This window comes from Citrobacter sp. Cpo091, from assembly GCF_030332645.1.
GTDB classification, from domain to species: Bacteria; Pseudomonadota; Gammaproteobacteria; order Enterobacterales; family Enterobacteriaceae; genus Citrobacter; species Citrobacter portucalensis.
This window is the reverse complement of the sequence record NZ_JAOWHL010000039.1, coordinates 316,672-432,014: the sequence shown is the minus strand read 5'-3', so window position 1 is coordinate 432,014 and position 115,343 is coordinate 316,672. Positions and strand designations below refer to the sequence as shown.

Genomic DNA, 115,343 nt, shown 5'->3' with positions numbered 1-115,343 from the left:
CTCAGACCGTTGCCAGCACGCCGATCCCGCCATCGCTAAGCGAACATTGCCTGAAAATGGCGCTGATGGACGAAGACGCGCTGTGGAAAACGTTCGGCGCTCATCCGGAAGGCTTAAACGCCGCAGAAGTCGAAAACGCCCGCGAAATACATGGCGAGAACCAGTTGCCGGCGCAGAAGCCGTCGCCCTGGTGGGTGCATCTGTGGGTCTGCTACCGCAATCCGTTTAATATACTGCTGACCATTCTCGGGGCGATTTCCTATGCCACCGAAGATCTGTTTGCCGCTGGCGTCATCGCCCTGATGGTCGTCATCTCTACGCTGCTGAATTTTGTGCAAGAGGCGCGTTCCACCAAAGCGGCTGATGCGCTGAAAGCGATGGTCAGCAACACCGCCACGGTGCTGCGCGTCATCAACGAGAAAGGGGAGAACGGCTGGGTTGAACTGCCGATCGACCAGTTGGTTCCCGGCGATGTCATCAAGCTGGCGGCAGGGGATATGATCCCGGCCGATCTGCGCGTGGTACAGGCTCGTGACCTGTTCGTAGCCCAGGCTTCGCTGACCGGTGAATCGCTGCCGGTGGAGAAAGTGGCAACCAGTCGCGATCCGCAGCAAAGCAACCCGCTGGAATGCGATACCCTGTGCTTTATGGGCACCAACGTGGTGAGCGGCACGGCGCAGGCCATCGTGATTTCAACCGGAGCCAATACCTGGTTTGGGCAACTGGCCGGTCGCGTCAGCGAGCAGGAAAGCGAGCAGAATGCCTTCCAGAAAGGGATCAGCCGCGTCAGCATGCTGCTGATCCGCTTTATGCTGGTGATGGCGCCCATCGTGCTTATCATCAACGGCTACACCAAAGGTGACTGGTGGGAAGCGGCGCTGTTTGCCCTGTCTGTGGCGGTGGGACTGACACCGGAAATGCTGCCGATGATCGTCACCTCGACGCTGGCGCGTGGGGCGGTGAAGCTGTCAAAACAAAAGGTTATCGTTAAACACCTCGACGCTATCCAGAACTTTGGCGCGATGGATATTCTGTGCACCGATAAAACCGGCACCCTGACTCAGGATAAAATTGTACTTGAGAATCATACGGATATCTCTGGTAAACCCAGCGAACATGTCCTGCATTCTGCGTGGCTGAACAGCCATTATCAGACCGGGCTGAAGAATCTGCTGGATACGGCGGTGCTGGAAGGTGTGGACGAAGAATCAGCCCGCCAGCTCTCGACTCGTTGGCAGAAAATCGATGAGATCCCGTTTGATTTTGAACGTCGCCGCATGTCGGTAGTGGTGGCAGAAGAAACCGATGTGCACCAGTTGGTCTGTAAAGGGGCGCTACAGGAGATCCTCAGCGTATGTACCCAGGTGCGTCACAACGGTGAGATTGTCCCGTTAGATGACAACATGCTGCGTCGGGTGAAACGCGTTACGGACACGCTGAACCGCCAGGGGCTGCGTGTGGTGGCGGTGGCGACGAAATACCTGCCAGCGCGTGAGGGTGATTACCAGCGTATTGATGAATCAGATCTGATCCTCGAAGGCTATATTGCGTTCCTCGATCCGCCGAAAGAGACCACTGCGCCGGCGCTTAAAGCGCTGAAAGCCAGCGGTATTACGGTGAAAATTCTCACTGGCGATAGCGAGCTGGTGGCGGCGAAAGTGTGTCATGAAGTGGGGCTGGATGCGGGCGATGTGGTTATCGGCAGCAGCATTGAGGGGTTAAGTGACGATGAGCTGGCCCGACTTGCCCAGCGTACCACGCTGTTTGCTCGTCTGACGCCGATGCATAAAGAGCGCATTGTCACGCTGCTCAAGCGCGAAGGCCATGTGGTCGGCTTTATGGGCGATGGTATAAACGATGCCCCGGCGCTGCGCGCGGCGGACATTGGTATCTCCGTTGACGGCGCGGTTGATATTGCACGTGAAGCGGCGGATATCATCCTGCTGGAAAAGAGCCTGATGGTGCTGGAAGAAGGGGTGATTGAAGGACGCCGTACCTTCTCTAACATGCTGAAGTACATCAAAATGACGGCCAGTTCAAACTTCGGTAACGTGTTTAGCGTACTGGTGGCGAGCGCCTTCTTACCGTTCCTGCCGATGTTACCGCTGCACTTACTGATTCAGAACCTGCTGTACGATGTATCCCAGGTGGCGATTCCGTTTGATAACGTCGACGAAGAGCAGATCAAAAAGCCGCAGCGCTGGAATCCCAGCGAATTGGGCCGCTTTATGATCTTCTTTGGACCGATCAGCTCGATCTTTGACATTCTGACCTTTTGCCTGATGTGGTTCGTCTTCCATGCCAATACGCCTGAACATCAGACGTTGTTCCAGTCTGGCTGGTTCGTGGTGGGCCTGCTGTCGCAAACGTTGATTGTGCATATGATTCGTACCCGTCGCGTGCCGTTCATCCAGAGCCGCGCCGCGTGGCCGCTGATGCTGATGACGCTGGTGGTGATGGTCGTCGGCATTGCATTACCCTTCTCGCCGCTGGCCAGCTATCTGCAATTGCAGGCATTACCGCTGAGCTACTTCCCGTGGCTGATTGCGATTCTGGCGGGTTACATGACATTGACTCAATTAGTGAAAGGTTTTTATAGCCGTCGCTACGGCTGGCAGTAAACATAAAACGCCTCAGCAGGATGGTGTTAATACCATCCTGCATTCCTCATTTTCATTCGAAGATATTACCTCACAACATTAGTGTTTTATTTTTATTGAAATGCTAACGGGTGTTATTAGTATCAAATCGCCTTCCTTGCGTTGTTTTTTTATCAATAAAACGATCTGCATTGCAAAAATGAAACAGTGTGCTAAAAATTTTAAGCGTCTGCGATTTTTTGTGAACGCAGTCATCGAAATAAATTGTTACACCAGTTAGTCTGCGCAGGTAACGTCGTTAAGAAAGTTTCTCGCTGCCCGTTTTTAATTCCGGCAGTCATTTGCTCTGCAAGCTATTCCTGTTAATGGATATTATGAACTTCTGGAGAAGGACAAATGAAACTGACAAAAAACCTGTTAAGTCTGTGTATTGGCGCGTCTGTATTACTGATGAGTCATGCAACGCTGGCACAAACTTTTCGCGCCGCAGATGTGCATCCGGCTGATTACCCGAACGTTGTTGCAGTGAAACATATGGGGGAAAAACTTAGCGCCGCGACCGACGGGCGTCTGGAGATTAAAACATTTCCTGGTGGCGTGTTAGGCGATGAAAAACAGATGATTGAACAGGCGCAATTAGGCGCTATCGATATTATTCGTGTCTCAATGACGCCTGTTGCCGCCATTCTCCCTGAAATTAACGTGTTTACCCTGCCATATATTTTCCGCGATGAGGACCATCTGCATAAGGTTCTCGACGGCATGATCGGGCAGGAAATTGGCGACCGTCTGACGGCTAATACCAAATCGCGGCTGGTGTTTCTCGGCTGGATGGATGCCGGCACGCGTAACCTGATCACCAAAAATCCGGTGGTGAAACCGGAAGATTTACACGGTATGAAAATCCGCGTTCAAGGAAGTCCGATAGCGCTGGATACCCTGAAAGCGATGGGCGCTAACTCCGTTGTCATGGGCGTCAGTGAAGTATTTAGCGGCATGCAGACCGGCGTTATTGATGGCACGGAAAATAACCCGCCAACGTTTGTTGCGCATAACTATTTGCCGGTCGTGAAAAACTATACCTGGAGCAAACACTTTATTATTCCTGAGCTTTTTCTGTTTTCGAAAGCTAAATGGGATAAGTTGAAAAAAGAAGATCAGGATCTCATTATTAAACTCGCCAAGGAAGCACAGATAGAGCAACGAAAACTTTGGCAGGATTATAATGCGAAATCACTGGAGACCATGAAAGCCAACGGCGTTCAGTTCCACGATATTGATACGGATTATTTCTATAAAGCCACGCAGTCAGTGCGGGATAATTATGGTAAAGACCACCAGGATTTGATCAAACGTATTCAGGATGTGAAGTAATTCATCAGGTGGAGGATATCAACCCTCCGCCTGAATCTTTTGATTAATTCGAGGTGATAATTATGGGTGAATGCTATTCATCGGTAATGGATTTTCTTTATCGGGTGTCAATGTGGATTGCCGGTATCGCATTATTGGTCATGGTCGCCATTATCCCCATTGGCATATTCGCGCGTTATGTTCTGAATAACGCCCTGTCATGGCCTGAACCCGTCGCTATTCTCTGTATGGTGACATTCACCTTTATTGGCGCGGCGGTGAGCTATCGTGCAGGCTCGCATATCGCGGTGAGCATGGTGATTGACCGTCTGGGGGATACTTCCCGCCGTTATTGCTCGGTAATCGCTGACGTTATGTTGGTGGCGATAAGTCTGTTCATTCTGTGGTACGGAACCAATCTCTGTCTTGAACTGTGGGACCAGCCCGTGGCGGAATTCCCGCTTTTAAGCGCCGGGCAAAACTATCTTCCATTGCCGATAGGCTCTGCCATAACGCTGCTGTTTATCGCTGAAAAGATTTTCCGTGGTCCGCAGTACCAACGTCCCGTTGTCATGCTGGGATCGACCAGCTAGTTACCGCCCCCATTTCAGAAAGGAAAGCAGATGGATGCATTTATTCTCGTCTTTACGCTCGGCATTATGCTGGCGATTGGGGTACCGGTAGCGTACGCGGTTGGCATTAGCGCCATCATTGGGGCCTGGTATATTGATATTCCGCTGGAAGCGGTAATGATCCAACTGACCAGCGGGGTGAACAAGTTCTCTCTGTTAGCGATCCCATTCTTTATTCTGGCCGGGGCTATTATGGCCGAAGGGGGAATTGCGCGGCGACTGGTGAACTTTGCCTATATTTTTGTTGGTTTTATCCGCGGCGGACTGTCGCTGGTAAACATTGTGGCATCAACCTTTTTTGGCGCTATTTCCGGATCGTCCGTGGCGGATACCGCGTCCATCGGTTCGGTAATGATCCCGGAGATGGATAAAAAAGGTTATCCGCGTGACTTTGCCGCAGCGGTAACGGCTAGTGGTTCGGTACAGGCGATTCTTACGCCGCCCAGCCATAACTCGGTTATTTACTCGCTGGCGACCGGCGGCACGGTGTCGATTGCCGCGCTGTTCATCGCCGGGATCCTGCCGGGGCTGCTGTTAAGCCTCAGCCTGATGGTGATGTGCGTGGCGTTCGCACACAAGCGCGGTTATCCAAAAGGAGAACGTGTACCGTTTCGCCAGGCGCTGAAGATTTTCGTTGATACGCTGTGGGGCCTGATGACCGTTGTGATCATCATGGGCGGTATCCTGTCAGGTATCTTTACCGCAACGGAGTCTGCGGCAATTGCCTGCCTGTGGGCCTTCTTTGTCACCATGTTTATCTATCGTGACTATAAATGGTCTGAGCTGCCGAAGCTGATGTTCCGCACGGTGAAAACGGTCACTATCGTCATGATCCTGATAGGCTTTGCCGCCGCGTTCGGTGCTGTCATGACTTATATGCAGTTGCCGATGCGTATCACTGAAGCCTTCACCAGCATCTCGGACAACAAATACGTCATCCTGATGTGTATTAACATCATGCTGTTGCTGATCGGTACGCTGATGGATATGGCACCGCTGATCCTCATTCTGACGCCGGTTCTGCTGCCGGTGACCAACGCGCTCGGCATTGATCCGGTTCATTTTGGCATGATCATGCTGGTGAACTTAGGGATCGGCCTGATTACGCCGCCGGTAGGGTCGGTGCTGTTTGTGGCCAGTGCGGTGAGTAAACAGAAAATAGAGCAGGTGGTGAAGGCGATGTTGCCGTTCTACCTTGTGCTATTCCTGGTGCTGATGCTCGTGACGTACATTCCGGCGATTTCGCTGTTCCTGCCGAAACTGTTTGGCGTGATGTGATAAATGCCCGGTGGCGCTCGCGCTTACCGGGCCTACAAACTATGCTTCGCCAGGCCGATAATCTTTCAGACCATGCGCACAATTATATACCCAACGGCAAAGACAAAAAGAGCAATGTAGGCCCAACTGAAATGATAAAACGCATTTCTCGCTCCACGTCCGGAGCGGGCGAGAAAGATATTTTCTTCTTGGATGTGTTTTGCAGATATCTTGCGAAATTGACGGATGTAGCCAACGCAGTACGCGAGGAAAAAGAACATCACACATGCGGAGAGGGATTTAGAGAACATAATGGCGAGTAATGTGGCCGAAATGAAAAAGAACAAGAATACGATTGCGCCCGTCGATTCTAATTGTTTTAACTCACGGCGGATGCCTTCGGCGTGCTGCTCCTGCCAGCGACGGAGCGTGCTGACGCTAAATTCGTATTTTTCACATAATACCTTATTGGATACGCCGTTTTTAGACTGCTGAAGAAAATCGGCGATTTGTTCTGCGGTAAAACGAGCTTTTGTCATTACCGGCCCTCCATGGCGCGGTCAACCTTGAGATAATCCAGAACGTCGCCTGGATTATCTTTACGCTAGAAATCAGCGACGAACGGCGATCGCTTCAATCTCGATTTTCACGTCTTTCGGCAGACGGGCAACTTCTACGCAAGAACGCGCAGGGAAGGTCGCGTTGTGTTCGGTGAAGAACGCTTCGTAGGTCGCGTTTACAGTTGCGAAATCGTTCAGGTCTTTTACGAAGACGGTTGTTTTTACGATGTCGCCCACTTTCAGGCCTGCTGCTTCAACGATAGCTTTTACGTTTTCCAGCGACTGACGTGCCTGAGCGGACACGTCTTCCGCTACGGCACCGGTTTTCGGATCTACCGGGATCTGACCGGAAGTGATTACCATGCTACCCAGGTCAACGCCCTGAACGTATGGGCCGATTGCTGCTGGTGCATTTTCCGTCGCGATAGTTTTGCTCATGATTTCTCCTGAATTACAGCGGTAGTAGAATGTTCCCGCTCATTATAGGGAGCCGGGATCTCATAACCAACCCCAATTAGTTGGCCAGCACCACATAATGCGAAAACTCTTTTTCACAGTATTTGCATTTGAGTGCGATGTCATCGGCACGCTTTTTCACTGCAAAACTGGAGGAAACCGGCTCAGCATGGCTGATACAGTTGCTGTTCGGGCAAACCAGTACATTGTCGATACGCTCTGGCAGGCTCGGACGTGATTTACCCACCACGTCGTAATCGTCAATGCGGTTTACCGTTGCCTGCGGGGCGTACAGGGATAGCTGGTTTACCTGCTCATCGGTCAGGAACGTGTTTTCAATTTTAATCAGGTCCTTACGGCCCATCTCGCCTGACGGCAGGTTCAGACCGATGGTGATACGCTGGTCGGTTTCCGTCAGTTTGAACAGCGTCAGCAGCTTAAAACCAACCTGTGCGGGAATATGGTCAATCACGGTGCCACGTTTGATGGCTTCAACCTGCAGTTTGTTATCGTGTGTCATCTCTTTTTCTCCCTTACAGTGCCAGTTCGCTATTCAGTACCAGTGCCAGTAACGCCTGGCGGGCGAAGATGCCGTTGCCAGCCTGCTGGAAATACCAGGCATGCGGCGTCTTGTCGACGTCGGTGGTGATCTCATCGATACGCGGCAGCGGATGCAGTACCTTCATGTTTGCTCTGGCGCCGTTCAGATCGCTGGCGCGCAGAACAAACTGCGCTTTCACGTTGGCGTATTCGGACGGGTCCAGACGCTCTTTTTGTACGCGGGTCATGTAGAGGATATCGACCTCCGCCATCACCTCTTCAATAGTGCCGTGCAGGCTCCAGGCGATACCTTTTTCATTCAACATATCCAGAATGTATTGCGGCATGGCCAACGCGTCCGGGGCGATGAAGTAGAAACGGTTACCTTCGAACTTCGCCAGCGCCTGGGTCAGGGAATGGACGGTGCGGCCATATTTCAGGTCACCCACCATGGCGATGTGCAGATTGTCCAGGCGACCCTGAGTTTCCTGAATGGTGAACAGATCCAGCAGCGTTTGGGTGGGATGTTGGTTGGAGCCGTCGCCTGCGTTCAGTACCGGAACGTTACCGGAGAACTCCGTAGCCAGACGCGCGGCGCCTTCCTGCGGATGGCGCATTACGATGGCGTCGACATAGGTGCTGATGACGGAAATAGTGTCGGCCAGTGTTTCACCTTTTTTGCCCAGAGAGGTGTTGCTGCTGTCAGAGAAACCCACCACGCTGGCGCCCAGGCGGTGCATGGAGGTTTCAAAGGATAAACGGGTGCGGGTTGAGGCTTCAAAGAAGCAGCTGGCGATAACCTTATGCTTTAACAGCTCCGGCTGTGGGTTAGCTTTTAATTTCGCCGCTGTTGCGAGGACCAGATTGAGGTCATCGCGGCTGAGGTCGTTTATGGAAATGATGTGTTTTTGATAGAGCGGGTTAGCCATGTTTATCTCCTGACGCCTGGGCAAAAAAAAAGCCCCTCAATTGAGGGGCTCGGAATGGGTGATCAACGGAAAGAAAAACGGCAGGCCAGCGTCCTTTTTCAGACGCGGTAAGACAAAATGTCGTACACACTGAACCATACATCCTCCCGGCAAATTGTCCGCGATTATACTCAGCTCCGTTATGGGATCAAGCGAAAAATTCACAAATTATTCATCGCAAACGATTCTCATGAATATTCATTCACCCTGAATGCCAAACAGCAACAATGAGATAAACATGCGTTGACGCAAAATATTGGCAAATAGCAGTAGTATGGCAGACCGTTTTTTCGTATAACAACTAAAATGAAACGATGTTTTAATTAAGGGGTTTGAGATGATTGTCGGCAATATTCACAACCTGGATGCCTGGCTGCCGGAAGAGCTGCGTCAGGCGATTGAACACATTAAAGCGCATGTGACGGATGAGACGGAAAAAGGTAAGCACGACATCGACGGCGATCGTCTGTTTTATCTGATTGCTGAAGATATGACGGAGCCGTTTGCACAGCGCCGCGCTGAATATCACGCGCGCTATTTGGATATTCAGATCCTGCTCAAAGGTCAGGAAGGCATGACCTTCAGCACGCAGCCTGCGGGCGCGCCGGAAACTGACTGGCTGGCGGATAAAGATATCGCCTTCCTACCGGAAGGGGTACAGGAAAAAACGGTGGTGCTGAACGAAGGTGATTTCGTGGTGTTCTATCCGGGCGAAGTGCATAAACCGCTGTGCGCGGTCGGTGCACCAGCGCTGGTACGCAAAGCCGTGGTGAAAATGCGGGTGGCATAAGCGTATGTGCCGGGGGCGGCTTCGCCTTGCCCGGCCTACGGGAGCGCTATTGTAGGCCGGATAAGATGCTTAGCATCGCCATCCGGCATTCTTTTCATCCATGCCCTCACTTCGCCAGCGTCGCCACCATCACCGCTTTGATGGTGTGCATCCGGTTTTCCGCCTGATCAAATACGATACTGGCGGGGGATTCAAAGACCTCATCGGTCACTTCCATTCCACCGTGCAGACCATATTCCTGTGCCATTTGTTTGCCAAGCGTGGTTTGATCGTCATGAAACGCGGGCAGGCAGTGCAGGAATTTCACCTGCGGATTGCCGGTCAAAGCCATCATCGCGCTATTAACCTGGTACTTACGCAGCAGCGCAATACGTTCGGCCCACTTCTCTTTTGCCTCGCCCATTGATACCCAGACGTCGGTATAGATGAAGTCTGCGTCTTTCACGCCCGTGGCGACATCTTCGGTCAGCGTAATATTGCCGCCGTTTTTCTGTGCCAGCGCTTTGCACTCCGCAACCAGACTTTCTTCCGGCCAGCAGGCTTGCGGTGCGACCAGACGCAGATCCAGCCCGGTTAACGCGGCGGCTTCCAGCATGGAATTGCCCATATTGTTGCGGGCATCACCGGTGTAGACCAGCGTCATCTCATTAAACGCTTTACCCGGCAGGTGTTCATGCATAGTTAACAGATCCGCCAGCAGCTGGGTGGGATGAAACTCGTTGGTTAATCCGTTCCACACCGGAACTCCGGCATATTCCGCCAGCGTCTCGACAATCTCCTGACCGTGGCCCCGATACTGAATACCGTCGTACATACGGCCGAGTACGCGGGCGGTGTCTTTGATCGACTCTTTATGGCCAATCTGGCTGCCGCTTGGCCCGAGGTATGTCACGCGCGCGCCCTGATCGTATGCGGCAACTTCGAAAGAGCAACGGGTACGGGTTGAGTCTTTTTCGAAGATGAGCGCGATGTTTTTACCGGTGAGCTTTGCGACTTCAGTGCCGTTTTTCTTTTCCGCCTTCAGCTGTGCGGCGAGCTGAAGCAGTGACGTGAGTTCAGCAGAGGTGAAATCAAGCAGTTTCAAAAAATGTTTCTGATAAAACGCAGACATGGTTCCCTCACATGGCTTAGGCCATTTATTGAATTAAAATTCAATTTATATGGATGTTTATTCATTTGCAACCTTGTTTAACAAATCTTTCCTGGAAAGGTGGAGGCAATGACAGCGGTATGTGACAATAAGAGTATCGGCAGGACATTATGAGGAACGAGCCATGGCAAACCCGGAACTACTGGAAGAACAGCGTGAAGAAACACGCTTGATTATTGAAGAGTTACTCGAAGATGGCAGCGATCCAGACGCGCTGTACACCATCGAGCATCACCTTTCCGCGGATGACTTCGAAACCCTGGAAAAAGCGGCAGTAGAAGCCTTCAAGCTGGGTTATGAAGTGACCGAGCCGGAAGAGCTGGAAGTGGAAGAAGGCGACACGGTTATTTGCTGTGACATTCTGAGCGAATGTGCACTGAATGCGGAGTTGATCGATGCTCAGGTTGAGCAGCTGATGAACCTGGCTGAAAAATACGATGTGGAATACGACGGTTGGGGCACCTATTTTGAAGACCCGAACGGCGAAGAAGGTGAAGACGGCGACGATGAAGACCTCGTCGACGAAGATGATGACGGCGTGCGTCACTAAGTCATCAACTGACCTGCGGTAGCATCGGCTGCCGCAGGCCAAGGACAACGTATGGATTACCTGCAAATACTCTCCCCGATCCACAACTTCCTGCACTGTAAAACCCCCCAGGCCTGGCTTGATAAAGCGCGGGACCCGGCAAATCTGCCTCTGTTATTGACCGATCACCTCGTCTGTGAGCTGAAAGCGGCGCAAACGGCGATGCTGCTGGTGCGTAAGTATGTCGCGGATAAACAGGGATCGCAGGCGCTGCTGGACTGGCTGAAACCCTATGAAGCGTTTGCTTTCAGAGAAGGGGATGAGCCGGATTTTATCGCGCTGAATAAACAGATAAGCAAAAGCGTGATGCCGCAAACCGACGACCCGTGGGGACGCAAGCTTATCGACAGCATGGTTTTGCTTATCAAAGAAGAACTGCATCATTTCTGGCAGGTGCGTGAGGCGATGATGAGCCGCAACATTCCCTATATCAAGATTACCGCCAGCCGTTACGCCAAAGGCATGCTCAAAGAGGTACGCACCCATGAGCCTTTAACGCTAATCGATAAACTGATTTGCGGGGCTTACATTGAGGCGCGTTCCTGCGAACGGTTCGCCGCGCTGGCACCGTATCTGGATGACGATTTGCAGGCGTTTTATCTGTCGCTGCTGCGATCCGAGGCGCGGCACTATCAGGATTACCTGGCGCTGGCGCAGCAGGTTTCAACCGATGATATCAGTAGTCGGGTGCAGTTTTTTGGCGAAGTAGAAGCCGCGTTGATCACCTCTCCTGACGATGAATTCCGCTTCCACAGCGGTGTGCCAGCTTAATTCCTTTCTTTGACGCGCGGTGTCCATCGCCGCGCGGATTAATCCTTCCTGTTTCTGTTAGCAAAATCTGGTGGCTGGAAATCGCTCGCTGCTGCCGTAATAATCAAAACACACGAAGGGGAAATATATCCCCGTAACAGAGATGATTTGGCATAAGGATGGTTAATGAACTGGGCACACGTTTTGTTGGCAGGTTATATCGGGGCGGTGATTGCTATCGTCGTCGGCATGTTTCGCAAAAAAGGCTGGCTGGGCAAGATCTCCGGCGCGGTGGTTTTTGTGGTGGCGATCATCGCGTGGAATCTGTTTGATGTGCACTACCTGATCCCACGCGAAAGCCCGGATTATGGTCTGACCGAAGAGCAGCAGTTTGAAAAGGCGATGCTCTCCAATCCGGCGTTTCAGGTGATTAAGGAGCAGGAACCTGAGCTGACACAAAAAATTATCAGCCAGGCAGCGCAGATGAAGAAAGCAGGGAGTAGCGAACAGCAGGTTATCGACGCGATACAGCCGCAAATTCTTCAGTTGCAAATGGCAAGATTGCAGCAGGCGCCAGATGCCAATGTCATTGAATATATGAAAATTAACCTTGAGCAGATCGCTTCTGTGGCCAAAATAGGTGATGACGAATGCTTCCGCTTTCTGTTTCCGGCAGTGAAAGGGGGGATTAACCCGGCACGTCTGGTTCCGCGTGAGATCATGAACCGTCGTATGGCGAGTGATATGAGTATGATGCGTGCAGCCTATGGTCCGAACAAACATACGGTCACGGCAGAAGAGAAACAGCTGGCGTTGCAGGATCTGCAAGCAATAAGTCCTGGACTAGTACAGCGCTATGGGCCGGATATTCAGATCATGGCCGATCCGACTAAAGCGATCGGCAAAGAGAAAATTGCCTGTGAGATAGTGCAGGATCTCTGGTCACAGGTGCTGAAGCTGCCAACCGCCCGCGCGGCTGGCGTTATTCGACTGATGCTCTCAGCCGAGATGCAGTAACGCGACTAAAGCCTCTCGGCGTAAGGTCAGAGGGGCTTTAACATCCGCACTTCACAATCCACGTGCCCGGTACAGCCCAGCGCTTCGCTGATATGCTCAAAGCCTAAATGCTCATACAGGCGGATTGCCTCAGTCAGAAACGCTGTGGTCTCCAGATAGCACTGTTTAAAACCCTGCTCGCGGGCATGTTCGAGCGCCATCAGCGCTAGTTTTTTCGCCAGCCCCTGACCGCGCGCGCTCGACAGGAAGTACATCTTTTGCAGCTCGCAAATGTCTGGTTCACTACATCCTAACGGTGCAACACCGCCGCCGCCCACGACTTCACCATTTTGCTCAACCACCCAGTAGGCCGCGCCCGGCTGGCTGTAAACCTGGAACAGTTCGTCCAGATTAGGGTCGGCAACGGTATACCCCTTATCGGCGGTAAGCCCGTATTCAGCGGAAACTTTGCGGATCACGCGGGCAATGGCGGCGTTATCATCGGCAGAAATTCGGCGCAGCGTTGCCGCGACGGAGGTAATGGCACTCATAGCGAACTCATGACATAAAAGTGAGACATATGCAGTTAATACCACTGCGGCGAGGGGAAGCGCAAGCGAGGATAATTCAATAAAAAGCCTCTGAGCATATGCGTCAGAGGCTTTATCGTCTGTGGTGTCGGATGCGCTACGCTTATCTGACCTACGATGACGGTGCCCGTTTGCCGAATAAGCGCAGCGCTATCCGGCATAGGCAATTACAGCGCGGCGATGACCGCCTGCTGTTCAATCAGCTTCGCTTTGGCTTCTGCGTAACCGTCCAGCTTCTCACGCTCTTTGGCGATAACTGCTTCCGGTGCGCGGGCAACGAAACCTTCGTTGGAAAGTTTGCCTTCGATACGGGCAATCTCACCTTCGATTTTCGCTACTTCTTTTGCCAGACGCGCCAGCTCATCTTCTTTGTTGATGAGGCCAGCCATCGGGATCAGCAGCTCGGCGCCGTCGATGATTTTGGTCACGGAGACCGGGCCTTTGTCATCGGCTGGCAGCACGGTAATGCTTTCCAGACGTGCCAGGTTCAGCAGGAAGCTACGGTTGTCGTTCACGCGACGCATTGCGTCAGCGCTGCAACCACGCAGCAGCAGCTCCAGCGGTTTGCCCGGGGCGATGTTCATTTCCGCACGGATGTTACGTACGGCGACGATCGCCTGCTTCAGCCATTCGGTATCGGCCAGCGCCGCTTCATCAACCTGCGCTGCGTTATATTCCGGGAACGGCTGCAGCATGATGGTATCTGCAGTGTTGCCACAAATCACTTTCACGCGCTGCCAGATGGTTTCGGTGATGAACGGAATGATTGGGTGCGCCAGGCGCAGCAGACCTTCCAGCACGGTAACCAGCGTATTGCGAGTGCCGCGCAGTTCAGACTCGGAACCGCCGTTCATGACCGGCTTGGTCAGCTCCAGATACCAGTCGCAGAACTGGTTCCAGGTGAACTCGTACAGAATGCCCGCGGCGATATCGAAGCGGAAGTTATCCAGCGCTTCGCGGTACGCTTTGATGGTCTGGTTGAATTCAGCGAGGATCCAGCGGTCTGCCAGAGACAGGGTCATTTCGCCGCCGTTGAAGCCGCAATCCTGATCTTCGGTGTTCATCAGCACGAAGCGGCTGGCGTTCCACAGCTTGTTACAGAAGTTACGGTAACCTTCCAGACGCTTCATGTCCCAGTTGATATCGCGACCGGTAGAGGCCAGCGCTGCCAGGGTGAAACGCAGGGCGTCGGTGCCGTGCGGCTCGATGCCGTCCGGGAACTGCTTCTCGGTACGTTTGGCAATTTTCTCAGCCAGCTGCGGCTGCATCATGTTGCCGGTACGTTTCTCCAGCAGTTCTGCCAGAGAGATACCGTCGACCATATCCAGCGGGTCAATCACGTTGCCCTTGGATTTGGACATCTTCTGGCCTTCGTCGTCACGGATAAGACCGGTCATGTAGACGGTCTTGAACGGAACCTGCGGCTTGCCGTTTTCATCTTTGATGAAGTGCATGGTCATCATGATCATGCGGGCAATCCAGAAGAAGATGATGTCGAAGCCGGAAACCATCACGCTGGTTGGGTGGAACTGACGCAGCGCGTCGGTATTTTCCGGCCAGCCCAGTGTAGAGAAGGTCCACAGTGCAGAAGAGAACCAGGTATCGAGAACGTCTTCGTCCTGGCGCAGTGCAACGTCGGCGCCGAGGTTGTTTTCCTGACGCACTTCGTCTTCGGTACGGCCAACGTAGACATTGCCGTCGTTGTCATACCATGCCGGGATACGGTGACCCCACCACAGCTGACGGGAAATACACCAGTCCTGAATATCACGCATCCAGGAGAAGTACATGTTTTCGTACTGCTTCGGTACGAACTGGATGTCGCCGTTCTCAACCGCTTCAACCGCTGGTTTTGCCAGCACGTCGGCACGGACGTACCACTGGTCGGTCAGCATCGGTTCGATAACCACGCCGCCACGGTCGCCGTAAGGGACGGTCAGGTCGTGCGGTTTAATTTCTTCCAGCAGCCCCAGGGCATCAACGGCGGCAACCACCGCTTTACGCGCAGCAAAACGTTCCAGCTTCTGGAACTCAGCCGGGATTTCATTGGAGTAAACGTCGGACTCTTCGCCTTTGGTGTCGTACACTTCCGCGGTTTCGCGGATGTCGCCGTCAAAGGTCAGAATGTTGATCATCGGCAGGCCGTGACGTTTCCCGACTTCGTAGTCGTTAAAGTCGTGCGCCGGAGTGATCTTCACGCAGCCGGTGCCTTTTTCCATGTCGGCGTGTTCATCGCCGACGATCGGAATGCGACGGTTAACCAGCGGCAGGACAACGAATTTGCCGATCAGATCTTTGTAGCGCGGATCTTCCGGGTTAACGGCTACGCCGGTATCACCCAGTACGGTTTCCGGACGGGTGGTGGCGACGACCAGGTAATCTTTACCGTCTGCGGTTTTCGCGCCGTCAGCCAGCGGATAGCGGATGTGCCACATGGAGCCTTTAGACTCGCGGTTTTCCACTTCCAGATCAGAAATAGCGGTGCGCAGTTTCGGGTCCCAGTTGACCAGACGCTTGCCACGGTAGATCAGATCTTCTTTGTACAGGCGAACAAAGACTTCTTTCACGGCATTGGAAAGACCTTCGTCCATAGTGAAGCGCTCGCGCTCCCAGTCAACGGAGTTGCCGAGACGGCGCATCTGACGGGTAATGGTGCCGCCGGATTCCGCTTTCCACTGCCAAATTTTGTCGATAAACGCTTCGCGACCGTAGTCGTGACGGGTTTTACCTTCTTCAGCGGCAATCTTACGCTCAACCACCATCTGGGTAGCGATACCCGCGTGGTCGGTACCGGCCTGCCACAGGGTGTTTTTACCCTGCATACGCTGGTAGCGAATCATGGTATCCATGATGGTTTGCTGGAAAGCATGACCCATATGCAAACTGCCGGTGACGTTCGGCGGCGGGATCATGATGCAGAAGGACTCTTTGCTTTCATCGCCGTTAGGTTTGAAATAGCCCTGCTTTTCCCAGTGCTCGTAAAGCGGCTGTTCGATATCTTGTGGGTTGTATGTCTTTTCCATTATTTCCAGGTTGCCGTATTCAGGTTAAAACCAGCCACGCGGTAAGCTTTGTAGCGATCGCGTGCCGATTGTTTCAAAGAATCTTCGTAAGGAACGAAGTCTATCACTTCTGTGAAAGCGGTGGCAAAATCTGCAAAGCCAACGCGCAAACTGATGAGCAGGTCGCGCGGGCTGCTATTGCGTTTCTCCGGCCAGGCAATCTCTACCGGCGCGCCACCTCTGGGGCCTTCTCCCGCCAGATTATGCGGAACAAAACTTTCTGCCGGTCTCGCCCACAGAGCTTCATCCAGTCGAAGAGCCTGCTTTTCGTTTTCACAGGCGATCAGCACGCGCTTGCCAGCACGCCAACGTTCTGCGGCAATTTCACACACCAGTTGTTCAACGGCGCTTAAGCCATCGATGGTGTTGTCATTGTCCAGAATATAGAACGTTGCGTTTCTCATGATATGGGGCTTCTTGTTGTGGATTTAAATGCAAAGCCGGGTGGCGCTACGCTTACCCGGCCTACGGTTGAGTGATGTTGTAGGCCGGGTAAGGCGAAGCCGCCACCCGGCGTTTTACATCACTCTTCGCCGTTAAAACCGGCACGATTGAGCAGGAACTGCGACAGCAACGCGACCGGACGACCGGTTGCGCCTTTGGCTTTCCCTGAACGCCATGCGGTACCGGCGATATCCAGGTGCGCCCAGTTGTACTTACGGGTAAAGCGTGACAAGAAGCAGCCCGCGGTAATGGCACCGCCAGGACGTCCGCCGATGTTCGCCATATCCGCAAAGTTGGACTCTAACTGCTCCTGGTATTCATCACCCAGCGGCAAACGCCACGCGCGGTCACCAGCCTGCTCGGACGCACCGATCAGCTCATGCGCCAGCGGGTTGTGGTTCGACATCAGGCCGGTGATGTGATGGCCCAGCGCAATCACGCACGCGCCGGTCAGGGTCGCGACGTCAATCACCGCTTCTGGCTCAAAGCGCTCGACGTAGGTTAACACGTCGCACAGCACCAGACGGCCTTCGGCATCCGTATTGAGCACTTCAACGGTCTGTCCAGACATCGTGGTCAGCACGTCGCCTGGGCGATACGCGCGGCCACCCGGCATGTTTTCACAGCCCGCCAGCACACCGACAACGTTGATGGGGAGCTGAAGCTCGGCCACCATGCGCATCACGCCGTATACCGCTGCCGCGCCGCACATGTCGTATTTCATCTCATCCATGCCTTCGGCTGGTTTGATGGAGATACCGCCGGAGTCAAAGGTTAATCCTTTACCGACCAGCACAATCGGACGCGCGTCTTCGGACGGATTGCCTTTGTACTCGATGACCGACATCAGCGACTCGTTCTGCGAGCCGTGACCGACGGCCAGATAAGAGTGCATGCCCAGCTCTTTCATCTGCTGCTCGCCGATTACGCGGGTCACAACATTTTTGCTGTAGCTGTCTGCCAGCTGGCGCGCCTGAGAGGCCAGGTAGGCGGCGTTACAGATGTTCGGCGGCATGTTGCCAAGATCTTTTGCCGCTTTAATGCCGGCGGCGATCGCCAGACCGTGTTGGATCGCACGCTCACCGCTGGTCAGCTCGCGGCGGGTCGGCACATTGAAGACCATTTTACGCAGCGGGCGACGTGGCTCGCTTTTGTTGGTCTTCAGTTGATCAAAGCTGTACAGCGTTTCCTGTGCCGTCTCAACGGCCTGACGCACTTTCCAGTAGTTATTGCGCCCTTTGACGTGCAGCTCAGTCAGAAAGCAGACGGCTTCCATTGAGCCTGTATCATTCAGGGTATTGATGGTTTTCTGAATGACCTGCTTGTACTGGCGCTCATCAAGTTCGCGCTCTTTGCCACACCCAATAAGGAGAATTCGCTCAGACAGAACGTTAGGAACATGGTGCAGCAACAGGGTTTGACCCGGTTTGCCTTCCAGTTCGCCGCGACGCAGCAGTGCGCTGATGTACCCGTCGCTGATCTTGTCGAGCTGCTCTGCAATCGGAGAGAGGCGGCGTGGTTCAAAGACACCCACGACGATGCACGCACTCCGCTGTTTCTCCGGGCTACCGCTTTTTACACTGAACTCCATGCACTACGCTCCTGAATCTTAAAGACAACGGCGGTGGCTACGGATAGAATTGCAAGCTTTCGTAACTCATACCCGCTGTTGCGGTGACTTCGTGTTAATCTTAACGTTATTACGGCATTGGCACGTCAGAACAATTTCTGAGAGGTGGATCCGTTGAGTATAATGATCTTAGCGACGATTTCGACGACTCAAGAGAATAAATGACGTTTAAGCCATGAAACAAGCTAAATTCCGGCAAAAGACGGGTTTTTACGGGCGTATTTAAAGTGATAATCATAAGATATCTGGTTCGGGAAACGCTCAAAAGCCAACTCGCGATCCTATTCATCCTGCTTTTGATCTTCTTTTGTCAAAAGTTGGTCAGGATCCTTGGTGCGGCGGTTGACGGTGATATCCCGGCAAATCTGGTGCTCTCGCTGCTGGGGCTGGGCGTGCCAGAAATGGCGCAACTTATCTTGCCCTTAAGCCTGTTCCTCGGGCTGTTGATGACGCTGGGCAAACTGTATACCGAAAGCGAAATTACGGTCATGCACGCCTGCGGGCTGAGCAAGGCAGTGCTCGTGAAAGCGGCGATGGTGCTGGCGCTGTTTACCAGTATTATTGCGGCGGTCAACGTGATGTGGGCCGGGCCGTGGTCCTCCAGACATCAGGACGAAGTCCTGGCGGAGGCGAAAGCGAACCCCGGTATGGCGGCGCTTGCTCAGGGGCAATTCCAGCAGGCGACCAACGGCAGTTCGGTGCTGTTTATCGAAAGCGTTGACGGCAGCAACTTCAAAGACGTGTTCCTCGCGCAAATCCGCCCGAAAGGCAACGCTCGTCCTTCGGTCGTCGTAGCCGATTCCGGACATCTTACCCAGATGCGTGATGGCTCTCAGGTCGTGACGCTGAACCAGGGGACGCGCTTCGAAGGTACCGCGCTGCTGCGCGATTTCCGCATTACCGACTTCCAGGATTATCAGGCGATTATCGGTCATCAGGCCGTGGCACTGGATCCAAATGATACCGACCAGATGAACATGCGTACGCTGTGGACGACCGACACCGATCGTGCCCGCGCGGAGCTAACCTGGCGTATCACGTTAGTATTCACCGTATTTATGATGGCGCTGATGGTCGTACCGCTGAGCGTGGTGAACCCGCGTCAGGGGCGCGTGCTGTCGATGCTGCCAGCAATGCTGCTCTATTTGCTGTTCTTCCTGGTTCAGACGTCGCTGAAGTCGAACGGCGGTAAAGGTAAGCTGGATCCAGTGTTCTGGATGTGGACGGTTAACCTGGCGTATCTGGCGCTGGCGATTGTGCTTAACCTCTGGGATACGGTGCCGATGCGCCGCTTGCGTGCCCGTTTTATGCGTAAAGGAGCGGTATAATGCAGCCTTTTGGTGTACTTGACCGCTATATCGGTAAAACCATTTTCACCACCATCATGATGACGCTGTTCATGCTGGTGTCGCTCTCCGGGATCATCAAGTTCGTTGACCAGCTGAAAAAAGCCGGGCAGGGGAGCTACGATGCGATGGGCGCCGGGCTGTATACCCTGCTCAGTGCGCCGAAAGATATCCAGATCTTCTTCCCGATGGCGGCACTGCTGGGGGCATTGCTGGGGCTGGGCATGCTGGCCCAGCGCAGTGAACTGGTGGTGATGCAGGCTTCCGGCTTTACCCGTATGCAGGTGGCGTTGTCGGTGATGAAAACCGCGATTCCGCTGGTGCTGCTGACGATGGCTATCGGCGAATGGGTTGCGCCACAAGGCGAACAGATGGCACGTAACTACCGTGCGCAGCAGATGTACGGCGGCTCGCTGCTCTCTACCCAGCAGGGTTTGTGGGCGAAAGACGGTGACAGCTTTGTCTACATCGAGCGGGTGAAAGGCGACGCCGAATTAGGCGGGATTAGCATCTACTCGTTTAACGACAAGCGCCGTCTGCAGTCTGTACGCTACGCTGCGAGCGCGACGTTTGACCCGGAGCAGAAGGTCTGGCGTTTGTCGCAGGTAGATGAATCCAACCTGACCGATCCGAAACAAATCACCGGCTCGCAAACGGTGAGCGGCACCTGGAAAACCAACCTGACACCCGACAAGCTCGGCGTTGTGGCGTTGGATCCTGATGCGCTCTCGATTAGCGGTCTGCATAACTACGTGAAGTACCTGAAGTCGAGCGGCCAGGATGCCGGACGCTATCAGCTCAATATGTGGAGCAAAGTCTTCCAGCCGCTGTCGGTGGCGGTCATGATGCTGATGGCGCTGTCGTTTATCTTTGGTCCGCTGCGTAGCGTCCCGATGGGCGTGCGCGTGGTGACAGGGATTAGCTTCGGCTTTGTGTTCTATGTGCTGGACCAAATCTTTGGCCCGCTGACGCTGGTGTACGGCATTCCGCCGATTATCGGTGCGCTGCTGCCAAGCGCCAGCTTCTTCCTGATAAGCCTGTGGCTAATGCTACGTAAGTCGTAATCACAGTAATCGTAGGCCTGATGGCGTTGCGCTTTTCAGGCCTACTCCGGACCCGTAGGCCGGATAAGGCGTTTCCGCCGCCATCCGGCAACGTAACACGGGGCTAGCGTTTTCTCCCGCCCATCAAACTCCCCAACATGCCGCGGATTATCTGATTGGTAACCTGTCGCGCCGCGCTTTTCGCCACGCTCTGCACTACGCCATCGCGTTTACCGCCGCGCGGTCCGGTGCTGCCAAACAGAATATCCTTCAACCCACCGAGAATACCGCCATCCACATCGACAGCTTTACCGTTGGCGGGAGGTGTATTTTGCTGCTCGGTACTGGCCTGCACGCCTTGCTGTAAACGTTCATAGGCGGACTCGCGGTCGATCTCTTCTTCATATTTACCGTACAACGAAGAGTGATTAATCAGCCCGTTGCGCTCGTCGTCCGTCACCGGTCCCATCCGTGAGCATGGCGCAATCACCATCGCCCGTTCAACCACCGACGGGCTGCCTTTGGCGTCCAGAAACGACACCAGCGCCTCACCGGTTCCCAGCTCCTGAATGGCTTTTTCGGTATCAAATGCCGGGTTGGCGCGCATGGTTTGCGCCGCGCTTTTCACCGCTTTCTGGTCTTTAGGGGTGAACGCGCGCAGGGCATGTTGCACACGGTTTCCCAACTGGCCGAGCACGTTGTCCGGAATATCCGACGGGTTTTGCGAGACGAACCACACGCCGACCCCTTTCGAGCGGATCAGGCGGATCACCTGTTCGATTTTATCCAGCAGCACCTGCGGGGCATCGTTGAACAGCAGGTGCGCTTCATCGAAGAAGAACACCAGTTTTGGTTTCTCCAGATCGCCCGCTTCCGGCAACTGTTCATACAGCTCGGAGAGCATCCACAGCAGGCTGGCGGCGTACAGTTTGGGCATCTGGTAGAGCTTCTCGGCGCTGAGGATATTAATCATCCCTTTGCCGCTGGCGTCGGTACGCATCCAGTCTTTGATGTCCAGCATCGGTTCGCCAAAGAAGTGTGCCGCTCCCTGCTGCTCCAGCGACAGCAGCCCGCGCTGGATCGCCCCGACCGAGGCGCTACTGATATTGCCGTACTGATTCTGGAAGGATTTAGCGTTATCGCCAATGTACTGGGTGATAGCCCGCAGGTCTTTGAAATCGAGCAGCAACAGACCCTGGTCATCGGCAATGCGGAAGATTATATCCAGCACGCCGGACTGCACGTCGTTGAGGTTCAGCAGACGGGCCAGCAGCAGCGGACCGAGGTCAGATACCGTGGCCCGCACGGGATGACCTTTTTCGCCGAAGATATCCCACACCGTGACCGGATTAGCATGCGGTTGCCAGTCAGTAATACCGATATTTTTCAGGCGGGCGAGCAGCTTGTCAGAGGCTTGTCCTTCCTCGGCTACGCCGGTCAAGTCACCTTTCACATCGGCCATAAATACCGGAACGCCAATCTCGGAAAGCGATTCGGCCAGCTTCTGTAGCGTGACGGTTTTACCGGTCCCGGTCGCGCCGGTAATCAGCCCGTGACGGTTGGCCATGCCTGGCAATAAAAACAGTTCGGTGTCCGGCGTGCGGGCAATTAGCAGGGGTGCGCTCATTGAGATTTCCTCCATTTATCCTGCCTGGAGTATAGGCAACCGTGACGCACTCTTCACCGCTAAATTGCGGAGATTGTGAGGAGAATTTAACCTGTCTGGAATAGCGGAGAGAATAGCCGGGAAGCTTACGCCACCCGGCAAAGATGATCAGAAGTCTGCTTTAAGCACTACGCGGTAGCGGGCCTTACCGTCACGCACGTGCTGGATGGCTTCGTTAATTTGCGACATCGGGTACAGTTCGGTGGTGGGCGACACCTTGCTGCGCCCGGCAAACTTCATCAGTTTGCGCAGTTCGAACGGCGTACCTGTTGCCGAACCGGAGATGCTGCGATCGCCGGCTATTAAGGTGAACGCCGGAACCGGCAGCGGCTTCAGCACCGCACCGACGGTATGGAAGTTACCGCCGTAGGCCAGCGCTTCAAAATAGGGCTGCCAGTCGAGATCGACGTTAACCGTATTAATAATGAGATCGAACTGGCCCGCCAGCGCTTTTAGCGCATCCGGATCGCGGCTGTTGACCACCTTATCCGCTCCCATCGCCAGCACTTCCTGCTCTTTCGCCGGATTGGAGCTGAACGCGGTCACTTCGCAACCCATCGCGTGTAACAGCTTAATGGCGATATGCCCCAGGCCGCCGATGCCGATCACCCCGACGCGGCTGGTGGCGGTGATATGGTGCATCAGCAGCGGTTTGAACACCGTGATGCCGCCGCACAGTAATGGGCCAGCTGCCGCCAGATCGATACTCTCCGGTAGCGGGATCACCCACTGCCAGTCGGCCCGCAGCTTCTCGGCAAAGCCGCCGCGATTAAGAATTGTGGGAACAGACCCTTCAAGGCAGTTGATCTGATTACCGCTGATACAGGCATCGCAGTGCCCGCAGCTGCGTGCCGTCCAGCCAACGCCGACGCGCTGACCAACCTTCAGACCTTTATCCTGCGCCGCGCTGCCGAGCGCTGCCACACGGCCAATCACCTCATGCCCGGCAACCAGCGGATACTGAGAGAATCCCCATTCGTTGTCGATCATCGACAAATCGGAATGGCAGATACCGCAGTAATCGACCTGGACTTCGACATCTTCCGGCTTAAGCTCGCCCGCATTATATTCATAGAGTTCGAGTTCGCTGCCCGCCGCTTTTGCAGCGTAGCTTTTTATCATCGACATCGTGTTTCCCTCAGTGTGGTGTTGAACTGGAAGTGTAGAGCATGGGGAAACGGGACGCTTCGCAGAAGGGGGGATTAAGGCCTTTTCTGCAGCAGCGCATTGAGCCACATTTCGTCACGGTCGGGACGCTTATCGCGCGTTGTCCAACTGCTGATTAGCGTGATATCCGTCAGCGGTGCAATCAGCTTTTCCAGCCTTTGCTCGGTGAGATCGGTAAAGTGGCGGCCGTCTTTCACTCGTTCAGTTTCACCGTATTTGAACGACACATACCAGGTACCGCCCTTTTTAAGCGCATGGGCGAGTTTGCTCATTACGCTCGGTAACTCTTCGGCACTTACATGCAGCAACGACGCACAGCACCAGATACCATCATAGTGTTCAATATCGGCGATATCGTTGAATGTCATCCGTCTGACGTGCAGCCCGGCATGCTGGCTGGCAAGGTTAACCATTTCCGATGAGGCGTCGAAAGCCTCGACCCTATACCCCTTCTCAAGAAATGCTTTGCTGTCGCGCCCCGAGCCGCAACCCGCATCCAGAATACACCCGCCTTCTGTGATGCGTTGCAGAAAAGGTTGATAAAGCGACTCCATATCGACATTAACCGTCGAGCTGAAAAAATCTTGCGCATGGCGCTGGTAATATTCAAGGGTCATCAGAATGTATCCGTTCCTTGTGCAATGGGTTCCCACTGGTGAAAGAGTATTTTAATCGCCTCGTTCCAGCTGTCGTTCAAAAATGTGTTTCTCTGCGCCTGGGTTGCACCGGTCTGACGAATCAACGTTTCACGCAGCGGAAGATGGCTGTTAATGAAGTATTCATTTCGGTCCCGTAGCCGCTGGAGTAGCCTGGTCGAAGGAAGTTGGGCAAATTTACCTTTCCCACCGCGGTTACACTCCTTGCAGGCGAGGACCAGATTCCAGACGCCATCGATATTCGCCACCTGTCCCCGTGCTTTCCACGGAATAAAATGATCAACATCAGCGAAAGTGTCATCGCCAGCTTGCAGGCTGATGGGGGCAAAACAGTAGAAGCAGCGTCCCTTCTGATAACCATTCAGGCTGTCCCGACAACTGGAGATCGCCACCCGTCGATCGCTGTTCCTGCTAAACAACATTTGGTCATCGTTGTCATATTCGACGTTAATCAGGTGGCTGGAGATATTCATTGCCCAGCCCTGCTCGACCAGGTTCCAGCGTGCATCTGTTTCAAAGCTGAAGTTTCGGTATTGCAGACGTTCACCCAGATTGTAAAAGTTATCCGTCATCCGGATGCCTTTATGCGTTTTGCGCTCATCGATAAAAAAGCGTTTCTCAATCTCACCCTGATTCACATTGTGAAAGGCATCGAGCACGTTGTTAAACCCCTGGCGGACGGTGATGGTGGTGAGTTCATCACGTGTAATTTCACCGTTATTAAATTGCGTACAAGCGGCAATAAATTGGCTGCTGCGTGAAGTGATCTGCCTTGGTGCATGTTTGAGATGGCGGCATAAATGGCCGCTGAACGGCACGGCCAGATCCTCAAGCGCGATCAGATCGCTGCCGTCAGGTTTGAGATCGTACAAAGCGTGGGCGAGGGCAAACTTGTAGGAAGCTACATTTTTGCCGAAAAGGATAATCCCGCGCCAGTAATTCTCCAGCGTGGGTTCAACCTGATAGAAACGCATAACGGTGTCCTGAGCGCGGTGAGTAACCGCTATTACGTGATTCAGTAACGACATCTCATAGTAAACGGCAGCAAATGTAAACCGAGCGGGTCACGTTGCATTTTTTTGCGAAGCGGATTCCTAAAATAATCAGGTTAAGGGTGAGAAGCGCAGGGGCAAACAGGGGAGTAGAGAGGCCGAACAGGAATGACGCTGTTTTTTTCGACACTTAGCGAGACTATCGCATGCTGGTGCTTGCATGGTGGCGCATGACAGGTATAATCCACAACGTTTTCCGCATCCCTTCCGTGCCGGAGTGGCGAAATCGGTAGACGCAGTTGATTCAAAATCAACCGTAGAAATACGTGCCGGTTCGAGTCCGGCCTTCGGCACCATCGGAAATACAATCAAGTCGCTTAAGGGCGGCTTTTTTTGTGCCTTAATCTGCCCCACAGTGCCTTAGATTTTTCATTCATTGGAAGCTACTTCAGATGTGCGATTTTCATGGCATTTATGCTTCCGCACTAAAGCTGATTCCATTTTCAGATTGTATCGGTTATTTTTATATAAAATAACCGATACAAGGAAGTCGTGATGCAAAACGATAGCTTATGGAGCGAGTTAATAAATCCGTTAATTGTTGCAATAGTAGGAGGCATGATTACCTCATTTTTACAGCATAAAACATTGCAAACAAGTTCCCATAACAAGCTGTTTAAACCAATACCAGAATATGTAATTAATGCTGGCGTCAACACTTTTCTGTATCGTTTGTTTGGTCGAAAGATTAACATCGAAAACGCAAAAATACCTTCGCGAAAGGATTATGTTTTAATTTTCACTTTATCTTTGGGCGTGTTGTTATCGATTGGTTGTTTTTCCTACTTCTCATTAAAGATAGTTATTACTACTCCTGATGGATATACATATCTAAGAAATAATAAAACGGATGAAAGTTTTTTGATTTCGGAAGACTCAGCAATAAGTTACCCCAACAAAAAACAATGGTATTTAGACCAAAATATCTGTCATTCTGATATATATCAAAATATTGCATTAAAAAATAATATGACTTATGAGCTTGTTTATGATGTTTGTACTTCTGTGGGACTTGAAAATGAGAAGGACACTATTAAGAAACGTGTCTTAAAATTCCAAAAAGACAGAGAAATAATAATTGGTATAAATTTTATTTTTATAGCATATTGTATTGTAATGATTACAGCTATATGTGCACCTGCACTTATTTCTCCAAAAATAGTAAGATATAGAGAAAAGTATCTTGAAGATAAGTTTTTGAATAATCACTGATTATTAATTAAAAAACATGAAATATAATTCAAATTTTTATTATGCGAAAATAGCAGCAATTATCCTTTCATGATGAAGGTCAAATAAGAGATTTCAATTATGGAAAAAATGTGGATGATCCGCGGTGATGGCGGAAAATTGTACGATGACTTCGGGGACAAACAGGTTGTTGCAATCGGCTGGTCGCAGCTCGCTCCCTATGTGAAACCGGGATGCTCAAGAGAGCAGTTGTTTACCCGGTATCAGGAGCTTGAGCCACAGACTAAACCAGGCACAGTTCGTTCCGGTGCTTCCCAAGTCTGGCGCTTTGTGAATGAGATGCAGAAAGGTGACTGGGCTATCACTTATTCACCTTCTAATCGGACTTATTTGATAGGGAAAATCGCCTCAGATTTTGAGTTTCATGCCGAGTGGCTTGAAGATGGCATGGGCATCGCTCGTAAAGTGAAGTGGAACGCGGAAGAGATTAAGCGCGATAGTCTGAGCGATGCAACCAGAAACACCCTTGGCTCTACGCTAACGGTTTTTCAGGTGCCTGATTTTGCAGTGAATGAATTAGTGCAGGGCAAAAAGCCTGTCTCAGATGTTGTGCCGGAAGTACCTGTTTCAGATGGAGAGGATGAGGTTGTTTCTAATCCTCTGCGCGACATGGAGATGATCGCTTTTGAAGGTATCAAGGATCGTATCAACCGTCTCGACTGGGATGAGATGCAGAATCTGGTCGCTGGCGTGTTACGCAGCATGGGATATAAAACTCAGGTATCGCCTGCAGGTGCTGACCGTGAGAAAGATATCATTGCTTCGCCTGACGGTTTTGGATTCGAAAATCCGCGCATTATTGTTGAGGTGAAGCACAGACGGGAACAGATGAGTAGCCAGCAAATTCGTAGCTTTATCGGTGGCCGCCATAAAGACGATCGCGGGCTGTATGTCAGTACAGGCGGATTCAGCAAGGATGCGCGCTATGAAGCCGATCGTTCTACAATCCCGTTGACGCTATGGACGCTTGACGATTTGGTCCGCGCGTTAGTGGAAAACTATGAGCAAGTGGATATTGAGACTAAGTTATTGGTTCCACTTAAGAAAACGTATTTGCCTGCATGAGTTTTCGCCGCCTGTTTCTGTATAAACAGGCGGCGATGTAGGCTCTTACGATGAGAGAGCGCTAAATATTTACGCGAACTGGATAGCCTAATGCTCGCAAGGCTTTATTGGTTCTGCCATTTCTGGGAGGCGTATCTTCTGGCCTTGCCCAACCGACCACTTCAGCAATAGAGTTAATACCGTAATGTTGGAATTTGTACTCCTCGTCTTTTCCTGCCAGATAGATCCTTTCCCACATTAATGCAGGTTTTCCACCGTAGAGGACATAGTTGAGTAATTCAGCAATAGTCATACCTTTTTGATTGGTCTGGCTCATGATCCATTTGGTGAATAAAATGGCACGTTCTTCCCTGTTTATGGAATTTTGGGCAGACAGGCCAAACGTTTTAGTACTCATTTTTATCACATGGTCCATCGTGGCATGCGTATAGAAGAATATGTTATGAAGATTATCCTCAGTCAATGAACTAATTTTGCTTTTTGATAAGTGCTCACGAATATAAGGAGCGTAAATTCCTAGGTTGATATCTTCATTAGATGGAGGCCCAGAGAGGCTCTTCCACCATGACAACATATTCATAAGTGCAGCTTGGGGGTCTTTACTATTGGCTTGGTGATAATCCTCAAAAGGATAAGTTTTATCATTTTGATGGACTTGATTGTAATAATACGCATGTAAAAACTGATCGGTTTGCCAAAATGCAGGTGTGTCCTTAGCGACCCAATTAGGCCTGAAGTCATTTATTTGGCTGGATATATTTCGTATTACGGAAAGTGTACTGTCCCATTCTTTATGGAAACTATCTTTTCTTTTATCATTTGCTTTTGGCTTGTCATAATTACTCACACCGCCCCAAACTGGTACACGACGTTTTTTTATAAGCTCTAGTTCTTTTTTATCTTTCTCTATTTTTAATTTTTGTAGCTTCTTTTGTTCGTCGATGATTTCCTGACTGAGGTCAATACAACAATCAAGAAATGCTAAATTATCGAAAAAATCTTCTAATTGCGAGATTAAGTCCGAGTTGTACAAATCACTTTCAGTATAGAAGACACCTGCTTCAATGTTCATATTCCATGCGCGATCGGTAAGGTTTGCTGAACCAATGTATGCCCCATAGCCCTTCCACCAGATGACTTTACTATGAAGGCAGTCGGGTACCAGCTTACAAAAGATGTTGTTCTTCGTATTAATAAGCAATTTAGATAAAAAAGAGGGTGCAACCGGAACAGTATGATCATATCGCATCCAGATATCAAGGCGATGGTGATTTTTTAGACAATGGTCAAGAAGCGTTGTTTTATCATCAGCATAGGCTATTGCTGCTACGACACCGTCAATTTCACAATCCGATGGAGGTAGAAAAGAACTAAAAAACTGCTTATTCAATCCATTTGCAATTAGTTTCATTATTATCTAACCGTACATCATTCCAGATGAAAAGAGAGATTGAGGAATATAGTTCAAAAAAATAACAATAAAAGGCTGACAGATTATTTAACCGAGGAGTGTGACACACTCCTCGATATATTCAGTTCACCCCTAACGCCTTATAAACCGCGTCCACAGGTTCAGAGTAAAAACTGACCTGGAATTTGGTAAACAACTCGGCTGGCACAGTCGGGATATCTACCGCGGAAGACATCGGCAGAAGGACCTTTTTCGCGCCGCTATCGAAAGCAAGTTGTAAGCTAGCCGCCAGATCCTGAACAGGGTTGATTACTCCACCGAGCGTCATGCTACCTAACACGACCATTTGTTCCTGAACGGGTTTCGCCAGTAAAACGGAACACAGCGCAATAAGTGCCGCCAGACTGGTCGCGGTACTTGGTCCAGTATTATGCAATTCGACTACGTGCAGGTGGTACTCATGTTCAGAAAATTTCGCTGTTGCACTAACGCGGCTGAGGTTGCCTTTGAAATAGTCAAATCCAACCCGTATAGCTTCCTTAGCCGAGGTACTTGAGCCCAGACCAGAAACGCTATGCTTGCCATTACCAGCGGTCATCTGAGTTTCGAAGCGATACAGACCCGTCATGCCACTTTCCGCTTGCGTCACTAAATGCACTACGCCTGGCTTTGGCATGCCAGCAGGAATTAATTCGCTGCCGCCCTGTTCTGGCACGCTGACGAAGAATTCTTCCAGCGTCTCGTTATCGATGTAGCTGAAATTCACATCGAAGAACTCCAGACCGCCCAGCTTTTTAAGCTGTTCTTTGACTCGACGGCGGGCTTCCATGGCGTAGGTCAGGCAAACACGGACGTCTTCTTTACTGTAAGAACCATTGGGATGAAGAAGTTTCAGTAAGCCTGAAACTGTGCGCCTTACCGCGATAACGTCGCGCTGGTTGAGGTTATTACCCAGCTTATAGAACTTATCAATCGCGTCGGAGAAACTGCGCTTACGCATTTCCCGCATGTATTCGGCGAGATAATCTGTGATAAGGCCGTAGCGGTTGGTAAAGAATTCCGGGCGCATTTTCGGAATTTCCCAGCCGGGGATATAGGCATGGAAGCGGTCGAAAAATGCCGTGTCGATCATCGCGGCAGGGAAGGGAGCTAACAGATGGCTGGTTTTGACTAATGTCTCTACGCTTTGATTGATGTTGCCGACGAACACCATTGATGCTTTGCCTTCAATCGAATCTCTGCCGCGAGAAAACGAGCCAGACGCCATGTAATCTTTCATGATTTGCACGCCGTCTTTGTCTTTGAAAGTGATCCCTGCCACTTCATCAAACGCGACCACATCCCACATGCCGACCAGGCCAATCTGGCGGCTGGCCATGTTGTAAAACAGGTTTGCTACCGTGGTTTGTCCGCCGGAAACGAGCAGTGAGTTTGGCGAACACTCTTTATAGATGTGACTTTTACCGGTACCGCGTGGGCCCAGTTCGCAGACGTTATAGTTATTTTCCACGAAAGGGATCATGCGGGTGATTAGATGCCACTTGGTTCGCTGCTCAATATTGGCAGGTTCCATACCCACGGAACGTAGCAGGACATCAATCCACTGGTCTCGGTTGAAGTGCGTACGTGCGGTAAATACCTCTTCCATGTCCATATTGGGCATCTGGATAGGTTTAAGCGTCATCAGAGAAAAGGGGGACGTTTTCTGTCCTTCCTCAAAGAAGTAGTTCACGGTGATCATGCACCAGATGCCACCGGTCAACAGCTTCTCGTTGTCCTTGACCATCTGCGGTGGAACCAATGCATCTTTAATGCCGAGGTTGGAGAGCTGGGCTTCGTAAACGTCTTTCTTCTGATTGAGCTTTACCGATACTTTATCAATGATCTTGTAGGATCCTCGCTCACGAATGAGCGATTTCACCTTCTCCGCTTCATCAGGGCGGACGTAGTTATCAGCCAGAATACGCTTAACGTTCTGCAACCCTTGCTCGACGATCTGGTCATCGTCGGAAGCGCAGTACATACCGAGCAGATACTCCAGCACATAGACCGGGACGTTAGCCCCTTCCTTGAGCTGCTTGGTCAGATCTTTACGCACTACCCGACCGCGAAAATGCTGATTCAGTAAGGCGTCCAGATCGTAACCTTCTGCGACGAGTTCCCCTTCGGAGACGGCTGGAACGGGTAAGTCATGATGGGTTTGCATATCGCCTCACTTAAAAGAAATCATCCTGAAATGCCAGATCGATAATCACAGGGTACTTCTGGTAACCCGTTTCCGTTTGTGCATCTTCCAGTATCAGCCAGTACTCATTACGGCGATTGAAATTCGCGCCAATCAGCTTCAGCGTAACGTCACGCACGCGTTTTTCCATTGTGTTGTTATCGCTGTCAAAGCAGATTCGCTCTTTACCGGATACCACATTATTGGCGTTGTCGACGATGAAGATATTCAGGGTACGCGGTTCGTATAACTCACCTACCGGATGGGTTTGCAGCAGGCTGACTTTATCAATGTTATTGACGAGTTTGATCAGCGGATGGTAGTTCACGATGTCTACCGGACGACGCTGAGGTTGCTTTTCTGCAGCGGTTTTCTGCAGCGCTTTCACCTGCAATACGGGAACACAGACTTCCTGAAGCATGGCACCACCGTGGACAAACCGCGCTCCACCTGAGAAATGGAAACGCTGGATCCCTTTCGGAATCAGGAACTCGCTGCTATCGCTGACGCCTGCGGTATCCGCCACTTTTCCTTTCCAGCAAAAATCATCGGCAGGGAGCTGATGACCGATAATAAAGCGTTTGTGGTTTTTAATCGTATTGTCTGGCTTGATCTGCAGCGTGGTTTTATCCTGCCCGGAAAGGGGCTGCTGCTGGAACAGGAAACCATGGTCCGCCGTGACGATAATGCGTGTACCATGAAGACGGTTTATTACACGGGTCACTAAATCCTTCAGTTCAACCACCGCGTTGCGGCACGCTTCGAAGGTCTTCTCTTCCGTAGATGCGCTGTCACCCATGGCATCAATGGTGTTATGCCAGATATAGACGACTTCGTAATCGCGAATAAGATCCCGTCCTTCCTGATTTTTCCATTTCAGCAGATCGTCCGATTTTACTGCCATCCCTTTATATTTCTTCAGAATGCTATCGCGGTTAGGCGTACCTGAGGTGGATAACCCGTCCGCATAAACGATGTCAACACTACCCGATTGGTAGCATATCTCGTCATGTGGCAGCAATGCCGCCATTCCCAGCTGGGTATAGCTGGGTAACACGCCCAACTGGGAACGCAGTTCGGCAGTAAAGCGTTTCTCGGTATTGATCTGGTTGCCCAGCTCTTCTGCCACTTCATAACGCAGCGCATCGGAGATAATCACGAACACACGCTTGATTTGTGGATTGTTAAACTGTGGCTTAACCACATCATTGTAGAAGTTCTGCTGCCGTGGAACGCCCGCAATACGCCACTCCTGCATACGGTTTTCGGCTTCCAGAACCTTATTCCAGCTCCGGCTTAATTCTGCCAGGTACCAGTTGGAATACAGCGCTTCGATATAGTCATCCAGGCTTTTCAGGATCATTGCGCCTTTACTGTGAACCAACAGCGCGTATTCGTTAAACAGGCGGTAGGCCTGGTCAAAGCGGAACAGCTCTTCGCAGTACGCTTTCCAGAACGTTGCGCTGTCCTGATAGTGGAAACCATCAATATGACGATTGCGCAGATTCAGCAGCCGCTCAGCCTGACGAAGCGCATCATAAATAGCGTAGTATTCCTGACGCGTCTGGCACCAGTATTTGCTCTGGCGTTCAGACAGAAGCTTCTTGAAGGCTTCACGGTCAAGCGTGGTGCTCTCTTCCAGAAGCTGCGTCACCAGCGCATGAATAATGGTCTGTTCAATGCTCAGCGTGGTTTCGCACTCGTGTAAATCATAAGGTGAGCTGAGACGGTACTGATCTTCTGGTCGCAGTGCATCCTGCATCAGCTGTGCGCAATAATCATAGGCTTCTTTGTAGCGACGGTCGGCACGCCAGGTGACCATAAAGGCCAGCGCGGATGCTCTGCCTGAAGGTGTGGTCAGCACATTTATTTCCAGCCATTCGCGTTTCTGCGGATCAGCCTGTGCGGAAAGATCGGTACAGAACAGCTTGAGGATCAGATTTTCCAGCGAAGGATGTTCGGCTTGGTAGCCCATTTCCTGATTAAGAATGGCCCACAGCACGTCTTCCAGGTCGTGGCGTTTCAGCATCGCCAGCGTGTTTTCCAGGTCGCTGTCGTCATCTTTCTGCTGATTAACGTATTGGGTAATCAAGCTGAACAGAATCTCTTCCGTTTTTGCTGTTTTTACGCCAGTGATGACCGCAACCATCTTCTTATCAAGAGAGGCTTCGTTTTCCTGCTCAGTGACCAGGCTTTTTAAGGCAGAAAGACGTTTAGTGCTGAAGAATGCTTTCCGACGTTGAATATGTTCACGCAGACCAAACTGCGGAATGCCTAACGTATTCAGCGTGATGGCGGCGAAATCTGCATGGAACTCCGTACTGTAAAGACGAATATCCAGCAGCCAGTCGAACTCTTTGGGAGGCACGTCGTGGGGAAACCATAGCAAAAACTGCTGTTCAGGTTCATCAATTTCAATACGCTTTTTCACCGCCAGCTGTGACTGGTCGGTCATGTCGAGCAGCGTGACGTTCTCCAGTTCGAGGTTACCCAGCTCTTCGAGGAAACGCTTATCGGGATCGTGCCAGAAAACGATGCGATGTTCGGCGAATTTAGCTTTAAGGCCGGCAATAAATTCCTGATTTTGCAAGGTCACAATCCCATGTTGATTCGGTAAATTCGAAGATGTCAGAGCGCCTGGAAACTGTGTTCTGCGCCCTGACACAAAACCGCATTTTATCATGAACTGGAGGTGACGGATGACTGAATAAGGCCGGTTTCCCGTATCGAGATCACCACCGAGCTGAAGCCCGGTGGTGCGGGAAGGAATGCTATCTGACTTAAATCACCTCAGGGGCATTGCCGGTAATGGCTTTCACATCCGCCAGCAGATCGCCAAATTTACCGTAGTTAACCTTAACGCCGTCGTCGAGATCAATACTGATTCGCATATCAGCATAGTGGCGTAAGCGATCGTCGAAGCTGCGCAGTTCGTTGAATTTCTTACTCAGGCTGTCACGTTCACGTTTCAGACGGGTGGCATCGCCGCCGGAGGCACCATCGATCTGTTCGTTCAGGCGATCGATATTGGCCTGGTAGCGCGCCAGCAGTGGAACCACATATTCTGTACGCATTCTCGCCAGCGTCGCGTCGTTGTAGCGATGCAGATAGACCAGGCACTCGAACGCTTTCTCTTTACCAGAGCTAAATAGCCAGTAGATCGGGCGCTTTTTATACATCTTCAGATGATCTTTCCAGAATTGGGTGGAAAGATAGCGACGGATTGTATCCAGCGCAGATTCGCCTTTTTTCGGCTTAATCGCGTATAAACAGAGACTTTCAGCGATAAATTCGAGATTTTCCTGCAAGTGTTCTTCGCCCCAGACGGTGCGGACAAACTCTTTGACGCGAGAGGTGACGTCATCGTCAAACCACTCGTCATCCATCAGCGGCAGGATGCCATCGTTATCGGCAGGGAAGGTTTTGTAGGCGCCTTCGGCGACAAGTTCGGTAAAGCCTTTGTTACCTTCGTGGGCGTAGATGAGACCTTCGCGATCGAGGGAGTAGCGGCCCATCATGCAGCCGATGGTGTAGGATAATAAAGACGATAATTGTTCTGAACGCAATCTTTTTTGTTTATCTTCACTAGTTAAATCTAATGGATAAAGATAATTTGAGTTGCATGACAGAGTAACATCTTCAAGTTTTATATTATTACTTATTACAGATGTTAATAAATATTTCTCTGTGGCCAGTTCATTTAATTTTTTTTCCTGGTAAATATAATTATGTATTCTTTCGTTTGATAAGTGGCAAAAATTTTTATGAGCTTCACTTATGCTTGATTTAATGTTTAAAAGAACATGTTTTGTGAAGTCAAAAGAAATCTCATTATCATTCCAGTCGCCTTTGCTAATTTCCACCAGATTCTTAGTGATCTCACTTATCTGTTGAACTTCGTCTTGAGTAAAATTGGCAACAGGTAATGATAATACGTCAGTTACTTGCGTGGTAATCGTGGGGTTAAAAGCTTGTAAAATATGTTGCAAAGCCTTTGAATTAAGTATTCCTAAAGTGAAATAATCACACTCAAAATTACTGTTAAAGATAGTTGATGAGGATGAGTCGTATTCTGTTAGCTCTCTTTTAATTCTGAAGCTTTGTTTTCCAGATGTAATTCTTGACCAGCAGATACCTTCACGATTTCTGAAGGTTTCTGGGTATATACCACCTTTACTTTCGTAATAAGAAATAGCTTCCCTAGAAAAATCGATTACAAAGCACTCATTCCCATAGTATTTTTTATACTCACCACCTTTAACGTAATAATTCCATTTGGATTCTAACTTAGAAACCTCCCAGTGGAATCGTATAAATTTATCTCCTCCATGAGTTTTAATTCTTCCACCAGATTTGAATTTTGAAGATAATTTTTTATTCTCAAATATAGAGAAATTATTTAACCAATATGCGAACGAAAATGATGGAATTTTGATTAAGGAGTTACTTGAAACATAGTTTTCCCTTTCATTTCTCACCGGAAAGCTTATTGGTTTGGACTCATTATTTAATTCGTAATGCCTTAAACATGAGTAATGACTAGGGTAATGTTCAATTCTGCTATTAAGCATAATGTATGCTGACGTGCCAAAACTAATTCCTAATGCAGTCTTGCCTTTTCCATCATAAGGCATATGGATCAAATCAATGACGGTTTTATTATTTAGTATACGTTCTCTCATTTTTTCAAAAGACGATAAAAACATCCAAGATTCCATTACGATCATGCTATTAGTGCCATGTTCTTTTGATAATTCAAAAGCATGAAGCATAAATAATGAAAATAAGTCTAACTTTGCATCTGAGTAATTTATCTTTGTATAATCCTTTATGTCTTCATTCATCCAATTACTACCCATATACGGTGGATTCGCCACCACCGCGTCATACCGCTGCGCCAGTATCCACGCCTGCTGAATATACGGAATAAACGCTTTCGCTGCCGTTTTCTGTTGGAAATCCCCTTCCTGCTCCAGGCGATACAGCGCATCAAGAAACGCCTTCAGTTCCGCTTCTTCCTCCTGCGGGACTTGAATCAGCGAGCCCAGCGTTTTGGCATTCACAAAGCGCTTCAGCGTACGCATTAACAGCTGATATTCCGCGCTGTCGGCATGGGGCAATGCGGTATTTTCCGCAAACATATCTCCCATGCTGCCGGTCTGGTTCTGCTGATGAAAGTTCAGCTGCTGCCACAGCTTAGCAATATCCAGATGCAGGCTTTCCTGCAGGGAGACAATATTCAGGCGCACGTCGCGGGTGAATATCCGGCGGTCATCCTGACGGGCCATCATTAATAAGGCAAAGCCGGAAAGCTGGGCAGCACGGTCGTCAATATCGAGACCAAAAATATTATTTTCCAGAATCAGCTGTGGAATATCGCGAGCACGGTAGCCGCGCTCTTCGTAGATATTTTTCAGCACATTATAGGCTTCAATCAAAATGTGCCCGGAGCCGCAGGCTGGGTCGAGCACCTTGATGCTTTCCGGTTCAATACTGGAAGGCGTAATGGCTGCCAGTTGTGCCTGCACTTCTGGCGTCTGTTCGGCTGGCTCAATGTAGTAGTCCATTTTGCCTTTCAGCGGCGAGTCTGGGTAGGTCTGCAACCACTGGCGGCCGATGGAGTTTTGCACCAGATACTGTACAATCCAGTTTGGGGTAAATAGCTGGGTGGCGGCAGGAATATCTTCGCTCTTTACCACCTTACCGATAACAGCATCTTTTTTCTCAGTAATATAGAACTGATACAGCCAACCGATAACCTCAACTTCTTGCCAGTCTTCTTCCGGAATACCGTCCACCAGACCGCGCAGAATCGAGTCAGTACGGGTCAGGTTATCCGGCAGTAGAAGTTCAGCTTCATCGTCGACCGCTTCAAACAGGAACGGCATCGCGCGGTGCAGGGCGTGGCACTGGGCCAGCAGCAGGTCACGGTAGATGGCTTCGTCCTGGTTACCGGACAGCTTCATTTCGACCAGTTGCGCCTTTTTTTCCGGCAGTAGCGCTTCCGCCACTTCCGGCACATGGTCCAGCACTTCAAAGCCGGTTGGATTATCCGGGTGCGAGAGCATGCGGAAACCGTGGTCAAGATAACCCTGGATCTCCATATAGCGAATGGCGCACAGGCGGTTGAACCAGGTGTAGGCACAGTGCTCAACCAGCACGTCAAAGCCCTGCTCGCGGGCGCATTTTACCAGACGATCGCGGCGGGTAAGGGTGGATTTAGGGTAGTCGAACTGGCCATAGCGCACGGTTTCACCGACGCTCTCGGCATCAGCAATCTGCAAAGTGCCTTTTTTATCGACGGAAATCCCCAACGTGGTCAGCTTCTGGATCACCGCATCGCGGAACTGGTTACGGGCCTGTGGTGCGTATTTTTTGATGTTATTGGTATTCATAGAAAATCCTGCAAAGGGCAGCAGAGCGCTGCCCTGAAATGGGGGTTACTGAAGACGAATCCGGTCACCTGCCTCAATGGCTGCCAGCAGGGCAGCACGAAGCGTATCCAGCGCTTTTTCCACCTGCTCAGCGGTTTCCAACACTTCACCACCGGTGGCTTTGCGCATCTCACTGGCGACATTCACCAAATGCGTTTTTTTCGGTACCGGCTGGATAACGGGCTTTTCTACCACAACATAGGTTTGTTCTGACTCGGCAGCATTTTTTGCCTCATTCGCAGCCCGTATCTGGGCTTCCTGCTTTTTACGCAGCTCGTCAATCCACTGGTTAATCTTCTTCTCTGCATCCGTTTGCAGCGCCATTGTCTCTTGCTGTTCCGCCAGAATTTCCGGAATTGACTGGCTGACCTCGGCACGTTTTCTGGCTTTTTGCATCGGCAGCAGAACGCTGTTTTGCAGCTCCGACGTGGCATGCGCTTCCTGCAAGCGTTGACGGCTTTCCTCAATGCGGGCGTCAATGCGTTCCAGAGCGTGCTGGCGGTGCTGTTCAACTAACTGCTGGTTGACGTTCTGCACCTGTTCAATCAACGGTGTGATGCGGTTGAGATGTTTATAAGGTTCAGCCATTTGCCAGATGCTTTCCAGCTCACCCAGCGCTTTTACCGCCACGGCGTCTTTTTCCAGCGCACTGCGGTTGGATTTAAAGCTGCCGTTCAGCGCCGCGCCCAGTTTTTGCCAGGTTGCAAACTGCTTGCGGTAGAAATCGACCAAATCTTCACGATCTTCACTGAAATCCAGAAGCTCATTGGCCTGGCTGGTGACCTTCTCAATCAGGGCAAAATCTTCTTTTTCACTCAGAATGGAATTCAGCAGGCGCAGGCCTGACTCAATCTCATCTTTACCTGGATTGTTTCCACCTTCCGCTTTCGCTTTGAAGACATTCAGCTCTTGCTTCCAGTCATTGAAGACCTGGCGGATATGTTCAACCAGGGCCGGTTCTTCACGTTCGCTAAACGGCTGTTGGGCAATCTCCGCCATAGTTTGTGCGGCTTTGCGAATTTGTGATTCGTCGTGACGGCGAATTTTGTGCAGACGCAGCTCGCTGTGGCGACGGCTGTTATTGAACAGCTCCCACACCTGCTTACGCTCGATATTGTTATTTTGCTGGCTAAAGCTGAATTTGCCTTTGCGCGCCAGACGGGCAACCAGCAGCTTCACTTCTTCTTCTGGCCATCCATAAGGACGGCGGGCAAAGTGGTTGAGAATATCGCGTAAATAAACCGGCTTATTGAACTCGATATTCATGCTGACCCAGGTTTCCACTTCGCGCATCGCGTCAGGATTGGATTCTTCCAGTTCGCCCAGATCCAGCTCCGCATCGTTCTCTACCGTGAGTAGTGCATGGATTTCACGTGCGATATCACCGTTGAACGGGCGCAGCATTTTCAGCTTGGCAAACGTGTTTTCAATCACGTAACGGCAGGCTTCATCCACGATGCTGGATGGCGTCGAAGATTTCTTCGGTAAGCGCTCGCCAATCGCCCAGACGTCAGCTTCGGCAATAAGTGAATCCAGCTGTACGCGGAACATTTTTTCGCGGACACTGTTCTCGCGGGCTTTCTCTGACAGCAAGCTAGCCTGCTCCGGACGTTGCCCAGCGTTGTCTTTGAGGAATTTTTCAGTCTTGACGACCAAATCAATATCGTCCCAGGTACGGGTTTCATTCTGTAGACGAATTAAAATGCATCCGTCCCCTTCTGAGGTATAGGGGCGACAGGCAGCATCGTTGCTATAGAATTCATAGGTCGGATCTTTTGGCGTGAGGATTTTCACCACCAGATCGTTAAGCATTGCGCCGTCTAACGGGTGTCCGTTCAGGAAGCGGCTGATATCAAAGTCCTGCTTATTTGCCGGATAGCGATACTTCCGGTTTTTCAGAATGTCATCAAAGATGATCGATGCCAGTTTTTTATTGATTGCAGAGAAGTCAACTTCGACGTTGCGGATCTCGTTCTCGATCTCTTTTTCTTCGTTGGTCAGGAACACGTATTTATCTTCAACGCGTGCGATCAGCATTAAACGTTCGAGCGTATTCAAGCTTTCTTCAACGCGACGGCGTAGTTCGACTTTATCAGCATCAATTTTGTCGATGGAAAGGGTAACCAGGTTCTCAGGCGTGCTTTTCAGCACATTGACATAACGGATCAGGAACAGCGTTTTCAGTAAGTTGCCATCGAACTCATCAAGGATGCCATTCTGGCAAGCTTGTGTGATAGTGCGGCTGACGGCCGGTTCCAGGAAGCTCTCAATCGCGGCATAAAAACGCCAGAACGGCACCAGAGAATCCAGACCCTGCGGGGCGATTTGCTGTGCCGCAGTCTGGAACGCTTCTAACTGTGAGCGTTCACCCATGGCTAACTGTTTACCGGCAGCGCCTTTAGTACGGATAGATTCAAAGACCTTCTGCAGAATCTGATAGTGCCATGGGACAAACGGGTAGTTATCAATAAACTCTTCTTCACTGGTGTAAGGGCGTAAAGAAGCGCTTGTTGTGGGATCAAAAGCAAGCTGGTTACGTAGAATGTCGCCTTTTTCCTGCCAGACTTTCGCCAGCGCGGGTTTTGCGGCATCGGTTTTCACCAGCAAACGTTTTTGGATAACTTCGGAGGTGTTGGAGCTTGAAAGCTGCAAACGGGTAGAGAAACGGCCCTGAATTTTAGAGAAATCTTGTCCATCTCGGCTGCTCATCCCACCAATGGCCGCATTGATATCTGCCTGGGAGGTAACAATAACCCATGCGCGTCCACCACAGATAACACCCAGGTTTTCAGTGATAGTCTGCAGCTTCAACATCATTTGCGTATTTTTGCCGATGAACTGGCCGACTTCATCCACCATGAAGAGGATGTTTTTGCCGTTTTCATCCAGCCACTCTTTGACCCACTGGCAAAAGTTATTGATATCTAATGGGAAATTCTTATCCAGCTGTTCCACCCATTGACGCGAGGCGTCAACGCTTTGACCGGTGGCCTGGCTTAGGGCTTCTGCCATTTCATCGCTGATGAAATAGTAGGAATCGCGCTCTTTTTCCCAGCTTGAGTCAGTGATAGTGGCGAATGCGGTCTTAAACGCGTCGTATTGGCCGCGTTTAGCCAGCTCACGCTCCAGATGAGCTATGTGCGGAAAATCAGCACAGTAGCCAACCCGTTCGTTAAATACCTTCAGGAAGACTTTAAGGATGGCGTCTTCTTTATCGTCGACGTTAGCACGAGAATCAATATTGAACAGAATCACTTCCGTCGGATGATGGACCGCTTTGTTGATATCAGCGAGGAACAGAGCATCTTTGATTTTGTCTTCAAAGAAGGAGTATGCATTACGTTCTGTACCGTTATGGCTGACTTTGCGGTTAGACAGCAGATACGACAGGATCTTGATAAAGTGTGATTTACCTGAGCCAAAGAACCCTGAAACCCATACGCCAATTTTGTTTTCCATGCGTATGCGCTCTGGACCGGTTGCCGGAACATAAGATTCGAAGAAATGGCGAAGATGTCCTTCCAGTTCCCGGGTGATGACGTATTCATCAAGCTCAATCCAGGCGCTGGCATCGTCCGTCTGTTCGGCTTTCACAACGCCATTAATATTTCGGTCCAGACGTTTCTCAAAGATCTGTTCAATATTCATTGCTGTGCTCTTTAACGAGGATTCAATGTCGCCGCAGGCCCACTTTCGGGTACCAGCCTGAAGGCGCGATAATAATTTCGGGAATCAATGCCCGCCAATGGGGAGAGATCGTGTCCGCTATAGGTTCCCGGATAAAACATCAACAGGGGGGTAAAACCCATAACGTCCTGCAAGGCGCTCATCAGCTCATGGCCGCGAACCAGCGGCCAGGCATTCCCCATACCTGTCAGAATGACAAACTCCTGATTTTGAAGATCGACTTTTTTTGCTATGTAATCCGCGATCTTTTTCTGATTCAACAAGCCAACGAGTTGTTTTTTCAGCGCTTCGGTACCGACTTTCACTTCCTGCTGACAGACGCGCTCAAATAATCCACGTTCAGCGAGCATGTTGATAATGATCTGAAAGATATTAAGGTGCTCAAACTTGTGGTCTTTTTCCAGATTACGAAACAGATATTTCAGATGTTCACGCACCTGTAGCTCATTCTGAGCGGGGTAATCAAAAATCCAGAACCCAATCTCATTACCTGAGCCGTTGTTTTTGAGAAAGCGCTCTTCGCTAATGCGGTTCTGAACCTGTGACAGGCGGTATTCAAGCACGGGATCGATCACCGTTGCCCCTCCAGAATAGAAACCAATTCCTGTTGCCCGAGGCGCTGCAAGGTCGCCTGAGTTTCTGGTAAAAGAAAGACTGACTGGAGATTACGTCGGCGTGGCGTATCCAGATAACCCGCTTCAGCCAGTGCTTTAACCAGGTTGTTACCCATTTTTTTGATGGATGAATCTGAGTAACTGGTGAGTACGGGCTGCTGACGAAGATGGCTGGTCACGAACTCATCCCAGCTATCCATAGGGAGCTTTTCTTTAAATTGTCGGCGCAGATCGTTTACCACTTCAGCCAGGAAGTCTTTAACAACCGGTGAATGGAGTACCAGAGCGACAAATAGCAATTGCTGACGCTCGCGCTCGCTCCCTTCCGCAATAAGTGACCACGCGGCTTTATCAAGCGTATTCAGGCGTAGTTTTATCGTTGTGGCATAGCGCTTTGCAGTATTGGCAGAGGAAGCCTGGAGAATGTTATGACCCACGATCTGCTCTTGCCAGGTCTGTTCATCGGGAGCGGTAAGCATGAGCTCAGCGATGATACGACTTTCCCTGCTCATCAGTGGCCCGCCTAACAGGTCTCCAATCCATGCCTTGTCGTTTTTCATCGTCATATCTACCCTCTGAAGACTGCTATGCAGCTCGCAAAAAAACAAACGATGATTGTAATGGGGGAAGGGGCCGGATGCCATGAGAAAAGGCAATTTGTGAGAGGGTAAGGCCTGGAACACATATGGCCTCATCTCCTTGATTTACTGCCAGCAGTGCGGAAAGTGATCTATTGACATTGAACGTATAATTTCCTAGGGTATGGTCAAGGTTCGCGCAGACCGGTCAGCCTGTAGACAAATTTGCCATCGCGCATATCAAAAACATTGCTATATCAGAGCACTCTTTTCCGCTCTGTGTTTACAGGCCGCAGAGTATTTTATAAAGGAAATGATATGCTCTCAGAATTAGCATTTAATGATGATTTTATTGATCTCCCGCCTCCCGCGAAAGAACAGCTTCGCAAACATGCCCGTTTTCTCAGAAATCATTGTGGTGTTCCTCTTGGACATGCGCAGGAAATGGTTGCATGGTTTTTCCATTTCAAAAACTGGGGTGACTTGACTGCCCGACAAACCCAAAAGACAGATGAAGCAGCCAAGATTAAATTAGCAGAAATACAAGAGTCATTACAGCTGCACAGGGATAATATTCCTCATACTGAATTAGCTGAACTCTCTGCACTCAATGCGTTAGTCGGAACTTTGACAGAAGCGGTAGTGAGTAACCGCATCTCGCAACTCAACCAATATGATATCGTCCTGCTTCATCGTTATCTCTACGATCACGAGTATTGAGGGGGGCCAGTTCCTGTATCGTGGTCTAATGCATTACAAAGAGCGGATCGGTGTCCTATTTTGTTGGCGAAAAGGATATCGGCAGAAGGTAGGATTAGAAGAATTAATCCCCATCTCTATTTCCCTTGGTTTGGCCTACGTGTGTATGGCTATTTAGAAGTTAAAGGTGCTGAGCTGAACTATGATTGCACGGAGCTGGACAGTTATCTATTTCCCACTGTGAATCGACTCGATGCTTTGTTCCGCAGAGAGTGGTTTGTACCTTATTTTGTTGGGTTTGCTACCTATCTTTTACAGACGTTGGCTCAGTCTGGCTATTCAGGACGTTTGTCATTCAGTAGGATTCATAATGAAGGCTTGATTGAAAAAGCGGTTAGCGGTGTTCTTGATAAGAAATTCCAATATAAAAGATATAGCCTTAATGGTAATGACTTAACTGACGGACCGATCGAGAAATTGGTTACAACTTTGCTTGCCATGGGAGGGCGTATCAATCCAACCAGGCAACGGATTGAATTTAGCTTTGGCAAGGAAGGGGCAACGGAATGAATTTCAATCTATTGACCCAATTAAAAGATCTCACCCCTTCCGTTTCTGGTGTACTACTTATCGCGTTAATTCTCTGTACTCTTGCCCGGCAAGGGTGCTTATCTCGGTTATCTTCGCGGCAGTCTTTTTATTTGTTGATGACGGCGATTAGCCTGATTGGAGTTAAATCATTTTTAATATGACTATTTGAATTCATGAGTAATTAAAAAGAAAAGGTATGTGGTGAATCTGATGCTTAAAGCTGAGTATCCGTAGTTGTAGACAATCAAAAAGGCGCCTTCAGGCGCCTCAATCTTTAAACCAATATCAATCCATCAACGTAAACTTCGTCGTGCCTTCAGCGTCTTGCCTGCAATCACTGCGATAAACTCCAGCACCAGTTTTTGTTTGCGTACGGACAGCTTTTCAACTTTTCGCAGTGATGCCATTGTCAGTATCCATACATCAACATTGGCGCCAGTGGTGGATCTGGTGGTTTTTAACCACATACCCTACATCACCACGGGCGCGCTCGGCTTCGCCATAGTGCAAAGCGCGGAAAAGAAATAAATCACCCCTCTGGTTTTGCGAGATGGATAAGCGTGTCGACACGCGCGGGGGAGAGCGGTTCGCGCGGCTGCGGCAGCGGCCAGCCGTACAGCCAGCGGGCGCTGGTGGCGCAGACTTTCCCCTGACAGGCCCCCATTCCACAGCGTGAAGCGAGCTTTGCCGCCTGCCAGCTTTCGGCGTTTTGCACATCGCCACAACGAATATCCTCACAACGGCAGAGCAGCGTATCCGCGGTGGTCGCGGCTTTTAGCGATTCCGGCAGCGCAAACGTTGTATGCAACGCCTGGGCAAAACGCTGCCAGCGCGCGCGCGCGGAGATGGCGCTTTGGGCCTTTTGCGGACAATTTGCGGCGGCATAGCCGGCAATTTCTCCCTCGGCTAACGCCAGCTCGCTGCCGCCAAAGCCGGTGCATTCTCCTGCCGCATAGATATCCTGCACGCTGGTGCGTTGCTCCGCATTGACCCAAATAGCCTGATTTTCTGTTTTGCAGCCAAAGATTGCGCCAGGTTCTATATTCGGTACCAGCCCATAGCCAATGGCCAGCCTGTCGCAAGCAATCTCGCGGGTTTGCCCCTGGTGGCGCACGGTCACTGACTGCAGACAGGTATCACCCTGCGCTTGGATGACCTGGCTTGCCGGATGATAGCGGGCTGGAAAGAGCTCGCCGAACTGACGCAATTTTTCAGGCCAGCGCCATAGCCCGGTTGCGAAACGGGCCAGTGCGGTTATCGGGGCCTGTTCGATGATGGCGACGATATTCCCGCCAGCGCGTTTCACCGTACTGGCGACCGCCAGCAGAAGAGGACCGCTGCCTGCAATGACCACGCGTTCCCCCTTGAGTTGCAGGCCGTGTTTTATCTGCGCCTGCAGGCCTCCAGCCCCCGTCACATTGGGGAGTGTCCAGCCGGGAAAAGGCAGCGAGAGTTCTCTGGCGCCGCAGCATAAAATCAGCCGCTGCCAGCGGATTTCGCCGCAGTCGTCTGCGGTTTCGAAGACTACGGAATGTGGGGTGGGGCGGGCAATTAGCCGGGCACCGCTCAGCAGTGTGATGTTGGGATGTTCAGCTACCGCCTGACGAAGCCGTCTGGCGTGCCGGGGGAGCGAGACCTGCGGCCCGTCGCGCCAGATTTGCCCGCCGGGGCGCGGGTTATCATCAAGGATTATCACTGATTTTCCACAGCGTGCGGCAGCCAGTGCCGCCGACAACCCGGCTGGCCCTGCGCCAAGGATCAGGATCTCACAGTCAACGCTTTGCATGATGGCTCCTTTCAATCACCATTTCGGGCTGGCATTCCGTCTGGCAGGCCAGCACCCGGTATCCGTTCACCGTGACGCGGCACTCCTGGCACACCCCCATTCCGCAGAAGGGCGCGCGCAGTTGACCACTCACCGAACGACGGGTCACACCGTTGCCTGCCAGGGCCAGTGCTGCTGCAATACTCATTCCGACGGGAACCTCACAGCTCTGGCCGTCGATAATCACGTTCAGGGTCGTCATGCGATGGCCTCCTGCTTGTGCAGACGTGCGGGGAGCCAGGCGTCCGGGGATACCGCCGGGTGCTCGCCAAGGATCTGGGCGCAAAGTAACTCGGCGGTTGCTGGCGCGGTTGTGACGCCCAGTCCTTCATGTCCCAGCGCCAGCCAGATACCCGGACGCGCAGGATGTGGGCCAATCAGCGGGTTACCGTCAGCCGATGCCGCGCGAAAACCGCTCCAGCAACGGATGATATTTAGCGTCTCCAGAGAGGGTAAAAAATGGCGCGCGCGCGCCAGCATCTGTGCCAGCAGAGGGAGGTCAACCTCGCGGTCAGTGTTATCAAACTGGCGTGAGGAGCCAATCAGCAACTGTCCGGTGGGGCGTGGCTGAATGTTAAATGCCACTGAGGTGCCGCCTGCATGGGCGCTGGCACCGTATCCCAACTCTACCAGCTGGTGGCTGAGCAAGGGGCCGTAGCGGTCGGTGATCGCCAACTGGCCTTTTTTGGGTCTGAGCCAGTTTTCGTCCAGCAGCATATTGGCCCCCAGACCGCTGGCGATGACGATGGCGCGTGCACGCAGTCGTTTACCGCTGTGTAGGGTGACGTAAGGGGCATCAACAGTGAGGGCGCTATCCCGAAGATGCGTTAAATTGGCATCGTTAATAAACCAGCGGGCGACGTTTGGGGCGTAAACTATCCCGTCGCCGGGGACCCACAGCCCGCCAGCGAGTTCGGCGGTGAGCAGCGGTTCGCGTGCGGCAAGCCGATCGCGGGTCTGCATTTCGCTGACAACCTGGTATTGTGCCATTCGTTGTTTTTTTTCTTCTGCCAGCGCAAGCTCTTGCGGCGTTTCTGCCAGCCACAGCGTGCCGCATCCGCGCCAGGCACAGCTTTCCGGCATCCGGGGCGTCAGTTGGCGCCAGCACGCCAGAGACCAGGCGGAGAGTGCGAGCTCCGCAGGATCGTCATCCATGCACACCAGGTGACCCATACCCGCCGCCGTCGCGCCCGCATTGTCGTCATCGACCAGCGTGACTCGCTGCCCGCGAGCGGCCAGTTGCCAGGCGCAGGCGGCCCCGATAATCCCGGCACCGATAACGATGACGTCACTTTCGATCACAGCGAGATCCCCCAGCAGAACGGATCTTCAGGATTGAGGATCAGCTTATTATCACCACAGACCCATGCCTCTCCGCGGATCGTCGGGACGATCTTGTCGCCATGCGGCACGAAATGCGCCGTAAATTCGCTGCCGATGATGCTCGCCTGCCGCCAGGATTCTCCGGATTTGAGCTTACCGTCCTCTGCGAGACAGGCCAGCTTAGCGCTGGTGCCGGTGCCGCAGGGCGATCGATCCCAGGCTTTACCGGGGCAGAGTACAAAGCTGCGGCTGTCCGCGCAATCATCTTCTGCAAACAGTTCGATATGATCGATAATGCCGTCATGTTCGCCACGGATGCCTGCACGATCTAACCCTTCACGGATTGCCCATGCGTACTCCGTCAATTCAGGGATCTTTTCCGGCGAGACCGCGAACGGATGATCGTTGACAAGGAAGAACCAGTTGCCGCCCCAGGCGATATCACCCGTTACCGTACCGTGGATGGTTTCAACCTGTACCTGCTTACGCCAGCGGTAGGCCGGCACGTTTTCGACCGAGACGCTGCCGTCTTCGTGCAGCGTGGCGGTCACATCGCCCACCGGCGTTTCAATCAGATGTTTACCGGGTTGAATGCGCCCAAGCCATGCCAGCGAGGCAATCAGCCCGATGGTGCCGTGACCGCACATGTTCAGAAAGCCGCAGTTGTTAAAGAAGATGACTCCCGCCGTGGCCTGTGGCGAAACTGGCTCACAGAGCAATGCACCGACCAGAACGTCGTTACCGCGCGGCTCAAGAATAATGGCTTTACGCCAGTCGTCGTAGTCGCGGGAAAAGCGCTCGCGACGCTCGCTCATGTTCCCCGCTCCCAGATCCGGAAAGCCGTCGATGACCAGGCGAGTGGGTTCACCGCCGGTGTGAGAATCAATCACTCTCAGTTCACTGTACTGTGCTGTCATAGGATCTCCGGGAAGTTAATATTTTGTTGCTAAATGCTGACGCAAGCCCTGCGTCCCGGCTTGATCACTTTCGTCACCGTAAATGACGAAATCAGCATAATGGCCGCTGTCATCGTTAAGGCGATATCATATTTATTTGTTATTAATCATTTTGTTAGTGGTGTGGTAAACCAAAAAAGGCAACCGCGCCAGTGGCTGGAAAAGGGGAAATTATAAATCTACGGCAGGATCGCAAAACGCAGTAAGGATGCTTGCTGAGTTAACAAAAAGTTAATAAATATTCAGATCACTAATCGGGAGGAAGCGTGATGTCCTGTGTGATTAATGATGTGCGGGCCCCGTCGCCGGTGCCTGAAGTGGCTGAACTTAGCCAGATATGTGAGGGGTTGGCGCGTCAGCGTCCGGACAATATCCAGACGTTGCTCCATGCGATGGCATTGATTGCGCCGCTGCTCAATGCTATTCCGAATGTGGTTTTTTTTATCAAAGATGTGCAGGCCCGCTATTTGATGGTCAATATGACCCTGGCACGACGCTGCGGGTTTAAGACGGTCGTTTCTCTGCTGGGTAAAACCTCTGCTGATGTTTTCCCTTCAGCGCTTGGGCTGGGCTATACCGAGCAGGATATGCGGGTGCTGCGCGAAGGGGTAACGCTGCGCGATCAGCTGGAAATGCATCTCTACAACGGTCGTGAACGCGGCTGGTGTTTGACCCAGAAGCTGGCGCTGCGGGATGCGCAGGGCCAGGTCATCGGTATGGCGGGGATTTCACACGATCTGCAGGAAGCGCAAGCGCGTCACCCGGCGTGGCAGCGGCTGGCGATCGTCGACGATCATATCCGCAACCATTATCACCGTCCCATCGCGATGGAAGAGCTAACTGCCCTGAGCGGCATGTCGGTGGCGCAAATTGAGCGCTACTGTAAGCGTATTTTTCATCTCACGCCGCGCCAGATGATCCACAAAGTTCGGCTGGAAAAAGCCACCGAACTGCTGGCGGGCGATACGCCGATTACCGATATTGCGTTGCAGTGCGGTTATACCGATCACAGCGCGTTTAGCCGCCAGTTTAAGGCGATGACGGGCTCTACGCCGCGTGATTTTCGCATTACGCTTGCCGGGTAAGACACACTCACTGTGCTAATTTCGTCATCAAAGAGGAAGAAAACCACCAAGCAGTCGGTCGCCTGAAACGTCAATCTGTCAGTGAATATTCACCATTCATTCACTTTAAATTAACAAATTGACGACAAGGAACCGAACATGAGCAAGAAAGCCATTCACTGGAGCGGTGTATTCCCGGCAGTCAGCACCCAGTTTCGTAGCGATTATTCCCTGGATCTGGATGCCACCCATACGGTGATGAAAAACCTGGTCAAGGATGGTGTTTCTGGCCTGGTGGTGTGCGGCAGCGTGGGGGAGAACACCTCTCTGACAACGCAGGAAAAGCTGCAGATCATCGAAGTAGCGAAAGATGCTGCGGGCGGTCAGATCCCAGTCATTGCGGGGGTGGCCGAATTCACCACCGCGTTTGCACAGAAGATGGCGAAAGAGGCAGAGCGCGTGGGCGTCGACGGTATTATGGTGATGCCTGCGCTGGTGTATTCCTCAAAACCGCATGAAACAGCGGCCCACTTCCGCAGTGTGGCTACGGCTACCGACCTGCCTATCATGGTGTACAACAACCCGCCGATTTACAAAAACGACGTGACGCCGGATATCCTGGCGACGCTTGCCGACTGCGACAACATCGTCTGTTTCAAAGACTCCTCCGGCGATACCCGCCGTTTTATCGACCTGCGTAACTCTGTTGGCGACCGCTTTGTGCTGTTCGCTGGGCTGGATGATGTGGTGGTCGAGAGCATTGCCGTTGGGGCGGAAGGCTGGATCTCCGGAATGTCGAACGCCTTCCCGCGTGAAGGGGAGACGTTGTTCCGCCTGGCGAAACAACAGCGTTATGAGGAAGCGATGGCGCTTTACCGCTGGTTTATGCCGTTGCTGCATCTGGATGCGCGCCCGGATCTGGTGCAGTGCATCAAGCTCTGTGAAGAATTGCTGGGGCGTGGCAGCGCCATTACCCGTCCACCGCGTCTGGCGCTGGAAGGGGATACCCGTGCGCAAGTGGTGGCGATTGTTGAGAAGGCGCTGGCGACCCGTCCACAGCTGCCGGATGTCGGCCTTTAAGTAAAGGAGTGATGATGACGCTACCTCTCTCTGTTTCGGGTCAGCAGTTTATCGCCGGACGCCGCGTGGCAAGCGGTGAGGCGACGCTGCCAAGCCTGCGTGCCGCTGACGGCAAGCTGACCGGATACCATTTTTACCCGGCCTCTCGTGAGGAGGCCGCCGCCGCGGCGGAGGCGGCTGACCAGGCGTTTCCTGTCTATTCACAGACCGCGCCGGACGTGCGTGCCCGCTTTCTCGACACCCTTGCCGACGAGCTGGATTTGCTCGGCGAGGATTTTTTCGCCATAGCCCACCAGGAAACGGCACTACCGCTGGCGCGGTTACAGGGAGAGCGCACCCGTACCAGTAATCAGCTGCGCATGTTTGCCGGGGTGCTGCGTCGGGGCGATGCCTTTGGCGTACGCATTGATACCGCACTCCCTGACCGCCAGCCCCTGCCACGTCCGGATCTGCGTCAGTATCTGACCGCGCTTGGCCCGGTGGCGGTGTTCGGGGCCAGCAATTTTCCGCTGGCCTTTTCTACGGCGGGAGGCGATACCGCATCCGCGCTGGCGGCGGGTTGTCCGGTGGTGGTGAAAGCCCATCCCGGACATATGGCGACGGCGGAATTGACTGCCCAGGCGATTGTGCGTGCGGTCGCGGCATCTGGCCTGCCTGCGGGCGTTTTTAACATGATTTTCGGCACCGATATTGGCGCGGATCTGGTTCGCCATCCGGCGATTCAGGCGGTGGGTTTTACCGGTTCGCTGCGCGGCGGTAAGGCGCTCTGGCAGCTGGCGCAGCAGCGTCCGCAGCCGATCCCCGTCTTTGCGGAAATGTCGGCCATTAACCCGCTGATTATTCTGCCGCAGGCCGTCGCCACGCGGGCAGAAACGCTGGCCAATGAGCTGGTGTCCTCTTTCACTTTGGGATGTGGGCAGTTTTGTACCAAGCCGGGGCTGATCCTTGTCTTACGCGGCGAAGGTATGTCCCGCTTCACGCAGGCGCTGAAGGTCGCGGTTGACCAGGCACCGGCACAGATCATGCTGAATGCCCCGACGCTTGCCCATTATGAAGAGGGTGTCAGCGCGCTTGAGGCACATCCGCATATTCAGCGTCTGGCTGGGTCTGATGAATCGGTTATCGGCCGGGCGCAGGCCCGGTTGTATCAGGCTCCGGCTTCGCTGCTGCTGGCACAGGATCCGCTGCTACAGCAGGAGGTGTTTGGCCCGCTGGCGGTGTTGGTCGAGGTGGCCGATGAGGCGGAGTTGCAGTCCATTTTGCGTGTGATTCCGGGCCAACTGACGGCTACTGTGCACGCCGAATCTGATGATGGGCCGCTGGCGCAGCGCCTGCTGCCAGCCCTCACCGAAAAAGCGGGACGCGTTTTGTTTAACGGTTATCCAACCGGTGTCGAGGTTTGTGATGCCATGGTGCACGGTGGTCCGTGGCCTGCCACCACTGATGCTCGCGGTACCTCGGTAGGGACGCAATCCATCGACCGTTTTTTACGCCCGGTATGCCTGCAAAATGTGCCTGCCGCGCTGCTTCCGCCTGCTGTCCAGGATGACAACCCTCTGAACCTGCTGCGCCTGATTAACGGGCAGTGGACCCGGGAAGCCATTTCCCCCTCTGTTGACTGAAGGGCATGACCATGACGATTCACTCTACGCACCAAACACAGGCCCGCGTTGCTGAGGTGGGTAAATTTAAAAAGCAGCTAACGCTAACCGACCTGACGTTTATTGGGCTTGGGGCTATCTTCGGTTCCGGCTGGCTGTTTGCCGCAAGCCATGTGGCATCGATTGCTGGACCTGCGGGCATTGCCTCGTGGGTCATCGGCGGGATTGCCGTTCTGCTGTTAGGGATTGTCTATTGTGAGCTGGGCGCGGCACTGCCTCGTGCCGGGGGGATTATCCGTTATCCGGTCTTTTCCCACGGTGAGTTGATGGGGTATCTGCTTGGATTTATTACGCTGATTGCGTTTTCAAGCCTCATCTCCATAGAGATTGTTGCTGCGCGGCAGTATGCGGCAGCATGGTTCCCGATGCTGACTCAAACTGGCTCAAGCGACCCAACGCTGCTGGGATGGGTGGTGCAGTTTTTGCTGCTGTGTTTGTTCTTCGGGCTGAATTACTACAGCGTAAAAACGTTTGCCCGTTCCAATAACATCATCAGTATTCTGAAATTTTTGGTGCCGTTGGCGGTCGTTGTGACGCTATTTACCTTTTTCAAACCTGAGAACCTGCACGTTCAGGGGATTGCACCCTTTGGTATGTCGGGCGTTGAGGCTGCGATTAGCGCCGGTGGGATCATCTTCGCCTACCTGGGGTTGACGCCAATTATTTCTGTGGCGAGTGAAGTAAAGAATCCGCAGCGTACCATCCCGGTGGCGCTTATTTTATCCGTGGTGCTGTCGACGATTATTTACGTGCTGTTGCAGTTGGCATTTCTTGGCAGTATTCCGACCGAAATGCTGGGTGGCGGCTGGGCAGAGATCAGCAAGCAATTCTCGCTGCCGTACCGGGATATCGCCATTACGCTCGGTATGGGCTGGCTGGCGTTTATGGTGGTGTGCGACGCGATTGTCTCCCCAAGTGGTACCGGCAATATCTACATGAACGCCACGCCGCGCGTGATTTATGGTTGGGCGAAAGCAGGCACCTTCTTTAAGACGTTTACCCACATCGATAAAGAGTCTGGCATTCCGCGTCCGGCGCTGTGGCTGACCTTTGCATTGTCTATCTTCTGGACATTGCCGTTCCCGTCATGGGAACAGCTGATAAGCGTGGTGTCGGCGGCGCTGGTACTGAGCTACGCCATTGCCCCGGTCACGGCGGCGGGGCTACGCCGTAATGCACCGGATTTGCCGCGCCCATTCCGCGTGCGTGCCTTCGGGATTATCGGTCCGGTGTCGTTTGTGATTTCGGCGCTGATTGTATTCTGGTCTGGCTGGGGCACGCTGTCATGGCTGCTGGGTCTGCAGATTGTGATGTTTGTCGTCTATGTGCTTTGCAAATCAAAAGTGCCGGTACACACCGTAAGCCTGGCGCAGCAGGTGAAATCGTCTCTGTGGCTTATCGCCTTCTACGCGCTGATTATGCTCTTCTCCTGGCTGGGTAGTTTTGGGGGCACAGGGGTGATTGGTCATCCGTGGGATACGGTGGTGGTAGCGGTGATGTCGCTGGGAATTTACTACTGGGGTGAGCGAACCTGTCTGCCGCGGGCTAACTTTACCGGTGATGAAGAAGAGTAAAGGAGTCGGTCATGGAGATGGTAAACCTCTCGTTAACAGAGGCTTATGCGCTGGCATATAAGGTGCTGCGCGGGAACGGATTCAGTGAAGCGCATGCCGTGGCGATCGCGACAAACGTGACCCACGGTGAGCGTGATGGCTGTGCCTCGCATGGTTTGTGGCGGTTGCTGGGGATTGTGGAGACGCGACGTAAAGGAAAGGTGTCACCTGACGCTGAGCCGGTTATCACCGATACCGCGCCGGCCATTGTGAAGGTGGACGCCGGTGGGGCATTTTCCCTGCTGGCATTCGAGCGCGCGCTTCCACTGCTGATAGAAAAGGCGCGCCACAGCGGTATTGCAGCCCTGGCGATTAACCGCTGTGTGCACTTTTCGGCGCTGTTTGCCGATGTTGAGCCGCTCACGGAGGCGGGGCTGGTGGCGCTGGCGACGACGCCCAGCCATGCGTGGGTTGCTCCCGCAGGCGGGACGCAGCCGCTTTTTGGCACTAACCCGATAGCATTTGGCTGGCCGCGTGAAGAAAAATCCCCGTTTATCTTCGACATGGCCACCAGTGCGGCGGCACGGGGAGAGATCCAACTCCATCAACGGGCGGGAAAAGCGGTGCCGGAAGGGTGGGGGATTGACGGTGACGGTCAGGCCACCACCGACGCGCAGGCGATCCTCGACGGTGCGATGTTGACGTTTGGCGGGCATAAAGGGTCGGCACTGGCGGCAATGGTGGAACTGCTTGCCGGACCGCTCATCGGCGATATGACCAGTGCGGAATCGCTGGCGTGGGATAAGGGGGCTGGCGGATTGCCCTATGGTGGCGAGCTGATTCTGGCCCTGGACCCGGCCCGCTTTCTGGGACGGGAGGCTCCGCAGCATCTGGCACGTGCCGAGAAACTCTTTGCCGATATGCAGCGGCAAGGAGCGCGTTTGCCGGGCGAGCGTCGCTATCATTCCCGTATGCGTACAACTCGTGACGGTGTAGAAATAACCCATTCGCTGTTCAAGGATATATCCGCGTTAGTGAAATAATTATCGCGAGAACAGGAGGGATGATGTCCCTCCTGTTATACGTTTATATAAATAGTTACTGTGATTAGCGATGCGCAGGTGTTGGCGCACCTTCGTATCTAGCTAATAAAACCCCTGTAAATTCCCCCAGTGATCTTCGGTAAGCCCAGATGTAAATAAGATGAAATAAGCGCGAATAGCATGCTTTTGGAATAAATAGAAAACGCCTTCATCCCAATAAATCCGGTATTATTAATCGTATTTATTCATTATCTTTCACGCGCCTGAATATCCCCACGCTCCAGAAAACAACGCCTGTCGGCATCAGACCAAAAATGCGATCTAACTCACTGAAGCAAATAGCAAACTCTGAAACAACGCTTAATTGTACACTTTGCTTTACACTTTTAGTGACGTGAATCACAAATTTAAACCCGCGAAGTGATCCGACTCTCACAAATTGGGGTGTACTCATTGAGCAATACATTATGAGAACAGCCTGGAAAGTTAAGTTTTCAGTATTTTCCCTCTCCAGTGACATGCAACGGTGAAGGGCAAATCAACACGCAAAAAAAACTCGTTGAATATGAATGGGTAAAAAAATGACGTGTGATTTGCATCACTCACATTTACAGCTTTTTAAATTATTGCCAGTGATTAATGTTGACCGGGCTATTTCCATAATCAATCAAATCTTGCATAGTGCCTCCACATTATTTCTCCCCCTGACTCAGGAGGCGAATAGTTATATTTCATCAGACTTTATTGATGAACCAGGTATGATTTACTTCACATTAATACGTACATGACCACTGTTACTGGAGAAACAAAATGAATTATCCGGCAGAACCCTTCCGTATTAAAAGCGTTGAAACTGTATCTATGATCCCGCGTGATGAGCGCCTTAAGAAAATGCAGGAAGCGGGTTACAATACTTTCCTGTTAAATTCGAAAGATATTTATATTGACCTGCTGACCGACAGTGGCACCAACGCAATGAGCGACAAGCAGTGGGCCGGAATGATGATGGGGGATGAAGCTTACGCGGGCAGCGAAAACTTTTATCACCTGGAAAGAACCGTGCAGGAACTGTTCGGCTTTAAACATATTGTTCCGACTCACCAAGGGCGTGGCGCAGAAAACTTATTATCACAACTGGCTATTAAACCGGGGCAATATGTTGCCGGGAATATGTATTTCACTACCACCCGCTATCACCAGGAAAAAAATGGTGCGGTGTTTGTCGATATCGTTCGTGACGAAGCGCACGATGCCGGTCTGAATATTGCTTTTAAAGGTGATATCGATCTTAAAAAATTACAAAAACTGATTGATGAAAAAGGCGCAGAGAATATTGCGTATATCTGCCTGGCGGTGACGGTTAACCTCGCAGGCGGGCAGCCGGTCTCGATGGCGAACATGCGTGCGGTGCGTGAACTGACGGCAGCGCACGGCATTAAAGTGTTCTACGATGCTACCCGCTGCGTAGAAAACGCCTACTTTATCAAAGAGCAAGAGCAGGGATTTGAGAACAAGAGCATCGCCGAGATCGTGCATGAGATGTTCAGCTACGCCGACGGTTGTACCATGAGTGGTAAAAAAGACTGTCTGGTGAACATCGGCGGCTTCCTGTGCATGAACGATGACGAAATGTTCTCTTCTGCCAAAGAGTTAGTCGTGGTTTACGAAGGTATGCCATCCTACGGCGGCCTGGCCGGACGCGACATGGAAGCGATGGCGATTGGCCTGCGCGAAGCTATGCAGTACGAGTACATCGAGCACCGCGTGAAGCAGGTTCGCTACCTGGGCGATAAGCTGAAAGCCGCTGGCGTACCGATTGTTGAACCGGTGGGGGGTCACGCGGTATTCCTCGATGCGCGTCGCTTCTGTGAGCATCTGACGCAGGATGAGTTCCCGGCACAAAGTCTGGCCGCCAGCATCTATGTGGAAACCGGCGTGCGCAGTATGGAGCGCGGAATTATCTCTGCGGGCCGTAATAACGTGACCGGTGAACACCACAGACCGAAACTGGAAACCGTGCGTCTGACTATTCCACGCCGTGTTTATACCTACGCGCATATGGATGTCGTGGCTGACGGTATTATTAAACTTTACCAGCACAAAGAAGATATTCGCGGGCTGAAGTTTATTTACGAGCCGAAGCAGTTGCGTTTCTTTACTGCACGCTTTGATTACATCTAAAAAATAGTTATGGCCCCATCACGTGATGGGGCTTTTTTGTATTCCTTTTCCATGAACAGGAAGCCTTTGCGGTGCCCGTTACCGTGACATAACTAAAAAAAGTAAACCCTGACTCCGACATTTTTATTATCCGCATGATGTACAAATGACAGCTGTAATTATAACGAATAGTCTACAGGAACATTTATCATGGATATTAATGCCATTGAGCGACAGAGTAGTACCCCCGGACTGATTAGCGGAACCATGTTGGTTATCGCGACCGTAGTGGGTGGCGGGATGTTCTCCCTGCCGATTGCGATGGCCGGCGTATGGTTCCCCGGTGCGTCTGTTATTCTTCTGTTTATCGCCATCATGATGTTATTAACCGGTCTGATGCTGGTTGAAGTCAACCTGCATTATGGCGCCGGTGCCAGTTTTAATACCTTTACTCAGGATTTATTAGGCCGTAAGTGGAATATCGTGGTCGGTATCGCTTTCGGCTTTGTGCTGTATATTCTGACCTATGCCTATATTTCCGGATCGTCAGCGGTGATGGCGCAAACCGTGTTCAAATACAGCGGCGTGCGCTTTCCGGCGAATATCTCGGTGGTGATCGTCAGTATGCTGGTCGGCGCGATTGCCTGGTACAGCTCCTTGCTGGTCGGACGCATCACTACCGTGTTGATTATCGGTAAGTTTATCGCGTTCTTTGCTACTTTCTCCGGGCTGGTTGGTCATATTGAAGTGGCGAAACTTGTCGACAGCGTGGCGGTGGCGCTGCCCAACTCACAGTACCTGCCTTACATTCTGATGACGCTGCCGTTCTGTATTATCTCGTTTGGTTTTCACGGTAACGTGCCGAGCCTGGTCAAGCTGTATGGCAAGAGTGGGGTCTCGAATATCACGCGTTCGATTATCATCGGTACGCTGTTTGCCTTGCTGCTGTACATCTTCTGGCTGGGCGTCACGATGGGTAACATCAGCCGTTCCGCGTTCCCGCCAATTATCGCCAAAGGCGGCAATATCGACGTGTTTGTTGAGGCCATCAGCGAGCTGTTCACCAGCCGCTATATGGATTTGATCCTGACCTTCTTCGGCAACTTCGCAGTAGCCAGTTCACTGTTGGCGGCGACGCTTGGCTTGTTCGATTACATCGCCGACCTGTTTCACTTCCCGGATGACGGCATGGGCCGACTGAAAACCGCGCTGGTGACCTACTTCCCGCCAGCCGCCGTGTGCTTCTTCTTCCCGAACGGTTTTGTGCACGCGATTGGCTACGCCGGTCTGGCCTTTACCATCTGGAGCGTGATCCTGCCGCCGTTCCTGGTGAAAGCCGCGCGGAAACGTTTTCCGACCGCCAGCTATACCGCGCCTTGTAATAACACCGTGCTTAACCTGGTGATTGTCTGTGGAGCGGTTGTCTATCTGACGGTTGTTCTGGACGTATTTGGTCTGCTGCCAACGTTTCGTTAGACGGAGTCAAAATGAAAAACGTGTTGTCTGTTCAGTCGTCAGTCGTTTATGGCTATGCCGGAAATAAAGCTGCTGTGTTGCCGATGCAGCTTTCGGGGATCGATGTCTGGCCGTTTTACACCGTACAGTTTTCCAACCACACCCAGTACGGGATGTGGCAGGGCATGGCGATGCCGCACGGCGAGCTGAGTGCCATCATCAGCGGGCTGGATGACCTGCAAAAGCTGGCGCAATGCGACGCCGTGCTGTCCGGGTATCTCGGGGATAAACGCCATTGTGAAGAGGTGAAGCACGCGGTCACCACCATTCGTCAACGTAATCCGCAGGCGCTCTATTTTTGCGATCCGGTGATGGGCGACCCGCAAAAAGGCTGCATTGTCGCGCAGGGCGTAGAGTCCTTTTTTGTCGATGATGCCATTCAACTGGCCGACATCATGGGACCGAATCTCTATGAGCTGGGCGTGCTGACGGGCAGACAACTGCGTGGTTTTGACGAGGTGGTGGAAGCTGCGCAGCAGCTGGTGTCGTGGGGTGTGAAGAAGGTGCTGGTGAAGCATCTCGGCGACTGTTCGCGGGACAAACAGGCGTTTGAAATGCTGCTGGTGACGCCGGAACAGACGTTACACATTGCCCGGCCGCTGTATACCTTTGCCAAAATGCCGGTGGGCGTTGGGGATCTGATTTGCAGCGTGATGCTGGCTTCACTGCTCAATGGTTATGAGGACAAGCAGGCGCTGGAGCGGACCACCAGTGTCGTCGATGCTGTGATGCGACTGACAAAAGAGCATGATTCGTATGAACTGCGGCTGATAGATGCGCGTCACCAGATAATGGATCCGCAAATTCGCTATCGGGCAGCGGTACTGTAGCGCCACGAGGGGGCTCTATGTTTCTGACATTGCTGCGGCTTCAGCATCCTCTGGTCTACCGTTTCGCGTGGCTTCGTCTGTGGGTGGCGGTGTTAAGAGCATGCGGTCTGCGTAAGAGGAAGGGGTGAGCATTTTACGCTGCTGTCGCTGCCGGATGCGGCTCGCGCCTTATCCGGCCTATAAATGAGCGTGAAACGCAGGCCTACAAATGAGTGTGAAATGTAGGCCTGATAAGCGAAGCGCCATCAGGCATAAGCGCCAGGTATTACGCGCGGAAGTAGCGTGGTGGAATCAACGCGGAAAAGGCGTCGAACTTCTTCACCATCTTTTTCCAGAACAACATAACAACAATCCTCGATTTGAAACATCGGCGCTATTTTAGTCAGCGCCGACAAATCGTAAAGCCTGTCGCCTTGTTCCGTTCCTGGGACGGTGTAAACCTTTTTGGTCACTGTGTCGTCAAATACGATTGCCGCGAATTTGACGGGGTTGACAATGGCTTACGCCATAAACCAGTAATAAAAGAGACCGACTTTCAGGCCGAGGATCACAATGTAGGCGCAGCAGTATTTCATGGTGCCAGACATAATCTGGTTGGCCTGACCGTCCATTTTGGTGGCAGAAACCGCGATGGCGATGCTTTGCGGCGAAATCATTTTCCCCCCCGTAGCGCCAGAGGTATTGGCCGCGGCCAGCCAGTTAGGATCGATATGCAACTTGCTGGCAGCAATGGTTTGCAGCTTGCCGAACAGAATGTTCGAGTTAGTATCGCTGCCGGTAACGAACGTGCCCAGCGCGCCAATCACCGGGGCGAGGAAGACGTACGAGCTGCCGGTCAGATCGACAATCGACTGCGCCAGCGTGGAGATAATCCCGCTGAGATCCATCACCGTGGCTAGCGCGACGATCGCCATAATTGCGACGATAGAGTTTTTAAGCTGGAAAATGGTTTTGATAAATACTTCCAGCATCCCGCGTGCGGACGCCCCCTGAATAAAACCGCCGATAATGGTCGCAAAGATGATCAGCATCCCTGGTGTGGTCACCCATTCAACTTTCAGTGCCATCGTTTTACCGTCAGCCAACGTGAAATGCAGCACCGAAGCCAGTTGGGACGCCGCGCCTTTTATTGTCGGGAACAGCGGCGAACACAGCAGGATAAATACAAAAATAAACAGATAGATAGAGCCAACCCGGAACAGCACTTTTGCCGAGCGCGGCGTGGTTTCGCGGGTATGGCTGACCTCAATGCGCCACTCTGGATCGGTTTTCCCTTTGCGCAGGCGACTGACCATCGCCACGGCAAACAGGCTGACCAGGCTACCGGCAAAGGCAGGTAATTCCGCGCCAAGATGGATGGCGACAAAATATTGCGGAACCAGCGTGGAAATACCGCAAATCAACGTGATCAGAAATACGCCGCGAATGGCTTTCAGGCCGCCGCCAATAATGCAGACAATCACAAACGGCAGCAGAATATTAAACAGCGCAAGCTGCAAAATAATGGTTCCGCCTAAGGTATAAACTGGCAGATTCACCTGTTCTGCCAGAATAGAAACCGGGATCCCGACTGCGCCGAATGCGGTGGGAACGGTATTCGCCACGAGAGAAGCAATCGCTGCTTTCAGCGGGTTGAATCCCAGCGCAATAAGAATGCCGATCGGAATAGCGACCGCCGTACCATAACCCGCTGCGGCTTCAAGAAATCCACCAAAGCACCATGAAATCAGCAACACCTGAATACGCTTATCTTCGCTAATGCTGGCGAGAATATCGCGCAAAATATCCAGCGCTTTGGTCGCCTGCATGACGTTATAACTGAAGATAGCGCCGAGGATCACAATCACAATCGGCCATAACCCCTTCAGTGCGCCATAGCCTATCGCGGCTTTCAGATTTTGTACGGGCATTTCCCAGAATATTGCCGATAATGCAGCGGTGAATACCAAAGAAATCAGTACGGAATAATGGATGGGCATTTTTAATTTCAGTATTAAAAATACCATAAGTAGTAAAGGAGAGAGTGCCAGGGCAAACATAAAATATTCGTTCATTGCTATTCCTGATTGGTTCATTAAACCTGATTTATATTTATGGCGGGAAGGCTACATTGCTGTGTAAATAAAATATGTAAACTGAATCGCTTCAGTGAATAAAGTAATTATGATTTATGGTTTTGTAACTATTGTAATCTTTTAATTAAAATTCAATGCCAGATAAATATACTTAAGAGCAAGGTAAATACCCATAAGTGGTTATTTAATAACATTTTTAATAATGGTAGTGACGAAGGTAGTAATCATTCGAAACTATTTTATAAGGTGTTAATAACACTGTTGTTTTCAATATAAAAATGTGAGCAAGTCCGAAATAAATAAACATGGGTATTGCATATGCATGTTGATTAGGGGATTATTTGGTTTTGTCATACAAATGAAAATACAGACATTTGCGATTGTCCTGATATAAGAAGATGAGAGTCGCTATCAAAGGAAAACGATCCGTGCATCATAATGAACCCAGACATTAGTAAAACAAGCAAATACAAAAACTGGGCGTGAAATACAGCTGAATCTTTGCTTGATATCGCGATATCAAGCGCAATAAACAGAAATGAAGCAATGGAGTAGTTATTGTGAATGTAAATTTCTTTGTTACCTGCATTGGTGACGCACTGAAATCACGGATGGCACGAGACTCCGTATTGCTGCTGGAAAAACTGGGTTGTCGCGTGAATTTCCCCGAGAAGCAAGGGTGTTGCGGTCAGCCAGCCATCAACAGCGGATACATCAAAGAGGCGATCCCCGGGATGAAAAACCTGATCGCCGCGCTGGAAGACAACGACGATCCGATTATCTCCCCGGCAGGCTCCTGCACCTACGCGGTAAAAAGCTACCCGACGTATCTGGCCGATGAACCGGAATGGGCGCTGCGTGCTGAGAAAGTTTCCGCGCGTATGCAGGATCTCACCTCCTTTATCGTCAACAAACTGGGCGTGGTGGACGTTGGTGCCAGCCTGCAGGGGCGCGCTGTGTATCATCCTTCCTGTAGCTTGACCCGCAAACTGGGAGTGAAGGAAGAGCCGCTTACGCTGCTGAAAAACGTGCGCGGACTGGAGCTGTTGACGTTTGCCGATCAGGATACCTGTTGCGGCTTTGGCGGGACGTTCTCGGTCAAGATGGCCGAGATATCCGGTGAGATGGTGAAAGAGAAAGTCTTACATCTGATGGATGCAAAGCCGGAATATTTGATTGGCGCAGACGTTAGCTGCCTGCTGAACATTGGCGGCCGACTGCAACGGGAAGGCCAGCCGGTCAAAGTGATGCATATTGCTGAAGTGCTGATGAGCCGCTGAGGGGAAAGAGATGTCGATAAAAACCAGCGATGTAGAATTTAAACTGCGTATTCGTCAGCAGATAGAAGATCCGATCATGCGCAAAGCCGTGGCTAATGCGCAGGAGCGTATCGGCGCGAATCGGCAAAAAATGGTCGATGAGTTAGGCCACTGGGAAGACTGGCGCGATCGTGCCAGCCAGATCCGCGATCACGTTCTGAGCAACCTCGACGCTTACCTGTACCAACTCTCTGAGAAAGTGACGGAAAACGGCGGACACGTCTATTTCGCCAAAACCAAAGAAGACGCCACTCGCTACATTTTGCAGGTCGCGCAGAGTAAAAATGCGAAGAAGGTGGTGAAGTCCAAGTCGATGGTGACCGAAGAAATCGGCGTCAACCACGTGCTGCAGGATGCCGGAATCCAGGTGATCGAAACCGATCTCGGGGAATATATTCTGCAGTTGGATCAGGATCCGCCTTCGCACGTCGTGGTCCCGGCGATTCATAAAGATCGCTACCAGATCCGCCGCGTGCTGAACGAACGTCTGGGGTATGACGGCCCGGAAACCCCGGAAGCTATGACTTTGTTCATTCGTCAGAAGATCCGCGAGGATTTCCTCAGTGCCGAAATCGGTATTACTGGCTGTAACTTTGCCGTGGCGGAAACCGGCTCGGTGTGTCTGGTGACCAACGAAGGCAACGCGCGCATGTGCACCACGCTGCCGAAAACGCACATTGCGGTGATGGGCATGGAGCGTATCGCGCCGACCTTTGCCGAGGTGGATGTGCTGATCACCATGCTGGCGCGCAGCGCCGTGGGCGCACGTCTCACGGGCTACAACACCTGGCTGACCGGCCCGCGTGAGGCGGATAACGTTGACGGACCGGAAGAGTTCCATCTGGTGATTGTCGATAACGGTCGCTCGCAGGTGCTGGGCTCAGAGTTTCGCGATGTGCTGCGCTGCATCCGCTGCGGAGCCTGTATGAATACCTGTCCGGCGTACCGCCACATCGGCGGACACGGCTATGGCTCTATCTATCCTGGACCTATCGGCGCGGTGATTTCTCCGCTGCTCGGTGGCTATAAAGATTTTAAAGACCTGCCGTACGCCTGTTCTTTATGCACGGCCTGTGACAGCGTCTGCCCGGTGCGTATTCCGTTGTCAAAACTGATCCTGCGTCATCGCCGGGTGATGGCCGAGGAGGGCATTACGCCGAAAGCCGAGCGACGGGCGATCAAGATGTTCGCCTATGCCAATAGCCATCCGGGGCTGTGGAAAGTCGGGATGATGGCGGGCGCGCATGCGGCGAGCTGGTTTATCAATGGCGGCAAAACCCCGCTCAAGGTTGGCGCGATTGGTGACTGGATGGAGGCGCGCGATCTGCCTGATGCTGACGGCGAGAGCTTCCGTAGCTGGTTTAAGAAACATCAGGCGCAGGAGAAAAAGAATGGATAACCGTACCGCGTTTTTAAACACCATCGCCCAGGCGCTGGGTCGCCCGCTGCGCTTCGAGCCGCAAGCAGATGCCGCGCCGGTTAACAACTATGCCAACGAGCGCCTGACCGAGCTTAGCCCCGAGCAGCGCTGCTCTGCGTTTATCCAGTTTGCCAGCGAAGTGATGCTGGCCCGCTGCGAACTGACCAGCGAGGACCAGGCCGCAGACGCGGCGCTGCGCCTGTGTAAAGAATTGGGTCAGCAGCCTGTGGTGCTGAGCGGCGACAGCCGGCTGGTGGAGCTGGGCATCACCGAACGCTTACAGCAGGAATGCCACGCTGTGGTCTGGGACCCAGCGCGTGGTAGCGAAAATATTACTCAGGCCGAGCAGGCGAAAGTGGGCGTGGTGTATGCCGAGTATGGCCTGACCGAGTCCGGCGGCGTGGTACTGTTTTCCGCACCAGAGCGCGGGCGCTCCCTGAGCCTGTTGCCGGAGTCCTCGATTTTCGTGCTGCGTAAAAGCACCATCCTGCCGCGCGTGGCGCAGCTGGCAGAAAAGCTGCATCAGAAAGCACAGGCCGGTGAGCGTATGCCATCATGCATTAATATCATCAGTGGACCCAGCTCGACGGCGGATATTGAGCTTATCAAGGTGGTTGGGGTGCATGGCCCGGTGAAAGCGGTGTATCTGATTATTGAGGATTGTTGAGGCAGGATGGAAAACCGCTCTGGCGCTATAGGCCAGAGCGGTATCGACGTTATGCAATCATGCTGATGATCAACACGATAATCAGGCCAACCACGGAGTTTACCAGCTCCAGCAGACCCCAGGTTTTCAGCGTATCCTTCACCGACAGGTCAAAGTAGCCTTTGAACAGCCAGAACGAAGCATCATTGATATGGGTCAGGGTGTTGGAGCCGGCCGCTGTTGCCAGCACCAGCAACGCCGGGTCGACGCCCACCAGTTGACCGGTTGCCGGGTCGAGGATCGCTGCGCTAATAATCCCCGCCGCCGTCATGGCTGAGACCACGCCCTGACCCGTTGCCAGACGAATCAGCACGGTTATCAACCACGCCATGATGTAGGGAGAAATATTGCCGTGCGACATCAGCATGCCGATGGTATCGCCGATGCCGGTATCGATAATGGTTTGCTTCAGTACGCCGCCCGCGCCGATGATCAGGATCACCATGGCGATGCTTTTCACCGCGTTTTCAAAGGCGTTCATCACCCACTGCATATCGTGACCGCGCGCGGTACCAAACAGCACGAAGGCGACAACCATGGCGATAAACATCGCAATCGGCGAGGAGCCTAAGAAGTTGACCACTTCCCACGCCTGCGTCCCTTTCACCAGCCAGATGTTGGCGATGGTGGTGGAGATCATGATGATCGCCGGGATCAGCGGCACCAGAATAGACACGCCGAAGGACGGCAGGTTGTTCTGGTCAACCGGTACGTCGGCCTTCATGAATGACGGCGTTGGACGATCGAGGTTGCCGAGGAATTTCGGCAGGATAAGTCCGGCGCAGATCACGCTCGGAATGGTCACCAGGATACCATAGATGTAAACCATGCCCATGTCAGCGCCGTAGGCGTTAACCAGCGCGACCGGACCCGGCTGCGGTGGGAACAGTGAGTGGGCGGTGGTGGCGGCGGCAACCGCAGGAATCGCCAACTTAAGGAACGGGATCTTCGCTTCCGCGGCAATGACGATCACCAGCGGTGCCAGCATAATAAACGCCACTTCATAGAACATCGCCAGGCCGAAGATCAGACCAATAATGATCACCGACAGCTGCACGTAACGTAGACCGAGTCGCGCCAGCAGCGTATGGGCAATCTGATGCGCCGCCCCGGAATCAACCATCAGCTTACCGATGACGGCCCCGAATACCACGATAATCGCCAGCTCACCCAGCGTGCTGCCAAAACCGGATTTCATGGTATGCAGCAGTTCCATTAAATCCATTCCCGCCAGCATACCGACCGAGAGTGCCGCCAGCAGCAGAGCGACCATCGAGTTTATTTTGAATCTTAAATTGAGCACCAGCATCAGGCCGATGCCGAATACAACCCACAGAATATTGAGAACGTGCATATAACGTCTACCTTACTTTGGTTGAACTATTATGATTTTGGTTGAGATGTTACAGATATTGGTCAACCTATGATGCGATGGATGTCACATTGCGTTACATGTTTACATTAATACTGGGTTGTATGGCCGTTAATTAGCGGTATGGTCAGCAGATATCGTGATTTGGTTAACCAATTTATCGCTTCAGGTTGACATGTAATACCAAAAGGAGGAATTTATGTGCCATATCGTCGAGTCCATAACGTAAACGAGGAATAAAACATGGAACAGACATGGCGCTGGTATGGTCCTAACGATCCGGTCACCTTAGCGGATGTGCGTCAGGCGGGTGCAACGGGCGTTGTCACTGCCTTGCACCATATCCCGAACGGGGAAGTGTGGACGGTTGATGAGATCCTGAAACGCAAAGCCATTATTGAGCAGGCGGGCCTGGTATGGTCGGTCGTCGAAAGCGTACCGATCCACGAAGACATTAAAACCCGTTCCGGCAACTATCAGCAGTGGATTGCCAACTACCAGCAAAGCCTGCGTAACCTGGCCGAGTGCGGCATTCGTACCGTGTGCTACAACTTTATGCCGGTTCTCGACTGGACCCGTACCGACCTGGAATACGTCCTGCCGGACGGCTCCAAAGCGCTGCGTTTCGATCAAATTGAATTTGCCGCCTTTGAGCTGCATATCCTCAAACGACCGGGCGCGGAAGCGGACTACACCGCCGAAGAGATTGCGCAGGCGAATGAACGCTTCACCACCATGAGCGAAGAAGACAAAGCACGTCTGACCCGCAATATCATCGCCGGTTTGCCGGGCGCGGAAGAGGGCTACACGCTCGACCAGTTCCGCCAGCATCTTGAACGCTATAAGGATATCGATAAAGCTGCGCTGCGTGAGAATTTTGCCGTCTTCCTGAAGGCGATTATTCCTGTAGCAGAAGAGGTCGGTGTGCGTATGGCGGTACATCCGGACGATCCGCCGCGCCCAATCCTTGGCCTGCCACGCATTGTTTCCACCGTGGAAGATATGCAGTGGATGGTCGATACGGTCAACAGCATGGCGAACGGTTTCACCATGTGTACCGGCTCCTACGGCGTTCGTGCGGATAACGACCTGGTCGACATGATCAAACAGTTTGGCCCGCGCATTTACTTCACCCATTTGCGCTCCACGCTGCGTGAAGATAACCCGAAAACCTTCCATGAAGCGGCGCATCTAAATGGCGACGTTGACATGTACGAAGTGGTGAAAGCGATCGTTGAGGAAGAACAGCGCCGTAAAGCCGAGGGCAAAGAGGATCTGATCCCTATGCGCCCGGACCACGGTCACCAGATGCTTGACGACCTGAAAAAGAAAACCAACCCAGGTTACTCCGCGATTGGTCGCCTGAAAGGCCTGGCGGAAGTGCGTGGCGTTGAGATGGCTATCCAGCGCGCTTTCTTTAGCCGCTAAAGCAGTGTTGCCGGTCGCCTGTGTGGCCGGCTTTTTTCTTTTCTCTCCGTTGGTCTTTCCGACGGGATCTGGAGTTCACGATGACAACGACAATTGCCAATAGCAACCTGCCGGTTGCACGCCCTGCATGGGACAGCTCTCGTCTGCAATCCCGCATTGTTCACCTGGGATGCGGCGCTTTTCACCGCGCGCATCAGGCGCTGTACACCCACCATCTGCTGGAAACCACCGACAGCGACTGGGGTATCTGTGAAGTTAACCTGATGCCGGGTAATGACTGCATACTGATTGAAAACCTGCGCAAGCAGCAATTGCTGTATACCGTGGCGGAAAAAGGCGCGGACAACACCGTGCTGAAAGTGATCGGCTCGATGAAAGAAGCGCTGCACCCGGAGCTTGACGGCTGTGATGGTATTTTACAGGCCATGGCACGCCCGCAGACGGCAATTGTCTCGCTGACGGTCACGGAAAAAGGCTACTGCACCGATGCTGCCAGCGGCCAGTTAGATCTCAATAACCCGCTGATTAAACACGATCTGGCAAATCCAGCCGCGCCGAAATCGGCGATTGGTTACATCGTACAGGCGCTGCATCTGCGTCGTGAGCAGGGGCTGGCGGCCTTTACCGTGATGTCCTGCGATAACGTGCGTGAAAATGGGCATGTGGCGAAAGTCGCGGTGCTGGGCCTGGCGCAGGCGCGTGACCCGCAGCTGGCGCAGTGGATTGAAGCAAACGCCACTTTCCCGTGTACCATGGTAGACCGCATTGTTCCGGCGGCAACGCCAGAAACGTTGCAGGAGATTGCCGACCAGTTGGGCGTTTACGATCCGTGCGCTATCGCCTGCGAACCGTTCCGCCAGTGGGTGATTGAAGACAACTTTGTTAACGGTCGCCCTGACTGGGACAAAGTCGGCGCACAGTTTGTTGCCGACGTAGTACCGTTTGAAATGATGAAACTGCGCATGCTCAACGGCAGCCACTCTTTCCTCGCTTATCTGGGCTATCTCGGCGGTTATGAAACCATCGCTGACACCATGACCAATCCAGCATACCGCAAAGCGGCGTTTGCGCTGATGATGCAGGAGCAAGCGCCAACGCTGTCGATGCCGGAAGGTACCGATCTCAACGCCTACGCGACGCTGCTGATCGAGCGTTTCAGCAACCCATCTCTGCGCCACCGTACCTGGCAGATTGCGATGGACGGCAGCCAGAAGCTGCCGCAGCGCCTGCTGGATCCGGTGCGTCTGCATCTGCAAAACGGCAGCGGCTGGCGTCATCTGGCACTGGGCATCGCGGGCTGGATGCGCTACACCCACGGTGTGGATGAACAGGGGCAGGTCATTGATGTTGTCGACCCAATGCAGGCCGAATTCCAGCGCATTAACCAACAGTTCCAGGGAGCCGAACGCGTGACGGCGCTGCTGGGGTTGAGCGGCATTTTTGGTCATGATCTGGCGGAAAACGCCGACTTTGTTGCGACGGTTACCGCAGCGTATCAACAGTTGTGTGAACACGGCGCACGCGAGTGCGTTGCAGCGTTAAGCGCTGACGCATAACCACCCAGGTATGACGGGTCAATCAAAATACTAATTTGGTTGACCCGTTTTCTGTTTTTGGCTTCCCGCAAATGCTATAGTTCAGGCGAAAAAACGTTATTGGTAGGCCGGATAAGGTGTGCGCAGTCATCCAGCCTCCGGATTCTGAATTGACGCATCTGACGGACATAACACGATGAAATCAAACACTTCTCAGCAAAGACCCTACCAGGAAGTGGGTGCAATGATCCGCGATCTGATTGTCCAGACGCCGTACCAGCCTGGTGAGCGCTTGCCGCCGGAGCGTGAAATCGCCGAGAGACTCAATGTCACTCGCACGGTGGTGCGCGAAGCGTTAATCATGCTGGAAATTAAAGGTCTGGTGGACGTGCGTCGTGGCGCCGGGATCTACGTACTCGACAATGCAGAAGCTCAGACCATCGACAGTTCGGATGTGAATCATTGCAATGATGCAGGCCCGTTTGAGCTGCTCCAGGCGCGACAGCTGCTGGAAAGCAACATCGCCGAATTTGCCGCGCTGCAGGCCACCCGCGAAGATATCGTCAAAATGCGCCAGGCGTTGCAGCTGGAAGAGCGGGAGCTGGCCTCCAGCGAACCGAACGGTTCTGAAAGCGGTGACATGCAGTTCCATCTCGCTATCGCCGAGGCCACGCATAACAGCATGCTGGTGGAGCTGTTCCGCCAGTCATGGCAGTGGCGCGAGAACAACCCGATGTGGATCCAGCTTCATAGCCATCTCGATGATACCCACTATCGTAAAGAGTGGATGGGTGACCACAAACAGATCCTGGCAGCGTTAATCAAAAAGGATGCCCGCGCGGCCAAGCTGGCGATGTGGCAGCATCTGGAAAACGTCAAACAGCGCCTGCTGGAGTTTTCAAATGTTGATGACATCGACTTCGATGGCTATCTGTTTGACTCCTGGCCGCTGGATAAAGTTAACGCCTGATTTTACCACTTCTCATGCGGGCTGTTCCGGCCCGCTCGGCATTGCATAGCAACCTTTCTTTTTACGTCTTAAAGCTCATGTAAAAAATGGTTTCCATAGTCTTCAATGATCATTTTTTTCGCTGCCCCTGTGTGATGTAAATTGATTTTCATCAATTAAAAACAACTTATTTTTGCTTGCGAAAAAATGCGCTATTTACCTTATTTTTACCTTTTCGTGCGTATTTTTAGACAAAACGGGTCTGTATTAAGTGAGAATCAAAGTGATTTCCGCTGTGGTTAGGGCAGGGCCGCCTGGCATAACAGCGTATAAAAACACGTGGTTTGCGTAAAAGTAGACATTAATAATGACATGTAACCTATTGGCTGTAATGATGTTTTGACTGCATATCATTTTTCATGTGAATGATTCATGCCTTTTTAATCAAATGAATAAAAACGAATATATGTAAAGCTAACATTACACATTATTCTATAATCAAGTTATCTTTCATTTGAAATAGCGTTCCAGTTTTTCTTTGTTTATTAACAGTTTCATTACTATTGTGACTGTATTTTGCCGTTGACATGTTTTTACACTGACTGCATATTTCATCGCCATAAGCGTGTTTGCGTTCAGGAGATGACTATGCCCTCTCGAGATTACCCTGATATCCGAAAAGCCAGGGGAACCCGATCAAAAGATATGGTTCTATTAAGTGCCCGTGTCGATACTTCTCTATGGGAATATGTTCGGACGCTGGCATTTGAAACCCGTAAAAGTAAACAAGACATTATTGCCGAGGCATTAATGTTGCATCGCTCTATTAATGAGAGCACAAGCGAAGAATCTAAGTAATTACTCTCTGTTCGGGTTTTATTTAAAACCCAAAATTGAAATAGGTCTTGCCACTTCATTATTGCCTTTATTGGTATATTTTTTCGGTGTGTTATTGGTGTTTCCCCTTATCTGGAGGGGACTTTTTTATGTGGGCATTCCGCCTTCATAACAAAGTTGATAGCAAAATTCACAATTAAAAGTGAGTAATAACATGAAAAAGTCAGTAGTGGCATTAGCTGTAATAGCATTAGGGGTAACCTCCGTTCATGCAGCGGAAATTTATAATAAAGATGGCAACAAACTGGATCTGTACGGCAAAGTCAAAGCGGTCCATTCCTGGAGTGACGGCACTAATGCCGATGGTACCTACGCGCGTCTGGGTTTTCGCGGTGAGACACAAATCAACGATCAACTGACCGGTTATGGCCAATTTGAGAGTCAGTTTGATGCCTCTAAAGCAGAAGGTTCTCAGAATGGCGTTAACACACGTCTGGCGTTTGCTGGCCTGGATTACGGCCATGACGTTAGCTTTGACTACGGTCGTAACTACGGTATCGCTTACGACGTGGGAGCTTACACTGACACTCTCTCAGAGTTCGGCGGTGACTCCTTTGAAAATACTGACCGCTTCCTTACTACACGCACTTCTGGCGTTGCAACACTCCGCACCAAAAATCTGTTTGGTGCCGTTGATGGCTTGAGCCTGGGCGCGCAATATCAGGGTCAGGATGATTCCGATAAGGATCCGACGAAACAGCACGGCAACGGCTATGGCTTCTCCCTGGGTTATGACAATATCGCGGATTCCGGCGTATCTGCCATTGCAGCCTACACCAACAGTTCTGTGACTGCTCAGCAGAAACAAAATGGTTGGGATGGCGAAAACGCAGAATTCTGGGGTGCTGGCCTGAAATATGATGCAAACGCTATCTACGTTGCGACCATGTACGGCGAATCCCACAACCTGATTCAGGATGCGGACAAAGCGCAGCACTTTGAAGCGATGGCGGCGTATGTGTTTGATTTTGGTCTGCGTCCGAACGTGGCATACGTTCATGCGCGTGATAACAACAACACTGATCTGACCGAATACGTTGCGCTGGGCACAGACTACTACTTCAACAAAAACATGGTTGCTGATGTGGGTTACAAAATTAACCTGCTCGATGGCAAAGACGGCGACAATCAGGTTGTTGCGGGTCTGACCTATCAGTTCTAAGTAGTTATACTAGTACGAAAAAGGCGTCTTGGTTAAGACGCCTTTTTTACATCTGTTGGAGTTTAAACCGGCTGACTTTCTTTCATCTGTACACCGCTAAACAGCCATTGCCAGATGCCCACTTTTACCCATGCGACCACGCAGAGGATCAGATAAAAAAGCGGATTATGGGTAATGGTAATGCGCATGACTTCCATTAAATCCACATGCAAATTTCCGGCAATTGCCATATTGATAACAAAAATAGAGGCTACCGCGCTGGCCAGTAAAATAAGTATGGCATGTAACTTTGTTATCTCTGGTAACTTGCCAGAGGCCCATTGCCATAAGAATGTTGTTGATAACAGGAAGATAATAAACAATCCCAGTGCGCCAAACAGGCCAAAGTCTTTATAATCCTTTAGCGTGCCAATTAAACCCGCCAAAATAATTAACCCCAGTAGTATTTTTTTAAACCACGACATGTGCCTTTCCCGAAGATGGTGTTGATGTTGAATTAATATGTCCATTTTTACGCATTTTAAATTGAGTTTATAAATGAACAGCTGGGAATTATAAATTGTCTGGCGGGTAATTGCCGATTATTTGCGGTTTATTAAATGCTGACATTTAATTGCGGACTAATCCGAATATATCTTCTTTAGACGTTAGCCGGTTATACCCTTTTGGGCGAGGCGAAACGCTGTTTGTATAATTGCGTGAGGCTGATAAGTGCCGCAATAAACAACGCGACCGCGCCGCACACCGTGGCGTTAACGATCGCCTGTGCGCCGCTTCCCAGCAGGCTGGTTAATAGCGGACCAAGTATTTGCCCAATGCCGTAAGTCAGAGTGACCAGGCCCAGCAGATTAATATTGCGCGGTACGCTTAGTTGACGGGCAAGCGGCATCACCAGTGAAGTAGTTCCCATAAACGTTGCGCCAAACCCCATGCTGCTTATCACCAGCAGCGGCAAGGAGCCGCTGGCGAGCGTCATGACCACGCAGGCGCTTTGAATCAGCAAATTCGCCGTCAGGCATTGCAATACTCCCCAGCGTCGGGCGGCCCACAGCCAGGCGAAACACCCCGGAATTATCGATATGCCGACCAGCGACCAGAGATGGGCAGTCAACAGCGGCGAACCGGCACTTTTCGCCATTAGCGGCAGGTAGGTGGCGACAATGATGTAGCCAAATCCGGCCAGCCCGTACAGTAGAGCCAGCAGCCACCAGGACATAGGCTGATGCTCTGTTTTTACCGGGGCCGCAGCGGGGAGCACGTGATCGCGAGATGGCAGGAGTATAACCAGTAGCACAAAGAACAGAGCCGAGGCTGCCGCTGCGCCCAGCCAGAGCGTGTGCGATGAAAGCGCAAAATGCAGACCGCTAATGACATATTCATTGCCCAGCAAAATACCTGCACCAACGCCGGAGAACAACGCCGCGATCACGAAGGGATGCCGGGTATGATGCAGAACGATCATTGAGCCAAAGATCATCATACCGGCACTGGCGACGCCCGCCAGAAAGCGGATCAGCATCACCAGCGCGGGCTGCGTAAAGCTGGCCATCGCCAGTATCAGTCCTGCGGTAGCGAGCGCGGACGTTAGCAACATCGGGCGTAAGCGAGAGGGAAGATGGAAGAGCCCGAAGGAGAAGAGCAGGCTTCCTGCCAGATACCCGGCGTAGTTGGCGCTGGCAATCCAGGAGAGTTGGTCAAACGTAAATTGACCTTCCGACAGCAGCACCGGCAGCATTGGCGTATACAGAAAGCGCCCAATTCCCATACCCAGTGTTAAGACCAGCATGCCAAAAAGCGCGACGCTGATGGCATGACGATTTGAATCTGGGCTTCCCTGGGACATACGGACTCTCATTTCGCGCTGTTAGTTGATAATTGTTATATTACATGCGTAAATGATAATGAAAAGTAAAATAGCGCAAGGCCTAATGCTGTCAAAGATTACGGCTGTAGACCCGTGAGACTTCCCCCCACGGATGATAGCCCGGCCCGTCAAAGTAAAATCCGCTTTCTCGTATAAGCCTTCCAGGTCAGTACACAAATGGAGCTGCATAAAGCCTAGCTGTTTAGCCTGCTGCGCAATATGTTCAATCAGGCGAAACGCCAGACCGTGACCACGATAGCGAGGATCGATATAGAGTGCGCATAGCCACGGCCACAGTTCGCCGCGACTGATAAAATCATTGGTGATCAATCCGGCGCAGCCAACAATGCTGTTGCCGTCCTGCATCCAGTACCACTGCGGTAGCGGGTTCTTTGCGCCAATACAACGATGCAGTGCATCCTCGTAAACTCTCATGGAGTCTTCTGAGGCCCATTGTTGCTGAAAGTAAGCGGTGACCTCGTGCAGTTTTTCCGGTGTTTCGCGCAGGGAAAAAATGCGGATGTTCATCGTCATTGAATTTTTCTCCTTAAAAATTCGCCAGCGTCAGCAGGGAAGGAATTTGCGACAACAGATATAACACCAGCCCAATAGAACCGCCAACCAGCGTGCCGTTGACGCGGATAAACTGCAAATCTTTACCGATGTTCAGCTCGATTTGCTGCGACATATCGCATGCATCCCAGCTTTTCACCGTGTCGCTAATGTGGCGCGTCAGGAAGGTGGCGAACTCTGGCGCTACTTTATGTGCTGCCTGCTCCAGATGCCCATTCAGTGAGGCGCGCAGGGCGCTGTCGGCTACCAGCGTTTCGCCGAACCACTGCCCGGCGCTGGCGATGCGCTGCTTCACGCGGGAATCATCGGCGTTAATGTCGGTTTTCACCCACTGACGTAGGTCTGCCCACAGCTCGCCAAGATAACGGTTGAAGGCTTCATCTTCCTTCAGATAGCTTTTCAGGCTTTCGGCCCGCACGGCCATCTCCGGATCGTGTTTGAGCTTATCGATGAGCTTAAACGTGGCGCGATCGAAGGCATGGCGGATCTGATGTGCGCGATCGTGGCTGATGTCATCCAGCAAGGAGTTAACGGCATCAGACACCAGCTCGGCGCTGTGCTCGCCCAGCCATTCTGTTGGCAGGATCTTCGCTTTCAGCGGATGCTCGGTTTCCAGCCAGTGCACGACCTGTCTGGCGATAAACGCTCGCGAGCTGTCGCGCTGGAGCAGGGCGATCAGTTGGGCGATCAGCGTGTCGAGTAGCACCTGATGGCGATTGTTTTTGGTCATGCTTTCCAGCATCAGCGCACTGGTACCTGAGAGATCGACCTTGTCGATGGCCTTGTGCACCGCCCGCTTGATCAGCCTTTGAATGCGCGAGTCGTCGGTCAGTTCGAGAAAACCGCTCATGATCTGCAGCAGATGCTGGCCAATACGCTGGGCGTTTTCCGGCTGGCTGAACCAGTTGCCGATCAACAGCGCCGGTTCATGGCGGCGGATCAGCGCGACCAGCGACTGGGTACCGAGAAATTTTTCCTGGACAAATTGCCCGAGATTTTCGCCGATCCGATCCTTATTGCGCGGGATAATCGCCGTGTGCTGCGAGATAAACGGGATCGGCACCCGGCGAAAAAGCGCCACCACGGCAAACCAGTCCGCCAGCGCGCCCACCATCGCCGCTTCGGCGATCGCTTTGATCCCCAGTACCCAAAAGTTAGGCGGCAGAAACAGCGTGATGACGAAGGTGGCAGCGGCAATCAGCAGCAATGAGAGCGCCAGTCGCTTGGCGCGTTTGAGTTCAGCAATTTTATTCATAGGCTTAAGGATAGAGCCAGACGGGGGGATCGCGCAAAAAATGTGGAGCGCCTCCCATTTTCAGGTGGGCTGGGCTTACTCAGGGATCCAGTTGTCCCAGGCGGGCAAGGGGCCGAGTTCCGCCACCAGAAAATCGATAAACGATCGCACCTTAGGATTGCTGTACTTGCTGGGAAAGTACAGCGCATACAGGGCGTGAGTTTCACAGGTGATAGTGCCGTCGAGCATCAGCGGCGTTATCTCTTCTTTTTGAATATGATCGCCAATCAGATAGGTGGGCAAATACGCCACTCCCTGATCTTCTAACACTGACTTCAGCAATACCAGACTGCTGTTGGCCTGGATCGGCATATGCAGTTTCAACTGATGCAGACGATCCTGTTCATCCGCCACCTTGAGCACCGGTGTGAGGCCGGGATAAACCAGACAATCATGATCCACCAGATCGCTTCGACGCTGGGGCATGCCTTTTTTGGCGAGGTAGCCGGGTGAGGCACAGTACGCCCAGCGAACAGGCACCAGCTTGCGCATCGCATAGTTTTGCGGCGGTGCGGTGGAGATGCGCAGGGCGATGTCGAAATCTGTTTCGTTCAGATTCACAAAGTTATCGTTGAGATCGATATACAGATTCACATCCGGGAACTGGGAGCGATATTTATCCACCAGGTTCACCAGCCGGGAATAACCAAACGCAATTGAGCAGGTTATGCGTAATTCACCCTGCGGGCTGTGGTAATAACCGGAAGTGGTATTCAGCGTTTCATCGAATTCTTTCAAAAGCTTATTAGCGCGGTTGAAGAGATATTGCCCGGCGTCGGTCAGGGTAATACTGCGGGTGGTGCGTTTAATTAATGTCGTGCCCAGCGTGTCTTCCATCGCAGCCAGACTTTTGCTGACCGCAGACGGCGATACGTTGAGCTGCGTCGCGGCTTCTGACAATCCTCCGCAGTCGACGATTTTAGTAAAAAACTCCAGATGCTTGAGTGAAATCGGCGTACTCATAGTTTCCTTTAATTCACAAGTGATTTGCAAAAACGGTACGAATAGGCCGTTACATTCGCGTTTTAAACATGCAACTATTGAATCACAGGAAACAACTTGCTGGCAAAATGAAAAAATAACAACTTAGGTGAGTTACGTCACAAAATAAAAGGAGGCGAAACGGAAACTCATCACATTGTGAATTTAATCTCATTAATTATTATTCTAAAGGTACCGATTATGTGGTCACGACTCGAACCCTACAAATCGTCGATTATTTTATTAGTTGCTCTGGTGATTGGCGGCTTATTAGGTATTTATGCCCCATCGTTTGCAAGTAAACTCCAGCCAATAGGTCAGATATTCTTAAACCTGCTATTTATGATTATTGTGCCGCTGGTGGGTATCAGCGTTATGTCTTCGATCGCCAGTATGACCGACCTGAAAAGGCTGGGGCGCATTATGGCGATTATCTTTATTGTTTCGATCGCCATGGCCTTTATTCCAGCCGCCGGGATCGTCGCGCTGGCGCTCTGGTATAACCCGGCGCAGGGCGTCACTATCGATCTCTCGCAGTCGGTGCAGGCGGGCAGCGGTAAGATGGATTTTGTCAGTATGATCACCACCAGCGACTTTATCGGACTGTTTTCTAAGTCCAATATTCTGGCGCTGATCGTAATGGCGATCATCGCCGGTGTCGCAATTGGCCAGTCGGATCAGGCCGGTAAACGTATTGCGTCGCTGCTGGAAGACGCCAATACCGTGATCATGAAGATCGTTTCGATCATTATGAAGGTCGCGCCGATTGGTCTGGGCTGCTACTTCGCCGCCACCATGGCCAGTCAGGACTCTGCACTACTGTTAACCTTTGCCCGCGCCATCGGCCTGTTTATGGTTGCCACGCTGGTCTACTTTGTCTTTGGCTCGATTCTCTATTCGTATATTGGCGGCGGTATTCCGGCGGTCAAATCCTTCTGGCGTAACGCGATTGAACCGTCTGCGACCGCGCTGGGTACCTGCTCTTCACTGGGGACGCTCCCGGTGACGCTGCGTGCCGGTAAGGCGATGGGGATTAACCCGGAAATCGTTGATGTCTCCATTCCGCTGCTGGTTAACCTCAACAAGGGCGGCGTGGCGATGATTGCCGCGCTAAAAATTGTCTTTATCTATTCCGTGCTGGGCATGGAATTCACCACCGAAACCTTCTTCCTGACGATGCTGATTGCGGTGCTCTCCGCCATTATCGTTGGTGGCGTGCCGGGCGGGGCGTTCCTCGGTGAAATCTTTATCGTCACCACGCTGGGCCTGCCGATGGAAGCAATCCCGATTCTGGTGGTGCTGGGCACCATTACTGATGCGCCGGCCACACTGATTAACGTTATCCATGATTTGAATGCGGCGCAGATTGTTGAACGGTTCGCTGGAAAAAAGCAGACCAACACTGAAATAAACTCTACTGCTGCGGTGGTATAGGTCTCACACGGATTAAGAACAGGAGATGTTATGAAAGACGCAATGAAGCTTGAAACGCACCTGGTTGTTGCTGGTCGCGACAAACGCTATACCCAGGGAGCGGTGAATCCGGTTATCCAACGCGCCTCTTCACTGGTATTTGATACCGTGAAGGACAAGAAATTTGCCACCGCCAATCGCGCGAACGGCGAGCTGTTTTATGGTCGTCGCGGAACCTATACCCACTTTGCCTTCCAGAAGGCAATGAGCGAACTGGAGGGCGGCGTTGGCTGCGCGCTGTACCCATGTGGTGCTGCGGCGGTGACCAATGCGATTCTGGCGTTTGTTCAGGGTGGCGATCATATTCTGATGACGGGTGCGGCCTATGAACCAACCCAGGATTTTTGCAATAAGATCCTGAGTAAATTCAACGTGGAAACAACGTATTACGATCCGCTGATTGGTGCAGGTATCGTCGATCTTCTGCGTCCGGAAACAAAGGTTGTATTCCTTGAGTCACCAAGTTCTATCACCATGGAAGTCCAGGACGTGCCGGGGATGGTGAAGGCTATCCGCGCGGTGAATCCGGAGATTGTCATTATGATCGACAACACCTGGGCGGCGGGCGTGCTGTTCAAAGCGCTGGATTATGGCGTGGATATTTCCATTCAGGCGGGAACGAAGTACACCATCGGCCATTCGGACGCCATGCTGGGCACGGCGGTGTCGAACGCCCGTTGTTGGGATCGTTTACGTGAGAACTCCTATCTGATGGGGCAAACGCTGGATGCCGATACGGCCTACAACGGCAGCCGCGGATTGCGCACCCTGGCGGTACGCCTTAAGCAGCATCAGGAGAGCAGCATCCATATTGCCCGCTGGCTGTCGGCAAGGCCGGAAGTGGCACGGGTGAATCATCCGGCATTACCGGAATGTCCGGGCCATGAGTATTTTCAGCGTGATTTTATCGGAAGCTCAGGCCTGTTCTCGTTTGTGCTGAAAAAGAGACTGACCGACGAACAGATGGCGAATTTCCTCGATAACTTCTCGCTGTTCCATATGGCCTATTCGTGGGGCGGATTTGAGTCGCTCATTCTGGCGAACCAGCCGGAAGAGCTGAACAGCATTCGCCCGGCCGGAGAGGTAGATTTCAGCGGCACGCTGGTCAGGGTGCATATCGGCCTTGAGGATATCGACGACCTGATTGCCGATCTGGACGCGGGATTTGCACGCATTGCGTAAGGTGAGGTGAGCGTAGCCGGATGCGGCGCAAGCGCCTTATCCGGCCTACATAGTTGTCGTAGGCCGGATAAGCGGGCAGGTTAGTTTTCAGTGGCTAACGTCGTTGCCTCATGCTGGCGTACCCGTTTGAGTAAGCCTGCCAGCGTGAACACGACAGCTATCCCTGCCGCAACCGCCAGCAGATGAAACGAAATCCTGCCGCCGTTAAACCATAGCCAGCGTCCAATTTCGACAGAAACCGCCATCACCGTCAGGATCACCATATTCAGCGATGCCGAGACCGTTCCTTTAGGTAACTTGTTGGAAAACAGCGTAAAGCGGAACAGCGTCGGGAAGATCATCCCAATACCAAACGCATACAGGCTGGTCCCCAGCACCGACCACAGCCAGACGTGCGGCCACAGTAAATTGCCGACAATCAGCACCGCCAGCCCGCTCAGCTGTATAGGTGCGGCCTGCCAGATGAAGCGCGGTCGGGTCGGATCTTTCACGAAACGAACCACCACCATATTGGCGACGATCACTGCGCCGAACACCGGGGCCTGTGCCCAGGCAAACTCCGATGTGGTCATGCCGCCAGCATCGATCAGAATAACCGGTGAGACCGCCACCCAGCTCATCATCGGAATATAGCTTAACGACAGCGTGGCTGCGCCAAACAGGAACACCCGGTTGCGGAAAACGTCGCGGAAATCACGCACTACGCCGCGGGCACTGAACGGCACCGCGCCGCGCTGGACGGTTTCCGGCATGGCTAACATTAACCCAATCAGGGCGATAAACCCCATGACGGCAATGATGGCAAACAGGATCTTCCAGTGTACAAAGTGCATCAGCGCGGCCCCGGAGAGCGGGCCGATAACCGGTGCAACCAACACAATGGAAGTGATTATCGCCATTAACTTAATGGCCTTCGTTTGCCCAAACGCCTCCTGCACCGTGACATAGCCAACGGTCGCGATAAAGCAGATGCTGGTGCCCTGCACAAATCGGGCTACCAGAAACTGCGTCATTGAGGTAGTGAACAGCGTGGCAGCGCAGGCGAGGGTAAAGATTAACGCCCCCGCAATCAGCACGGGTCGACGGCCAATTCGGTCGGAAAGCGGCCCCAGCAGCCATTGCAGCGCCATGCCGCCCGCCAGATAGAGGCTCACCGCAGCGGGTGCCAGGCTAACATCGGCGTTGAAATCACGTACCACATTGATGATGCCAGGCTGGATCAGGTCCGTCGACAGATAGGCGGCGAAGTCATATAAAATTAACGCGACAGGAAAAAATAGCGTTGTGGCGCGTTGGGAGAAAAACGCGAGAATCCGTTGCATAAAACAGCTCCTTGTCGGGAGAAAACCCTCAACGGGAATAGCGAAATTCAATACCGTCTTTGAGACGTCAGACCGATGACAGAAAAAAGCAGACTGCAAATGTACTGAATTTCATGTAATCAAAAACGCTGTCTGCGCGAAGCGCAAACAGAAGATACGCTCACTGACGCTGGGTCAGAAAACGTAACGATTACAGGTAACAATCAGCACATCGCACCTCAGGAAGAGTAAGTTGAACGGGTAATAACCATCCGCAGTTTAATGCGGATTGGATATTAATTAAACGAGTTTATCCTGTTTATGTGCAGAAAATCGCCCTGCAAATCAGACTGCGATGCTCTGCAAAAACCGCAGAGCGATGGCACAACCGAAGATAATCAATACACCGCCAGCGATACGTTCTACCCATAATATCCCTCTGGATAACCGTCGCTGGATCTGCGGTAAACCGATGAACATCACGATCAGCAGATCCCAGCACAGCACTACGCTGGTCATCCAGATCCCGCTCATGGTTTGTTGCAGCAGCGTCACCGACGGGCCGAGCAGGGCGGTCATTAGCGCCAGATAGAACAGCGCATTTTTTGGGTTGAGCAGTGACGAACCCAATCCCAGCAGTAGCTGTTTGCCAAATCCTGGACAGGTAAACTGGGCGTCTGTTCCGGTCAGCGTTTGCGGGCGGCTGCGTACCAGCAGGCTGCCAATCCACAATAAATAAAGCGCACCCAGCAGCTCAATAACCGTAAACAACAGGGGAAGCTGGCGCAGGATCCCCCAACCGATAATTGCCAGCAGGATATACAGCCCGTTGCCGAAAGCGATCCCCACGCACAACCCGGCGCTGCCGCGCATCCGGTATCGTGCGGCGTAACCGACCAGTAAAAAGAAGTCCGGCCCGGGGCTAAGCAATGCGACGAAATGCGCCAGCGCCAGCGCGGGAAAAGCAGAAGGAAAAAGTACAGAAAGCAGCGACATAGCGACCTCAGAGAATGAATCTGAGATCACCGTACACCTGACGCAGCGCTAATTATTGTCTGATATTGATCGTCCCAACGCGTACTGGCGCGGTGTGGCAGCGGTGTACCGAACAAAGGTGCGATGGAAATGGCTCTGGTCGGCAAACCCGCTCTGGTAGCCGACATCGGCAATTTCGTCTCCGGCCCGTAGCCGCTGGCGAGCATAGTCAATCCGTATGATGTTCAGATAACTTCCTGGCGTCAGCCCGGTATCTTGCTTAAAGGTACGGATCAGCGTCTCTTTACGCATATGACACTCATGTGCCAGCTCATCGAGCGAGGGCGGCGCGAGCAGGCTGGACTGCAACCGTTCGCGCAGATACTGGCTGGTTGCGCTTAGGTTGTCTTGTGTGACCGACTGCAACGGCAGCGTGTGCAGCAATGCTTGTGCGGCATCCGTTATTTGCGCGGTTTGGCGTTGCGGCATGAGCGTCACAAGGTGCATATAACGCTGGAATAATTGCGCATCGCGGATAACGGGAGCAGGCGTGCAAAGCCGCTGATTGGTGTTCTGTGCAGGCAGATTAGCAAGACACCACTGGGCATCAAGATAAAGCATATGATAGCTGCGAAACTGTCCGTTAACAGGATTACAGCTGTGAGGTGCCAGCGGCGGTATCACAATCAGATCGCCCACCTGCAGATGGTATTCCTCGCCATCGCACAGACAGCACGTTTCCCCCTCGAGAATTGCCCCAATCGAGAGCTGAGAGTGGTGATGCCGCTTATAGGCCTGCTGGCTCTGCCAGGTGCTGCGCAGCTCCAGCCACGGCAACTGCTCATCACGCCAGAACGATTGTGGAATATCTCGGGTATGCGTCACATCGTGTCCTCCCTGAAAGTGATGGTTTGTTATAGCACAGGCCGGGAGGTGAAAAAGTGGGAATGCGCATTGAGATGGCGATTCTGCGTGACGTGTTCCAGACAAATGCAGACGTTACATAAGGGCGTTGTTATCCCGGAAATCGCCTCGCAAAGAGAGAAAGTTGCAGGTGAGTATGTGGTTTTCCGGCGCTACAGTCATGGCATCTTATTTTCAGGTGAAGGATCGCCATGAACAAAGCTTCCGCTTCAACACCGCATGATGCGGTTTTTAAAACATTTTTACGTCACCCTGAGACTGCACGGGATTTCCTACAAATACATCTTCCCGCTTCGCTGCGCGAGCTTTGCGATCTTCAGACGCTTAAACTCGAGTCAGACAGTTTTATCGAAGAGAATTTACGTGCGTACTATTCCGATGTGCTGTGGTCGGTGAAAACGACGGATGGGGATGGATATATTTATGTAGTGATTGAACACCAAAGCACACCGGATGCGCATATGGCATTCAGACTGATGCGCTATGCGGTAGCGGCCATGCAGAAACATTTAGATGCCGGGCATCAGCAGTTGCCGCTGGTGGTGCCGATGCTGTTTTATCACGGCGCTAAAAGCCCGTATCCTTATTCGCTGTGTTGGCTGGATGAGTTTGCCAACCCGAAGCTGGCTCGTCAGCTGTATGCTGCGGTGTTTCCGCTGGTGGATATTACGGTTATTCCGGATGACGAAATTGTGCAGCATCGACGTATGGCGCTGCTGGAGTTAATCCAAAAACATATCCGTCAACGCGATCTTATGGGATTGGTCGAGCAAATTGTTTCCCTGCTACTTACCGGACTGACTAATGACAGCCAGATAAAGACGCTGTTTAATTATATTTTACGAACTGGCGATGCACCTCGATTCAGTGAGTTTATTCGCGGGGTTGCCGAACGTTCACCGCAGCACAAGGAGCATTTGATGACGATCGCAGACAGATTACATGAGGCAGGATTTCAAAAAGGATGGCTTGAAGGCAAGCTGGAAGGTAAACAAGAAGGCAAAAAAGAAGGCAAAAAAGAAGGCAAACAGGAAGGACTGATAAAGGGGCGACGTGATGAGGCACTGCGTATTGCCCGCACCATGCTGGCAGATGGCATCGATATCAGCACGGTACAAAAAATCACCCGACTTTCCGCTGAAGATATTCAGGGTTTAAGCCATTAAATATAGCTTAAACTGCCTAATTGCCTGCCCGGAAGCGCCGGGCAGCTCGATCTACTCTATTGCCGTTTTTACCGCCTCTCCGAGCTTCTGCATTACTTCCCGATGCTTATCGTTTGGCGGCAATGCGCAGTTGATGCGCACACAGTTGCGATACTTCCCCGATGCGGAGAACAGAGAACCCGGTGCAACCTGGATTTTGAGGCGACAGAGCTGCTTAGCGACACAGACCATATCGACCTGGAGCGGCAGCTCGACCCACAGCATGAAGCCGCCTTTCGGTCGGGTGACGCAGATCCCGCAGGGGAAGTATTCCCGTACCCAGCAGGTGTAGATCTCCATATTGCGCTGATAAATCTGGCGCATACGACGAATATGTCGATGATAATGACCTTCGCGCACAAAGGAAGCAGCTGCCAGTTGCGTAGCGGGAACGTTAGTTCCAATGACGGCGTACTTCATGTGCAGCAGTTTGTTGTAATAGCGACCGGGCACCACCCAACCCACGCGCAGACCGGGGGCGACGGATTTGGTAAACGAACTGCAGAGTATTACGCGGCCGTCGCTGTCCCAGGAGTGGATCGTGCGCGGGCGCGGGTACTCTGTGGCCAGTTCGCCATACACATCGTCTTCAAAAATGACGATGTCGTGACGCTGGACGAGGGCGAGCACCGCCCGTTTACGCGCATCCGGCATAATGAATCCGAGCGGGTTGTTGCAGTTGGGAACCAGCAGCACACCTTTGATCGGCCACTGATCCAGCGCCAGCTCCAGCGCTTCAATGCTGATCCCGGTATCCGGATCGGTTGGGATCTCAATCACCTTGATCCCTAAGCCGCGCAGTAGCTGCATCGTGCCGTAGTAGGCCGGTGATTCAACGGCGACAATATCTCCGGGCTGGCAGACCGTCAGCAGCGCCAGCGACATTCCGCTCTGACTGCCGCTGGTGATCACAATATCATCTGCATTGACCACCGAACCGCCGTCCAGCATCAGCCGCGCAATCTGCTGACGCAGTTCACGGCATCCGGAGATTTCATCGTAGCCCAGTATCGCGCGCAGGTTGTGCTGTGCCACGCGGCTGAGCTCGCGCCACAGCGGCTTCAGGCTGGGTTGATTAATATCGGGCACGCCGCTGCTAAACGGGATTATCGATTTGTCCGCATGACCTGCCAGCATATCCAGCACCTGATCCCACTGGGTTATTTCGACCGGACGCTGTACCGGACGCGACATCGGTGGCAAGGGTGGCTGCGCTTTTTGTGGCGCGACAAAATAACCGGAACGTGGCTGGGGCGTGATCAGCTGGCGCTGTTCCAGCGTCTGATACGCCTGCTGGACGGTGCTGATGCTGACCCCATGCTCCTGGCTCAGGCTGCGTACCGAGGGCAGTTTTTCGCCATGGCGATACAGCCCTTGCTCAATGCGTTCGGCCAGCAGATTGGCCAGATGTTGGTAACGCGTCATGCTGTATCCCTCATGGGTACCATACAGATTAAAAAATCAGTACAGATTGGCGTGAAAAAAGCGATGCAGAACTCTTTTTAACCAATCTGTATGTTAAATAAAAGTACTTTGTGAGTCTGTATTGTTTTAGGCCAGATCCGTGAAGATAAAGCCTCTGGCAAGGTGGGGAGGCAAGGTATGGAATTTCACGAGAATAAAGCAAAACAGCCGTTTATTGGGTTTGTACTGATCTGGCGGGCATACAAGGCGTGGCGGCTGCGAGCGCAAACGCGGCGCTTATTGCAACAGATGAGCGATGAGCGGCTGCGGGACGTCGGGCTGCGACGCGATCAGGTGGAGTGATTTTCTTTCATCGACAGAGGCTGGGGGGGTATCGCCCCGCCTCTTTTATATTCACAATATTTATCAATTCATGCTTCTGGTTAGTCCGTTTCTTGATACTTATCCTGATAAGTATTATTTTCTCTTCAGCGATGAGAGGAAAGTAAGATGACTGAAGATGAACTGTTTGCCCGCCGCCCGATGGGGATGCGCATGGCAATGGTGGTGCGCCAGTGGCGGGCCATTATTGATGCTGCCATCACCGATACTGGCCTGACGCAGTCCAGCTGGACGGTACTGATGCAACTGTATCAACTGGGAGACAACGTCTCAGTCAGTGAACTGGCACAAATGCAGGGCATCGAACTGCCGCCGCTGATGCGCACCCTCTCGCAGCTGGAAAAGCAGGGCTATCTGCTGCGTTCCACATCGCCCTATGACAAACGCATCCGCCTGCTGGCGCTGACCGCGCAAGGCCGCGCAAGGCTGGACGAACTCAACCGGGTGATAGAGACATACCAACATCGCGTCACCTGCACCATCCCTGAGGCGGAACTCGCTTCCTTCAGCGCCACGCTCAATCAAATCGCCTGCAATCTGCGGACAATCCGCGAAGAAGACAATCAACACTAAAAAACTATGATGACCCCAGAACAAAAATTTGCCCGTTGGGTAAGGGTGAGTATTGCCGCTTTCCTGGTAATATTCGCCTGGTTTATCGTTGCCGATATCTGGATCCCGCTGACGCCGGACTCCACGGTGATGCGCGTGGTAACGCCTGTTTCCTCACGCGTTTCCGGCTACGTCTCGCAGGTGCATGTACACAATAATAGCCAGGTGAAGAAGGGCGATTTGCTGTACGAACTGGATCCGACGCCATTTATCAATAAGGTCGAGGCTGCGCAAATTGCCCTTGAGCAGGCGAAGCTGAGTAACCAACAGCTGGATGCGCAGATCGTCTCTGCCCGCGCCAACCTGCGCACCGCGCAATTCAACGCCCGCAACGATAAGACCACCTTAGACCGCTATCAGCGCCTGAGCGCCATGCAGAATGTGTCGCAATCCGATCTCGACAAGGTGCGTACTGCCTGGCAAACCAGCGAGCAGTCGGTGGCGGCGCTGAATGCCAGTATTCAGAACCTGCTGATCCAGCGCGGAGAGCGCGATGACAAACGTAACGTAACGCTGCAAAAATACCGTAACGCGCTGGAAGAGGCGCAACTGAACCTCGGCTGGAGCAAAGTATATGCCCAGACCGACGGTACGGTGAGTAATCTCCAGCTTAGCCCAGGGCTTTACGCCACCGCGGCCACGCCGCTGCTGGCGCTGGTCAGCCATCAGACCGATATCGTGGCCGACTTTCGCGAGAAAAGTCTGCGCCACACTAAAGTGGAGACCGATGCCGCCGTGGTGTTCGATGCCATGCCGGGCAAAGTTTTCTCTGCCCGCGTCACCAGCAGCGATGCCGGTATTCTGGCGGGCCAGGAACAGGTTAATGGCCAGTTGTCGCAACCGGAACAGTCTACCCGTTGGGTGCGCGATGCCCAGCGTATGCGCATTCACGTCGCGCTGAACGAACCGCTCGACACGCCGTTACCGACCGGGGCGCGCGCAACGGTACAGCTGTATAACAGCGAGGGCGTGTTCGCCCGCACCTTTGCCGGGGCACAGATCCACCTCGTCAGCTGGCTGCACTATGTCTATTAACACGCTGGCCCACGTCTTTACGCCGCACGGGAATATTGTCTACACCGCCAATGATTTTCGCCAGACCCTGCGTATCTCCGTTGCCGGGACAATCGCGCTGAGTATTTCGACCTTCTACAACGTGCAGTACGGCGTGTTCTTTGTGGTTTATCCGCTGATGCTGCTGTCGCTGGTACCGGTATTCAACCGCCATGTGGCAACACAGTTCGTGTTCAGCGCGGCGGTGAACTGTGTCGAAATGGTGCTGATCGTCGGCTATCTTTCACAGTGGCCGCTGGTTATGACACTGGTGGTGTTCGGCCTGTATGTGATGCGTTTTCGTTTTATGAGCAAAGGACCGCTGTTTCTGCTCGGTTCGATGGGCGTGGTGTGCCAGAGTACGATGCTCAACTTTATGAGCTATTCCACCACCAACTGGCATACGCTGATGTTCTCCAATATGGAAGCCTGCGTAATGGCGGTGGCGCTGAGCGCGCTGCTGCATTATCTGATTCCGGACGTGGAACCCCGCCAGCCACCGCCGCGCATTGAGAAAGATGCCGCCCGGGTGCGCCATGAATCGCTGCTTTCCGGCACGGTGGCGACGATGATTTTTGTGGTCTTCCAGATCTGCGATTTGAGTGATTCGCTGTCGGCGCTGATGGCCGGCATTTTGATCCTGTTTCCGATGCACTACCGTGGCGCTGTGATCAGCTCGATTTGGCGCGTGGTCGGCGTGGTGCTGGCCTGCCTGTATATTCTGCTGGTGCAGCTGCTTATCTATGATTTCAGCAACCATATGCTGCTGATGATGCCGCTGATTGGCCTCGGGCTGGCGTTCAGTGCCCGCCTGCACGTAATGGAAAAAGTCGGGGCAGGCGTGGGGTTTGCCAGTATCACTACCATCGGCATTATGTTTGGCCAGAACCTGCACCCGGATCAGGACCTGGTATTCAGCGATCTGTACCGTATCACCTCCGTCACCGTCGCGCTGGTGGTAACGCTCACCATGGTATTTCTGGTGCACCGGGTTTTGAACTGCTTTGCCGCGACGCGGTTTGTGATTACCGAATGAGTGGGGGCAAGTGCCGGATGGCGGCTGCGCCTTATCCAGCCTACGGGAAAGTGCCATTTGTAGGCCCGGTAAGCGTAGCGCCACCGGGCATCAGGGAATATTGCTTGTGTCCGGAATTTGGCCCATTTGGTGAAAATGGACGTTCAATATAGCGATATATCCGCTAAGGTAGTCGAGGTATATCAAGATTAATGATTAGTGAAGATATTATAAATTTATCTTTAATTCTCTTGATATGCTTTCTCAACCAAAAGCTTAGCTTTATCAAGATCGTATTCATTACGAATGATGAGTTCCACATCACCAGTTCCCCAATGACCAATATTGGTCACATCCCGACTAAATCCCTCTTCAAACTGGACATGTTGCGGGCTTATCTTCAGCCATAGGCGAAGGTGGGGATCGGTTATTGGGTAAACCGCAACGCACAGGAAGTTACGGATACGACGGAAGGCATCGTAGAGTTTTAACTCTTTATATTGGACTTCATCGCCAAGCGACAGCACATAGCTTTTTAGGTGCTCGTGGAGTGAAAGTAGTGCCGGAGAAGCAGAAGATAGCTGTTCGCGCTGTGTGCGGGTATGACGCTTCCCATTGCTGCTGGCTGGGATGTCCTGCACGTCGTGCTGAGGGCTATTTTCTACTACGGCATTCACCAGTTCCAGCATCAACAGGTCGCTGGAAAATAGCTTGTAGCGAATCAGACTGATATTACGGTTAATTTGCTGAACAGCATGTTCATCGTATTTATTGAAATCAGCAGCAATACAGATTAATCGCGTGCCTGACCAATCGATGGCTTCGGCCGTAGTTTTACCCATTTTCTCCATCACCCGCCAGCGAAACTCCGCTTTGTGGTCGAGTAGCCAGTCGAGATAAAATAGGCCCTGATTGATCACGTTTTCATTGCTATGTCGTTTATATTCGATAATAACCGGACAGCTATTTTCATCGAGACCTAATGTATCAATCCGGCCACGGTGTGTTTTACCCGTACTGTATTCAGTGTCGAGAAACCTAACGCCAAGAAAGGTTTCCATATGTGATTCAATCAGCCTTTGCAGATCTTTTTCGACAGCCGCGGCCTTGCCCGGTAGTTCTTGTACTCTTCCGGCGCAGTGGCGGAACAGTTGTATATCGCTCATGGATCCTTCCTGTTATTTTCCTGCATATGCTATCGCTTACTCGCGAACGGCTTGCACATTATAAACACCTTATGCAGGCAACGCGAAATGACCCGCCGCCATATCAAACATCAGGCGGGCAAAGCCCTTAGCGCACTGCGGGTTCGATAAATACTGCAGCATAAACTCTTGTCGCGCTTCGTCGCTGTCCATCACCGCGTCGTCCACCGCTTTGAAAAAATCGCCTAATATCGCCTGTTCGGGACTGTTATTCCTGATTTGTTTCATCACGGTTTCATTCTCAGTGATTTTATTAAACACGGTCATTGCGCTGCTGAGCATATCTTTATCCGTCAGATGGTCGGTGATAAACAGCTCATTCATGCGCGACAAAATATGCGACAGAAATTCCTCTTTCTTGTCTTTTGGTTTTGCCGTACCCACGTCGTTGCTGGGATCGAGCGTATATTCCGCAGCATCTTCCTGTAGCTTCAAATGCTGTTCGTGGATCTTCGATAAGCGGTAGTGGCTCATCTCCACGTTACTGAGATCGATCTCGTCTTCCTCCAGCCGCTGTTCGTGCAACAAAGGTCGTAGATGGCGGGCGAACAGGCTGAGTTTTTCCAGATCTTTATCATCGTATTCGACGATCTGCGACATAAACTCGTAAAAACGCACAAAACTGCCGAGATCCTTCTTGAAAATTTCCAGCCGATCTTTTTCCTGCTTACAGGCTTTAAAGCTGTTTTCGGCATTGGTGATCAGCACCACATCACCGGTTTTTTTGGTTCTTTCGAACATCTCTTTGGCGGTCAGATATGCGTCGATAGCGAGGGCGTAGCGCTTCTGCCAGCGCTCAACGGCCGGGCGGCAGATATTACTGATGGCGGCGTTGGATTTGTTTTTCGTAAAAAACGCGTCGCAGAACTGATCCACCTCGTTCCACTGGAAAATCTGGCTGGCACGTAGTTTCTCAAACAGATCAAATACCTGCTGGGGGTCGCTGACATCGGTCAGCTCGGCGGTCTGATAGTAGGGCTGGAAAGCATCCAGAATATCCTGCGGATCGTTATAAAAATCGAGCACAAAAGTGCCGGACTCCGCTTTGCCCGGATAGGTACGATTCAGGCGCGAAAGCGTCTGGACGCACTCGACGCCACCGAGCGCTTTATCGACATACATGGCGCACAGCTTAGGCTGGTCAAAACCGGTCTGGAACTTATTGGCGACCAGCATTACCTGGTAATCATCGCTGTCGAACGCTTTACGCATATCCCGGCCTTTCAGCCCCGGATTCATGTTTGCTTCTGTGAACTTCTGGTTCAGTAATGCTTCGCTGTTATGGTCGCTCTCCTGAAACTCGACTTCGCCGGAAAATGCCACCATGGCGCTGATTTTTGCATAACGGTTTTCGGCGATGTATTTATCAAATGCCAGCTTGTAGCGTACCGCTGCTTTGCGTGAACTGGTGACCACCATTGCTTTCGCCTGCCCGCCGAGCAGATTCATCACATGCTTGCGAAAGTGCTCGACGATCACTTTCACCTTCTGCGAGACGTTGTAATCGTGCAGCGTCACCCATTGGTTTAGCCTGACCTTGGCCCGGTTGCTGTCCACTTCGCGGTCTTTATCTTCCAGCTTTTGCAGCAGCTGATACGCCACTTTATAGCTGGTGTAGTTTTTCAGTACATCGAGAATAAAGCCTTCCTCAATGGCCTGACGCATGGTGTATACGTGGAATGCCGCCGGTTTGTTAGTGGCCGATGCTGGTTCGCCTGGGTGCGGGAGGCGACCAAAAAGCTCCAGCGTTTTGGCCTTCGGTGTGGCGGTGAACGCATAATAGTTCAGATTGCCGCTGTTGCGACGCGCGGCAAGGGTGGCGTTGAGGCTGTCCTCTGACGACAGTACCGTGTCGTCGTCCCGCTCTTCACTCATCAGCACTTCTTTTAGCTGCCGCGCCGTGGATCCGCTTTGCGACGAGTGCGCTTCATCAGCAATCACCGCATATTTACGTTGTTTCAGACTGACGCTGTTTTCAATCGCTTTCAGTACGAACGGGAAGGTCTGGATGGTGACGATAATAATCGGCTGCGAGTGTTCCAGCGCGCTGGCCAGCTTTTCCGATTTGGAACCATCGCCTTCTTTGTTATTAATGCGCCCGACCACGCCGTCGGCATGTTCGAACTGGTAGATGGTGTCCTGCAGCTGATCGTCGAGCACCGTGCGATCGGTAACCACGATAACCGAGTGAAACCGCTTCTCGCCGCTGTCATCATACAGGCGAGACAACTGGTGCGCGGTCCAGGCGATGGAGTTCGACTTGCCGGAACCGGCGCTGTGCTGGATCAGGTATTTGTTACCGGTGCCCTCGACCACCGCGGCCTGTAGCAGTCTGTTGACCACATCCCACTGGTGATAGCGTGGGAAGATCAGACTCTCTTTTTTGTACTTCTGCCCGTTCCAGTCCTCTTTCTCTTCGATTTGCAGATGCACAAAGCTGGCGAGGATTTTCAGTAGGTTATCCGGCAGCAGCACCTCGTTCCACAGGTAATCGGTCGCATAGCGGCCCGCGTCTTCCGGGATGTCATTGCCCGCACCGCCTACTTTTGTGCCTTTGTTGAACGGCAGAAAGAAGGTGTCGTCGCCCGCGAGTTTGGTCGCCATATAGACATCGAACTGGCTGACGGCGAAGTGCACCAACGCCCCGCGCTTAAAGGTCAGCAGCGGTTCGGGCTTATTGGTGGCTGGGTCTTTCGGCAGCCGGGTTTTCTTATACTGCGTGATGGCGTTCTGTACCGCCTGCTTAAACTCGGATTTCAGTTCCAGCGTGGCAACCGGCAGGCCGTTGATAAATAGCACCAGATCGATACGCCAGCGTTTCGCTTTCAGTTCATTGTCATTGGCTGTGCTGGCGTACGGGCTGTAGACCAGTTCCGGCACGATCCGGCAGAGATTCTGCCGATAGCGCGCGAGAGTGTCCGGGTTGAGCGTATGTTCCGGTTTAAACTGGCAGAGAAAAAAGCGCGCGTTGCGTATCTTCAGACCATGACGCAGTACGCCGAGCGAACCCCAGCTGCGCGACAGCATATCGGTAGCGTTAATGTCAGCTTTTTGCAACTGAGTGACCAGGGTATCGAGAAAATGACGTTCGGTGTCGTTGGGATACACCTTCGCAAACTTTTCCCACTCCTGCGGCTGGGTGGTTTGCACGAATTGCAGCGTGTCCTGTATGTAGAGTGCACGTTCGCGATCGTAGCCGTCGCCTTTGCCGACAATCCAGCCGTTGGCGGCCATCTGGCGGATGATGTCGTTTTGCAGGTTAATTTCGCGGGTGATATCGGGGGTCATACAGCAACCTCCGCTTCGGTTGTGGCTTGCTCGTTGGGGGCGCGCCAGTGGCGGACGTCGATTTTGCCGGTGACGGCGGCGGAAATAAGGGCGGTGCGGCGTTCTTTGAGGAGTTCGATTTGTTGGAGTTGTTTGCTGATTAAGTCATCTATTTTCGTGGTTTTTTTATCCAGAAAATCAATGATTATAAGCTGCTCGTTCAAGTCTGGAGAGGAAATTTTTAATGATGCAACTTTTTCTTGATTAATATTTGGCTGTCCACCTCCAGAAGATAGATTGATGATGTTTTCTCTGAAGGTTTGTAACCAATATTTTAGGTATAGGTTATTTATTACTTTAGATTTTGTCATCGCACAACACGCTTGATTAGTGGTTGCATCTACTCCAAGTATTCCGATTCGACCAATTGTTGCACCATACATTGCAATAATAATTGATCCAGCAGGATATAATTTTAATGCGGAAAATGATTGCAGTGTTACAGTGCTTATATTTTTTAGTGTATTATTGATTATATTTTCTCGTAACTCGCCAGTAGTCACCCATGGAATATTCCCCTGGAACCAATTTTCATCATTTGATGTTGGCGTTGTTCCTGAACCTATCGTGTCATAAGCATGAAATAGCTTCCATATACTCCAGTGTTTTGGAATTGTTCCCAACCACTCAACACCCGAATCTTTCATTGGCACATCAGGATTTAGCCCTTTGGTCACTGCATGGCTAATCACTGCCTGACGTTTTTCTTTTAACAGTTCAATGATTTGTTGTTGTTTCTCGATTAGACTATCGATTTTTGCTGTTTCGTTGTCGAGAAAGGATGCAATGAAAACTTGTTCCTGCAATGAAGGGATAGTCGTTCTATATCCAACCATTCCTGCATCGCTTATGTTGGGTTGAGCACCGCCAAAAGCTGTTAATTTAATATATTCCTGATAGCCACTACTTTTTAATGTATACCATAAGAAACGATAATTCATTAACTTATCTAAAGTTTTAAATAAACCAACTCGCTGATTGATTAAAGCAGGAGATTTGTTTTCATAAAAGCCAGCCTTCCCAATGGTTGCCCCCGTCATTGCCATTAGCAGTTCACCGTTTTGAACAATATATGACTGACTTTGTTTAGCTATAGTGCGAGAAACATATTTGCAGTTTGCTAAATTAATCGAACCATCTTGACTAATATCTCCGATTCTGATGACTGGTTCACCAAAAGAAATAAATAAATCACTCGCAAATGCATATCCCCCTTTAACCCAAGAGTATCTTTTTAATTCAGTTATTAACCACTTGGTAGGTACATTACCCAACCATTCCACCCCAGAATCCCTATACTCCGAATACGCCTTATACTTAGCCATCAGGAATGCACCTCTCGCAGCAACTGCATAATCTCGACGCTTACCGCATCCAAATCAGCATCAATCTCCTCCAACGATCGCGGCGGCGTATACACGTAGAAATGGCGGTTAAAAGGGATCTCGTAGCCGACAATGCCGATCTCGCCGTCGATCGCATCGCGCTTGTCGGCGTTGATCCACGCGTCGGGCACGTGCGGCAATACCTCCGCTTTAACGTAGCTCTCGATCAAATCGCTGGTAGAAACGGTGGGATCCAGCGGCACATTTTCGTTATCACGCAGCTCGCCGTCCTGCTCAAACTCCACCACCTGCCCGCGATAGGCAAACGCGCCGTACAGCGGCTGGGCGTCTTCTTTTAATACCTTCTTCACCACCGGCGCGGCGTCCGGGTTTTTGCGGGTTACCGCGTCGATAAACTGCTTGTTCTCTTTGGCATCCAGCTTCACACCGGCGGTTTTCAGCGCGCTTTTTAAGTCTGTCTGGAACTGATTAAAGTCATCGCTGACGCCGGAAATGCCGCCAGGCTTATCGCCAAACGCGGCCTGAATATGCCGGGCTTTTTCCATTAATCCGCGCTGGGCCAGCCACAGTTTGCTGTCGAGCAGGTCTTTGATTTGTTTCTCTTTCAGCTCGGCAAACTCGGCTTTGATTATGGCGCGGGCTTCGGCTTCTAACGCAAAGAAATCACCGTAACTATCTGTCTGCCAGTGGGCGGCAAATGCGTCAAACAGGCATTCCATCGGCGCGTTAAACGGCTTCGGCGCAAAGCGTAATGCGGCAATGGCCTCATCGGTAATTTGTGCCGACAGGCGCAGCGGGCGCTCAATGGTCAGGCGGCGATAGCCAAAATCGGTGCTGTTGAAGATCTTACTGGCGAAGGTTTTCGGCGCTTCGCTTTTCGCGGTTGCAGACTGACGACCGCGGCTGGATTTTTGCTCCGGCGCTTTCTCCAGCCCCAGAGCTTCCAGCGTGGTGGTCTCTATTGCTTCAAAATCGCCAAAGGTTTGGGTGATGAGCCGGATATCGTCTTCCCCCATCAGGTTACGCTTTGAACCCAGCGACTTGCGCATTTTGCCGCACAGGTTGCTGCCATCAATGAGCTGGACTTTGCCTTTGCGCTCTGGCGCTTTCTTGTTGGAGAGGATCCACACGTAGGTGGCGATGCCGGTGTTGTAGAACATATCCGTTGGCAGGGCGATGATGCCTTCCAGCAGATCGGCTTCGAGGATGTAACGGCGGATTTCGCTTTCGCCGCTGCCCGCGCCGCCGGTAAACAACGGGGAGCCGTTGAGGATGATGCCGATGCGCCCGCCGCCGCTGTGGGCGTCGCGCATTTTACTGATCAAATGCAGCAGGAACAGTAACGAGCCATCGGAGACGCGCGGCAGGCCGGGGCCAAAGCGTCCGTCAAAACCTTTCTGTGCGTGCTCGTCGCCGATCTCGCCTTCGATCTTTTTCCAGTCCACACCAAACGGCGGGTTGGAGAGCATGTAATCGAATTTCTCGGCGGGGAGCTGATCGTTGGAAAGCGTATTGCCGAGCTTGATGCGGCTGACATCCTGGCCTTTAATCAGCATGTCTGCTTTACAGATGGCGTATGACTCCGGGTTTAGCTCCTGGCCAAAAGCGCGCATCACCGCATTAGGGTTCAGCTCGTGCAGATATTCCATCCCGGAGGAGAGAAAGCCGCCAGTGCCCGCCGTTGGGTCGTAGATGGTGCGAATAATACCGTCTTTGGCGAGCGCGTCGTCGTCGCCGATGAATACCAGCGAAGTGGTCAGGCGTACGATATCACGTGGGGTAAAGTGCTCACCGGCTGTCTCATTCGAACCTTCCGCAAAACGGCGGATTAACTCCTCAAACACCAGCCCCATATCATGGTTTGAAATGTCCTTCGGGCTTAACTCTGCGTTTGCAAACTTTTGCACTACCTTATAGAGCAAGTTGGCCTCTTCCAGTTGGCCGACAAACTCGCTGAACTTGAAGTGATCGAAAATCTCACGGGCATCGGTGGAGAAGGACTGAACATATTTCTCCAGATTGGCCTTGATACCGTTTTGCCCCATCTTGCTTAGATCCATCGGTGAGGTGTTAAAGAATGTCAGGCCATCTGCGGCGCGCAGGAGCATCTTCTCTTGCGCTTCTTCCGGCAAATTGAGTGCTTTAATTTTTTCTGCCTGAGCAAGTACGGCCTCTTTGCTGTCTTCGAGTACACACTCCAGTCGGCGCAGCAGGGTAAAGGGGAGAATAATGCGGCCATACTGTGATTGTTTAAAATCGCCGCGCAGCAGGTCGGCGACCGACCAAAGAAAAGCGGCCGTCTGGGTGAAATTTCCTGATGTCATAAATACTTTCCTGGCCTCTGTGATGAGGCTTACTTTTTCTTCGGGTAGATAGTCTCCTTTTTACCAGAAATTTGTAAGTTGATCATTTATAACGAGTTTTTATAATTTATAGTGATCATTTATCACTAAAGATCATTTTAATGAATGTTTATAGGAGAGAGGAAAAACAGCATTCTCGCTCTGCAAGAATGCGATAAATGATTGAGGAAAGATGCCGGATGGCGGCTGTGCCTTATCCGGCCTACGAAATTCAATCACTGATCGTCTAATTGTGAAGCTATTTCCAACAACCGAGGTATAATCGTAAGATAATTGTATATACGTTTTTGTATATACAATTAGGGATGAAATACATGCCAATGGAGTTTGAATGGGATGCAAACAAGGCACAAAGTAACCACCGTAAACATGGTGTTCGCTTTGAGGACGCAGTATTGGTTTTCGACGATCCACGGCATATGTCCAGACAGGATCGTTATGAGAACGGTGAGTATCGGTGGCAGACCATCGGTATTGTTCATGGCATTGTGGTTATTTTGGTTGCCCATAGCGTTAGGTTTGAAAGTGGCGTTGAAGTCATTCGTATCATCAGTGCCAGAAAGGCAGACAGTAAAGAGAGGAATCGTTATGAGCATGGTTAAACATAAACGCGGCAGCGTATCCGCGCTGAGTGCTCAGCATGAGGCTGAACTGAAGGCGCTGGCGAATAAACCGGATGATGATATTGATTACAGTGACATTCCCGTGACCGAAGATGAGCAGTGGTCAGAGGCTAATCGCGGTAAGTTTTTCCGTCCGTTGAAAACGCAGGCATCGGTGCGCATTGATGCCGATGTGATGGAGTGGCTAAAGCGCCCCGGGAAGGGTTACCAGACGCGGCTGAATGCTATTTTGCGCGAGGCTATGCTGAGAGAGCAAAACAAGAAATAGCCTTATACTGGGGCAGTGAGTGCCGGATGGCGGCTGCGCCTTATCCGGCCTACGGGAAAGTGCCATTTCCAGGCCCGGTAAGCGTAGCGCCACCGGGCAATTCAGCAGGGGATTACTTCTTCAATCCCGCAAATGCGGCTCTGATCTCGTCTTCCGGCAGGTTAATGCCGATAAACACCAGCAGGCTGTGCGGTGTTTCGTCGCCCCACGGGCGGTCCCAGTCGGCGCTGTACAGGCGCTGGACGCCCTGGAACAGCAGTCGGTTCGGCTCGCCTTCAATCCACAGCATGCCTTTGTAGCGCAGTAGCTTCTCGGCGGATTCCAGCAGCAGGTTTTCCATCACTCGCGACACGTCGCTGATGTTGACCGGGTAATCCAGCTCGACGACGATCGAGGAGATATCGTTTTGTTTGTCGGCAATAAAGTGGAAGCGCGGTTTGGCGCTGACCACGTTCTCTTCCAGCATAAAACCGTTGGTGTCGAACAGCAGGGAGAGGTCGATGTCGCCATGCGTGACGGTATACACCGGGGCGCGGGCGTTGATGCGCGCCAGGCGTTCACGAAGCTTTTCGCTTTCACCTGCGACGTCGGTTTTGGTCAGCAGGATGCGGTCGGCATAGCCTACCTGCGACTGGGCGATGGTGAACTGATTCATCTGATCGTCGGCATGTACCGCGTCAACCAGCGCAATTACGCCGTCCAGCAGGTAGCGTTCGCAAATCACTTCATGGGAGAAAAAGGTCTGAATAATCGGGCCGGGGTCGGCCATGCCGGTGCACTCGATCACCAGACGGTCGAAATTGATGGCGCCTTTGTCGAGGTTGTCGAGCAGGTCTAACAATGCGTCTTCCAGTTCACTGGAGCGGGTACAGCAAATACAGCCGTTGGTCAGGGTTTTGATCTGCGTGGCGCGATCGCCAATCAGCTGATCGTCCACCGAGACTTCACCGAATTCGTTTTCGATAACGGCAATCTTGTAACCGTGCTGCTCGTTGAGAATATGGCGCAGCAGGGTGGTTTTACCCGCGCCAAGAAAACCGGTGAGTAGGGTAACTGCAATCGGGGTCATTCACTTCTCCTTCTAACAGCAACTGCTTCCGCCGCTACCGTAGCGGGCTTCCTGGCGCTCGCGGAAGAATTCTTCGTAGGTCATGTACGGCTTATCGGGATGGTTGGTCTTCATGTGCTCGACATAGTTGTCGTAGTCCGGAATGCCAATCAGCATCTTCGCCGCCTGACCGAGATATTTTTTAGCTTGCCCTAAAGTACCAAACATAAACAATCCTGATAAGCGAAAAGCCCCGCCGGAGCGGGGCTGAATACATCTTAGTGATGTGAAGAGGTCTTCACGCCGCCTTCCGGCACCGGCACATACGGTGTCTCTTTATCAGAGCGACCGTTGATGGCGCGGGCTTTCTGCCAGGTACGGAACCCGTAGAAAATGATGCTGTACACCACCACCAGGAACAGAATACTCAGACCTGCGTTGGTGTAGTTATTGACGACGATGTGGTTCATGTTGGCAATCTGCTGAGCGGTCAGTTCGCCGCCGTTAGCAATCTTCTCTTTGTACTGATTCGCCATGAAGAAGAAGCCTTCCATCTGCGGGTTGGTGCTGAACAGTTTCAGACCCAGCGCCCAGGTGGTGCAGATAAGCAGCCATACTGCCGGAACAACGGTAACCCAGATGTATTTGGTGCGCTGCATTTTAACCAGTACCACGGTGCCGAGAACCAGTGCCACGGCAGCCAGCATCTGGTTAGAGATACCGAACAGCGGCCACAGGCTCTTAACGCCGCCCAGCGGGTCAACAACGCCTTGATACAGCAGGTAACCCCACAGGCCTACGCAGCCCGCAGTACCGATGATACCCGCAACCAGGGAGTCGGTTTTCTTCAGGAACGGCACGAAGTTACCCAGTAAATCCTGCAGCATAAAGCGGCCAGAACGGGTACCGGCATCCAGTGCGGTCAGGATGAACAGCGCTTCGAACAGAATACCGAAGTGGTACCAGAAGCCCATATCAGCCATCGGCAGCACTTTGTGGAACACGTGAGCGATACCAACAGCCAGCGTCGGTGCGCCACCTGCGCGGTTCAGAACGGACGGTTCACCGATGTCTTTCGCGGTTTGCAGGATCTGCTCAGGCGAAATGACGAAGCCCCAGGAGCTGACGGTCGCTGCCGCATGTGCGGTGACGTCTTTCAACTGCGCCATAATCAGCGGTGCGTTTTCGCCGCTCATTTCATGCAGGTTCGGCATAGTGATGCCAAGGCCCGCAGGCGGGGTGTTCATCGCGAAGTACAGACCTGGTTCGATGATAGACGCGGCAACCAGCGCCATAATTGCGACGAAGGATTCCATCAGCATCGCGCCGTAACCGATAAAGCGTGCATCGGTTTCACAGGCCAGCAGCTTCGGTGTGGTACCGGAAGCAATCAGCGCATGGAAGCCAGATACCGCACCACACGCGATGGTGATGAACAGGAACGGGAACAGAGCGCCTTTCCACAGCGGGCCAGTACCATCAACGTACTGCGTCATTGCCGGCATTTTCAGTTCCGGGTTGAGGATAACAATCCCCACCGCCAGACCGACGATAACGCCGATTTTCAGGAAGGTAGCCAGATAGTCGCGCGGGGCGAGGATCAGCCATACCGGCAGCAGCGCAGAGATAAATGCGTAGCCGATCAGGGTAAAGGTAATGGTGGTGTCTTTAAAGGTCAGCGCCGGGCCCCAGTATGGATCGTGCGCAATCACGCCGCCGAAGTAGATAGAAGCAACCAGCAGCACAATACCAATCACCGACACTTCGCCCACGCGTCCCGGTCGCAGGAATCGCATGTAGATCCCCATGAACAACGCGATAGGTACGGTTGAGCAGACGGTGAACACACCCCACGGGCTTTCTGCCAGCGCTTTTACCACGATCAACGCCAGTACTGCGAGGATGATGATCATGATTAAGAAGCAGCCGAACAGTGCAATGGTTCCCGGGATCGGGCCCATCTCTTCTTTGATCATCTCACCCAGAGATGCGCCGTTACGGCGGGAAGAGATAAACAGTACCATGAAGTCCTGCACCGCACCGGCCAGCACGACGCCTGCCAGCAGCCACAGCGTACCAGGCAGGTAGCCCATCTGCGCAGCCAGTACCGGCCCAACCAGCGGACCAGCACCTGCGATAGCGGCAAAGTGGTGACCAAACAAGACGTTACGGTTGGTTGGAACGTAGTTCAGACCGTCATTGTTGATGACCGCCGGCGTGGCACGCGTTGGGTCAAGTTTCATCACCTTTTGGGCGATGTACAGGCTGTAGTAACGATAGGCCACCAGATAAACAGAAACTGAGGCGACAACGATCCACAGGGCACTAATGTGCTCACCCCGACGTAATGCCACTACCGAGAGGCAGAATGCACCGATGATTCCGAGAATCACCCAGGGTATGTGCTTGAATAACTTTTTCGTATCCATAGTAAAACCTGGTTTTTTACCCGTCATACTTCAAGTTGTATGTGCGTTGGCTTCATTCGCTCACCTCAGTCACTTACTTTTGTAAGCTCCTGACGATTCCCTCATTTGCCGCCTTCTTACAACTCGAATTATCTAGGGTACCTATTAATAATTGGCCGAAGCCGCGTGGGTTTGATCTTGTGTTTGAGGAGGTAAATTGACTGCTATGTTGGGGGGATCTTGCCAGAGAATTACGCGCGTAAAGTAAGGTAAATAAGTGAGCGGTTGTATGTCAGCTTAAGCGGTCTCAAGTGTCAGTGAGCGGTAAACTGCGGGGGGAACGGGGAAATTTATGTGATTGAGATCACGGCATTATAGCGTTTGCCTGTCTACATGCCGTGTTTTCCCACTGACAAAGCACCTCACTGAGAGACTCAGATTACGATATAACAGTAAGGCGTATGTTCGATGTCTCTGAGCAACACATGTTTCTTACGTGATTTAGTCAGGTAATATTTTTCATCCAGATAGTAGTCAATGAGTTCATCGAGGCGCTCTTTATCTATGCGGGGCGTTACCCCCAGCGTCCAGAAGCTACGCAGCTCTAATTCCGAACGTTTGATTTTTGCGCTTTTAACCAAATCAGCAATCATATTTCTGACGCAGCTTGTCGGATCCTGGTTCTGTTTGAGTTCAAGCGCAATGTAGCTATCCTGCGTCCAGCCTTTTTTCCGCAACAAGAAATCTGCACGTACAGACAAGCGCTGTGGATTTTTCCGGAGATCGCAAGCAAGAGTTTGCTCACGCCACCATTCATGACCCGTCGAAGCTAGCAGATTGGCAAATTCTATCTGCATCCAGACTTCCCAACCGGAAATGTTGTACTGATCGATGATATTGAGCTTTTGGCGAATATCTTCACGTTCAAAAAAGTGGTGTGCGAGGGTGGATAGGTGATCAAAATCGCGATTTAACATAGAAGCATCCTTTCCTTCAAAAAACGGAATCCTACACCTAAGACGTAATGGAACGATTAATTTTTTGCGTAATTTGTCATAGGGAACGGTATTTAATGTGAAAACGATAATTCTGTGGCAATTGCTGGCACCATAAAGTTTTCTCTTTCCAGGCCGAAAACCAGAGTATCTGTCTAGCGGAAAGAGAAAACATGTTAAAACGAATGAAGATTGTTACCAGCTTACTGCTGGTATTGGCGTTATTTGGCCTTTTACAGCTCGCCTCGGGCGGCTTGTTTTTTAACTCACTTAAGAATGACAAAGAGAACTTTACCGTTCTGCAAACCATTCGCCAGCAACAGTCTGCACTGAACGCCACTTGGGTTGAGCTGCTGCAAACGCGTAACACCCTGAACCGGGCAGGCATTCGCTACATGATGGATCAGAGCAATATCGGCAGCGGCGCGACCGTTGCCGAGCTGATGCAGGTGGCGAGTACGGCGCTGAAACTGACGGAAAAAAACTGGGCGATTTACGAGTCGCTCCCGCGCGATCCGCGCCAAAGCGAAGCCGCTTTCCAGGAGATTAACCGCACCTATGACATCTATCATGGTGCGCTGGCGGAGCTGATCCAGTTACTGGGTGACGGGAAGATCAACGCATTCTTTGATCAACCGACACAGAGCTATCAGGATGGTTTTGAGAAGCAATATATCAACTACATGCAGCAGAACGATCGCCTGTATGACATCGCGGTGGCAGATAACAACAGCTCTTACAGCCAGGCGATGTGGGTGTTGGTTTGTGTGCTGATTACCGTACTGGCGGCGATTATTGCGGTGTGGTTTGGTATCAAGCTGACCCTTATCTCTCCTATGAACCGTCTGATCGACAGCATTCGTCATATCGCCAGCGGTGACCTGGTGAAACGTATTGAAGTGGAAGGGTCCAACGAGATTGGGCAACTGGCGGAAAGCCTGCGTCACATGCAGGGTGAGCTGATGAATACCGTGGGTGACGTGCGTAACGGTGCCAACGCGATTTACAGTGGGGCCAGCGAGATTGCGATGGGCAATAACGATCTCTCCTCCCGTACCGAGCAGCAGGCTGCATCTCTGGAAGAAACCGCAGCCAGCATGGAACAGCTGACGGCGACCGTGAAGCAGAACGCCGAAAACGCGCGTCAGGCCAGCCATCTGGCGCTGAGTGCTTCTGAAACCGCGCAGAAAGGCGGCAAAGTGGTGGATAACGTGGTGCAAACCATGCGTGACATCGCGTCCAGTTCGCAGAAAATCGCCGACATTATCAGCGTCATCGACGGCATTGCCTTCCAGACTAACATTCTGGCGCTCAACGCCGCGGTAGAAGCAGCACGTGCGGGTGAGCAGGGCCGTGGATTTGCGGTGGTTGCGGGTGAAGTGCGTAACCTGGCCCAGCGTAGTGCGCAGGCCGCGCGCGAGATTAAGAGCCTGATTGAAGACTCGGTCAGCCGCGTGGATGTTGGTTCAACGCTGGTAGAAAGTGCCGGTGAAACCATGGATGAGATCGTCAATGCGGTAACCCGCGTGACCGATATCATGGGTGAAATCGCCTCTGCTTCTGATGAACAGAGCCGCGGTATTGACCAGGTGGGTCTGGCCGTTGCCGAGATGGATCGCGTGACGCAGCAGAACGCATCGCTGGTGGAAGAATCCGCCGCCGCCGCCGCGGCGCTGGAAGAGCAGGCCAGCCGCCTGACTCAGGCCGTTGCCGTGTTCCGTATCCAGCATGACCAACAGCGCGCGCGTGACGTTGCGGCCGCTAAACCGGTTTCAACGGTCCAGCCGCGCAAAGCCGCGGTAACGGATGCCGGGGACAACTGGGAAACGTTCTAAGCCTGTGATGCCGGATGGCGCTGTCGCTTATCCGGCCTACGGGGAAAGATACGTGGTTGCCGGATGGCGCTGCCGCTTATCAGGCTTACCGGAAATGTTACGTAGGCCCGATAAGGCGTAGCCGCCATCGGGCAATTAGCGCAACATCAGGTGCATGGCGCAGCGCGATTCAAATGCCAGTCCATGCGCCGCTTCCTCTTCTCTTTTCTGGCGCAACTTTGCAGGCAGCGTCTCGTCAGCCAGCATTTCAAATCCCAGTCGTGCGTACCATGGCGCATTCCACGGCACATCGCGGAAGGTGGTCAGCGTGAGCGACGTATAACCTTTCGCGTGCGCCTGTTCGGCAACATACTCAATCAATCTGCGGCCAATTCCTTTTCCCTGCCACTCCAGATGCAGCGACAGTTCAGCAATAAACAGCGATGACCCCAGCGTTTCGGCAACCAAAAAACCGACCGGAAGCGCATCGACCTGCGCCAGCCAGCTCATGCCTGCGGCGGCAAAAGCCTGATGCTGAGCAGCGGATAACATCTGGTCTTCAGCAATCCACGCCAGTTCGGGGATGCGTAAAAAACGTTGCCCCGCAGATCGTTCGATGGCGGGAAGAGCGGCAGTGTCTGCCAGAGTAGTAGCGCGCAAGGTGATGTTCATACGAGGAGCATAACATGCCCGATAAACGCGGTGTTATCGGGCATCTGGAGGATTAATCTTTACGCGGATCGCTGATGGGTTGGCGAACCAGGAAGATGTAGGCGAGGGCACCCACCATGGTGACGCAGCCGCAGATGATCAACGCCAGGCGGAAAGAGTTGGTGGTATCAACAATAAAACCGGTGACGATCGGTGCGAACGACGCGCAGATAAAGCTGGCAAAGTTCTGGATACTGCCCACGGAAGCTGTCATACGTGAGGCGACGGCGACGTGGATCAGACCCCAGCACGAGGTACCTGCGAAGTGGATACAGAACAGCGCCATACCGATCAGTAACACGGCGGCCATTGACGTTGTGGCCTGTGGCACGACGAAGGTGAAGGCCGCGGAGCAGAACATCCCGGCGATAATACAAATCTTACGGCTCTTAATCGGCGCCATACCACCTTTCACCAGCCAGTCGGTGACAAAACCGTTAATCAGCATGCCGGCTGCGCCAAACAGGAATGGGATCGCCGCCATTAATCCGGTGCTTTTTAAATCCAGGTTGTAGGAGGTTTGCAGGTAGCCCGGCAGCCAGGCCAGGTATAACCATGCGGTGTAGTTGATGCCGCTAAAGCCCAGCATCATGCCCCACATGGTACGGTTGCGGAACAGGCTGCGCCATTCGGCAAAGCTCAGCGGATCGCGGCGGGCATTGACGCTACCGGCGTTCAGGTACGCTTGTTCCGTGGCGCTCAGCTCAATTTGCTCGCGGTTGCGATACAGCATGTACCAGCCGATGGCGAGGAAAATACCCAGCACGCCAATGGTGATGAACATCCAGCGCCAGCCCATTACCAGCATCATGGCAGCCAGAATCGGCGGGCTAATGGCAACCCCGATGGTGGAGGCGGCGTTGAATAATCCCATCGGGCGGCCGCGCTCTTTGATGTTAAACCAGTCGTTGATGACCTTTACGCCGCACGGGTTCATTGGCGCTTCGCCGATCCCCATCCCGATACGCACCAACACAAACTGGGTGAAGCTGTGCACCATGCCGGACATCGCCTGAAACAGCGACCAGAAGAACATCCCCAGTCCCAGCATAATGCGCGGACCTTTGCGGTCCAGCAGCGGACCGCAGGGCAGTTGCGCAATACCGTAAGCGAGAGAGAATACCGACAGCAGCACGCCGATTTGCGTGGCGCTCAGCCCCAGTTCTTCACGAATCGTTAAGTTGGCGACAGACAGTGAACTGCGGTCGAGGTAATTAATCACCGCAGCAAAAAATAATAAAATCATTGCTGTGGTCTGGATACGTTTAATTCGGCTACTGCGTTGCACCATGCCCTCAGGCGGAACATTAATATCCGCAGATGACGACGTGCCAAACGAAGAACTTGGGTCGAGGGTAATATTATTTTTTTCCACGCCGGACTCCTGAACCTCAATAATTTATTTTTCACACAGCTGGACTGTGCAGTATTGAAAAAATACCAGTGATGAATCAATTTGCTCATCACCGCTCACAAAAGTTTTTAATGCAGTCGACTTAGCGTGAGCATAGGCAAGAGGTATTTTTCAGGCGTTTTTATTTTTATAAAATCGTGCTCCCGGTAATGATTTGCTGTTTTTTATCGGTACTTAATGAGCGACATTACAACCCTGGTTGATGGAGCGAATCATCGATTGTTTGGCTGAATTCAAATGGTTACAGAGCGCGAGGGTGGCATCCAGGTCGCTGCGGCATATCAGCGCGCTGAGGATGGTCATATGCTCATCAATGGCAATGATATTACGCTGCTTGAGATCGCTCTCATCCCACTGATAGTGGAAGTGGAAAATCACGGAGATGATTTCAAGTGATTGATTAAAAAATACATTATCGGCAGCAGAGAGTAGCAAAGCATGGAACTCACGATCTAACTGCGAGAACATGCGAAAGCTGCTGCCAATGCTGTCGCGCAGGATCCGATGGCGCTCCAGCAGCGTTTTAGCCTGCAACCAACGCGGGTCATCGTCCGGCAGATTGAGGAAATGCTGCAGAGAATGCGTTTCCAGCATCTCTCTGAGTTCAAACAGCTGTTCCGCATAGGCCTGATCGAACTGCTTCATGCTCCACTGACCACGTTTTTCGTTTTTAATCAGGTTGTAACGTTCGAATTTTAAAAGATATTCCCGCACTACCACCGGGCTGACGCCTGCGGCTCTGGCAAGCTGTAGTTCGGAGAAGCTCTCGCCTGCGCGCAGCTGTCGCTGGTTGATCATGGTGAAAAACGCCTGCTCAAAAATCCGGTTTTGCTCGGTCATGGAGGCGGTGGTGCAGGCAAAACCGTCGTCATGGTCGGGTTTTCGCACGATGACATAGTGGCTGCCGACCTGGGTCAGCACGCCGCACTCGCCTAAGTGGCTCAGCATATGGCGCACGGTGGTGCGGCTGATGTTGTACATCTCCGCCAGTGCGCTTTGTGAGGGGAGTGGGGAAGGGATATGACCACGCGCCATATCATCGATTATCTGGTTAATCACATTGTGGCGTAAGTTCTGCGAACGGCTCATGGCTTCTCCTTTTTATCTATTAAAACCCGATTTAAAACATTTTTATGCGCTGGAATTCACAGATTGTGTTTCTGCTTTCTCCGTCATTTTTATTTTCGTTGATATCTGAGGCAACAAAAAAACAGGAGAGCAGAATCATGTCTACGATGAATACGTTGATTTGCCAGGAACCTAAAAAATTAGTCTGGAAAGAGCGTGAAATACCTATTCCGGGTGAGGGTGAAGCATTAATTAAAATTAAGTCGGTAGGAATTTGTGGTACCGATATTCATGCCTGGGGTGGCAATCAACCTTTTTTTAGCTACCCGCGTGTATTAGGGCATGAAATATGTGGGGAAATTGTCGGTCTGGGTAAGAATATACAGAATCTGAAAAATGGTCAGCAGGTGGCGGTTATTCCTTACGTGGCCTGCCAGCAGTGTCCGGCATGCCTGAGCGGGCGCACCAACTGCTGCGAGAAGATTTCAGTGATTGGCGTGCACCAGGATGGCGGTTTCAGTGAATATCTGTCCGTTCCGGTGACCAACCTGTTGGACGCGCAGGGGATTGACCCGCAGGCGGCGGCGCTGATTGAGCCTTACGCCATCAGCGCGCATGCGGTACGCCGGGCGGCGGTGGCGCCAGGTGAGCAGGTGCTGGTGGTCGGCGCGGGTCCGATTGGTCTGGGGGCGGCAGCGATTGCCAAAGCCGATGGCGCACAGGTGGTGGTCGCCGATACCAGTCCAGCACGCCGGGAGCACGTGTCTTCCCGGTTGGGACTCCCGGTTATCGACCCATCCGCTGAAGATTTTGATGCGCAGCTGCGCGCTCAGTTTGGCGGTTCGTTGGCGCAAAAGGTTATTGATGCCACGGGGAATCAGCATGCGATGAACAACACGGTGAATTTGATTCGTCATGGCGGCAGCATCGTTTTCGTTGGGCTGTTCAAAGGCGATTTGCAGTTCTCTGACCCTGAGTTCCACAAGAAAGAGACCACCATGATGGGCAGTCGCAACGCCACGCCGGAAGATTTCGCCAAAGTGGGCCGTCTGATGTCGGAAGGCAAACTTACCGCCGACATGATGCTCACGCACCGTTACGCGTTTGCCACACTGGCAGAAATCTACGAACGGGATGTGATTAACAACCGTGAACTGATTAAAGGCGTGATCACGTTCTGAGAGGGGAAATGTGATGAAGACATTGAATCGATGTGATTTTCCGGGGGCCTGCTACCCAACGCGCGTGATCCAGTTTGGTGAAGGTAACTTCCTGCGGGCGTTTGTTGACTGGCAACTGGATATCCTCAACGAGCAAACCGATCTGAACGCTGGTGTGACCATCGTTCGCCCGATCAATACCGATTTTCCGCCGTCGCTGAATACCCAGGACGGGCTGTATACCACGCTTATTCGCGGGCTAAACGAGCAGGGTGAGGCAGTGAGTGAGGCACGGCTTATCCGTTCGGTGAATAACGAAATCAACCCGTATCAGGATTTCGCGGCGTATCTGGCGCTGGCGCACAATGCGGACATCCGTTTTGTGTTTTCGAATACCACCGAAGCCGGAATTAGCTATCACGCAGCTGACCGTGTGGATGATGAGCCGCCGGTGAGTTTTCCGGCCAAGCTGACACGCCTGCTGCTGGAGCGTTTTAACCACTTTGCGGGCGCGGTGGATAAGGGCTGGGTAATTATCCCGTGCGAGCTTATCGACTATAACGGTGAGGCGCTCAAAACGCTGGTGTTGCGGTATGCGCAGGAGTGGCAGCTTCCTCCGGCATTTGCCGACTGGGTGGAGACGGCAAACACGTTCTGTTCCACGCTGGTCGACCGTATTGTCACCGGCTACCCGCGCGAAGAAGCCGCTACGCTGGAGGCTACGCTTGGCTATCACGATGCGTTTCTCGATACCGCGGAGCATTTTTACCTGTTTGTGATCCAGGGGCCGCAGTGGCTGGCAGAGGAGCTGAAGCTGGCGCAGTGTCCGCTGAATATCCGTGTGGTGAGCGATATCAAACCGTACAAAGAGCGCAAGGTCGCTATCCTCAATGGTGCGCATACGGCTCTGGTGCCGGTCGCGTGGCTGTGCGGGCTGGAGACCGTTGGCGAGGCGATGCAGGATGCTGATGTCCGCCGCTTTGTCGAGCGGGCGATTAGTGAGGAGATTATTCCGGTGTTGGATCTCCCAGCGGACGAATTGCGTGAATTTGCCGATGCGGTGAGCGGGCGTTTTCAGAACCCCTACATTCGCCACCAGTTGCTTTCCATTGCGCTTAACGGGATGACCAAATTCCGCACCCGAATTTTGCCGCAGCTGCTGGCGGGTCAGCACAATGGGCGCTGGCCCGTGCGGTTAACGTTTGCCCTCGCTGCGCTGCTGGCGTTTTATCGTGCAGAGCGCGATGGGGAACGCTATCCGATACAGGATGATGAGCAGTGGGTAAGCCTGTATGCCAGCCTGTGGCCGCGAGTTGGCAATGATTTAACGCTGCGTGAACTGGTGGATGCCGTGCTCGGCGATGCGGCGCACTGGGGAGAGGATTTGACGTTGTTACCTGGGCTCGCCGGGCAGGTGACGGCCAATCTGGAGATGATTCTGGTGCAGGGTATGCGCCAGGCGGTGAACGGTCTGGAATAAGGTTGCCATGCAGCGCCCGGTGTGGTGTTGGGCGCTGTTTTTTTTCAGACAATACATTCGGTTCACGATAGGCCTGATAAGCAAAGCGCTATCAGGCCTTTCATGTTACGAACCCTGAGCCACTACTTTGATTTCAACCATCCCGATCCCCAGCTTACGCGGTGAGTGACCGAGAATATTGCCTTCGTTGGTGGCGACCGGATCGGGTGGAACAATTACCAGCGTATCGGCATCCGCCGGGTTATCAAAATGTAAGGTGGTGGTGCTGACGTCATGGCCTAACACCAGCGTCTGCTCCTCGTTGCCAACGCGCACGGGGATCGGACGATTGGCATTGTCACCGAAGGCTTTCGCGGTAATGACCAGATCGAATTTCTTCGGTAGCGGGGCTTTGTACTCAATCGTTACTTCTTCGCTGAGCTGCGCATTGGACCAGCGTCCCCAGGATTCGGGGCGTGAAATGCCGCTAAACTGTTTGACCTCTTCCGGCGCGCCTGCCACGTTGAAAACGAAGCTATCTGCTTTGTAGCGAATGTCGTTATCGACAATTTTCAGCGTATCGACGTTACCTTTATAGCGCTCCATGTCGATCACCGTGTCTTTAAATACGGTTTTACTTTTCCACTTGGCTTTATCGACGTGCTGTACGATTTGCTGTCCGCCCAGCTGCCCCTGTGATACGCACCAATCGGTAGAGAGTGCCAGCTCCGGTGCCCACAGTTGCGCCATTTTGTAGCAGCGATCGACCCAGACGAAGTTATCGCGTGGGGCGAAATCTGCCAGCTGGAAGCGCAGCGGGGCCGAGTATTCGCTTTCCGGCAGCGGCTCGACGCGTTTGTCCGATACGCGCAGCAGCAGCGGCAGGCGGAAATGACTGCCGGAGAAAGAGATCATATTTTTGTCCTGGTCGACGGTGAACTCTTTCATCTCTTTCGGGAAATTCCACAGGCGAATGATATCGGGCTTCCACGCCAGCATTTTTTCTTTGATGTTCAGGAATACTTCCGACACGGATTCGCTCGACAAGCTGCTGCGGCCAAGGCCGATAAAGTTATCGCCGCCGAGAATATCCAGTACCGTTGCGCCGTTATCCATCGTGTTACGCTTTACCGCCAGCGTGTCCTGTTGCGGTTGATCGCCGCGCAGCACGAAGAACAGGTTGTTGCGGTCCTGCTTGTTCAGATACTTCCATGCGGTGTTGTTCATCGCCAGATGATCGGAAGACACCACGATAACGGTATCTTTAAACCACGGCGATGCTTTGATTTTATTGATAAATTCGGCAATGTTTTCTTGGCTGCAGCTGACCGCGCTGAACGATTGGTTGGCCTTCCCGTCGATGTCATAACGTTTACGGTTGCAGCTACGGGAGATAAATCCATCCGGATGATGGGTATCCACGGTCAGGGTAAACAGTGAAAAACGCTGGCCCGAGCGCGAAAGCTCTTCGAATTTTTTCCACGCTTCGTCCAGCACGGTATCGTCGTAGAAGCCCCAGTCGTTACGATAGGTCGGGTCCGCCACCACGCTTTTTAACTCTTCCGCACCATACAGATGGTCAAAGCCGTGAGATTTCAGGAACACGTCTTTGCCAGCAAAGCGCAGGTTGGCACCCTGCACAAAGTAGTTCTGATAGCCGGAGTTTTTCAGGATATCGCCCAGACAGATATTGTTAGGGAAGAAACTTGAAACCGACGCAGAGGCGTTGCCTTCAAACGGCGCAAACAGCGGAATTCCGCACTGGGAGGCGACCATGCCCGCGATGGTGTAATCCGTACCCGGCAGTTGCATGGTGTTGCTGAAATCCAGACCTTCGTTTTTCAACGCGCCGAGTTCCGGGGTCAGATCCGGGAACGCGTCGTTATTAAAATAGGTGCGTTCGAGGCTCTCACCGTAGATATACACCAGGTTCAGCTTCGGGTTGGGAATGGTTTTCGATGGCTCTTTATAATACGTCGGGAAATCCGGATCGCCATCGCGTGATTGCGACTTCACCAGTTCGGTTATCTGGTGAAACGCCGGGCTGGCGTCAACGGAGGCCAGCGCCAGCAGCAGGGCCAGCAGACTGTAACCCACATGATGTGGATGATGGCGACGGCGGCGTAGGATCCAGCCGAGAGCGACAAAAACGGTAGTCAGCGCCAGCGCGATCCCAACGCCCGGCAGGATATATTTGCCGATGCCTGCGCCGGTCAGGCTGTTGGTCAGCGTATAGAGAACCGCGTCATTGATCCCGTCGCCGGTGAAATAGTCACTGGCATAAAGCGTGATATTCAAGACAATAAAAATCCCCAGCACCGTTAACGTGGCGGCAAACCACCAGGTGTTGCGACCCGCTTTCCAGGCATAAATCAGCACTGAAGCGAGAAACAGAGTGATGGAGATTAATTCTGACAACGGTCGATCCTCAGTAAACCGGGCAATTGCCTGGCAGGCTAATCATTTGGTGAGAGAACAATGTAATAGCGTTGTTACATTGCTGCAATTGTAGTGACATTAAATTACGTTGTTATTCAGAATTGGTTTAGATATGCGCGTTTTTGTGGAGAAATACTGTTTATTTGGAATGTGAATGTATTGTCGAAAATAAATAGATGCCGCGCAGGTTATACGCGGCATGTCGTGCGTCAGGAAATGAAGTTCATGCCCTGTTTTAACACCAGATCGCAGGCCTTGGTTTTTACCTGCTGTGCCAGTGAGCTGTTACCGATCGTGCTCAGGTTCAGCTGTTGACCATCTTTGGCGTTGAGCAGCCCCTGAATCCCGTCCATATAGTTGGTGTCTTGCTTCTGCTCTGGCGCGCTGAGTCCCAGTTTATCCAGCACCTGGTTTTTGACGTTTTGCGCGTCGGTGACCGAGGCCAGTTTCTGTTTAGCGCAGTATTCAAGGATCCCGGCGGCGTTATTCATGCTGCTGGAGGTCAAAGACTGATTGCTGCCGTTCAGCAGGCTGGTCAGGGAAGAGAGTGACGAGCTGCTTTGCGAGCCGGAGCTTTGTTTGCTCAGCTCACTGGCCGCGCTGGAGAGCGAATCCTGCCATGAGGCGGCGAAAACGCTGGTGGAGATGAGCGTGCTGGCGGCAAGCGCACAGCACAGCAGACGTTTGGTAGTTTTCATCATTATATGCAACTCGTGTTATACCTTTTCAGCGCAGTATAGCGCTGCCTGTCTTAGGAGTGTTCCTAATACCTTAGTACTCTTTCCCGGTTACCCGACTACGGTAGCTTTCCCAGTTAAAAATGACCCACAGGCTGTTGCCAAGGCGCATACGATCCATCACACGCTCGCCCAGTAGCTTGTTCATTTCATCCATATTGCTGTTAGTTAACATACCGGTCGGACGTTTTGAGGACGAACGGCGATCGACAATCTGATTAATGATCACTTTTTCATAGCGGGATTCGGTCTGCATGCCGATCTCGTCGATCACCAGCAGATCCACATTGCTCAGATCGTTGAGCAGCTGTTCTTCGCTGGTTTCACGATTACTGAACGTTTCTTTCATCGCCGACATGATATCGGCCACGGTAATGATCAATACCGACTTGCCGCGCAGCAGCAGTTCGTTGCAGATGGCGGCGGCTAAATGGTTTTTGCCGGTGCCGGGTTTACCGGAGAAGATAAAGCTGGCGATGTTGCCGTCAAACTCTTCAACATACTGGCGGGCTTTGCTCAGGGCGTTCATCTGACCTTCGCACTCTACCCGATAGTTTTCGAACGAACAGTTCTGATGCAGCGGACGGATACCGGAGCGGTTGAATGTGCGCTGCATTTTCATAGCCCGGTTTTCGCGGGCCAGCGCTGCGGCACGAATTTCACCTTGCTCTTTTTGCCATGCCAGCAGCTCTTCGCCCGTTTTAAAGGCGGGCTCGACATTAGGTGGCATCATTTTTTGCAGACGTTTCATCAGGTCGCCAACGTTTTTCATCGTTATCCTCTAAAACCCGGTGGAATGTGGCTGTCAGGTTCACTGACGCTGTTCACATCACGCTTTGGCATTCCGCCATTGCTGGCCCGTCCAATCTGAATGCTGCGCGCCAGTTTTTGCTGCCACTGAATATGGTGAAAGACTTTTCCTTCAGCCTGCCAGTAGGCAACAAATGAGGCCAGCTCTTCAGCAGTAACCGGCTCTTTCAACGCTACGCCCCATAAAGCAGCCTGACGCTGAAAGTCGGCATCAGGCTGCCAGGCAGCGTACATCGCAAATTTCCCCATTGGTACGGCAACGGGAGCGGCTTGCGGCTCTTCATAAAATTGATCATCCAATGTCACATCGCTTCCCGGGCGTGACAGTTTCTCCTCAAGCGCCAACAGCTCAGCCAGTCTCGCAGGCGTCACCGCGTAAAACGCTGGCGCATTGTTAGCGAATACGGCTACGGCGCCACCCGTAGACTTGGCCAGCACGGCGTGGTGATCGTGTAGTAAGGCGTCAATGCTAGTGACGTCTGGCGTCAAAATTTTGCAGGGCATAATGTTTCTCAATACTGAACAACAACCGAGAAGGGGACTGCTTTTATAGTAACACAGAGAAGAAGGAGAGCAGCAGATGAGGGGGAGATTCCCCTCTCTGCAGGGTATTAAAGAAAGTGCACCGTCAAACGCGTGGGCGTTTGCGATACAGCCATAATCCTGGCACGGATAGTCCGATGGAGAGCGCGCCGACGATCGATGAGGCTTTCAGGAAATTGGTCAGCAGGGTGATCATCAGCGCTTCGCTGTAGCCAAAATGACCGATTTTTACCGCCGAGATCATGGCGGTGTAGGCGGAGATCCCAGGGAACATCGGGATCACTGCCGCAACGGTAAAGACTTTCGGATGTGCCAGATACCAACGCGACCACTGGATCCCAATGCAGCCGACCAGCAACGATGCCATAAAGGTCGACCATTCGATATTAAACCCTGCGCTCATCATTACCATTCGCGAACCGTGGCCGAGCGCGCCGAGTAACGCACACCAGGGGAGCGCCCGATGAGGGACATTAAATACCATGGCAAAGCCTACCGCCGGGATCGCCGACAGGATCATGTCCTGCATTAACGCCAACATGAAATCGATCACGCCCATCCGCGTAGCCCCCATAAGGTCATCGACATGACTACGCCAATGCAGGTCGCCAGTGTAAGCAAACTGGCAATTGCCCAGCGGGCGAGCCCGGTATTAATGTGTCCCTTAAACATATCCGCGACGGAGTTGATCAGCGGAAAGCCCGGAACCAGTAGCAGCACGCTGGCGGCCATGGCGATGGTCGGGGTGTGGCTAAACGTCGGTAGCGTCAGCAGCAGACCAGAAATCGTTGTCGCCACAAACGCGGTGATGCAAAAGTTAATTTGTGGGTGCAAATGCCGGGATGCCAGAATCTGACGGATATACATTGCCACCATGCTGGCGAAAAAGGTGATCACCGCACCATCCCATCCGCCGTTATTGAGTTTACAAAAGCAGGCGCAGGACAAACCGACCATGAAGGCGACCAGCCATCTTGGATAGCGTAGCGGCTTAATCTGGCTAAAGCGTTTCTCTACCCCTTTAATATCCAGCAGTTTATGTTCCGCCAAAATGACAATGTGCTGCACTTCCGTCACGACGTGCATATTAATGCCGCGATCCTGATTTTTTCGCGTTGATGTCAGGCATTGCCCGTCTTTAATGGTGGTCAGGACGATAGCGTTAGAGGAGATGGCGCTTTCTACGCTATCCATGCCAAGTGCCAGCCCGAGGCGGGTGGATAACTCGTCAACCAGAGCGCTTTCTGCCCCATGCTGAAGTAAAAAAAGTCCGCATTGAATACATAACCGTGTAACCGTTCGCTGTGACGACTGCTCTGTTTGCATGGCTCGCTCTGACTGAAAAGGATCTCTTTGAGTGACGAATGTCTTCTTTTTATCATGAAGCGTGAGCCCGCTGGCTCTGGCTAAGATCAATCTTTGTGTCGAAAAAAGACACAGGTGATACGGTTGTGGCATCTTAACGCTCCCGTTCGCTAAGTTACGAGGGGGAGACATGATTGAAATGTAGCGTTATTTTCCCGGATGGCAAATACGTAAGCCATGCTAACGATCTATTGTAGTTATTATAATTGTACAGATAATGTATTTATACGTAATTGTGCAATAATAGCTTAGAATTTG

Annotated in this window: 97 protein-coding genes, 1 tRNA gene and 1 pseudogene (1 of these 99 running past the window's edge); 44 read left to right on the top strand and 55 right to left on the bottom strand. The window is 52.2% G+C overall.

Annotation, left to right across the window (positions count from 1 at the left end; all coding sequences use genetic code 11):
- From mgtA to OGY04_RS18370, 4 genes are all read left to right on the top strand, one after another.
- Positions 1–2,621: the 3' portion of a magnesium-translocating P-type ATPase gene (gene mgtA / locus OGY04_RS18385; protein WP_048215054.1), read on the top strand. 88 nt of this gene lie to the left of the window's left edge; the window shows 2,621 of its 2,709 coding nt (coding positions 89–2,709); its start codon lies off the left edge, out of view; the stop codon is at positions 2,619–2,621.
- 375 nt (positions 2,622–2,996) lie between these two features.
- Positions 2,997–3,974 carry a TRAP transporter substrate-binding protein gene (locus OGY04_RS18380; protein WP_008786055.1) on the top strand — a complete coding sequence of 326 codons (978 nt, stop codon included), beginning with the start codon at positions 2,997–2,999 and terminating at the stop codon, positions 3,972–3,974.
- Between the two features lie 62 nt (positions 3,975–4,036).
- Positions 4,037–4,546, top strand: a complete 510-nt coding sequence (locus OGY04_RS18375) for a TRAP transporter small permease (protein WP_057066552.1) — start codon at positions 4,037–4,039, stop codon at positions 4,544–4,546.
- Positions 4,547–4,576: 30 nt separating this feature from the next.
- Positions 4,577–5,863: a TRAP transporter large permease gene (locus OGY04_RS18370; protein ID WP_003830349.1), complete on the top strand. Its 1,287-nt coding sequence runs from the start codon at positions 4,577–4,579 to the stop codon at positions 5,861–5,863.
- 65 nt (positions 5,864–5,928) lie between these two features.
- Here OGY04_RS18370 and OGY04_RS18365 read toward each other — a convergent pair whose 3' ends face one another.
- From OGY04_RS18365 to pyrL, 5 genes are all read right to left on the bottom strand, one after another.
- Complete coding sequence (locus tag OGY04_RS18365) at positions 5,929–6,381, bottom strand: transposase (RefSeq protein ID WP_008786057.1); 453 nt, start codon at positions 6,379–6,381, stop codon at positions 5,929–5,931.
- 72 nt (positions 6,382–6,453) lie between these two features.
- On the bottom strand, positions 6,454–6,840 hold the full coding sequence (ridA, locus tag OGY04_RS18360; protein ID WP_000047544.1) for a 2-iminobutanoate/2-iminopropanoate deaminase: 387 nt from the start codon (positions 6,838–6,840) through the stop codon (positions 6,454–6,456).
- Between the two features lie 76 nt (positions 6,841–6,916).
- On the bottom strand, positions 6,917–7,378 hold the full coding sequence (pyrI, locus tag OGY04_RS18355) for an aspartate carbamoyltransferase regulatory subunit (RefSeq protein ID WP_003025816.1): 462 nt from the start codon (positions 7,376–7,378) through the stop codon (positions 6,917–6,919).
- Between the two features lie 13 nt (positions 7,379–7,391).
- On the bottom strand, positions 7,392–8,327 hold the full coding sequence (gene pyrB, locus OGY04_RS18350) for an aspartate carbamoyltransferase (protein ID WP_003025818.1): 936 nt from the start codon (positions 8,325–8,327) through the stop codon (positions 7,392–7,394).
- 36 nt (positions 8,328–8,363) lie between these two features.
- Positions 8,364–8,465 carry a pyr operon leader peptide gene (gene pyrL, locus OGY04_RS18345; protein ID WP_003025819.1) on the bottom strand — a complete coding sequence of 34 codons (102 nt, stop codon included), beginning with the start codon at positions 8,463–8,465 and terminating at the stop codon, positions 8,364–8,366.
- 238 nt (positions 8,466–8,703) lie between these two features.
- Here pyrL and OGY04_RS18340 point away from each other — a divergent pair, with 238 nt between their 5' ends.
- Positions 8,704–9,156, top strand: a complete 453-nt coding sequence (locus OGY04_RS18340; RefSeq protein ID WP_048215052.1) for a YhcH/YjgK/YiaL family protein — start codon at positions 8,704–8,706, stop codon at positions 9,154–9,156.
- A gap of 106 nt (positions 9,157–9,262) precedes the next feature.
- Here OGY04_RS18340 and argF read toward each other — a convergent pair whose 3' ends face one another.
- Positions 9,263–10,267 carry an ornithine carbamoyltransferase gene (argF, locus tag OGY04_RS18335; protein ID WP_234103641.1) on the bottom strand — a complete coding sequence of 335 codons (1,005 nt, stop codon included), beginning with the start codon at positions 10,265–10,267 and terminating at the stop codon, positions 9,263–9,265.
- The gene (gene argL / locus OGY04_RS23250) at positions 10,237–10,332 is read right to left on the bottom strand and encodes a putative translational regulatory protein ArgL (RefSeq protein ID WP_370867251.1); all 96 of its coding nucleotides are present in this window, start codon (positions 10,330–10,332) and stop codon (positions 10,237–10,239) included. Before argL ends, argF begins: the two co-directional genes overlap by 31 nt.
- Positions 10,333–10,430: 98 nt before the next feature.
- Between argL and rraB the strand changes: the two genes are divergently transcribed.
- From rraB to OGY04_RS18320, 3 genes are all read left to right on the top strand, one after another.
- Positions 10,431–10,856 (top strand): ribonuclease E inhibitor RraB, encoded by a 426-nt coding sequence (gene rraB, locus OGY04_RS18330; RefSeq protein WP_003025845.1) that lies wholly within the window; start codon positions 10,431–10,433, stop codon positions 10,854–10,856.
- A 51-nt stretch (positions 10,857–10,907) separates the two neighbouring features.
- On the top strand, positions 10,908–11,666 hold the full coding sequence (miaE, locus tag OGY04_RS18325) for a tRNA isopentenyl-2-thiomethyl-A-37 hydroxylase MiaE (protein WP_003839623.1): 759 nt from the start codon (positions 10,908–10,910) through the stop codon (positions 11,664–11,666).
- A gap of 165 nt (positions 11,667–11,831) precedes the next feature.
- Positions 11,832–12,662, top strand: coding sequence for a hypothetical protein (locus tag OGY04_RS18320; RefSeq protein WP_020996254.1), 831 nt, complete (start codon positions 11,832–11,834; stop codon positions 12,660–12,662).
- 26 nt (positions 12,663–12,688) lie between these two features.
- Here OGY04_RS18320 and OGY04_RS18315 read toward each other — a convergent pair whose 3' ends face one another.
- The 4 genes from OGY04_RS18315 to pepA all read right to left on the bottom strand — a co-directional run bounded on the left by OGY04_RS18315 (position 12,689) and on the right by pepA (position 18,328).
- A complete protein-coding gene (locus OGY04_RS18315; protein ID WP_003025856.1) occupies positions 12,689–13,192 on the bottom strand; it encodes a GNAT family N-acetyltransferase in 504 nt (167 codons plus the stop codon).
- A gap of 206 nt (positions 13,193–13,398) precedes the next feature.
- Positions 13,399–16,254: a valine--tRNA ligase gene (locus OGY04_RS18310; protein WP_008786064.1), complete on the bottom strand. Its 2,856-nt coding sequence runs from the start codon at positions 16,252–16,254 to the stop codon at positions 13,399–13,401.
- Entirely contained in the window at positions 16,254–16,697 is a 444-nt protein-coding gene (holC, locus tag OGY04_RS18305) for a DNA polymerase III subunit chi (protein ID WP_048212826.1), read from the bottom strand. Before holC ends, OGY04_RS18310 begins: the two co-directional genes overlap by 1 nt.
- Positions 16,698–16,816: 119 nt before the next feature.
- Positions 16,817–18,328: a leucyl aminopeptidase gene (pepA, locus tag OGY04_RS18300; RefSeq protein WP_003025870.1), complete on the bottom strand. Its 1,512-nt coding sequence runs from the start codon at positions 18,326–18,328 to the stop codon at positions 16,817–16,819.
- A 153-nt stretch (positions 18,329–18,481) separates the two neighbouring features.
- Between pepA and OGY04_RS18295 the strand changes: the two genes are divergently transcribed.
- The 3 genes from OGY04_RS18295 to lptG all read left to right on the top strand — a co-directional run bounded on the left by OGY04_RS18295 (position 18,482) and on the right by lptG (position 20,777).
- Entirely contained in the window at positions 18,482–18,532 is a 51-nt protein-coding gene (locus OGY04_RS18295) for a hypothetical protein (protein ID WP_212723231.1), read from the top strand.
- Positions 18,533–18,594: 62 nt separating this feature from the next.
- Positions 18,595–19,695, top strand: coding sequence for an LPS export ABC transporter permease LptF (lptF, locus tag OGY04_RS18290; RefSeq protein WP_032942200.1), 1,101 nt, complete (start codon positions 18,595–18,597; stop codon positions 19,693–19,695).
- Positions 19,695–20,777 carry an LPS export ABC transporter permease LptG gene (lptG, locus tag OGY04_RS18285; RefSeq protein WP_008786067.1) on the top strand — a complete coding sequence of 361 codons (1,083 nt, stop codon included), beginning with the start codon at positions 19,695–19,697 and terminating at the stop codon, positions 20,775–20,777. The genes lptF and lptG overlap by 1 nt, the downstream gene beginning before the upstream one ends.
- Positions 20,778–20,880: 103 nt before the next feature.
- Here the strand turns inward: lptG and OGY04_RS18280 are convergent, their stop codons facing one another.
- The 4 genes from OGY04_RS18280 to OGY04_RS18265 form a co-directional block, all read right to left on the bottom strand.
- Positions 20,881–22,383, bottom strand: a complete 1,503-nt coding sequence (locus tag OGY04_RS18280; protein ID WP_103286020.1) for a helicase HerA-like C-terminal domain-containing protein — start codon at positions 22,381–22,383, stop codon at positions 20,881–20,883.
- 147 nt (positions 22,384–22,530) lie between these two features.
- Positions 22,531–23,550, bottom strand: a complete 1,020-nt coding sequence (gene ahr / locus OGY04_RS18275; RefSeq protein WP_286585801.1) for an NADPH-dependent aldehyde reductase Ahr — start codon at positions 23,548–23,550, stop codon at positions 22,531–22,533.
- Between the two features lie 74 nt (positions 23,551–23,624).
- Positions 23,625–24,206 carry a class I SAM-dependent methyltransferase gene (locus OGY04_RS18270; RefSeq protein ID WP_284880883.1) on the bottom strand — a complete coding sequence of 194 codons (582 nt, stop codon included), beginning with the start codon at positions 24,204–24,206 and terminating at the stop codon, positions 23,625–23,627.
- The gene (locus tag OGY04_RS18265; protein WP_071446762.1) at positions 24,206–25,219 is read right to left on the bottom strand and encodes an HNH endonuclease; all 1,014 of its coding nucleotides are present in this window, start codon (positions 25,217–25,219) and stop codon (positions 24,206–24,208) included. The genes OGY04_RS18270 and OGY04_RS18265 overlap by 1 nt, the downstream gene beginning before the upstream one ends.
- Positions 25,220–25,508: 289 nt before the next feature.
- Here OGY04_RS18265 and OGY04_RS18260 point away from each other — a divergent pair.
- The 3 genes from OGY04_RS18260 (at position 25,509) to OGY04_RS18250 (ending at position 27,613) form a co-directional block, all read left to right on the top strand.
- Positions 25,509–25,593, top strand: a tRNA-Leu gene (locus tag OGY04_RS18260).
- 199 nt (positions 25,594–25,792) lie between these two features.
- Positions 25,793–26,509, top strand: coding sequence for a hypothetical protein (locus OGY04_RS18255; protein WP_286585797.1), 717 nt, complete (start codon positions 25,793–25,795; stop codon positions 26,507–26,509).
- Positions 26,510–26,623: 114 nt separating this feature from the next.
- A complete protein-coding gene (locus tag OGY04_RS18250) occupies positions 26,624–27,613 on the top strand; it encodes a restriction endonuclease (RefSeq protein WP_286585835.1) in 990 nt (329 codons plus the stop codon).
- Between the two features lie 61 nt (positions 27,614–27,674).
- Here OGY04_RS18250 and OGY04_RS18245 read toward each other — a convergent pair whose 3' ends face one another.
- The 7 genes from OGY04_RS18245 to brxA form a co-directional block, all read right to left on the bottom strand.
- Positions 27,675–29,024, bottom strand: coding sequence for an anti-phage END nuclease (locus OGY04_RS18245; RefSeq protein WP_286585795.1), 1,350 nt, complete (start codon positions 29,022–29,024; stop codon positions 27,675–27,677).
- A gap of 121 nt (positions 29,025–29,145) precedes the next feature.
- A complete protein-coding gene (brxL, locus tag OGY04_RS18240) occupies positions 29,146–31,230 on the bottom strand; it encodes a protease Lon-related BREX system protein BrxL (protein WP_286585793.1) in 2,085 nt (694 codons plus the stop codon).
- Positions 31,231–31,240: 10 nt separating this feature from the next.
- Positions 31,241–33,838, bottom strand: coding sequence for a BREX-1 system phosphatase PglZ type A (pglZ, locus tag OGY04_RS18235; protein ID WP_286585791.1), 2,598 nt, complete (start codon positions 33,836–33,838; stop codon positions 31,241–31,243).
- Positions 33,839–34,028: 190 nt separating this feature from the next.
- Positions 34,029–37,643, bottom strand: coding sequence for a BREX-1 system adenine-specific DNA-methyltransferase PglX (pglX, locus tag OGY04_RS18230; protein ID WP_286585790.1), 3,615 nt, complete (start codon positions 37,641–37,643; stop codon positions 34,029–34,031).
- 45 nt (positions 37,644–37,688) lie between these two features.
- Positions 37,689–41,330, bottom strand: a complete 3,642-nt coding sequence (brxC, locus tag OGY04_RS18225) for a BREX system P-loop protein BrxC (protein ID WP_286585789.1) — start codon at positions 41,328–41,330, stop codon at positions 37,689–37,691.
- Between the two features lie 11 nt (positions 41,331–41,341).
- Positions 41,342–41,944: a BREX-1 system protein BrxB gene (brxB, locus tag OGY04_RS18220; protein WP_286585788.1), complete on the bottom strand. Its 603-nt coding sequence runs from the start codon at positions 41,942–41,944 to the stop codon at positions 41,342–41,344.
- Positions 41,941–42,543, bottom strand: a complete 603-nt coding sequence (gene brxA, locus OGY04_RS18215; RefSeq protein WP_109220890.1) for a BREX-1 system protein BrxA — start codon at positions 42,541–42,543, stop codon at positions 41,941–41,943. Before brxA ends, brxB begins: the two co-directional genes overlap by 4 nt.
- Before the next feature lie 336 nt (positions 42,544–42,879).
- On the opposite strand from brxA, the gene OGY04_RS18210 reads away from it, so the two are divergent.
- On the top strand, positions 42,880–43,281 hold the full coding sequence (locus OGY04_RS18210; RefSeq protein WP_286585787.1) for a hypothetical protein: 402 nt from the start codon (positions 42,880–42,882) through the stop codon (positions 43,279–43,281).
- A 141-nt stretch (positions 43,282–43,422) separates the two neighbouring features.
- Positions 43,423–43,830: a hypothetical protein gene (locus OGY04_RS18205; protein ID WP_286585786.1), complete on the top strand. Its 408-nt coding sequence runs from the start codon at positions 43,423–43,425 to the stop codon at positions 43,828–43,830.
- A gap of 314 nt (positions 43,831–44,144) precedes the next feature.
- Here OGY04_RS18205 and OGY04_RS23245 read toward each other — a convergent pair whose 3' ends face one another.
- The 5 genes from OGY04_RS23245 to OGY04_RS18185 form a co-directional block, all read right to left on the bottom strand.
- Entirely contained in the window at positions 44,145–44,258 is a 114-nt protein-coding gene (locus OGY04_RS23245; RefSeq protein ID WP_502872420.1) for a hypothetical protein, read from the bottom strand.
- Between the two features lie 122 nt (positions 44,259–44,380).
- Positions 44,381–45,637 (bottom strand): NAD(P)/FAD-dependent oxidoreductase, encoded by a 1,257-nt coding sequence (locus tag OGY04_RS18200; RefSeq protein ID WP_286585785.1) that lies wholly within the window; start codon positions 45,635–45,637, stop codon positions 44,381–44,383.
- Complete coding sequence (locus tag OGY04_RS18195) at positions 45,624–45,878, bottom strand: 2Fe-2S iron-sulfur cluster-binding protein (RefSeq protein ID WP_286585784.1); 255 nt, start codon at positions 45,876–45,878, stop codon at positions 45,624–45,626. Before OGY04_RS18195 ends, OGY04_RS18200 begins: the two co-directional genes overlap by 14 nt.
- Positions 45,875–46,978 carry an NAD(P)/FAD-dependent oxidoreductase gene (locus OGY04_RS18190; RefSeq protein ID WP_286585783.1) on the bottom strand — a complete coding sequence of 368 codons (1,104 nt, stop codon included), beginning with the start codon at positions 46,976–46,978 and terminating at the stop codon, positions 45,875–45,877. Before OGY04_RS18190 ends, OGY04_RS18195 begins: the two co-directional genes overlap by 4 nt.
- Positions 46,975–47,916, bottom strand: a complete 942-nt coding sequence (locus OGY04_RS18185) for a 4-hydroxyproline epimerase (protein WP_284884604.1) — start codon at positions 47,914–47,916, stop codon at positions 46,975–46,977. The genes OGY04_RS18190 and OGY04_RS18185 overlap by 4 nt, the downstream gene beginning before the upstream one ends.
- A gap of 308 nt (positions 47,917–48,224) precedes the next feature.
- On the opposite strand from OGY04_RS18185, the gene OGY04_RS18180 reads away from it, so the two are divergent.
- From OGY04_RS18180 to pdxY, 8 genes are all read left to right on the top strand, one after another.
- The gene (locus OGY04_RS18180) at positions 48,225–49,040 is read left to right on the top strand and encodes an AraC family transcriptional regulator (RefSeq protein ID WP_008786078.1); all 816 of its coding nucleotides are present in this window, start codon (positions 48,225–48,227) and stop codon (positions 49,038–49,040) included.
- Positions 49,041–49,178: 138 nt separating this feature from the next.
- Complete coding sequence (locus OGY04_RS18175) at positions 49,179–50,099, top strand: dihydrodipicolinate synthase family protein (RefSeq protein WP_003830108.1); 921 nt, start codon at positions 49,179–49,181, stop codon at positions 50,097–50,099.
- Between the two features lie 14 nt (positions 50,100–50,113).
- A complete protein-coding gene (locus OGY04_RS18170) occupies positions 50,114–51,721 on the top strand; it encodes an aldehyde dehydrogenase (NADP(+)) (RefSeq protein ID WP_234096423.1) in 1,608 nt (535 codons plus the stop codon).
- A gap of 11 nt (positions 51,722–51,732) precedes the next feature.
- Entirely contained in the window at positions 51,733–53,334 is a 1,602-nt protein-coding gene (locus tag OGY04_RS18165; RefSeq protein WP_079934443.1) for an APC family permease, read from the top strand.
- Positions 53,335–53,345: 11 nt separating this feature from the next.
- Positions 53,346–54,356 (top strand): Ldh family oxidoreductase, encoded by a 1,011-nt coding sequence (locus tag OGY04_RS18160; RefSeq protein WP_284884605.1) that lies wholly within the window; start codon positions 53,346–53,348, stop codon positions 54,354–54,356.
- Between the two features lie 810 nt (positions 54,357–55,166).
- A complete protein-coding gene (locus OGY04_RS18155) occupies positions 55,167–56,537 on the top strand; it encodes a tyrosine phenol-lyase (RefSeq protein WP_016155590.1) in 1,371 nt (456 codons plus the stop codon).
- 189 nt (positions 56,538–56,726) lie between these two features.
- Positions 56,727–57,992 carry an aromatic amino acid transporter gene (locus tag OGY04_RS18150; protein ID WP_032942280.1) on the top strand — a complete coding sequence of 422 codons (1,266 nt, stop codon included), beginning with the start codon at positions 56,727–56,729 and terminating at the stop codon, positions 57,990–57,992.
- Positions 57,993–58,003: 11 nt separating this feature from the next.
- Positions 58,004–58,861 carry a pyridoxal kinase PdxY gene (gene pdxY, locus OGY04_RS18145; RefSeq protein ID WP_060682807.1) on the top strand — a complete coding sequence of 286 codons (858 nt, stop codon included), beginning with the start codon at positions 58,004–58,006 and terminating at the stop codon, positions 58,859–58,861.
- Positions 58,862–59,361: 500 nt separating this feature from the next.
- Here pdxY and OGY04_RS18140 read toward each other — a convergent pair whose 3' ends face one another.
- Positions 59,362–60,915 carry an L-lactate permease gene (locus OGY04_RS18140; RefSeq protein ID WP_219987384.1) on the bottom strand — a complete coding sequence of 518 codons (1,554 nt, stop codon included), beginning with the start codon at positions 60,913–60,915 and terminating at the stop codon, positions 59,362–59,364.
- A gap of 581 nt (positions 60,916–61,496) precedes the next feature.
- Here OGY04_RS18140 and OGY04_RS18135 point away from each other — a divergent pair.
- From OGY04_RS18135 to OGY04_RS18125, 3 genes are read left to right on the top strand one after another with little or no spacing between them, the layout of a single operon-like run.
- Positions 61,497–62,216, top strand: a complete 720-nt coding sequence (locus OGY04_RS18135) for a (Fe-S)-binding protein (protein ID WP_001102107.1) — start codon at positions 61,497–61,499, stop codon at positions 62,214–62,216.
- A gap of 10 nt (positions 62,217–62,226) precedes the next feature.
- A complete protein-coding gene (locus OGY04_RS18130; protein ID WP_008786085.1) occupies positions 62,227–63,654 on the top strand; it encodes a LutB/LldF family L-lactate oxidation iron-sulfur protein in 1,428 nt (475 codons plus the stop codon).
- Entirely contained in the window at positions 63,647–64,342 is a 696-nt protein-coding gene (locus OGY04_RS18125; RefSeq protein WP_286585781.1) for a LutC/YkgG family protein, read from the top strand. The genes OGY04_RS18130 and OGY04_RS18125 overlap by 8 nt, the downstream gene beginning before the upstream one ends.
- 49 nt (positions 64,343–64,391) lie before the next feature.
- Here the strand turns inward: OGY04_RS18125 and gntP are convergent, their stop codons facing one another.
- Complete coding sequence (gene gntP, locus OGY04_RS18120; RefSeq protein WP_003033260.1) at positions 64,392–65,735, bottom strand: gluconate permease GntP; 1,344 nt, start codon at positions 65,733–65,735, stop codon at positions 64,392–64,394.
- 261 nt (positions 65,736–65,996) lie between these two features.
- On the opposite strand from gntP, the gene uxuA reads away from it, so the two are divergent.
- The 5 genes from uxuA to OGY04_RS18095 all read left to right on the top strand — a co-directional run bounded on the left by uxuA (position 65,997) and on the right by OGY04_RS18095 (position 71,724).
- A complete protein-coding gene (uxuA, locus tag OGY04_RS18115; RefSeq protein WP_032942283.1) occupies positions 65,997–67,181 on the top strand; it encodes a mannonate dehydratase in 1,185 nt (394 codons plus the stop codon).
- A gap of 80 nt (positions 67,182–67,261) precedes the next feature.
- A complete protein-coding gene (locus OGY04_RS18110) occupies positions 67,262–68,737 on the top strand; it encodes a fructuronate reductase (protein WP_048236203.1) in 1,476 nt (491 codons plus the stop codon).
- Between the two features lie 175 nt (positions 68,738–68,912).
- A complete protein-coding gene (gene uxuR / locus OGY04_RS18105) occupies positions 68,913–69,686 on the top strand; it encodes a Uxu operon transcriptional regulator (protein WP_008786090.1) in 774 nt (257 codons plus the stop codon).
- A 627-nt stretch (positions 69,687–70,313) separates the two neighbouring features.
- Positions 70,314–70,523: a hypothetical protein gene (locus tag OGY04_RS18100; RefSeq protein WP_003830087.1), complete on the top strand. Its 210-nt coding sequence runs from the start codon at positions 70,314–70,316 to the stop codon at positions 70,521–70,523.
- Positions 70,524–70,716: 193 nt separating this feature from the next.
- On the top strand, positions 70,717–71,724 hold the full coding sequence (locus OGY04_RS18095; protein WP_286582057.1) for a porin: 1,008 nt from the start codon (positions 70,717–70,719) through the stop codon (positions 71,722–71,724).
- 62 nt (positions 71,725–71,786) lie between these two features.
- On the opposite strand, the gene OGY04_RS18090 is transcribed toward OGY04_RS18095, so the two are convergent.
- The 5 genes and pseudogenes from OGY04_RS18090 to OGY04_RS18070 form a co-directional block, all read right to left on the bottom strand.
- Positions 71,787–72,188: a hypothetical protein gene (locus OGY04_RS18090; RefSeq protein ID WP_103285815.1), complete on the bottom strand. Its 402-nt coding sequence runs from the start codon at positions 72,186–72,188 to the stop codon at positions 71,787–71,789.
- A gap of 191 nt (positions 72,189–72,379) precedes the next feature.
- Positions 72,380–73,567 (bottom strand): MFS transporter, encoded by a 1,188-nt coding sequence (locus OGY04_RS18085; RefSeq protein ID WP_174770742.1) that lies wholly within the window; start codon positions 73,565–73,567, stop codon positions 72,380–72,382.
- A 91-nt stretch (positions 73,568–73,658) separates the two neighbouring features.
- Positions 73,659–74,122 (bottom strand): annotated as a pseudogene (locus OGY04_RS18080) (GNAT family N-acetyltransferase).
- A 13-nt stretch (positions 74,123–74,135) separates the two neighbouring features.
- Complete coding sequence (locus OGY04_RS18075) at positions 74,136–75,416, bottom strand: DUF445 domain-containing protein (protein ID WP_286585780.1); 1,281 nt, start codon at positions 75,414–75,416, stop codon at positions 74,136–74,138.
- A gap of 75 nt (positions 75,417–75,491) precedes the next feature.
- Complete coding sequence (locus tag OGY04_RS18070; protein ID WP_239605970.1) at positions 75,492–76,418, bottom strand: LysR family transcriptional regulator; 927 nt, start codon at positions 76,416–76,418, stop codon at positions 75,492–75,494.
- Positions 76,419–76,637: 219 nt separating this feature from the next.
- Between OGY04_RS18070 and OGY04_RS18065 the strand changes: the two genes are divergently transcribed.
- Both OGY04_RS18065 and metC read left to right on the top strand, forming a co-directional pair.
- The gene (locus OGY04_RS18065) at positions 76,638–77,870 is read left to right on the top strand and encodes a dicarboxylate/amino acid:cation symporter (protein ID WP_286585779.1); all 1,233 of its coding nucleotides are present in this window, start codon (positions 76,638–76,640) and stop codon (positions 77,868–77,870) included.
- 30 nt (positions 77,871–77,900) lie between these two features.
- Complete coding sequence (gene metC, locus OGY04_RS18060) at positions 77,901–79,091, top strand: cystathionine beta-lyase (RefSeq protein WP_032942294.1); 1,191 nt, start codon at positions 77,901–77,903, stop codon at positions 79,089–79,091.
- A gap of 80 nt (positions 79,092–79,171) precedes the next feature.
- On the opposite strand, the gene mdtM is transcribed toward metC, so the two are convergent.
- The 3 genes from mdtM to OGY04_RS18045 form a co-directional block, all read right to left on the bottom strand.
- The gene (mdtM, locus tag OGY04_RS18055) at positions 79,172–80,413 is read right to left on the bottom strand and encodes a multidrug efflux MFS transporter MdtM (protein ID WP_286585778.1); all 1,242 of its coding nucleotides are present in this window, start codon (positions 80,411–80,413) and stop codon (positions 79,172–79,174) included.
- Between the two features lie 324 nt (positions 80,414–80,737).
- The gene (locus tag OGY04_RS18050) at positions 80,738–81,388 is read right to left on the bottom strand and encodes a LysE family translocator (protein ID WP_286585777.1); all 651 of its coding nucleotides are present in this window, start codon (positions 81,386–81,388) and stop codon (positions 80,738–80,740) included.
- Positions 81,389–81,436: 48 nt separating this feature from the next.
- The gene (locus OGY04_RS18045; RefSeq protein ID WP_126957763.1) at positions 81,437–82,252 is read right to left on the bottom strand and encodes a helix-turn-helix transcriptional regulator; all 816 of its coding nucleotides are present in this window, start codon (positions 82,250–82,252) and stop codon (positions 81,437–81,439) included.
- 230 nt (positions 82,253–82,482) lie between these two features.
- On the opposite strand from OGY04_RS18045, the gene OGY04_RS18040 reads away from it, so the two are divergent.
- A complete protein-coding gene (locus OGY04_RS18040) occupies positions 82,483–83,457 on the top strand; it encodes an Rpn family recombination-promoting nuclease/putative transposase (RefSeq protein WP_286585773.1) in 975 nt (324 codons plus the stop codon).
- A 51-nt stretch (positions 83,458–83,508) separates the two neighbouring features.
- On the opposite strand, the gene OGY04_RS18035 is transcribed toward OGY04_RS18040, so the two are convergent.
- Entirely contained in the window at positions 83,509–84,921 is a 1,413-nt protein-coding gene (locus tag OGY04_RS18035; protein ID WP_286585772.1) for an aminotransferase-like domain-containing protein, read from the bottom strand.
- A 177-nt stretch (positions 84,922–85,098) separates the two neighbouring features.
- Between OGY04_RS18035 and OGY04_RS18030 the strand changes: the two genes are divergently transcribed.
- The 4 genes from OGY04_RS18030 to OGY04_RS18015 all read left to right on the top strand — a co-directional run bounded on the left by OGY04_RS18030 (position 85,099) and on the right by OGY04_RS18015 (position 88,003).
- Positions 85,099–85,263, top strand: coding sequence for a DUF1127 domain-containing protein (locus tag OGY04_RS18030; protein ID WP_003019180.1), 165 nt, complete (start codon positions 85,099–85,101; stop codon positions 85,261–85,263).
- A gap of 147 nt (positions 85,264–85,410) precedes the next feature.
- Positions 85,411–85,875, top strand: a complete 465-nt coding sequence (locus tag OGY04_RS18025; RefSeq protein ID WP_111466167.1) for a MarR family winged helix-turn-helix transcriptional regulator — start codon at positions 85,411–85,413, stop codon at positions 85,873–85,875.
- A 6-nt stretch (positions 85,876–85,881) separates the two neighbouring features.
- Positions 85,882–86,949, top strand: a complete 1,068-nt coding sequence (locus OGY04_RS18020; protein ID WP_208744733.1) for an HlyD family secretion protein — start codon at positions 85,882–85,884, stop codon at positions 86,947–86,949.
- Complete coding sequence (locus OGY04_RS18015) at positions 86,939–88,003, top strand: DUF2955 domain-containing protein (protein ID WP_103285804.1); 1,065 nt, start codon at positions 86,939–86,941, stop codon at positions 88,001–88,003. Before OGY04_RS18020 ends, OGY04_RS18015 begins: the two co-directional genes overlap by 11 nt.
- 221 nt (positions 88,004–88,224) lie before the next feature.
- Here the strand turns inward: OGY04_RS18015 and OGY04_RS18010 are convergent, their stop codons facing one another.
- The 4 genes from OGY04_RS18010 to OGY04_RS17995 form a co-directional block, all read right to left on the bottom strand.
- Positions 88,225–89,148 (bottom strand): DUF5655 domain-containing protein, encoded by a 924-nt coding sequence (locus tag OGY04_RS18010; protein ID WP_153753785.1) that lies wholly within the window; start codon positions 89,146–89,148, stop codon positions 88,225–88,227.
- 69 nt (positions 89,149–89,217) lie between these two features.
- Entirely contained in the window at positions 89,218–92,475 is a 3,258-nt protein-coding gene (locus OGY04_RS18005) for a type I restriction endonuclease subunit R (RefSeq protein WP_286585770.1), read from the bottom strand.
- On the bottom strand, positions 92,472–93,839 hold the full coding sequence (locus OGY04_RS18000) for a restriction endonuclease subunit S (RefSeq protein ID WP_235125544.1): 1,368 nt from the start codon (positions 93,837–93,839) through the stop codon (positions 92,472–92,474). Before OGY04_RS18000 ends, OGY04_RS18005 begins: the two co-directional genes overlap by 4 nt.
- Positions 93,839–96,184: a type I restriction-modification system subunit M gene (locus tag OGY04_RS17995; RefSeq protein WP_286585768.1), complete on the bottom strand. Its 2,346-nt coding sequence runs from the start codon at positions 96,182–96,184 to the stop codon at positions 93,839–93,841. Before OGY04_RS17995 ends, OGY04_RS18000 begins: the two co-directional genes overlap by 1 nt.
- A gap of 353 nt (positions 96,185–96,537) precedes the next feature.
- On the opposite strand from OGY04_RS17995, the gene OGY04_RS17990 reads away from it, so the two are divergent.
- Positions 96,538–96,825, top strand: a complete 288-nt coding sequence (locus OGY04_RS17990; protein ID WP_128612218.1) for a BrnT family toxin — start codon at positions 96,538–96,540, stop codon at positions 96,823–96,825.
- Positions 96,812–97,114 carry a BrnA antitoxin family protein gene (locus OGY04_RS17985; RefSeq protein ID WP_128612219.1) on the top strand — a complete coding sequence of 101 codons (303 nt, stop codon included), beginning with the start codon at positions 96,812–96,814 and terminating at the stop codon, positions 97,112–97,114. The genes OGY04_RS17990 and OGY04_RS17985 overlap by 14 nt, the downstream gene beginning before the upstream one ends.
- Positions 97,115–97,226: 112 nt before the next feature.
- Here the strand turns inward: OGY04_RS17985 and yjiA are convergent, their stop codons facing one another.
- The 4 genes from yjiA to OGY04_RS17965 all read right to left on the bottom strand — a co-directional run bounded on the left by yjiA (position 97,227) and on the right by OGY04_RS17965 (position 101,547).
- Positions 97,227–98,183 (bottom strand): GTPase, encoded by a 957-nt coding sequence (gene yjiA, locus OGY04_RS17980; RefSeq protein ID WP_286585765.1) that lies wholly within the window; start codon positions 98,181–98,183, stop codon positions 97,227–97,229.
- Positions 98,184–98,195: 12 nt separating this feature from the next.
- Positions 98,196–98,390, bottom strand: coding sequence for a YbdD/YjiX family protein (locus OGY04_RS17975; protein ID WP_003830038.1), 195 nt, complete (start codon positions 98,388–98,390; stop codon positions 98,196–98,198).
- Positions 98,391–98,440: 50 nt separating this feature from the next.
- On the bottom strand, positions 98,441–100,591 hold the full coding sequence (gene btsT / locus OGY04_RS17970) for a pyruvate/proton symporter BtsT (RefSeq protein ID WP_032942303.1): 2,151 nt from the start codon (positions 100,589–100,591) through the stop codon (positions 98,441–98,443).
- A gap of 413 nt (positions 100,592–101,004) precedes the next feature.
- On the bottom strand, positions 101,005–101,547 hold the full coding sequence (locus OGY04_RS17965) for a hypothetical protein (protein ID WP_003830032.1): 543 nt from the start codon (positions 101,545–101,547) through the stop codon (positions 101,005–101,007).
- A gap of 191 nt (positions 101,548–101,738) precedes the next feature.
- Here OGY04_RS17965 and tsr point away from each other — a divergent pair, with 191 nt between their 5' ends.
- Positions 101,739–103,400: a methyl-accepting chemotaxis protein gene (tsr, locus tag OGY04_RS17960; RefSeq protein WP_008786110.1), complete on the top strand. Its 1,662-nt coding sequence runs from the start codon at positions 101,739–101,741 to the stop codon at positions 103,398–103,400.
- A 135-nt stretch (positions 103,401–103,535) separates the two neighbouring features.
- On the opposite strand, the gene OGY04_RS17955 is transcribed toward tsr, so the two are convergent.
- The 3 genes from OGY04_RS17955 to OGY04_RS17945 form a co-directional block, all read right to left on the bottom strand.
- On the bottom strand, positions 103,536–104,051 hold the full coding sequence (locus tag OGY04_RS17955) for a GNAT family N-acetyltransferase (protein WP_213752486.1): 516 nt from the start codon (positions 104,049–104,051) through the stop codon (positions 103,536–103,538).
- A gap of 52 nt (positions 104,052–104,103) precedes the next feature.
- On the bottom strand, positions 104,104–105,465 hold the full coding sequence (locus OGY04_RS17950; protein WP_003845612.1) for an MFS transporter: 1,362 nt from the start codon (positions 105,463–105,465) through the stop codon (positions 104,104–104,106).
- 213 nt (positions 105,466–105,678) lie between these two features.
- Positions 105,679–106,593 (bottom strand): GntR family transcriptional regulator, encoded by a 915-nt coding sequence (locus OGY04_RS17945; RefSeq protein ID WP_003830023.1) that lies wholly within the window; start codon positions 106,591–106,593, stop codon positions 105,679–105,681.
- A 137-nt stretch (positions 106,594–106,730) separates the two neighbouring features.
- Here OGY04_RS17945 and OGY04_RS17940 point away from each other — a divergent pair, with 137 nt between their 5' ends.
- Both OGY04_RS17940 and OGY04_RS17935 read left to right on the top strand, forming a co-directional pair.
- Positions 106,731–107,753, top strand: a complete 1,023-nt coding sequence (locus OGY04_RS17940) for a zinc-binding alcohol dehydrogenase family protein (protein WP_032942306.1) — start codon at positions 106,731–106,733, stop codon at positions 107,751–107,753.
- A 13-nt stretch (positions 107,754–107,766) separates the two neighbouring features.
- Positions 107,767–109,212 carry a tagaturonate reductase gene (locus OGY04_RS17935; protein ID WP_286585763.1) on the top strand — a complete coding sequence of 482 codons (1,446 nt, stop codon included), beginning with the start codon at positions 107,767–107,769 and terminating at the stop codon, positions 109,210–109,212.
- Positions 109,213–109,317: 105 nt separating this feature from the next.
- Here the strand turns inward: OGY04_RS17935 and opgB are convergent, their stop codons facing one another.
- The 6 genes from opgB to OGY04_RS17905 all read right to left on the bottom strand — a co-directional run bounded on the left by opgB (position 109,318) and on the right by OGY04_RS17905 (position 115,046).
- Positions 109,318–111,609, bottom strand: a complete 2,292-nt coding sequence (gene opgB, locus OGY04_RS17930) for a phosphatidylglycerol--membrane-oligosaccharide glycerophosphotransferase (RefSeq protein WP_008786114.1) — start codon at positions 111,607–111,609, stop codon at positions 109,318–109,320.
- A gap of 230 nt (positions 111,610–111,839) precedes the next feature.
- Positions 111,840–112,331 carry a YjjA family protein gene (locus OGY04_RS17925; protein ID WP_100271548.1) on the bottom strand — a complete coding sequence of 164 codons (492 nt, stop codon included), beginning with the start codon at positions 112,329–112,331 and terminating at the stop codon, positions 111,840–111,842.
- Between the two features lie 70 nt (positions 112,332–112,401).
- Positions 112,402–113,139, bottom strand: coding sequence for a replicative helicase loader DnaC (gene dnaC, locus OGY04_RS17920; protein WP_003019133.1), 738 nt, complete (start codon positions 113,137–113,139; stop codon positions 112,402–112,404).
- 2 nt (positions 113,140–113,141) lie between these two features.
- Entirely contained in the window at positions 113,142–113,681 is a 540-nt protein-coding gene (gene dnaT, locus OGY04_RS17915; RefSeq protein WP_286585761.1) for a primosomal protein DnaT, read from the bottom strand.
- A 124-nt stretch (positions 113,682–113,805) separates the two neighbouring features.
- A complete protein-coding gene (locus OGY04_RS17910) occupies positions 113,806–114,279 on the bottom strand; it encodes a threonine/serine exporter (RefSeq protein ID WP_057067025.1) in 474 nt (157 codons plus the stop codon).
- Positions 114,270–115,046, bottom strand: coding sequence for a threonine/serine exporter family protein (locus OGY04_RS17905; RefSeq protein WP_032942309.1), 777 nt, complete (start codon positions 115,044–115,046; stop codon positions 114,270–114,272). Before OGY04_RS17905 ends, OGY04_RS17910 begins: the two co-directional genes overlap by 10 nt.
- Positions 115,047–115,343 lie beyond the last annotated feature (297 nt).

Excerpts from the sequence above, each read along its gene's own strand:
- holC (WP_048212826.1), bottom strand. The coding sequence starts at position 16,697 with ATGAGAAACGCAACGTTCTATATTCTGGACAATGACAACACCATCGAT.
- OGY04_RS18255 (WP_286585797.1), top strand. The coding sequence starts at position 25,793 with ATGCAAAACGATAGCTTATGGAGCGAGTTAATAAATCCGTTAATTGTT.
- OGY04_RS18130 (WP_008786085.1), top strand. The coding sequence starts at position 62,227 with ATGTCGATAAAAACCAGCGATGTAGAATTTAAACTGCGTATTCGTCAG.
- tsr (WP_008786110.1), top strand. The coding sequence starts at position 101,739 with ATGTTAAAACGAATGAAGATTGTTACCAGCTTACTGCTGGTATTGGCG.
- pyrB (WP_003025818.1), bottom strand. The coding sequence starts at position 8,327 with ATGGCTAACCCGCTCTATCAAAAACACATCATTTCCATAAACGACCTC.
- OGY04_RS18005 (WP_286585770.1), bottom strand. The coding sequence starts at position 92,475 with ATGACCCCCGATATCACCCGCGAAATTAACCTGCAAAACGACATCATC.
- OGY04_RS18010 (WP_153753785.1), bottom strand. The coding sequence starts at position 89,148 with ATGAGCGATATACAACTGTTCCGCCACTGCGCCGGAAGAGTACAAGAA.
- OGY04_RS18210 (WP_286585787.1), top strand. The coding sequence starts at position 42,880 with ATGCTCTCAGAATTAGCATTTAATGATGATTTTATTGATCTCCCGCCT.
- OGY04_RS18040 (WP_286585773.1), top strand. The coding sequence starts at position 82,483 with ATGAACAAAGCTTCCGCTTCAACACCGCATGATGCGGTTTTTAAAACA.
- OGY04_RS18000 (WP_235125544.1), bottom strand. The coding sequence starts at position 93,839 with ATGGCTAAGTATAAGGCGTATTCGGAGTATAGGGATTCTGGGGTGGAA.
- yjiA (WP_286585765.1), bottom strand. The coding sequence starts at position 98,183 with ATGACCCCGATTGCAGTTACCCTACTCACCGGTTTTCTTGGCGCGGGT.
- OGY04_RS18280 (WP_103286020.1), bottom strand. The coding sequence starts at position 22,383 with ATGAGCGCACCCCTGCTAATTGCCCGCACGCCGGACACCGAACTGTTT.
- OGY04_RS17935 (WP_286585763.1), top strand. The coding sequence starts at position 107,767 with ATGAAGACATTGAATCGATGTGATTTTCCGGGGGCCTGCTACCCAACG.
- btsT (WP_032942303.1), bottom strand. The coding sequence starts at position 100,591 with ATGGATACGAAAAAGTTATTCAAGCACATACCCTGGGTGATTCTCGGA.
- OGY04_RS18100 (WP_003830087.1), top strand. The coding sequence starts at position 70,314 with ATGCCCTCTCGAGATTACCCTGATATCCGAAAAGCCAGGGGAACCCGA.
- OGY04_RS17995 (WP_286585768.1), bottom strand. The coding sequence starts at position 96,184 with ATGACATCAGGAAATTTCACCCAGACGGCCGCTTTTCTTTGGTCGGTC.
- OGY04_RS18195 (WP_286585784.1), bottom strand. The coding sequence starts at position 45,878 with ATGACGACCCTGAACGTGATTATCGACGGCCAGAGCTGTGAGGTTCCC.
- OGY04_RS18365 (WP_008786057.1), bottom strand. The coding sequence starts at position 6,381 with ATGACAAAAGCTCGTTTTACCGCAGAACAAATCGCCGATTTTCTTCAG.
- OGY04_RS18150 (WP_032942280.1), top strand. The coding sequence starts at position 56,727 with ATGGATATTAATGCCATTGAGCGACAGAGTAGTACCCCCGGACTGATT.
- uxuR (WP_008786090.1), top strand. The coding sequence starts at position 68,913 with ATGAAATCAAACACTTCTCAGCAAAGACCCTACCAGGAAGTGGGTGCA.
- brxA (WP_109220890.1), bottom strand. The coding sequence starts at position 42,543 with ATGAAAAACGACAAGGCATGGATTGGAGACCTGTTAGGCGGGCCACTG.
- dnaC (WP_003019133.1), bottom strand. The coding sequence starts at position 113,139 with ATGAAAAACGTTGGCGACCTGATGAAACGTCTGCAAAAAATGATGCCA.
- OGY04_RS18170 (WP_234096423.1), top strand. The coding sequence starts at position 50,114 with ATGACGCTACCTCTCTCTGTTTCGGGTCAGCAGTTTATCGCCGGACGC.
- OGY04_RS18125 (WP_286585781.1), top strand. The coding sequence starts at position 63,647 with ATGGATAACCGTACCGCGTTTTTAAACACCATCGCCCAGGCGCTGGGT.
- OGY04_RS18050 (WP_286585777.1), bottom strand. The coding sequence starts at position 81,388 with ATGTCGCTGCTTTCTGTACTTTTTCCTTCTGCTTTTCCCGCGCTGGCG.
- OGY04_RS18315 (WP_003025856.1), bottom strand. The coding sequence starts at position 13,192 with ATGAGTGCCATTACCTCCGTCGCGGCAACGCTGCGCCGAATTTCTGCC.
- OGY04_RS18245 (WP_286585795.1), bottom strand. The coding sequence starts at position 29,024 with ATGAAACTAATTGCAAATGGATTGAATAAGCAGTTTTTTAGTTCTTTT.
- mdtM (WP_286585778.1), bottom strand. The coding sequence starts at position 80,413 with ATGCAACGGATTCTCGCGTTTTTCTCCCAACGCGCCACAACGCTATTT.
- OGY04_RS18140 (WP_219987384.1), bottom strand. The coding sequence starts at position 60,915 with ATGAACGAATATTTTATGTTTGCCCTGGCACTCTCTCCTTTACTACTT.
- OGY04_RS18180 (WP_008786078.1), top strand. The coding sequence starts at position 48,225 with ATGTCCTGTGTGATTAATGATGTGCGGGCCCCGTCGCCGGTGCCTGAA.
- OGY04_RS18375 (WP_057066552.1), top strand. The coding sequence starts at position 4,037 with ATGGGTGAATGCTATTCATCGGTAATGGATTTTCTTTATCGGGTGTCA.
- OGY04_RS17965 (WP_003830032.1), bottom strand. The coding sequence starts at position 101,547 with ATGTTAAATCGCGATTTTGATCACCTATCCACCCTCGCACACCACTTT.
- OGY04_RS18090 (WP_103285815.1), bottom strand. The coding sequence starts at position 72,188 with ATGTCGTGGTTTAAAAAAATACTACTGGGGTTAATTATTTTGGCGGGT.
- OGY04_RS18085 (WP_174770742.1), bottom strand. The coding sequence starts at position 73,567 with ATGTCCCAGGGAAGCCCAGATTCAAATCGTCATGCCATCAGCGTCGCG.
- OGY04_RS18035 (WP_286585772.1), bottom strand. The coding sequence starts at position 84,921 with ATGACGCGTTACCAACATCTGGCCAATCTGCTGGCCGAACGCATTGAG.
- OGY04_RS18320 (WP_020996254.1), top strand. The coding sequence starts at position 11,832 with ATGAACTGGGCACACGTTTTGTTGGCAGGTTATATCGGGGCGGTGATT.
- OGY04_RS18175 (WP_003830108.1), top strand. The coding sequence starts at position 49,179 with ATGAGCAAGAAAGCCATTCACTGGAGCGGTGTATTCCCGGCAGTCAGC.
- OGY04_RS18340 (WP_048215052.1), top strand. The coding sequence starts at position 8,704 with ATGATTGTCGGCAATATTCACAACCTGGATGCCTGGCTGCCGGAAGAG.
- gntP (WP_003033260.1), bottom strand. The coding sequence starts at position 65,735 with ATGCACGTTCTCAATATTCTGTGGGTTGTATTCGGCATCGGCCTGATG.
- OGY04_RS18270 (WP_284880883.1), bottom strand. The coding sequence starts at position 24,206 with ATGACCCTTGAATATTACCAGCGCCATGCGCAAGATTTTTTCAGCTCG.
- pyrL (WP_003025819.1), bottom strand. The coding sequence starts at position 8,465 with ATGGTTCAGTGTGTACGACATTTTGTCTTACCGCGTCTGAAAAAGGAC.
- OGY04_RS18070 (WP_239605970.1), bottom strand. The coding sequence starts at position 76,418 with ATGAGTACGCCGATTTCACTCAAGCATCTGGAGTTTTTTACTAAAATC.
- OGY04_RS18265 (WP_071446762.1), bottom strand. The coding sequence starts at position 25,219 with ATGCGTTTCTATCAGGTTGAACCCACGCTGGAGAATTACTGGCGCGGG.
- OGY04_RS17910 (WP_057067025.1), bottom strand. The coding sequence starts at position 114,279 with ATGGGCGTGATCGATTTCATGTTGGCGTTAATGCAGGACATGATCCTG.
- pdxY (WP_060682807.1), top strand. The coding sequence starts at position 58,004 with ATGAAAAACGTGTTGTCTGTTCAGTCGTCAGTCGTTTATGGCTATGCC.
- pglX (WP_286585790.1), bottom strand. The coding sequence starts at position 37,643 with ATGAATACCAATAACATCAAAAAATACGCACCACAGGCCCGTAACCAG.
- OGY04_RS18200 (WP_286585785.1), bottom strand. The coding sequence starts at position 45,637 with ATGCAAAGCGTTGACTGTGAGATCCTGATCCTTGGCGCAGGGCCAGCC.
- OGY04_RS18250 (WP_286585835.1), top strand. The coding sequence starts at position 26,624 with ATGATCCGCGGTGATGGCGGAAAATTGTACGATGACTTCGGGGACAAA.
- ridA (WP_000047544.1), bottom strand. The coding sequence starts at position 6,840 with ATGAGCAAAACTATCGCGACGGAAAATGCACCAGCAGCAATCGGCCCA.
- OGY04_RS18030 (WP_003019180.1), top strand. The coding sequence starts at position 85,099 with ATGGAATTTCACGAGAATAAAGCAAAACAGCCGTTTATTGGGTTTGTA.
- OGY04_RS18380 (WP_008786055.1), top strand. The coding sequence starts at position 2,997 with ATGAAACTGACAAAAAACCTGTTAAGTCTGTGTATTGGCGCGTCTGTA.
- OGY04_RS17985 (WP_128612219.1), top strand. The coding sequence starts at position 96,812 with ATGAGCATGGTTAAACATAAACGCGGCAGCGTATCCGCGCTGAGTGCT.
- OGY04_RS18015 (WP_103285804.1), top strand. The coding sequence starts at position 86,939 with ATGTCTATTAACACGCTGGCCCACGTCTTTACGCCGCACGGGAATATT.
- OGY04_RS17925 (WP_100271548.1), bottom strand. The coding sequence starts at position 112,331 with ATGATGAAAACTACCAAACGTCTGCTGTGCTGTGCGCTTGCCGCCAGC.
- rraB (WP_003025845.1), top strand. The coding sequence starts at position 10,431 with ATGGCAAACCCGGAACTACTGGAAGAACAGCGTGAAGAAACACGCTTG.
- OGY04_RS17940 (WP_032942306.1), top strand. The coding sequence starts at position 106,731 with ATGTCTACGATGAATACGTTGATTTGCCAGGAACCTAAAAAATTAGTC.
- OGY04_RS18160 (WP_284884605.1), top strand. The coding sequence starts at position 53,346 with ATGGAGATGGTAAACCTCTCGTTAACAGAGGCTTATGCGCTGGCATAT.
- OGY04_RS18110 (WP_048236203.1), top strand. The coding sequence starts at position 67,262 with ATGACAACGACAATTGCCAATAGCAACCTGCCGGTTGCACGCCCTGCA.
- OGY04_RS17905 (WP_032942309.1), bottom strand. The coding sequence starts at position 115,046 with ATGCAAACAGAGCAGTCGTCACAGCGAACGGTTACACGGTTATGTATT.
- OGY04_RS18065 (WP_286585779.1), top strand. The coding sequence starts at position 76,638 with ATGTGGTCACGACTCGAACCCTACAAATCGTCGATTATTTTATTAGTT.
- uxuA (WP_032942283.1), top strand. The coding sequence starts at position 65,997 with ATGGAACAGACATGGCGCTGGTATGGTCCTAACGATCCGGTCACCTTA.
- OGY04_RS18095 (WP_286582057.1), top strand. The coding sequence starts at position 70,717 with ATGAAAAAGTCAGTAGTGGCATTAGCTGTAATAGCATTAGGGGTAACC.
- OGY04_RS18370 (WP_003830349.1), top strand. The coding sequence starts at position 4,577 with ATGGATGCATTTATTCTCGTCTTTACGCTCGGCATTATGCTGGCGATT.
- OGY04_RS23245 (WP_502872420.1), bottom strand. The coding sequence starts at position 44,258 with ATGGCATCACTGCGAAAAGTTGAAAAGCTGTCCGTACGCAAACAAAAA.
- brxL (WP_286585793.1), bottom strand. The coding sequence starts at position 31,230 with ATGCAAACCCATCATGACTTACCCGTTCCAGCCGTCTCCGAAGGGGAA.
- brxC (WP_286585789.1), bottom strand. The coding sequence starts at position 41,330 with ATGAATATTGAACAGATCTTTGAGAAACGTCTGGACCGAAATATTAAT.
- argF (WP_234103641.1), bottom strand. The coding sequence starts at position 10,267 with ATGTCTGCGTTTTATCAGAAACATTTTTTGAAACTGCTTGATTTCACC.
- OGY04_RS18025 (WP_111466167.1), top strand. The coding sequence starts at position 85,411 with ATGACTGAAGATGAACTGTTTGCCCGCCGCCCGATGGGGATGCGCATG.
- OGY04_RS18020 (WP_208744733.1), top strand. The coding sequence starts at position 85,882 with ATGATGACCCCAGAACAAAAATTTGCCCGTTGGGTAAGGGTGAGTATT.
- pyrI (WP_003025816.1), bottom strand. The coding sequence starts at position 7,378 with ATGACACACGATAACAAACTGCAGGTTGAAGCCATCAAACGTGGCACC.
- ahr (WP_286585801.1), bottom strand. The coding sequence starts at position 23,550 with ATGTCGATGATAAAAAGCTACGCTGCAAAAGCGGCGGGCAGCGAACTC.
- pepA (WP_003025870.1), bottom strand. The coding sequence starts at position 18,328 with ATGGAGTTCAGTGTAAAAAGCGGTAGCCCGGAGAAACAGCGGAGTGCG.
- miaE (WP_003839623.1), top strand. The coding sequence starts at position 10,908 with ATGGATTACCTGCAAATACTCTCCCCGATCCACAACTTCCTGCACTGT.
- dnaT (WP_286585761.1), bottom strand. The coding sequence starts at position 113,681 with ATGCCCTGCAAAATTTTGACGCCAGACGTCACTAGCATTGACGCCTTA.
- OGY04_RS18310 (WP_008786064.1), bottom strand. The coding sequence starts at position 16,254 with ATGGAAAAGACATACAACCCACAAGATATCGAACAGCCGCTTTACGAG.
- OGY04_RS17990 (WP_128612218.1), top strand. The coding sequence starts at position 96,538 with ATGCCAATGGAGTTTGAATGGGATGCAAACAAGGCACAAAGTAACCAC.
- OGY04_RS18155 (WP_016155590.1), top strand. The coding sequence starts at position 55,167 with ATGAATTATCCGGCAGAACCCTTCCGTATTAAAAGCGTTGAAACTGTA.
- OGY04_RS17945 (WP_003830023.1), bottom strand. The coding sequence starts at position 106,593 with ATGAGCCGTTCGCAGAACTTACGCCACAATGTGATTAACCAGATAATC.
- argL (WP_370867251.1), bottom strand. The coding sequence starts at position 10,332 with ATGAATAAACATCCATATAAATTGAATTTTAATTCAATAAATGGCCTA.
- OGY04_RS17955 (WP_213752486.1), bottom strand. The coding sequence starts at position 104,051 with ATGAACATCACCTTGCGCGCTACTACTCTGGCAGACACTGCCGCTCTT.
- lptG (WP_008786067.1), top strand. The coding sequence starts at position 19,695 with ATGCAGCCTTTTGGTGTACTTGACCGCTATATCGGTAAAACCATTTTC.
- OGY04_RS18185 (WP_284884604.1), bottom strand. The coding sequence starts at position 47,916 with ATGACAGCACAGTACAGTGAACTGAGAGTGATTGATTCTCACACCGGC.
- metC (WP_032942294.1), top strand. The coding sequence starts at position 77,901 with ATGAAAGACGCAATGAAGCTTGAAACGCACCTGGTTGTTGCTGGTCGC.
- OGY04_RS18165 (WP_079934443.1), top strand. The coding sequence starts at position 51,733 with ATGACGATTCACTCTACGCACCAAACACAGGCCCGCGTTGCTGAGGTG.
- OGY04_RS17975 (WP_003830038.1), bottom strand. The coding sequence starts at position 98,390 with ATGTTTGGTACTTTAGGGCAAGCTAAAAAATATCTCGGTCAGGCGGCG.
- OGY04_RS18075 (WP_286585780.1), bottom strand. The coding sequence starts at position 75,416 with ATGAATAAAATTGCTGAACTCAAACGCGCCAAGCGACTGGCGCTCTCA.